The 113,149-nt window shown below is 63.0% G+C and carries 107 protein-coding genes, 1 tRNA gene and 1 pseudogene (1 of these 109 cut by a window edge); 64 read left to right on the top strand and 45 right to left on the bottom strand.

The window, feature by feature from the left end; all coding sequences use genetic code 11:
- Both argJ and M2427_RS19500 read right to left on the bottom strand, forming a co-directional pair.
- Positions 1–869: the 5' portion of a bifunctional glutamate N-acetyltransferase/amino-acid acetyltransferase ArgJ gene (argJ, locus tag M2427_RS19505; RefSeq protein ID WP_280708171.1), read on the bottom strand. 373 nt of this gene lie to the left of the window's left edge; the window shows 869 of its 1,242 coding nt (coding positions 1–869); the start codon lies at positions 867–869; its stop codon lies beyond the left edge, outside the window.
- 111 nt (positions 870–980) lie between these two features.
- The gene (locus M2427_RS19500; protein ID WP_280708170.1) at positions 981–1,919 is read right to left on the bottom strand and encodes a peptidylprolyl isomerase; all 939 of its coding nucleotides are present in this window, start codon (positions 1,917–1,919) and stop codon (positions 981–983) included.
- 352 nt (positions 1,920–2,271) lie between these two features.
- On the opposite strand from M2427_RS19500, the gene secA reads away from it, so the two are divergent.
- On the top strand, positions 2,272–5,112 hold the full coding sequence (gene secA / locus M2427_RS19495) for a preprotein translocase subunit SecA (RefSeq protein ID WP_280708169.1): 2,841 nt from the start codon (positions 2,272–2,274) through the stop codon (positions 5,110–5,112).
- A gap of 81 nt (positions 5,113–5,193) precedes the next feature.
- On the opposite strand, the gene M2427_RS19490 is transcribed toward secA, so the two are convergent.
- Together M2427_RS19490 and M2427_RS19485 are read right to left on the bottom strand one after the other, a co-directional pair.
- Positions 5,194–5,529 carry a GYD domain-containing protein gene (locus M2427_RS19490; protein ID WP_280708168.1) on the bottom strand — a complete coding sequence of 112 codons (336 nt, stop codon included), beginning with the start codon at positions 5,527–5,529 and terminating at the stop codon, positions 5,194–5,196.
- A gap of 272 nt (positions 5,530–5,801) precedes the next feature.
- On the bottom strand, positions 5,802–6,236 hold the full coding sequence (locus tag M2427_RS19485; RefSeq protein WP_057747431.1) for a MarR family transcriptional regulator: 435 nt from the start codon (positions 6,234–6,236) through the stop codon (positions 5,802–5,804).
- A 179-nt stretch (positions 6,237–6,415) separates the two neighbouring features.
- Here M2427_RS19485 and M2427_RS19480 point away from each other — a divergent pair, with 179 nt between their 5' ends.
- The 10 genes from M2427_RS19480 to M2427_RS19435 all read left to right on the top strand — a co-directional run bounded on the left by M2427_RS19480 (position 6,416) and on the right by M2427_RS19435 (position 19,075).
- Entirely contained in the window at positions 6,416–7,600 is a 1,185-nt protein-coding gene (locus tag M2427_RS19480; RefSeq protein WP_280708167.1) for a substrate-binding domain-containing protein, read from the top strand.
- Positions 7,601–7,761: 161 nt separating this feature from the next.
- Positions 7,762–9,276 (top strand): amidase, encoded by a 1,515-nt coding sequence (locus M2427_RS19475; RefSeq protein WP_280708166.1) that lies wholly within the window; start codon positions 7,762–7,764, stop codon positions 9,274–9,276.
- Between the two features lie 99 nt (positions 9,277–9,375).
- Positions 9,376–10,233, top strand: coding sequence for a branched-chain amino acid ABC transporter permease (locus M2427_RS19470; protein ID WP_280708165.1), 858 nt, complete (start codon positions 9,376–9,378; stop codon positions 10,231–10,233).
- Between the two features lie 4 nt (positions 10,234–10,237).
- Positions 10,238–11,452: a substrate-binding protein gene (locus M2427_RS19465; RefSeq protein ID WP_280708164.1), complete on the top strand. Its 1,215-nt coding sequence runs from the start codon at positions 10,238–10,240 to the stop codon at positions 11,450–11,452.
- A 62-nt stretch (positions 11,453–11,514) separates the two neighbouring features.
- Positions 11,515–12,630, top strand: coding sequence for a branched-chain amino acid ABC transporter permease (locus M2427_RS19460; RefSeq protein WP_280708162.1), 1,116 nt, complete (start codon positions 11,515–11,517; stop codon positions 12,628–12,630).
- Complete coding sequence (locus M2427_RS19455; protein ID WP_280708161.1) at positions 12,620–13,351, top strand: ABC transporter ATP-binding protein; 732 nt, start codon at positions 12,620–12,622, stop codon at positions 13,349–13,351. The genes M2427_RS19460 and M2427_RS19455 overlap by 11 nt, the downstream gene beginning before the upstream one ends.
- Positions 13,344–14,039 (top strand): ABC transporter ATP-binding protein, encoded by a 696-nt coding sequence (locus tag M2427_RS19450; RefSeq protein WP_280708160.1) that lies wholly within the window; start codon positions 13,344–13,346, stop codon positions 14,037–14,039. Before M2427_RS19455 ends, M2427_RS19450 begins: the two co-directional genes overlap by 8 nt.
- A 1,051-nt stretch (positions 14,040–15,090) precedes the next feature.
- The gene (locus tag M2427_RS19445; RefSeq protein ID WP_280708159.1) at positions 15,091–16,944 is read left to right on the top strand and encodes an alpha/beta fold hydrolase; all 1,854 of its coding nucleotides are present in this window, start codon (positions 15,091–15,093) and stop codon (positions 16,942–16,944) included.
- Between the two features lie 42 nt (positions 16,945–16,986).
- Positions 16,987–18,114 (top strand): TauD/TfdA family dioxygenase, encoded by a 1,128-nt coding sequence (locus M2427_RS19440; protein WP_280708158.1) that lies wholly within the window; start codon positions 16,987–16,989, stop codon positions 18,112–18,114.
- Positions 18,098–19,075, top strand: a complete 978-nt coding sequence (locus M2427_RS19435; protein WP_280708156.1) for a hypothetical protein — start codon at positions 18,098–18,100, stop codon at positions 19,073–19,075. The genes M2427_RS19440 and M2427_RS19435 overlap by 17 nt, the downstream gene beginning before the upstream one ends.
- Here the strand turns inward: M2427_RS19435 and M2427_RS19430 are convergent, their stop codons facing one another.
- The 5 genes from M2427_RS19430 to M2427_RS19410 all read right to left on the bottom strand — a co-directional run bounded on the left by M2427_RS19430 (position 19,076) and on the right by M2427_RS19410 (position 24,809).
- Entirely contained in the window at positions 19,076–19,891 is an 816-nt protein-coding gene (locus tag M2427_RS19430; protein ID WP_280708155.1) for a hypothetical protein, read from the bottom strand.
- Positions 19,892–20,582: 691 nt separating this feature from the next.
- The gene (locus M2427_RS19425) at positions 20,583–22,130 is read right to left on the bottom strand and encodes a murein L,D-transpeptidase family protein (RefSeq protein ID WP_280708154.1); all 1,548 of its coding nucleotides are present in this window, start codon (positions 22,128–22,130) and stop codon (positions 20,583–20,585) included.
- A 397-nt stretch (positions 22,131–22,527) separates the two neighbouring features.
- Positions 22,528–23,490 carry an acetyl-CoA carboxylase carboxyltransferase subunit alpha gene (locus tag M2427_RS19420; protein ID WP_280708153.1) on the bottom strand — a complete coding sequence of 321 codons (963 nt, stop codon included), beginning with the start codon at positions 23,488–23,490 and terminating at the stop codon, positions 22,528–22,530.
- A gap of 186 nt (positions 23,491–23,676) precedes the next feature.
- Complete coding sequence (gene xerD, locus M2427_RS19415) at positions 23,677–24,645, bottom strand: site-specific tyrosine recombinase XerD (protein WP_280708152.1); 969 nt, start codon at positions 24,643–24,645, stop codon at positions 23,677–23,679.
- A 17-nt stretch (positions 24,646–24,662) separates the two neighbouring features.
- Positions 24,663–24,809, bottom strand: a complete 147-nt coding sequence (locus M2427_RS19410; protein ID WP_063198124.1) for a hypothetical protein — start codon at positions 24,807–24,809, stop codon at positions 24,663–24,665.
- 171 nt (positions 24,810–24,980) lie between these two features.
- Here M2427_RS19410 and M2427_RS19405 point away from each other — a divergent pair, with 171 nt between their 5' ends.
- From M2427_RS19405 to M2427_RS19395, 3 genes are all read left to right on the top strand, one after another.
- Positions 24,981–25,607 (top strand): shikimate kinase, encoded by a 627-nt coding sequence (locus M2427_RS19405; RefSeq protein ID WP_280708150.1) that lies wholly within the window; start codon positions 24,981–24,983, stop codon positions 25,605–25,607.
- On the top strand, positions 25,604–26,764 hold the full coding sequence (gene aroB / locus M2427_RS19400; RefSeq protein WP_280708149.1) for a 3-dehydroquinate synthase: 1,161 nt from the start codon (positions 25,604–25,606) through the stop codon (positions 26,762–26,764). Before M2427_RS19405 ends, aroB begins: the two co-directional genes overlap by 4 nt.
- Before the next feature lie 85 nt (positions 26,765–26,849).
- Positions 26,850–28,154, top strand: coding sequence for an HlyC/CorC family transporter (locus M2427_RS19395; protein ID WP_280708148.1), 1,305 nt, complete (start codon positions 26,850–26,852; stop codon positions 28,152–28,154).
- A 165-nt stretch (positions 28,155–28,319) separates the two neighbouring features.
- Here the strand turns inward: M2427_RS19395 and M2427_RS19390 are convergent, their stop codons facing one another.
- The gene (locus M2427_RS19390) at positions 28,320–28,598 is read right to left on the bottom strand and encodes a BolA family protein (RefSeq protein ID WP_280708147.1); all 279 of its coding nucleotides are present in this window, start codon (positions 28,596–28,598) and stop codon (positions 28,320–28,322) included.
- A gap of 150 nt (positions 28,599–28,748) precedes the next feature.
- Here M2427_RS19390 and M2427_RS19385 point away from each other — a divergent pair, with 150 nt between their 5' ends.
- Complete coding sequence (locus tag M2427_RS19385) at positions 28,749–29,384, top strand: DnaJ domain-containing protein (RefSeq protein WP_280708146.1); 636 nt, start codon at positions 28,749–28,751, stop codon at positions 29,382–29,384.
- Between the two features lie 243 nt (positions 29,385–29,627).
- Here the strand turns inward: M2427_RS19385 and M2427_RS19380 are convergent, their stop codons facing one another.
- A complete protein-coding gene (locus M2427_RS19380; protein WP_280708145.1) occupies positions 29,628–30,722 on the bottom strand; it encodes a citrate synthase/methylcitrate synthase in 1,095 nt (364 codons plus the stop codon).
- An 82-nt stretch (positions 30,723–30,804) separates the two neighbouring features.
- Here M2427_RS19380 and M2427_RS19375 point away from each other — a divergent pair, with 82 nt between their 5' ends.
- Entirely contained in the window at positions 30,805–32,034 is a 1,230-nt protein-coding gene (locus M2427_RS19375) for a citrate synthase family protein (RefSeq protein WP_280708144.1), read from the top strand.
- A gap of 188 nt (positions 32,035–32,222) precedes the next feature.
- Here M2427_RS19375 and M2427_RS19370 read toward each other — a convergent pair whose 3' ends face one another.
- On the bottom strand, positions 32,223–32,882 hold the full coding sequence (locus M2427_RS19370) for a DedA family protein (RefSeq protein WP_280708142.1): 660 nt from the start codon (positions 32,880–32,882) through the stop codon (positions 32,223–32,225).
- A 297-nt stretch (positions 32,883–33,179) separates the two neighbouring features.
- On the opposite strand from M2427_RS19370, the gene cobS reads away from it, so the two are divergent.
- The 7 genes from cobS (at position 33,180) to M2427_RS19335 (ending at position 41,781) form a co-directional block, all read left to right on the top strand.
- Complete coding sequence (gene cobS, locus M2427_RS19365) at positions 33,180–34,178, top strand: cobaltochelatase subunit CobS (protein ID WP_280708141.1); 999 nt, start codon at positions 33,180–33,182, stop codon at positions 34,176–34,178.
- Between the two features lie 188 nt (positions 34,179–34,366).
- Entirely contained in the window at positions 34,367–36,271 is a 1,905-nt protein-coding gene (gene cobT, locus M2427_RS19360; protein WP_280708140.1) for a cobaltochelatase subunit CobT, read from the top strand.
- Complete coding sequence (locus M2427_RS19355) at positions 36,268–37,329, top strand: esterase-like activity of phytase family protein (RefSeq protein WP_280708139.1); 1,062 nt, start codon at positions 36,268–36,270, stop codon at positions 37,327–37,329. Before cobT ends, M2427_RS19355 begins: the two co-directional genes overlap by 4 nt.
- 104 nt (positions 37,330–37,433) lie before the next feature.
- Positions 37,434–39,236, top strand: a complete 1,803-nt coding sequence (locus M2427_RS19350; RefSeq protein ID WP_280708137.1) for a hypothetical protein — start codon at positions 37,434–37,436, stop codon at positions 39,234–39,236.
- Positions 39,237–39,267: 31 nt separating this feature from the next.
- Positions 39,268–39,978: a hypothetical protein gene (locus M2427_RS19345; protein WP_280708136.1), complete on the top strand. Its 711-nt coding sequence runs from the start codon at positions 39,268–39,270 to the stop codon at positions 39,976–39,978.
- Between the two features lie 121 nt (positions 39,979–40,099).
- Positions 40,100–41,212, top strand: coding sequence for an NADH:flavin oxidoreductase/NADH oxidase (locus M2427_RS19340; RefSeq protein WP_280708134.1), 1,113 nt, complete (start codon positions 40,100–40,102; stop codon positions 41,210–41,212).
- Between the two features lie 161 nt (positions 41,213–41,373).
- Complete coding sequence (locus tag M2427_RS19335) at positions 41,374–41,781, top strand: hypothetical protein (protein WP_280708132.1); 408 nt, start codon at positions 41,374–41,376, stop codon at positions 41,779–41,781.
- 36 nt (positions 41,782–41,817) lie between these two features.
- On the opposite strand, the gene M2427_RS19330 is transcribed toward M2427_RS19335, so the two are convergent.
- From M2427_RS19330 to M2427_RS19320, 3 genes are all read right to left on the bottom strand, one after another.
- Positions 41,818–42,063: a PilZ domain-containing protein gene (locus M2427_RS19330; protein WP_280708131.1), complete on the bottom strand. Its 246-nt coding sequence runs from the start codon at positions 42,061–42,063 to the stop codon at positions 41,818–41,820.
- 345 nt (positions 42,064–42,408) lie between these two features.
- Complete coding sequence (locus M2427_RS19325; RefSeq protein ID WP_280708129.1) at positions 42,409–43,719, bottom strand: DUF2235 domain-containing protein; 1,311 nt, start codon at positions 43,717–43,719, stop codon at positions 42,409–42,411.
- Positions 43,720–43,960: 241 nt separating this feature from the next.
- Positions 43,961–44,290 carry a hypothetical protein gene (locus M2427_RS19320; protein WP_280708128.1) on the bottom strand — a complete coding sequence of 110 codons (330 nt, stop codon included), beginning with the start codon at positions 44,288–44,290 and terminating at the stop codon, positions 43,961–43,963.
- Between the two features lie 249 nt (positions 44,291–44,539).
- Between M2427_RS19320 and M2427_RS19315 the strand changes: the two genes are divergently transcribed.
- The 4 genes from M2427_RS19315 (at position 44,540) to M2427_RS19300 (ending at position 46,274) form a co-directional block, all read left to right on the top strand.
- Positions 44,540–44,833: a hypothetical protein gene (locus M2427_RS19315; protein WP_280708127.1), complete on the top strand. Its 294-nt coding sequence runs from the start codon at positions 44,540–44,542 to the stop codon at positions 44,831–44,833.
- Positions 44,830–45,126 (top strand): hypothetical protein, encoded by a 297-nt coding sequence (locus M2427_RS19310; RefSeq protein ID WP_280708126.1) that lies wholly within the window; start codon positions 44,830–44,832, stop codon positions 45,124–45,126. The genes M2427_RS19315 and M2427_RS19310 overlap by 4 nt, the downstream gene beginning before the upstream one ends.
- Before the next feature lie 231 nt (positions 45,127–45,357).
- The gene (locus M2427_RS19305; protein WP_280708124.1) at positions 45,358–45,636 is read left to right on the top strand and encodes a DUF1488 family protein; all 279 of its coding nucleotides are present in this window, start codon (positions 45,358–45,360) and stop codon (positions 45,634–45,636) included.
- Positions 45,637–45,734: 98 nt separating this feature from the next.
- Complete coding sequence (locus tag M2427_RS19300) at positions 45,735–46,274, top strand: GNAT family N-acetyltransferase (protein ID WP_280708123.1); 540 nt, start codon at positions 45,735–45,737, stop codon at positions 46,272–46,274.
- Positions 46,275–46,449: 175 nt separating this feature from the next.
- Here M2427_RS19300 and M2427_RS19295 read toward each other — a convergent pair whose 3' ends face one another.
- Positions 46,450–46,992: a hypothetical protein gene (locus M2427_RS19295; RefSeq protein ID WP_280708122.1), complete on the bottom strand. Its 543-nt coding sequence runs from the start codon at positions 46,990–46,992 to the stop codon at positions 46,450–46,452.
- Positions 46,989–47,225 (bottom strand): hypothetical protein, encoded by a 237-nt coding sequence (locus M2427_RS19290; RefSeq protein ID WP_280708121.1) that lies wholly within the window; start codon positions 47,223–47,225, stop codon positions 46,989–46,991. Before M2427_RS19290 ends, M2427_RS19295 begins: the two co-directional genes overlap by 4 nt.
- A gap of 342 nt (positions 47,226–47,567) precedes the next feature.
- Between M2427_RS19290 and M2427_RS19285 the strand changes: the two genes are divergently transcribed.
- Together M2427_RS19285 and M2427_RS19280 are read left to right on the top strand one after the other, a co-directional pair.
- On the top strand, positions 47,568–49,307 hold the full coding sequence (locus M2427_RS19285; RefSeq protein ID WP_280708120.1) for an RNA-directed DNA polymerase: 1,740 nt from the start codon (positions 47,568–47,570) through the stop codon (positions 49,305–49,307).
- A 430-nt stretch (positions 49,308–49,737) separates the two neighbouring features.
- A complete protein-coding gene (locus tag M2427_RS19280) occupies positions 49,738–50,538 on the top strand; it encodes a DUF3800 domain-containing protein (protein WP_280708119.1) in 801 nt (266 codons plus the stop codon).
- Positions 50,539–50,857: 319 nt separating this feature from the next.
- Here M2427_RS19280 and M2427_RS19275 read toward each other — a convergent pair whose 3' ends face one another.
- Both M2427_RS19275 and rpmB read right to left on the bottom strand, forming a co-directional pair.
- On the bottom strand, positions 50,858–51,643 hold the full coding sequence (locus M2427_RS19275) for a hypothetical protein (RefSeq protein WP_280708118.1): 786 nt from the start codon (positions 51,641–51,643) through the stop codon (positions 50,858–50,860).
- 588 nt (positions 51,644–52,231) lie between these two features.
- Positions 52,232–52,537 carry a 50S ribosomal protein L28 gene (gene rpmB, locus M2427_RS19270; protein WP_200297717.1) on the bottom strand — a complete coding sequence of 102 codons (306 nt, stop codon included), beginning with the start codon at positions 52,535–52,537 and terminating at the stop codon, positions 52,232–52,234.
- 582 nt (positions 52,538–53,119) lie between these two features.
- On the opposite strand from rpmB, the gene M2427_RS19265 reads away from it, so the two are divergent.
- The 5 genes and pseudogenes from M2427_RS19265 (at position 53,120) to M2427_RS19245 (ending at position 60,009) form a co-directional block, all read left to right on the top strand.
- Positions 53,120–53,929, top strand: coding sequence for a DUF3108 domain-containing protein (locus M2427_RS19265; protein ID WP_280708301.1), 810 nt, complete (start codon positions 53,120–53,122; stop codon positions 53,927–53,929).
- Between the two features lie 745 nt (positions 53,930–54,674).
- Positions 54,675–58,073, top strand: a complete 3,399-nt coding sequence (locus tag M2427_RS19260; RefSeq protein ID WP_280708117.1) for a helicase-related protein — start codon at positions 54,675–54,677, stop codon at positions 58,071–58,073.
- A 13-nt stretch (positions 58,074–58,086) separates the two neighbouring features.
- A pseudogene (locus tag M2427_RS19255) lies at positions 58,087–58,353 on the top strand (RNA-binding S4 domain-containing protein); the annotation flags it as partial.
- A gap of 136 nt (positions 58,354–58,489) precedes the next feature.
- Positions 58,490–58,828: a ferredoxin FdxA gene (gene fdxA / locus M2427_RS19250; RefSeq protein ID WP_280708116.1), complete on the top strand. Its 339-nt coding sequence runs from the start codon at positions 58,490–58,492 to the stop codon at positions 58,826–58,828.
- 350 nt (positions 58,829–59,178) lie between these two features.
- A complete protein-coding gene (locus M2427_RS19245; protein ID WP_280708115.1) occupies positions 59,179–60,009 on the top strand; it encodes a CarD family transcriptional regulator in 831 nt (276 codons plus the stop codon).
- A gap of 93 nt (positions 60,010–60,102) precedes the next feature.
- On the opposite strand, the gene M2427_RS19240 is transcribed toward M2427_RS19245, so the two are convergent.
- From M2427_RS19240 to cyoA, 8 genes are all read right to left on the bottom strand, one after another.
- A complete protein-coding gene (locus M2427_RS19240; RefSeq protein WP_280708300.1) occupies positions 60,103–61,494 on the bottom strand; it encodes an adenylate/guanylate cyclase domain-containing protein in 1,392 nt (463 codons plus the stop codon).
- A gap of 136 nt (positions 61,495–61,630) precedes the next feature.
- Positions 61,631–62,164: a response regulator transcription factor gene (locus tag M2427_RS19235; protein WP_280708114.1), complete on the bottom strand. Its 534-nt coding sequence runs from the start codon at positions 62,162–62,164 to the stop codon at positions 61,631–61,633.
- Positions 62,154–63,539 (bottom strand): ATP-binding protein, encoded by a 1,386-nt coding sequence (locus M2427_RS19230; RefSeq protein WP_280708113.1) that lies wholly within the window; start codon positions 63,537–63,539, stop codon positions 62,154–62,156. The genes M2427_RS19235 and M2427_RS19230 overlap by 11 nt, the downstream gene beginning before the upstream one ends.
- Positions 63,511–64,359: an SURF1 family protein gene (locus M2427_RS19225; protein ID WP_280708112.1), complete on the bottom strand. Its 849-nt coding sequence runs from the start codon at positions 64,357–64,359 to the stop codon at positions 63,511–63,513. Before M2427_RS19225 ends, M2427_RS19230 begins: the two co-directional genes overlap by 29 nt.
- Positions 64,356–64,736 (bottom strand): cytochrome o ubiquinol oxidase subunit IV, encoded by a 381-nt coding sequence (gene cyoD / locus M2427_RS19220; RefSeq protein WP_280708111.1) that lies wholly within the window; start codon positions 64,734–64,736, stop codon positions 64,356–64,358. Before cyoD ends, M2427_RS19225 begins: the two co-directional genes overlap by 4 nt.
- Positions 64,733–65,362 (bottom strand): cytochrome o ubiquinol oxidase subunit III, encoded by a 630-nt coding sequence (gene cyoC, locus M2427_RS19215; protein WP_280708110.1) that lies wholly within the window; start codon positions 65,360–65,362, stop codon positions 64,733–64,735. The genes cyoD and cyoC overlap by 4 nt, the downstream gene beginning before the upstream one ends.
- Complete coding sequence (gene cyoB, locus M2427_RS19210) at positions 65,363–67,360, bottom strand: cytochrome o ubiquinol oxidase subunit I (RefSeq protein WP_280708109.1); 1,998 nt, start codon at positions 67,358–67,360, stop codon at positions 65,363–65,365.
- Between the two features lie 11 nt (positions 67,361–67,371).
- Positions 67,372–68,532, bottom strand: coding sequence for a ubiquinol oxidase subunit II (gene cyoA, locus M2427_RS19205; protein ID WP_280708107.1), 1,161 nt, complete (start codon positions 68,530–68,532; stop codon positions 67,372–67,374).
- Between the two features lie 182 nt (positions 68,533–68,714).
- On the opposite strand from cyoA, the gene M2427_RS19200 reads away from it, so the two are divergent.
- A complete protein-coding gene (locus tag M2427_RS19200; RefSeq protein WP_280708106.1) occupies positions 68,715–70,052 on the top strand; it encodes an MFS transporter in 1,338 nt (445 codons plus the stop codon).
- A gap of 55 nt (positions 70,053–70,107) precedes the next feature.
- Positions 70,108–70,509 carry a cytochrome c family protein gene (locus M2427_RS19195; RefSeq protein WP_280708105.1) on the top strand — a complete coding sequence of 134 codons (402 nt, stop codon included), beginning with the start codon at positions 70,108–70,110 and terminating at the stop codon, positions 70,507–70,509.
- A gap of 10 nt (positions 70,510–70,519) precedes the next feature.
- Here M2427_RS19195 and M2427_RS19190 read toward each other — a convergent pair whose 3' ends face one another.
- Both M2427_RS19190 and M2427_RS19185 read right to left on the bottom strand, forming a co-directional pair.
- Positions 70,520–71,911: a M48 family metalloprotease gene (locus tag M2427_RS19190; protein WP_280708103.1), complete on the bottom strand. Its 1,392-nt coding sequence runs from the start codon at positions 71,909–71,911 to the stop codon at positions 70,520–70,522.
- A 132-nt stretch (positions 71,912–72,043) separates the two neighbouring features.
- The gene (locus M2427_RS19185; protein ID WP_280708102.1) at positions 72,044–72,814 is read right to left on the bottom strand and encodes a thermonuclease family protein; all 771 of its coding nucleotides are present in this window, start codon (positions 72,812–72,814) and stop codon (positions 72,044–72,046) included.
- A gap of 345 nt (positions 72,815–73,159) precedes the next feature.
- Between M2427_RS19185 and M2427_RS19180 the strand changes: the two genes are divergently transcribed.
- From M2427_RS19180 to M2427_RS19170, 3 genes are all read left to right on the top strand, one after another.
- Positions 73,160–74,365: an ABC transporter substrate-binding protein gene (locus tag M2427_RS19180; RefSeq protein WP_280708101.1), complete on the top strand. Its 1,206-nt coding sequence runs from the start codon at positions 73,160–73,162 to the stop codon at positions 74,363–74,365.
- A gap of 152 nt (positions 74,366–74,517) precedes the next feature.
- Positions 74,518–75,306, top strand: coding sequence for an enoyl-CoA hydratase (locus tag M2427_RS19175; protein ID WP_280708100.1), 789 nt, complete (start codon positions 74,518–74,520; stop codon positions 75,304–75,306).
- A gap of 2 nt (positions 75,307–75,308) precedes the next feature.
- Positions 75,309–76,058: a hypothetical protein gene (locus M2427_RS19170; protein WP_280708298.1), complete on the top strand. Its 750-nt coding sequence runs from the start codon at positions 75,309–75,311 to the stop codon at positions 76,056–76,058.
- A gap of 188 nt (positions 76,059–76,246) precedes the next feature.
- Here M2427_RS19170 and M2427_RS19165 read toward each other — a convergent pair whose 3' ends face one another.
- Genes M2427_RS19165 through M2427_RS19155 form a run of 3 tightly spaced genes read right to left on the bottom strand, consistent with a single transcriptional unit; the run spans position 76,247 to position 79,346 of the window.
- Positions 76,247–77,065 (bottom strand): enoyl-CoA hydratase/isomerase family protein, encoded by an 819-nt coding sequence (locus M2427_RS19165; protein ID WP_280708099.1) that lies wholly within the window; start codon positions 77,063–77,065, stop codon positions 76,247–76,249.
- A 39-nt stretch (positions 77,066–77,104) separates the two neighbouring features.
- A complete protein-coding gene (locus M2427_RS19160) occupies positions 77,105–78,265 on the bottom strand; it encodes an acyl-CoA dehydrogenase family protein (RefSeq protein WP_280708098.1) in 1,161 nt (386 codons plus the stop codon).
- A gap of 16 nt (positions 78,266–78,281) precedes the next feature.
- Positions 78,282–79,346 carry an acyl-CoA dehydrogenase family protein gene (locus M2427_RS19155; protein ID WP_280708097.1) on the bottom strand — a complete coding sequence of 355 codons (1,065 nt, stop codon included), beginning with the start codon at positions 79,344–79,346 and terminating at the stop codon, positions 78,282–78,284.
- 247 nt (positions 79,347–79,593) lie between these two features.
- Here M2427_RS19155 and M2427_RS19150 point away from each other — a divergent pair, with 247 nt between their 5' ends.
- Entirely contained in the window at positions 79,594–80,379 is a 786-nt protein-coding gene (locus M2427_RS19150) for an SDR family oxidoreductase (RefSeq protein WP_280708096.1), read from the top strand.
- A gap of 147 nt (positions 80,380–80,526) precedes the next feature.
- On the opposite strand, the gene M2427_RS19145 is transcribed toward M2427_RS19150, so the two are convergent.
- Together M2427_RS19145 and M2427_RS19140 are read right to left on the bottom strand one after the other, a co-directional pair.
- Positions 80,527–80,799, bottom strand: coding sequence for a GlsB/YeaQ/YmgE family stress response membrane protein (locus M2427_RS19145; RefSeq protein WP_280708095.1), 273 nt, complete (start codon positions 80,797–80,799; stop codon positions 80,527–80,529).
- A 28-nt stretch (positions 80,800–80,827) separates the two neighbouring features.
- Complete coding sequence (locus M2427_RS19140; protein ID WP_280708094.1) at positions 80,828–81,424, bottom strand: YidB family protein; 597 nt, start codon at positions 81,422–81,424, stop codon at positions 80,828–80,830.
- Between the two features lie 168 nt (positions 81,425–81,592).
- Between M2427_RS19140 and M2427_RS19135 the strand changes: the two genes are divergently transcribed.
- Both M2427_RS19135 and M2427_RS19130 read left to right on the top strand, forming a co-directional pair.
- A complete protein-coding gene (locus M2427_RS19135; protein ID WP_280708093.1) occupies positions 81,593–82,600 on the top strand; it encodes a 2-dehydropantoate 2-reductase in 1,008 nt (335 codons plus the stop codon).
- Between the two features lie 26 nt (positions 82,601–82,626).
- On the top strand, positions 82,627–82,842 hold the full coding sequence (locus tag M2427_RS19130; protein ID WP_280708092.1) for a hypothetical protein: 216 nt from the start codon (positions 82,627–82,629) through the stop codon (positions 82,840–82,842).
- Positions 82,843–82,898: 56 nt separating this feature from the next.
- Here M2427_RS19130 and M2427_RS19125 read toward each other — a convergent pair whose 3' ends face one another.
- Positions 82,899–83,513, bottom strand: coding sequence for a hypothetical protein (locus M2427_RS19125; RefSeq protein ID WP_280708091.1), 615 nt, complete (start codon positions 83,511–83,513; stop codon positions 82,899–82,901).
- A gap of 209 nt (positions 83,514–83,722) precedes the next feature.
- On the opposite strand from M2427_RS19125, the gene M2427_RS19120 reads away from it, so the two are divergent.
- From M2427_RS19120 to M2427_RS19110, 3 genes are all read left to right on the top strand, one after another.
- Positions 83,723–84,751 carry an alpha/beta hydrolase gene (locus M2427_RS19120; protein ID WP_280708090.1) on the top strand — a complete coding sequence of 343 codons (1,029 nt, stop codon included), beginning with the start codon at positions 83,723–83,725 and terminating at the stop codon, positions 84,749–84,751.
- 90 nt (positions 84,752–84,841) lie between these two features.
- The gene (locus tag M2427_RS19115) at positions 84,842–85,480 is read left to right on the top strand and encodes an RraA family protein (RefSeq protein WP_280708089.1); all 639 of its coding nucleotides are present in this window, start codon (positions 84,842–84,844) and stop codon (positions 85,478–85,480) included.
- A 91-nt stretch (positions 85,481–85,571) separates the two neighbouring features.
- Positions 85,572–85,648 (top strand) — tRNA-Arg (locus M2427_RS19110).
- On the opposite strand, the gene M2427_RS19105 is transcribed toward M2427_RS19110, so the two are convergent.
- Positions 85,649–86,500, bottom strand: a complete 852-nt coding sequence (locus M2427_RS19105; RefSeq protein ID WP_280708088.1) for a hypothetical protein — start codon at positions 86,498–86,500, stop codon at positions 85,649–85,651.
- A gap of 141 nt (positions 86,501–86,641) precedes the next feature.
- The gene (locus M2427_RS19100; RefSeq protein WP_280708087.1) at positions 86,642–87,235 is read right to left on the bottom strand and encodes a winged helix DNA-binding protein; all 594 of its coding nucleotides are present in this window, start codon (positions 87,233–87,235) and stop codon (positions 86,642–86,644) included.
- A gap of 205 nt (positions 87,236–87,440) precedes the next feature.
- On the opposite strand from M2427_RS19100, the gene M2427_RS19095 reads away from it, so the two are divergent.
- The 10 genes from M2427_RS19095 (at position 87,441) to M2427_RS19050 (ending at position 98,786) form a co-directional block, all read left to right on the top strand.
- On the top strand, positions 87,441–88,673 hold the full coding sequence (locus M2427_RS19095) for a dienelactone hydrolase family protein (protein ID WP_280708086.1): 1,233 nt from the start codon (positions 87,441–87,443) through the stop codon (positions 88,671–88,673).
- An 83-nt stretch (positions 88,674–88,756) separates the two neighbouring features.
- A complete protein-coding gene (locus M2427_RS19090; protein ID WP_280708085.1) occupies positions 88,757–90,295 on the top strand; it encodes an ABC transporter substrate-binding protein in 1,539 nt (512 codons plus the stop codon).
- Between the two features lie 27 nt (positions 90,296–90,322).
- Positions 90,323–91,330 (top strand): ABC transporter permease, encoded by a 1,008-nt coding sequence (locus M2427_RS19085; protein ID WP_280708083.1) that lies wholly within the window; start codon positions 90,323–90,325, stop codon positions 91,328–91,330.
- Positions 91,323–92,210, top strand: coding sequence for an ABC transporter permease (locus M2427_RS19080; RefSeq protein ID WP_280708082.1), 888 nt, complete (start codon positions 91,323–91,325; stop codon positions 92,208–92,210). Before M2427_RS19085 ends, M2427_RS19080 begins: the two co-directional genes overlap by 8 nt.
- A complete protein-coding gene (locus M2427_RS19075; RefSeq protein WP_280708081.1) occupies positions 92,207–93,082 on the top strand; it encodes an ABC transporter ATP-binding protein in 876 nt (291 codons plus the stop codon). Before M2427_RS19080 ends, M2427_RS19075 begins: the two co-directional genes overlap by 4 nt.
- Complete coding sequence (locus M2427_RS19070; RefSeq protein ID WP_280708079.1) at positions 93,079–93,933, top strand: ATP-binding cassette domain-containing protein; 855 nt, start codon at positions 93,079–93,081, stop codon at positions 93,931–93,933. The genes M2427_RS19075 and M2427_RS19070 overlap by 4 nt, the downstream gene beginning before the upstream one ends.
- Positions 93,930–94,649, top strand: a complete 720-nt coding sequence (locus M2427_RS19065) for an SDR family oxidoreductase (RefSeq protein WP_280708078.1) — start codon at positions 93,930–93,932, stop codon at positions 94,647–94,649. Before M2427_RS19070 ends, M2427_RS19065 begins: the two co-directional genes overlap by 4 nt.
- A gap of 46 nt (positions 94,650–94,695) precedes the next feature.
- Entirely contained in the window at positions 94,696–95,298 is a 603-nt protein-coding gene (locus tag M2427_RS19060; protein WP_280708076.1) for a VOC family protein, read from the top strand.
- A 236-nt stretch (positions 95,299–95,534) separates the two neighbouring features.
- On the top strand, positions 95,535–97,541 hold the full coding sequence (locus M2427_RS19055; protein WP_280708074.1) for an SPFH domain-containing protein: 2,007 nt from the start codon (positions 95,535–95,537) through the stop codon (positions 97,539–97,541).
- Positions 97,542–97,646: 105 nt separating this feature from the next.
- Entirely contained in the window at positions 97,647–98,786 is a 1,140-nt protein-coding gene (locus M2427_RS19050; protein ID WP_280708073.1) for an amidohydrolase/deacetylase family metallohydrolase, read from the top strand.
- Positions 98,787–98,792: 6 nt separating this feature from the next.
- On the opposite strand, the gene M2427_RS19045 is transcribed toward M2427_RS19050, so the two are convergent.
- From M2427_RS19045 to M2427_RS19035, 3 genes are read right to left on the bottom strand one after another with little or no spacing between them, the layout of a single operon-like run.
- Positions 98,793–99,377 (bottom strand): TlpA disulfide reductase family protein, encoded by a 585-nt coding sequence (locus M2427_RS19045; RefSeq protein WP_280708071.1) that lies wholly within the window; start codon positions 99,375–99,377, stop codon positions 98,793–98,795.
- Complete coding sequence (locus tag M2427_RS19040; protein WP_280708070.1) at positions 99,370–99,831, bottom strand: DsrE family protein; 462 nt, start codon at positions 99,829–99,831, stop codon at positions 99,370–99,372. Before M2427_RS19040 ends, M2427_RS19045 begins: the two co-directional genes overlap by 8 nt.
- 13 nt (positions 99,832–99,844) lie before the next feature.
- Complete coding sequence (locus M2427_RS19035; RefSeq protein WP_280708069.1) at positions 99,845–100,273, bottom strand: DoxX family protein; 429 nt, start codon at positions 100,271–100,273, stop codon at positions 99,845–99,847.
- A gap of 105 nt (positions 100,274–100,378) precedes the next feature.
- Between M2427_RS19035 and M2427_RS19030 the strand changes: the two genes are divergently transcribed.
- Positions 100,379–101,263: a LysR family transcriptional regulator gene (locus tag M2427_RS19030; protein ID WP_280708068.1), complete on the top strand. Its 885-nt coding sequence runs from the start codon at positions 100,379–100,381 to the stop codon at positions 101,261–101,263.
- A gap of 14 nt (positions 101,264–101,277) precedes the next feature.
- On the opposite strand, the gene M2427_RS19025 is transcribed toward M2427_RS19030, so the two are convergent.
- Entirely contained in the window at positions 101,278–102,423 is a 1,146-nt protein-coding gene (locus M2427_RS19025; protein ID WP_280708067.1) for an acyl-CoA dehydrogenase family protein, read from the bottom strand.
- A gap of 125 nt (positions 102,424–102,548) precedes the next feature.
- Between M2427_RS19025 and M2427_RS19020 the strand changes: the two genes are divergently transcribed.
- On the top strand, positions 102,549–103,226 hold the full coding sequence (locus M2427_RS19020; protein WP_280708066.1) for an alpha/beta family hydrolase: 678 nt from the start codon (positions 102,549–102,551) through the stop codon (positions 103,224–103,226).
- 3 nt (positions 103,227–103,229) lie between these two features.
- Here the strand turns inward: M2427_RS19020 and M2427_RS19015 are convergent, their stop codons facing one another.
- Positions 103,230–104,204, bottom strand: coding sequence for a ketopantoate reductase family protein (locus M2427_RS19015; protein ID WP_280708064.1), 975 nt, complete (start codon positions 104,202–104,204; stop codon positions 103,230–103,232).
- Positions 104,205–104,362: 158 nt separating this feature from the next.
- Here M2427_RS19015 and M2427_RS19010 point away from each other — a divergent pair, with 158 nt between their 5' ends.
- The gene (locus tag M2427_RS19010; protein ID WP_280708063.1) at positions 104,363–105,166 is read left to right on the top strand and encodes an enoyl-CoA hydratase-related protein; all 804 of its coding nucleotides are present in this window, start codon (positions 104,363–104,365) and stop codon (positions 105,164–105,166) included.
- Positions 105,167–105,169: 3 nt separating this feature from the next.
- Here M2427_RS19010 and M2427_RS19005 read toward each other — a convergent pair whose 3' ends face one another.
- The gene (locus M2427_RS19005) at positions 105,170–105,448 is read right to left on the bottom strand and encodes a hypothetical protein (RefSeq protein WP_280708061.1); all 279 of its coding nucleotides are present in this window, start codon (positions 105,446–105,448) and stop codon (positions 105,170–105,172) included.
- 196 nt (positions 105,449–105,644) lie between these two features.
- On the bottom strand, positions 105,645–106,529 hold the full coding sequence (locus M2427_RS19000; RefSeq protein ID WP_280708060.1) for a LysR family transcriptional regulator: 885 nt from the start codon (positions 106,527–106,529) through the stop codon (positions 105,645–105,647).
- Between the two features lie 110 nt (positions 106,530–106,639).
- Here M2427_RS19000 and M2427_RS18995 point away from each other — a divergent pair, with 110 nt between their 5' ends.
- Genes M2427_RS18995 through M2427_RS18980 form a run of 4 tightly spaced genes read left to right on the top strand, consistent with a single transcriptional unit; the run spans position 106,640 to position 110,646 of the window.
- On the top strand, positions 106,640–108,004 hold the full coding sequence (locus M2427_RS18995) for an FAD-dependent oxidoreductase (RefSeq protein ID WP_280708059.1): 1,365 nt from the start codon (positions 106,640–106,642) through the stop codon (positions 108,002–108,004).
- A gap of 35 nt (positions 108,005–108,039) precedes the next feature.
- Positions 108,040–109,047: an ABC transporter substrate-binding protein gene (locus M2427_RS18990; protein ID WP_280708058.1), complete on the top strand. Its 1,008-nt coding sequence runs from the start codon at positions 108,040–108,042 to the stop codon at positions 109,045–109,047.
- 11 nt (positions 109,048–109,058) lie between these two features.
- Positions 109,059–109,832 (top strand): ABC transporter ATP-binding protein, encoded by a 774-nt coding sequence (locus tag M2427_RS18985; RefSeq protein ID WP_280708057.1) that lies wholly within the window; start codon positions 109,059–109,061, stop codon positions 109,830–109,832.
- Entirely contained in the window at positions 109,825–110,646 is an 822-nt protein-coding gene (locus M2427_RS18980) for an ABC transporter permease (protein ID WP_280708056.1), read from the top strand. The genes M2427_RS18985 and M2427_RS18980 overlap by 8 nt, the downstream gene beginning before the upstream one ends.
- 31 nt (positions 110,647–110,677) lie before the next feature.
- Here M2427_RS18980 and gtdA read toward each other — a convergent pair whose 3' ends face one another.
- The gene (gene gtdA / locus M2427_RS18975) at positions 110,678–111,718 is read right to left on the bottom strand and encodes a gentisate 1,2-dioxygenase (protein ID WP_280708055.1); all 1,041 of its coding nucleotides are present in this window, start codon (positions 111,716–111,718) and stop codon (positions 110,678–110,680) included.
- A 143-nt stretch (positions 111,719–111,861) separates the two neighbouring features.
- Here gtdA and maiA point away from each other — a divergent pair, with 143 nt between their 5' ends.
- Together maiA and M2427_RS18965 are read left to right on the top strand one after the other, a co-directional pair.
- Positions 111,862–112,494 (top strand): maleylacetoacetate isomerase, encoded by a 633-nt coding sequence (gene maiA, locus M2427_RS18970; RefSeq protein ID WP_280708053.1) that lies wholly within the window; start codon positions 111,862–111,864, stop codon positions 112,492–112,494.
- Entirely contained in the window at positions 112,484–112,996 is a 513-nt protein-coding gene (locus M2427_RS18965) for a MarR family transcriptional regulator (RefSeq protein ID WP_280708052.1), read from the top strand. Before maiA ends, M2427_RS18965 begins: the two co-directional genes overlap by 11 nt.
- The last annotated feature ends 153 nt before the right edge of the window (positions 112,997–113,149 follow it).

Raw genomic sequence — 113,149 nt, 5'->3', positions numbered from 1 at the left:
AGCTTGCGCGCGCCTTCGCCGTCGCGGGCGACCTGCTCGGAGAGATTGGCGAGGATCTGGTTGAAGGCTTTGACGAAGGCTTTCAGGCGCGGATCGCTGGCGCGGCTGATCTTGGGCGCGCCGTGCTCGGCAGCCGCGCCGGTGGCGAAGGCCAGCAGCGTGTCCGAGGTCGAGGTGTCGCCGTCGATCGTCACCGCATTGAACGTGTCCTCGACGCCGGCCTTGAGCAGCGCCTGGAGCGCGGCGGGCGCGATCGGCGCGTCGGTGAAAATGAAGGACAGCATCGTCGCCATGTCGGGGGCGATCATGCCGGCGCCCTTGGCCATGCCGTTGATCGTCACCTTGGCCTTGCCGAGCTTGACGGTCGCGGTCGCGACCTTAGGGAAGGTGTCGGTGGTCATGATCGCCTTGGCGGCGGCGAGATAGTCACCGGCTTCCGCTGTTACGGCGAGCCGTCCCAGCACGCCGTCGAACTTGGTCGCGTCCAGCGGCTCGCCGATCACGCCGGTCGACGCCAGGAAGATCTCGCTCTCGCTGCAGCCGACGGCCTTGGCCGCGATTTTCGCGGTCAGCGCGGTGGAGGCGCGGCCGGTCTTGCCGGTGAAGGCATTGGCATTGCCGGAATTGACGACGAGCGCGCGGGCCTTGCCGCCCTTCAGCTTCGCACGGCACCATTCGACTGGCGCGGAGGGGCACTTCGACTTGGTGAAGACGCCGGCGACCGCAGTGCCCTTGTCCATGATCGCCAGCAGCACGTCGGTGCGGTTCTTGTAGCGGATGCCGGCCTCGGCCGTCGCAAGGCGGACGCCCGGGATGACGGGCATGTCAGGAACGTTTTTGGGGGCGAGCGGGGAGACGGTTGAGGACATCGCGGGGCGCCTTGGTGAGGTCTGGATATGCAGATGCCCGGCCCCTCTTTGCGGGGCCGGGCATCAGGTAGGCTTAGATACTCTTCGCGTCAGCGAAGTGACAGCGAATTCTTACTTCTTGGCCGGAGGGGCCATCTTGCTGTCGGCAGGCTTCGCATCCGCGGGCTTTGCGTCGGCCGGCTTGGCATCCTTCGACGCGTCCGCTGCCGGCTGATCCGGCCGCTCGACCTTGGCCTCGGTACGGAGCTTGGCGACGTAATCGGCCTGGGCCTTGCGGGTGACGTACTGCTCGATCTGCGGCTTGACCTGGTCGAACTCCGGCGCCTTGCGGTTGCGCTTTTCTTCGACCTTGATGACGTGCCAGCCGAACTGCGACTTCACGGGGTCGGAGATCTTGCCCGGCTCCAGCGCGAATGCGACGGCCGAGAATTCCGGCACCATCTGTTCCTTGGTGAAGAAGCCGAGGTCGCCGCCGTCGGCGGAGCCCGGATCCTTTGACTTCTTCTTGGCCAGTTCGGCGAAATCCGCGCCCTTGTCGAGCTCGGCCTTCACCGCCTTGGCCTCGTCCTCGGTCTCGACCAGGATGTGGCGGGCGCGCACTTCCTGCTCGCCGGTGATCTGCTTGGAGGCCTCCTCATAGACCTTCTTCATGGCGTCGTCGGTGGTGGCTGCCTTGCCTTCCTGGGCGAGCAGGCTGTCCATCAGCAGGCGGTTGCGGGCGAACGCCATCCGCTTCTTGAATTCCTCGCCGTCCGCGACCTTCTTGTCCTCGGCGGCCTTGGCCACGATCTTCATGTCGATCAGGAACGACAGGACGTTCTGGTCCTTGGTCGCCGGATCCATCTGGGCGAGGCTCGCTCCGAGTTCCTCCTCGGCCATGGTGACGTCGCTCTTCCTGATTTCAGCGCCATTGACCTTGGCCAGGACCGGATCATCGGCCGCCCGGAGAGGGCCCGCGACGGCCAGGGTCAGCGCCAGGGCGAGGCTGCCAGCCAGGGCGGACGCACGGCGGAAACGCAGGCCGGTGGTTACCGGGAACGAGGTGGTCATGGAAAATCCTTTTGTTGAAGCAGGGGGCTGCTCGAGCGGGGCGGACACTCGCCCAATTCAGGGGGGCTTGGCAACGCGAAAAGTCTGTCAAAATGATGAATTTGCGACGACATTGGCCGCCGTTGACAAGGCTATGGGCCGGCCATATCTCTGCCGGGTCGCGTCCATGGCGATGGCGTTTATTTTGCTGCGTTTTTGGCCGTTGAACCCTGACTTGCCCAATTCCCACCCATATGGCGGATGACCCCGCAGTCGGGCACTGACACCACAAGGCGTCACGGTGAGTTGATAGGCAAGTGGGTGACAACCTACTGGCTGCAACGCGGTTCATTCGCGAACACAGGAACTGGTCATGATCGGCGCGCTCGCCCGCAAGTTTTTCGGCTCCTCCAACGACCGGCGGGTGAAGGGATATCAGTCCCGCATCAACGCGATCAACGCGCTGGAGGGTGAGCTCGTCAAACTTTCCGACGAACAGCTCAAGGCCCGCACCGCCGAGTTCAAGAAGCAGCTCGCCGAGGGCAAGACGCTGGACGACCTGCTGGTGCCCGCCTTCGCCACCGTGCGGGAGGCCGCCAAGCGCACGCTCGGCCAGCGCCATTTCGACGTCCAGCTGATCGGCGGCATGGTGCTGCACGAGGGCGACATCGCCGAGATGAAGACCGGCGAAGGCAAGACGCTGGTGGCGACGCTCGCGGTCTATCTCAACGCGCTCGCCGGCAAGGGCGTCCACGTCGTCACGGTCAACGACTACCTCGCCCGCCGCGACTCCGGCTGGATGGGCCAGATTTACGGCTTCCTCGGCCTGACCACGGGCGTGATCGTGCATGGCCTGGACGATGCCGAGCGCAAGGCGGCCTATGCCTGCGACATCACCTACGGCACCAACAACGAATACGGCTTCGACTATCTTCGCGACAACATGAAGTACCGGCTCGAGGACATGGTCCAGCGGCCGCACTTCTACGCCATCGTCGACGAAGTCGACTCCATCCTGATCGACGAAGCGCGCACGCCGCTGATCATCTCCGGTCCGCTCGACGATCGCTCCGATTTCTACAACACCATCGACTCGTTCCTGCCCAAGCTCGACAAGACCGACTACGATGTCGACGAGAAGCAGCGCACGGTGACGCTGACCGAAGCCGGCATGGAGAAGATCGAGGGGCTGCTGCGCGATGCCGGCCAGCTCAAGGGCGAGTCGCTCTACGACGTCGAGAACGTTTCCGTCGTGCACCACATCAACCAGGCGCTGCGGGCCCACACGCTGTTCACCCGCGACAAGGACTACATCGTCCGCGACGACGAGGTCGTGATCATCGACGAGTTCACCGGCCGCATGATGCAGGGCCGCCGCTACTCCGAAGGTCTGCATCAGGCGCTTGAAGCCAAGGAGCACGTTCAGGTTCAGCCCGAGAACCAGACGCTGGCCTCGATCACCTTCCAGAACTACTTCCGCATGTACGAAAAGCTCGCCGGCATGACCGGCACCGCGCTGACGGAGGCCGACGAGCTGTTCGACATCTACAAGCTCGAGGTCGTGGAGATCCCGACCAATCTGCCGGTCAAGCGTCTCGACGAGGACGACGAGGTCTATCGCACCCAGAACGAGAAATATGCGGCAATCCTGGCCGAGATCGAGCGCGCCAATGCGCGGCTGCAGCCGGTTCTGGTCGGCACGGCCTCGATCGAGAAGTCGGAAGTGATTGCCGAATATCTCAAGAAGCACGGCTACCGGCAGATCGATTTCGGCAACGAGAACTCGATGCAGAAGCTGTACGCCGCGGCGCGCGCCAACAAGCCGGCCAAGCTGTTCGCGGTGCTGAACGCGCGCTTCCACGAGCAGGAGGCCTATATCGTCGCCGAGGCCGGCGTTCCCGGCGCGATCACGATCGCGACCAACATGGCCGGCCGCGGCACCGACATCAAGCTCGGCGGCTCGCTCGAAATGCGGATCCAGCAGGAGACCGCAGGGATCGAGGACGAGGCCGAGAAGGCGAAGAAGATCGAGCAGATCAAGGCCGACATCGAGCACTTCCGCGACATCGTGCTGAAGGCCGAAGAGACGGTCGAGATCGAGCCGGCCAAGGGTTCGAAGCCGGCCAAGACCGTCCAGAAGCCCGGCGGCCTCTACATTATCGGTTCCGAGCGCCACGAATCCCGCCGCATAGACAACCAGCTCCGCGGCCGCTCCGGCCGTCAGGGCGACCCCGGCCGCTCGAAATTCTTCCTGTCGCTGGAAGACGATCTGATGCGCATCTTCGGCTCGGATCGTCTCGACAGCATGCTGCAGCGTCTCGGCCTGCAAGAGGGCGAGGCCATCATTCATCCCTGGATCAACAAGGCACTCGAGAAGGCGCAGCAGAAGGTCGAAGCCCGCAACTTCGACATCCGCAAGAACCTGCTCAAGTTCGACAACGTCCAGAACGACCAGCGCAAGGTGATTTTCGACCAGCGCATCGACCTGATGAAGGACGACAGCGTTGCCGAGACCGTCACCGACATGCGCCACGCCTTCATCGACGATCTCGTCGCCAAGCACGTGCCCGAGCATGCCTATGCCGAGCAGTGGGACGTTGCCGGCCTGAAGGACGAGTTGAAGCGCGTGCTTGATCTCGATCTGCCTGTCCAGGACTGGGCCAAGGAAGAGGGCATCGCCGACGAGGAGTTGCTCAAGCGCATCGAGACCAGGGCCGACGAGCACATGGCCGCCAAGGTCGGGCAGTGGGGTCCCGACGTGATGCGTTACGTCGAAAAGACCATCCTGCTGCAGACGCTCGACCATCTCTGGCGCGAGCACCTGATCATGCTCGACCATCTGCGCCAGGTCATCGGCCTGCGCGGCTACGGCCAGCGCGATCCGTTGCAGGAGTACAAGACCGAGGCCTTCAACCTCTTCCAGGAGATGAGCGCGCATTTGCGCGAGGCCGTCACGGCGCAGCTGATGCGCGTCGAGATCGTCCCGCCGGAGCAGGAAGCGCCCGTGCTGCCGCAGATGGAAGCGCACAAGTTCGATCCGAACACCGGCGAAGACGAAATGGCGCTTGCGAACGTTACGCTCGCGCCCCAGGCTACCGACGCCGCGCTTCGCGACCCCAAGAACCCGGCCAGCTGGGGCAAGGTCGGCCGCAACGAGGATTGCCCTTGTGGCTCAGGCAAGAAGTTCAAGCACTGCCACGGGCGGTACGCGTAAGGGCGGGAGTCTCGGCGTGATGCCCCGGCTCGACTTGAGCGGGGCATCTGGTGCGCCACTTTGTGAGCGTGGATGCGATCTCTAGCTGCCGGGCGGCCGATACTTGCCCCGCAACTCGCTTGCGATTTGCCGGACCTTGGTGATTTCATCCTGCGTCCACAAGCGCGTGAGGTTCACGTTGTGGATGGCGCCAGACGCTACCACGGTGCCCGATATTGCCGGTGCGGCACTGGGGTCGGGTACGTCGAAGATGACCAGCACACCGGGCCCGTCGGCAGCCGTGCTGTACATCGAAATCAATTTACCGCCCGCAGCTTCGATCAGCGCCTTGGCCGCCTCGTGACGATTGGTCTTGGGATTCTCCATGATGGCGTTGAGCGATTTTGGCGTGTACTGCGCTGTCATACAGAAATGCATGATGACTTCTCCTCTCGGGAGCGAGTGATGATGAAATGTATGCAGTCCATCCGGCGTGATGAAAAAGCGCCGGTCCAAAATAGATCAATGAAGGATCGCGAGCCCTGCCGTGGGCAAATTGCCGCTAACAATCAACGGGGCCTTCGGCACTACCCTGTGGCGGCTGCAGGGAAGTCTACATCAGTTAGCGATCGTGCGGAAGGGCTCCGAAATGTCCCTTGAATGCGCCGGCATCCACTTGCCTGGCGCACACTCCGTCGCTCGATCCCGTCTCAATTCGAACTATCGATCAAGCTCTCCAGCAACCGCTTCAGCTCGCTCGTCGACTTGTCGCCGTAGCTCTCCAGGATGTGCTCTTCCTGGTCCACGGCGAGCGAGTTGAGCTTCTTGCACAGCACCTTGCCGCGGTCGGAGATGAACATCAGCACCTTGCGGCGGTCGTTCGGGTCCTGCACGCGATAGACCAGCGTGTCGGAGACCATGCGGTCGATCATCTTGGTCAGCGTCGGATGGTTGAGCAGCACGGCATCCGCAAGCTCGCCCATCGAATGGCCGTCGCCGTCCGACAGCACTTTCAGGATCCGCCATTGCTCGACGGGAACTCCCTCCTTGCTCAAGCGCAGTTCCAGCTGCCGGTTGATCTCCCGGTTGGCTTGCGCGAGCAGGTAGGCGAGGTGTTCGGTGATGGGAGCGTTGGATTTTGCCACGGCTAAGACTTCGTCTTGACCCAAATGAGTGAATGTCTTGCAATCAATGCTGCATCTATATGCACTTCAATTCTTGAATATTCAATATTTTCAAAATAGGATGATTGCACAACAAAAGGGCGGATGCCGCGGCCGCCTGCTCAATGTGCTTTCAGGTCTGGTGCCAGACAGGAGTTGGCGTGCACGCGACGGTAAACTTCCCGGCTCACGGCGGTCCGGCGTTGCCGCCGTCCTTGCTGCTCAGGAATCTGTCGTCATCGGCGGCTGATGCCGCGCTGTCGCCGGGCGATCACGCGCTTCTCAGGCGCCGCGGCACCAACAAGCTGCGTGTCGGTGGCTTCATCTGCTGCACGGGATCCCCGGGCGTCTGGGGCCCCTGCGCGACCAACAGCGCTCGGCTCGCGGTTGCCGAGATCAACAAGCGCGGCGGGATCCTCGGTCGCGAGATCGAGTTCTCCGTCTACGACGCCGGCGGACCGCTCGACGAGGTCCTCAACCGCGCCGAGCAGGCCATCGCCTCCGACGAGGTCGATCTCGTCGTCGGCCTGCACACGAGCGCAGTCCGCGTCGCCCTGCGCGATATCACCACGCGGCATCGCATCCCCTATATCTACACGCCGGTCTATGAGGGCGGCGAGCGCACGCCCGGCGTGATGGCGATCGGCGAGACGCCGCGCTGGCAGAGCCGGCCATCGATCCATTGGCTGGCCGACGTGAAGAAGGCGAAGCGCTGGTATCTGATTGGCAGCGACTACGTCTGGCCCTGGCAGTCGCACCGGGCCGTCAAAAACTACATCAAGGAAACCGGCGGCCAGGTGGTCGGCGAGGAGTTCGTTCCGCTCGGCGAGGACAATCACGAGCCGCATCTGGCACGCATCCGCGCCGCGCGGCCCGACGTGGTGCTGATCTCGCTGATCGGCACCGACAGCAGCACTTTCAACCGCGCCTTCGGCGAATGCGGCTTGGGCGCCACCACGCTGCGGCTGGCGGGCGCCATGGATGACACCGTTCTGCTCGGCATCGGCGCCGACAACAGCGAGAACATGTTCTGCGCCTCCGGCTATTTCACCGGCACCGGCGCGCGGGCCAATGACGACTTTCAGAGCCGCTACCGTGCGATGTTTGGACCGAATGCACCGCCGATCGGTTCGGTGGGACAATCGGGTTACGAAGGCATGCGCTTTCTCGAAGCGGTCGCCAACAAGGCCGGCTCATTGGCGATGGGGCCGATGCTCGCAGCTGGCCGCAACATCGTCTACAGCGGCGCCCGCGGACAGGTCACCGTCCGCAACGGATATGTGCGGATGCCGATGCATCTCGCTGAGGCTGACGGTCTCGACTTCAAGCTGATCAAGCCGATCTGACGCACGCGACAATACGCGACGACCTCCAGCGCAAAATAATACTTGAAAAGGAAAATATTTCCGTCTCTAGTAATGGCGCGACGCCGATTGGCCCGCGCCGTGCAGGCGTGAGCCGAGCGGCTGTCCAATGCCAGGGATCAAGAAGCCTCAAGGAGCGCGCCGTGACAGTTGTTCTTCCCACGCCAGCCCAACTCCGCAGCGTCGCCGAGCAGTGCGGCCTCGCGCTGACCGACGCCGACGTCGCCTCGTTCCGCGGCCTCATGCAGGGCTCGATCGAAGCCTACAATCTCGTCGGCGCGATGCCGGACGAGGTGCCGGAGGTCAAATACCCGCGCACGCCGGGCTATCGGCCCTCGGCGGAGGAGAATCCGCGCAACGCCTGGTATCGCAAGTCGACGGTGAAGGGCGCCGCCAGCGGCAAGCTCAAGGGCAAGACGGTCGCGCTGAAAGACAATATCATGCTCGCGGGCGTTCCCATGATGAACGGCTCGGCAACGCTCGAGGGCTACATCCCCGATTTCGACGCCACCGTCGTCACGCGCATCCTGGACGCCGGTGGGGAAATCCTCGGCAAGACCCATTGTGAATCCTTCTGCATGTCCGGCGGTAGCCACACCGGCGCGGTCGGCGCGGTGCATAATCCCTACAAGATGGGCTATTCGGCCGGCGGCTCGTCCTCGGGATCAGGCGTCGTCGTCGCGCTTGGCGAAGCCGACATGGCGATGGGCGGCGATCAGGGCGGCTCGATCCGCATGCCGTCCTCATTCTGCGGCACCTACGGCATGAAGCCGACCTGGGGCCTCGTGCCCTACACCGGCATCATGCCGATCGAGATCTTCGTCGATCATACTGGTCCAATGACGGCCACTGTCGCCGACAACGCGCTCATGCTCGAAGTGATCGCCGGCGACGATGGCTACGATCCCCGCATCAAGGCTCCGAAGGTCGAGGAATACACCAAGGCGCTCGGCCAGGGCGTCAAGGGCATGAAGATCGGCATCTTGAAAGAAGGCTTTGAGCAGGCAACCGCCGAGTCCGCCGTGAATGAGAGCGTTCGTGAGGCCGCCAAGCGTTTCAAGGATCTCGGCGCCACGGTCGAGACCGTCTCGATCCCGATGCATCTCGTGGGACCCGCGATCTGGACCCCAATCGGCACCGAGGGCATGACCCAGACCATGATGTATGGCGACGGCTATGGCCTTAGCCGCTCTGATCTCTATTCGACCTCGCTGATGGATTTCCATCGCGGCTGGCGCCGGCAGGCCGATTCGCTGTCCGAGACGACCAAGCTGTTCCTGTTGCTCGGCACCTACATCAACAACAATTTTGGCCCACGCTACTATGGCAAGGCGCTCAATATCTCGCGGCGCCTGACTGCGGCCTACGACAAGGCCTTCAAGGACTATGATCTGCTCCTGCTGCCGACGACTCCGATGAAGGCGACCAAGCTGCCGGAGCCGACCGCGAGCCGTGAAGATTACGTTGCCCGCGCGCTGGAGATGATCTCCAACACCGCGCCGTTCGATATCACCCATCATCCCGCGATGTCGCTGCCCTGCGGCATGGTCGACGGTCTTCCCGTTGGCCTGATGCTGGTCGGCCGCTTGTTCGAGGAGTTCACCATCTATCGCGCCGCGCATGCTTTCGAGCAGATCGGCGACTGGAAGAAGATGTGAGGAGCAAGCACGTGCAGGCGGGGTGGGCTGCAGAGCGTTTTCCAGCGAAGTGGATACCGGTTCGCGTCAAGAAAACGCGTCAAAACAAGAAACCAACGCATGGCTAACGCATTCGTCGCGGCGTTCGAGATTCTGAGCTTTGGCGCGATCATCGTCCTGATCGTGCTGGGGCTCGGGATCATCGCCAGCATGATGGGCATCTTCAACTTCGCGCAGGGCGAGTTCGTCCTGCTCGGGGCCTACATCACCTATCTCGCCTACGCCAAGGGCCTGCCGATCTGGGCCGGCATGGTTGCGGCGCCCTTCGTGGTCGGTGCGCTTGGCTTCGTGCTGGAGGCGCTGATCATCCGCCGCTTCTATGCCGCGCCGATCGTGGCCATGCTCGGCACCTATGCGCTCGGCCTGATCATTCGCGAGGCCGTGCGCGGCCTGATCGGCGGCTTCTATCTCACCGTGCCTGAGCCGATCGGCGGCTCGATCGATATCGGCACCATGCACATCTCGGCGTGGCGCTTCACCATCATCGTCATCACGCTGCTGGTGATGGCCGCCTGCTATCTCCTGCTGTCACGTACCAGCTTCGGCTTGCGCATGCGTGCCACGCTGGAAAATCCGTCGCTGGCGCGTGCGTCGGGCATTTCCACGCCGTTGATGTACGGCGCCACCTTTGCCTTCGGATCAGCGCTTGCCGGTCTCGCCGGCGCACTGATCGTGCCGGTGTTCAGCCTCTACGCCGATCTCGGCATCCGCTTCCTGATCCAAGGTTTCGTCGCCGTCATGGTCGGCGGTATCGGTTCCTTCATCGGCCCCGTCGCCGGCGCCGGTGTGATCGGCACGCTCAGTGCCGCGCTGCCCTGGGTCATGGCGCCCGTGGTCGCCGACGTCCTCGTCTTCGTTCTCGCCATTGCTTTCATCAAATTCCGGCCGCAGGGCCTCATCGCTGGAAAAGGGGTTTAGTCATATGTTCGACAGTCAACTTTCGCGTCGCCGCTTTCTGTCCAATTTCGCCTTCGCGTCCGGTGCAGTCGCGACCGGCGTCGGCAGCTGGGTGATCCCCGCGCCCTGGGCCAATGCGGCCGAGGCTCCGATCAAGGTCGGCATCGCGACCGACCTCACCGGCCCGATCGCTTATGCCGGCAATGCCGATGCCAATGTCGCCAAGATGGTGATCAAGGAGATCAATACGGCCGGCGGCCTGCTCGGCCGTCCGCTCGAGCTCTACATCGAGGACACCGCGTCGAACGAATCGGTCGCCGTCGGCAACGTGCGCAAGCTGATCCAGCGCGACAAGGTCGACATGGTGCTCGGCGGCATCACTTCGTCGATGCGCAATGCGATCAAGGATCCGATCGTGGCGCGCGGCAAGACGCTCTACATCTATCCGCAGCTCTACGAAGGCAAGGAGTGCACGCCTTACCTGTTCTGCACCGGACCGACCCCGGCGCAGCAATGCGACGAGTTCATTCCCTGGCTGATCAAGAACGGCGGCAAGAAGTTCGCGCTGCCGAGCGCCAACTATGTCTGGCCGCATACGCTCAACGTCTACGCCCGCAAGGTGATCGAGCAGAACGGCGGCGAGGTCGTGTTCGAGGAATACTATCCGCTCGACCAGATCGACTTCTCCTCGACCGTCAACCGCATCATCTCCAACAAGGTCGACGTCGTCTTCAACACCGTCATTCCGCCGGGCGTCGGTCCGTTCTTCAAGCAGCTGTATGAAGCTGGCTTCCTCAAGAATGGCGGGCGTCTTGCCTGCGTCTACTATGACGAGAACACGCTCAACATCAACCAGGCCGCCGAGATCGAGGGCCTTGCGAGCTGCCTCGACTATTTCAAGGTGCTGACCAAGGAGAACCCGTTCGACGCCAAGATCCAGGCTGCCTACGAGAAGGATTTCCCCGGCAACTTCCTGTTCGCGGCCGGCAGCGCCGCGACCGGCACCTATCGCGGCCTCAAGCTGTGGGAAGCGGCGGTGAAGGAAGCCGGCAAGATCGACCGCGACTCGGTTGCCGCCGCGCTCGACCACGCCAAGATCGCCGAAGGTCCAGGCGGACCGGCCGAAATGGTGCCCGGCAAGCGGCACTGCAAGATGAAGATGTACACCGCGGTCGCCAAGGGCGGGAATTACGAGATCGTCGGACGCAGCGACGGCCTCGTCGATCCCAAGGAGTGCTAGCCTCCTTCACCTCTCCCCGCCGGGGAGAGGTACAGTGCCCGCCACAGGGACTTTAATTCGAAATGCTGAAAACTATGGGCGCAGTGAAACAGGCGATCCCCGCCGAGATCGGCGGGGAGATGGACGTCGCAATGGCTGAACGCGTCGCGACGGCACCGGCTGTCGCCGGACGAAAGATCCTGCCGATCGTGGAGGGCGTGGTGCTGGTCGCCGCGCTCGTAGCGCCGTTGCTGCTGCAGGATTATCTGACGGTGTTCGCGACGCGCGTGGTCATCCTCGCGCTGTTCGCGCTGTCGTTCGATCTGGTCTGGGGCTATGCCGGCATCATGAGCTTCGGCCAGGCCCTGTTCTTCGGCTCGGCCGGCTATGGCGTCGCGCTGCTCGCGCGTGATCTCGACATTACCAATATCTTCCTGGTGCTGCCGGCGGGGACACTCATCGGCCTCACCTTCTCGCTGCTGCTCGGCGGCTTCCTGCTGCTGGGCCGGCATCCCTCCAGCGTGATCTTCGTGTCGCTGGGCACGCTGACCGGTTCCTACGCCGCCGATCGCTTGGCGCGCGGCTGGTATTATCTCGGCGGCCAGAACGGCATTCCCTCGATTTCATCGATGACATCAGGTGGCTACGAATTCTCGGAAGGGCCAGCGTTCTACTACCTCGTCCTCGGCATCCTCATCGTCGTGTATCTGCTCTGTCGCTTTCTGGTGCGCTCGCAGTTTGGCCTTGCGCTTGCGGGCCTGCGCGAGAACGAGCAGCGCATCGCGTTCTTCGGCTACAAGGTGCAGCATCTGAAGGCGATCATCTTCGCGATCGGCGGCGCCATCGCGGGCCTCGCCGGCAGCCTCTATGCCTTCCACGAAGGCTTTGTCTGGCCCAACATGGTCGGCGTCGTGGTCTCGACGCAGGTGGTGCTCTACGTGCTGTTCGGCGGCTCCGGAACGCTGATCGGCGCCGTCATCGGCACCGTCATCGTCGAGGGTGTCAGCTTCTGGCTGTCGGATAATTATCGCGACATCTGGCCGATCATTTTGGGTCTGTTGCTGCTGCTCGTCATCTTGTTCCGGCCACTCGGCCTGATCAGTCTTGTCCTCGGCGAGCGCGAACGGGTCGGTCGCTTTGGTGCCAAGAGCCAGGAAAAGAGCAAGGAAAAGATCAAGGAGAAGCGCAATGCTCCTTGAAGCCGCAGGCATCTCAAAAATCTTCGGCAAGCTCACCGCGCTCGACGGCGCCGCACTCACCGTCGGCGAGAACGAGTTCCACGGCCTGATCGGCCCGAACGGCTCCGGCAAGAGCACGTTGATGAAATGCATCGCCGGAGCCGAGGTGCCGACGCAAGGCAAGGTGAGCTTCGTCAACACCGACATCACCGCGTTCACGCCGACCGAGCGGGCGCGCGCCGGCATGAGTCTGAAATTCCAGATCACGTCGGTGCTGCCGTCGCTGACGCTGTACGACAACATCCTGCTCGCGCTGCAGGCGCAGTCCTCGCTGCTCGATCTCGTGTTCTCGCGCACGCGGGGCGTGCTGCACGATCAGGTCATGACCATGCTGACCCAGTTCCGCCTTGCAGATCGCGCCTTCGATGCGGCGGCCGCGCTCTCGCATGGCCAGCAGCAATGGCTCGAGATCGCGATGGCGCTCGCGGGCAAGCCAAAACTTCTCTTGCTGGATGAGCCGACCGGCGGCATGAGCCTGGAGGAGCGCCGCGTTACCGGCGAATTGCTCCAGCCGATCAAAAAACATTGCTCGCTCGTCATCGTCGAGCATGACCTCGATTTCATCCGCGACATCTGTGATCGTCTGACCGTGCTCGATCAGGGCAAGGTGCTGGCCTCGGGCACCGTGCCGGAGATCCAGGCCAACACATCCGTCCAGGAGATTTATCTGCGCCGTGCCTGAATTTTTGGACATCAAGCATCTCGACGCCGGCTATGGCCGCAGCCAGGTCCTGTTCGACGTCACCCTCGGCATCCCCTGGCGCGGCGGCGTTGCCGTGCTGGGGCGCAACGGCGCCGGCAAGACCACGCTGATGAAGACCATCGTCGGCGAGCTGCCGGCGTGGAAGGGCGAGGTCGGCTTCGACGGCCGCGACATCAGCCGCCGGCGACCCGAGGAACGCGTCCGTGCCGGCATCGGCTACGTGCCGCAGGAGCATTCGGTGTTCGCGCGCCTGTCGGTGCGCGACAATCTCGCGGTCGGCTCGCTCTTTAACAAGGATGCGACTGCGGTCGACCGCGTGCTGGCGATCTTCCCGAAACTCGGCCAGCGCCTCGACCAGCCCGCCGGCACGCTCTCCGGCGGCGAGCGCAAGATGCTCGCCATCGGCCGCGCCATGTTAGGGGATCCAAAACTGCTGCTGCTGGACGAGCCGACCGAAGGCGTCTGGATCGGCGTGATCGAGGAGATCACCGAGCGCCTGATCGCGCTTGCGAAAGAGATCGCCGTCATCATCGTCGAGCAGCACCTCGACCTCGCGCTGCGCGTCGCCGATTACGCCTACGTGCTCGACCGCGGCCGCGTCGCGCTGCAAGGGCAGGCAGGCGAGGTGAGGGGCAATCCGGAGCTGATGCGGTATCTGGCGCCGTAGGGTTGGGCCACGTGTTTCCGATTCGATTGTCAAACAGCCATGACATCGCGATCCCGCGACGCTCTGCGCCCGGATTTTGTTCCGCTTTCGCGCCCTTCGAATCGGAAGGGCGCAGGGAAGGCCGGGTACCGGCTGGCACCCGCGAGCCCCTGTGCATGATGCGTAGGTAGACGCTCACAGGGGAGACACAGGTGCAGCCCGATAACCGGCCTTCCCTGCGCAGTGGTTTGACGGCTTATGTCGCGCTCTCCGCGGGGAGCGATGCACTATTGCCCCCGTCGCCTTGCGGCTTGCCGATGCGGCCATCCGGTTGGACGACGCGCACCACCGCAAGAACTTGACGCACAGCATTCGGGCGCCAGGACCACACGATTTTGCCGTACGCAGGACCGCCCGTCTTCGCCCTGTCGGGCTTGTCCGGGCGCAGCGCCGTCGTACCGCGCCTGCGTATCGCTCACGGGGACTACCCGCCCTGCGACCGCATCTGGCGCCAACGCCGCCCGCGTCCACCGCAACCCACCCCACGAACCGTGACGATCGCGACCCGCCCCTTCCGGAGGGATGAGATGGCGAGCAGCATAAGGTGTTTCGGGGTTCGGGTAAAGAGAAATTTTATTTATCCGAAGGGGTTGAACTTGAGCAAGGGGTGTCGCGCTCGCCGACATAGAGCCGCTAACGCCAATCTCCACTTCTGCAATATCTTGTCGACTATCTCTTTCACCCGACGCAGAATTCCGACGAACCTTATCGCGGTTCTGCGAAATAGGTCGTTGGCGTCATGAGAAGTGCACCGTCAAGTGGTGGAGCTATCTCGAACATCTGCGCGCCCTCAGCAAGCCGAGCCTCATAACTTAAGCGGCAGTTGCCAAAAGTCGACGAGCTACACGACCTGAGACTATATCCGACTGAGCCACGCGCGCGTCCAGCCGCGCCCTAGAAAGCAAAATCACGTTTTGTTCGCCCTTTTCCCGTTGAAACACTGCTCAAAGGTCGAGATTAAGGATAGCCACCATGTATACATGCTTTTTGCGATAAACCTCCTTGATCATTGATGTCCAAAGTCCGTCCAAAGCTACTACTGCTTTTCGTGCATGGCCTTGGCGGCGGTGAAGGTACGTGGGGCGCTTTCAAAGCCTTGATCGAAGCGGATGAAAGTCTCAGGGATTCTGTTGAGACAGCTTTCTTTACGTTCCCCACTAGCGCCTTACGGATTCCGTTCGTTTCAAGTTGGATTTCTCTTCCAATCCAAGATCTCGCCGACGCACTCCGTACTGAGATCGATTATAAATATGGGTCTTACGAGAAGATTATTCTTGTCACTCACAGCCTCGGCGGTCTTGTTGGAAAGCACTATCTCATTGATGCGTTGAAGGCGTCTCGTCCGTTGAGAGTAGTTGCGGTCTTGTTCTTTGCAACGCCGCATACCGGGGCCGAACTAGCAAGCGCCGCATCTGCTCTATCGTCGGAACATCCGCATCTACGTCAGCTCAAAACCAACTCCGACTTCGCTACGCTGGTAGCGCGGGACTGGATAACGTTGAAATGCGAATCAAAAGTTCGCACGACGTACATTGTTGCGGGTCAGGACGCGATCGTTTCCACCGAAAGCGCGAGCGGGCCGCCTGGTGCAAGTCGTGAGGTTATTCCAAGGTGCGGCCATATTGACGTAGTTAAGCCTGCTTCCGACAATGATATTTCGTTTTTGATTGTTCGACGAATTGCTATCGAATTCTTGCGCGATAGAAACGAAGAGCTGACGCAACTTGCGCAGGCGATTGCCGAGGGGAACGAATACGCTGCGGCGCATCTCGTCGCCAGTAAAGGGCGAAGCTGGATCGAAACGGCGGAGAGCGATCGAGCAATTGAGCTCTTTGGACAGGTAGTTGAACGTTTCCAATCTAGTTCTCCCGCTTTCATTTGGAGTGCTTATTTGATGGCGCTCGCAAGACTGTTTCGGTTTCGAGAGAACTCGTCTACGGCATTTGATAGGATTTCTGAGCACGAGGCAGGAGTCCTGGGTTTGCGTCCCCTCATTCTTGCGGAAAAGATGGAGTTTGCTCGTAAGAGAGGTGATCGGAACGCCGCATTGGGCTTTGGGAATGAACTGCTCCAGTTGTTGCCGGACGATGAGGTTCCATCCGAAGCGGGTGCATCGTACGCGATAGGAACGGCACATTTCATACTCGGCAACTTGCTGAGGTTCGGTGGCAACTATCACCAAGCGAAGTTAGCCATTTCGAAGGCGCGACGGTTCTTTAGGCCAACGATTCTATCCCATCAGATTGAGCTAGCTCATTGTCACTATGCTCTTGCAATTTGCAGTTCGATGACTGGCGTCTCGCATGAGGAAGCGCTGGCGCCTGCAATAGGACCTGAGCTACGGCCATTTGCCGAGGCGTTGCTCACACTAGTCAATTCTCACTCTGAATGGGCGATGGGTCGGCTGAGCGAGGCGGCAGACCTGGCGAGTCACGCTTCAGAAGCATTCAGCCAAATTCGATATGTGTCGTACGCTAACAGGGCCCAGAAACTGGAATCCCTGCTTCAGGTTTGGAGGCGTCTCGACCTGGGAGGCTCGCCTGATCGCGCTGTTGCGCTCGCGCCCGACCACGCAACTCTAGTTCGAGCAATGCTGGGTGATCAAAATGCTCGCGGTTCGCTCCTCGATCACATTCACGTAATGCGGCCCTCCGAACTCCTTGGCTTGTTACAGTTCGCGAGCGCCTACAACGCGAACTGGGCCGAGAATATCGGCGAGCTACGCCATCCGCCTGTGCTGGTACTGGAGGAGAGACGGCTGCGTTGGGAGTCGAGCCGCTCCTACTCGCTTGCTGATTGTGATCGGAAGCTGCGACTGCTAATGAATGTGCCCCAAGAGATTCTTGTTCCTCTGATTGCAGACTAGTTGTTGTGCATGTTTTTTGCCTTGGGTTGCTCGGAGATGACTATGTCAGGTGAGGCTTTAACGAGGGAAGAAATTGAGTTTCTAAAGCAGCGCGAGTTATTTGTGCCTGCCGCATTGGACTCGCTCGGCTGGGATTCGCTTGATGAAGTGCCAGAATTGACTCGACAGCTAACGTACCCGTTGCGTCCCACTCTCATTAGGGACTATCGGAATCTAGCTAAGGAGGAAATCGCTGCTATAGCGTCATCGTTTTACGGGTTGCCTGGCGTGGCGCACTACATTGTGCTGAACCCTGATGCAGAGAGCAGTACATCACACCCGCTCCTCGAAATCGCAAAGCAGTTGGAGGACGTGCTGCCTCTAAAACATCCGGTCGAACATCCAATGGAAAAGCACCAGGAAGCGATCGCTCGTTTTGGGGAGCCGGACGGAACATTGAAGATATACGACCTCGAAACTCGGGATGGAACCACCGGGTACCGTGAGCAAGCCGAAACATCGGAAATGTTCGATGCGCATAATGATGGGCTCGGCTACGCTGGTGCTGTCGAGGCATTTATTTTGCACGCCGACGCTCCGCCACTCTGGGGCGGCTATACGTATTTCTCCAATATGATTGCTTTGTCATTGCTCTTAGCCCGTCTGGACGCAGAGGCGTTTGATAGTTTGTTTCTTCCTGACGCCATCACGGCTCTGCGACCGCGTGGGAAAGGAGCAATAAGAGTGACCAGTCCGGTGTTGTTCATGAACGAGCATGGGAGACCGCAAAACTTCTTTCGCGTTCAAACTGGAGAGTACAGGATTACCTGGAGAGAAAATTGTCCAGAACTCGATCGAGCTAGAGCGTTCCTTATGGCCCACGTTCAGCCCTTCTCGGCTGGCACGAGCTTCGTCCATCTTGATCGGAAAGGCTCTGGTTGTATCGCGCGAAATCACTGGGTGGTCCACGGCAGAACGCCCTTTATCAATGGCGACGATCGCTTCAACACCAGGGTGTTGGCTCGCAAATGGTTCATGAGTGCACCGGAGCATGCGAGCTACAAACATGTTCCAGGCATGCACATCATGGAGAGATATGCCTCAATCTACCCTGAACGATTTGGGGCCGAGCGATTGATCGGTGATTGGCATTTCGACCCGGTGAGTGGAGAAAATGTCAGGATTAGCTAATCCAAAGGCCGGGTCACAGGCGCAGCTCTCATTTGATCGGCTCCTGAGCAGCCCGCGCTTGTTTGCTGTAGACGAACTAGCGTGCAAAGTTTCCGCGGATGTGATCCGGTCGGTGCGTTGTTCGACCAGGGAGACGGCTTCTGGCGAGAAGCCTTTATTGTTCCTGATTTCACTCGCGGCCATTTGCCATCAAATGAACTGGGACTTTCTAAGCCGTCGAATGCAGGCGTACTTTGAGACCAAATCTATCGATGGCATTGCGCTCTCATCAATAAGCTCTCGCACGATCTCGGAGCTCTTGGCTGGCTATCATAGGCCTGAGCGCATTCGCGCGACTGAGCGAGCCAATCTACTAAGAGATGTTGGGGCTGTTATTGTCGCTCGATATCACAATGATCCTGCCAACTTGATTGCTGCGACGAAAGGCCGTCTTTACGGTGAAGGCGGACTCCTGTCGTTGCTTGACGGCTTTATAGCGTTTCGTGAAGATCCCTTGCGAAAAAAATCTAACGTGCTGATACACGAGTTGGTGCGGGAGGATGTGGCGTCCTTTGACGACGAGAGCGATATTGCTCCCGCTATCGATTACCACATAATGCGGCTTTACCTCCGCACCGGACGCGTGGTCCCCGTGCATGCGGCGACTCTAAGCTTGCTGCAAGCAGACTCCTATCCCAGGCCAAGGCTTGTTAAGTTGTTGCGTCAGGCGGTTAGCGATGCGCTATCGCTCACATCGTTTTATGCCGCAATTTCGATCCCTGAACTGAATACTATCGAGTGGCAAATAGGCAGAGAAATCTGTGATCGTGCGCAGCCGCACTGCCAATCGGTTGAGAAAGCAGTTCCGAGCACGCGGATTGAGGCGGGCCAGCCGTGCCCAAATTCAGTGTTTTGCCGTGCGTTTCACGATGTGGCTTGGCGATCTCTGCGCGAGCCGGATCTTAGGAAGCGCTTCTACTAGCTAGCGAGAAAAATACACCACCGATTCGCCGAGTATTTTTTCTGGCGCATACAGTGTCTGCGCTGGACTCAATCTACCCATATGAGCTTTTACAGAGGTGGTTCGAACGATGCTCGACTCAAAGCCAGCATTGTTCAGCATTTCGGCGCAGATCTGTGGGGTTGGAATCTTGATGTCCTTATAAAAGGAATCTTGAAGGACAACGATGCCTTCGGCTCGATCTTTCATCAATCGCGCCAACTGAAGGATCGTCGCCGAAAGCCGCCGGAAATAGTCCGCATGTATGTGATAGTAGTATCGTTGCGAGGCATAACTCGCATGATTGTAAATGCTGTTTAGCGTTTCTCTACAACGGTCGCCCCAACCCTCTGTTTGTTCCGTGTGATACTTTCTGACTGCCCTTGTTGTTCCGATCATGTCGCTCCTAAGTTGATCAAGATTGAACGGAATCAGGTGTTGTAGGACGGATAATTCCGGAAGATGAGCAACGACGTAGTCAAGCCGGTTCATATAGGGCGGCGAGGTCAAGCAAAGGTCATATCGCTTCGTTGTCTTGAGCGTTGTGAAATCGTGTTGTTGAATCGTGATATCTTTGCGACCTGCTTCGGGCGCGCTCAGTAGATCGTGTGAGATCGTTTTCGCCCAATTGGCCGCGGAAATTCTTAAAGAGGCCTGGGACGATTCAGTTTGACTTTCGACCCTTCGATACCAAATGGGATTGCTGCCCTTCTCAAGTCGGGTCGAATCTCTGGCTCCGAGAGCCATGCTAAGAAGGGCAACAACCTCCGAGTCGAACCGACCGGTTGTATCGTTCATCAGCTTCCGCCATAGAGTTTGTGGCGTAACACTTCGGCCTTTGCATATTGCTTGAACGACGCCTTCTACGTACGAAGCATCGTTGGGTCGAAGTACATCCTTGGACGAATGTCGGTCCTCGTGTGTCGAAGACTTGGTCTTCAAGTATTTGAATACCAATCGTTCATCAGGCCTCCATGCGATTCGAGAGCGACTTAGCAGAAGGGAAAAGGGGCTGATATCAACCCCGTGACCGCCGCACCCGAGTAAGGAACAGGCGAGTAGCGAAGTCCCCGACCCCACGAAGGGATCGAGCACCATCGCCTTCCTGGTGACTCCAAGTCGCAGGAGGGCTTGGATGGCAAAATCCACCGAATATCCGGTGTAGGTGTAAGCCCAGGAAAAAGGATCGCTCTTCTTAGGACGCTTTACTTTGGCGCTCGGAAGGTCGTCCCACCTATTCGATCTGGTCAATGGCAGTTCGGGTTGGGCTTCCCCAACGATTTTCATTGCTGCCATCCCGGCACTGGGCAAGCGCTTCATCGCTTAGGGACACCGCTATTCTATGCTTCAGCGGTATACTGAAGTTATTGTGCCGCCTTCGTCCCCAGTTTGGCATTCACGGGAGAGCTTAACCACAGAAATCAGCGCTCGCTGGATCAATCCACCACAGCTGTCTGTGTCGGTGTAGAAGTGTAGCAGACTGCCGCTCTTACTTCATCGCGCTGAATCGGCTGTCGAACGAGTTCGACGACATCACTGGCGCAGCGCCGGCGAGCTGGCCGCCGCCGCTGCTCGTGCCCTCAGCCGCACCATCGTTGATCGACGGCTTCAGCGCGGGACGGGTTGCGGCGACCCTGGTTTCGGCAGGCTTGGCAGCAGGCTCGGCAGCCTTGGTGGCTGCAACAGTGCTGTCCTTGGACTTGTCGTGGCCTGGCACGAAGCGGGTCACCGCGGCCTTTAGCCTGGAAGCGGCGGTCGCCGGCGTCGTGGTCGCAGGTGCCGGGGTCACCGACGCGGTCGCTTGCGGCGGCGGCGTGGTCGCCGTGGTGTCGGCGGTGCCGAGGCCCATCTTGCGGCCGAGATTGGAGAAGAAGCCGCCGGACTTCTCAGGCGCAGCCGCCGAGGCGACGCGGGTGTTGGTCGCGGGTGCGCTCACCGCGACGACCGGCTCTTCCTGCGGGGCGGCGGCGACAGGCTCAAAGTTCGGCTTCGGCGGGTTGACAGTGCCGGGAATGGTGCCCGGTGCCTTCGACATCGCCAGCATCTGCAGCGTATTGCCTTCGGCGCCTTCCGACAGGCCGGTCGAGCCTTCCGGAATCTTGGACGCGAACACCTTGTTCATGCCGCCGTCGATGCCGGTGTTCATGCGCGCCACCGGCGTGCCGCGGGCAACGAGCTTGGCGTACTCGGCCTCGTCACGCTGCTGCTTTTCGGCGACGGCGCTGGCGATGTCCTCGGGGATCACATAGGCCGGGCACTTGGCGGAGGCGTCGAACACGGGATCGCGCTTGGCATCGGGTGCCTTGGCTGCGTCGAACACGTACTTCTTCTCGCAGAAGTCGACCTTCGGCTCCTGCCGCGTCACCTCGAAATGATCATAGCCTTCCTTGATCATCTTCCAGAAGGCCATGTTCGGATTGTTGCGGTGCTTGGCCATGTTCACCGGCGTCATCCGGAACGGATAGGCTTGGAACTGGAATGCCTTCTGGCCGCCGAAGAAGGATTCGCGGCCGAGCGAATAGATCTCGGCGATCTGCTCGTCCGTCATCGCGTAGCAGCCGCGCGACGAGCAATCGCCGTGCACCATCAGCTGCGAACCGGTGCGGCCGAGCGCCTTGTCGAACGCGTTGGGGAAGCCGGTGTTGAACGAGAGGTAATAGGCCGATTGCGGATTCATCTGGCTCGGATTGATCGAGTAGAATCCCTCCGGCGCCTGGCGGTCGCCTTCGCGCACCTTCGGACCGAGGTCGCCCGACCAGCGGCAGATCGGATAGGTCTTGAGCAGCGCGAACTGGCCGGAGCGGGTCTGCTTCCAGATCTCGAGCTCGGCCTCCTGCTTGAACAGGCGAACCAGGATTGGCGAGTTCAGATCCATGTCCTTCTCGCCCATCGCGGCGATGAGCTTGGGCGGGACCGGCTGGTTGGCCTTGGCGTTGGTCGCCAGCGACACCTGATCGGTATCGCAGCCGGCCAGCACAATGCTGGCGGCAAGCGCAACCGAAGCCAGGAGCACGCGAGCAAGCGAACGAGAATTCAAGATGGACCCCACAACGTGCCGGGCAGAGAGCGCGAACCCCGAATTTTGGAGCATGGCCTGACCGGAAATCCGGACGTTTTCAGACCAAGCCCCAGCAGCGCTTATGCCCTGAAGCCATTGATTAAAATTCTAACCTCCGCACCATCAGGTCGCAACCCGACCTGAAATCACGAGCCCGTTGGCGAGGCGGCGTGGTCAACAGAGACTTAAACTGGGCCTTAACTTGGGCTTTTCAGCCAAGCCAGTACTGAGATCGCCGATTTGGGCAAAAAAAGGGTTAATGCGGGGTTACCGGGGCGCTCCAGCGGAGCTCTCTCGTGCCCCGGACGCGGCGCAGCGCCCCTTGGCTCTGCGCTCCGCTTCGCTGCGCTTGTCCGGGACACAGAATCGCTCCGAATCAGCCCAGTTTCCGGCCGATATCGAGGAATTTCTGCCGGCGCTGCTTGCGGATGGCCTCGCCGTCCAGGCCGCGCAGCTCGTCGAAGGCCTTGGCGATGGCGTCACCGGTGGTGGCGATCATGGCGGCGGGATCACGGTGGGCGCCGCCGACCGGCTCCTTCAGGATGCTGTCGATCACCCCGAAACGGAGCATGTCCTGGGCGGTGATCTTCATGTTGTTGGCGGCTTCCTGCGCCTTGCTGCCGTCGCGCCAGAGGATCGAGGAGGCGGCTTCCGGCGAGATCACGCTGTAGATCGCGTGCTCCAGCATCAGCACCTTGTTCGCGGTGGTGATGGCGATGGCGCCGCCCGACATGCCCTCGCCGGTGATGATGGCGACGTTCGGCACGGTCAGCGCCATGCACGCATCGGTCGAGCGCGCGATGGCCTCGGCTTGTCCCCGCTCCTCGGCACCGATGCCGGGATAGGCGCCGGCGGAATCGGCGAGCGACAGCACCGGCAGGCCGAACCGCTCCGCCATCTCCATCAGCCGCACGCATTTGCGATAGCCCTCGGGTCGCGCCATGCCAAAATTGTGCTTGATGCGGCTCTCGGTGGAATCGCCCTTTTCCTGGCCCATCACGCAGATGGCTTCGCCGCGGAAGCGGCCGAAGCCTGCGACCAGCGCCTCGTCCTCGCCGAACTTGCGGTCGCCGGCGAGGGGGGTGAATTCGGTGATCAGGCCCTTGATGAAGTCGTTGAAATGCGGCCGCTGCGGATGCCGCGCGACCAGCGTCTTCTGCCACGGCGTCAGATTTTGATAGAGGTCGGCGAGCGCCTGCGCGGCCTTGTCCTCGATCCGGCCGATCTCCTCGGCAATGTCGGTGCCGGAGGCGGCCAGCGTCCTGAGCTCATCGACCTTGGAATCGAGCTCGGCGACGGGCTTTTCGAAATCGAGATAGCTACGCATCTGGTCTGGCATCGTTTCAATATAGGGGGACGGGACGACGAGGCGAAGCGGGTCGGCTTCAGGAAAAGAAGTGTAGCTTCTTCAAGGGGTTGACCTGTGCGCTCCCGGGAGCGCGGCAAATCACTGACAAGGCCACGGCTCTTTCTGCGGAGATGTGGCCGAAGTCAAGGCGGTTTCGCCGGCGGCGCAGCTCGGCGGCTACTTCTCCGCCAGCGGGTGCAGGTCGCGTACCAGGCTCTTCAGCCGCTCCTCGACCACATGGGTGTAGATCTGGGTGGTCGAGATGTCGGTATGGCCGAGCAGGGTCTGCACGATGCGCAAATCCGCGCCGTTGTGCAGCAGGTGGCTGGCGAAGGCGTGTCGCAGCACGTGCGGGGAGACCAGCCGCGCCTGCAGCCCCGAGACGACCGCGAGCTCCTTTAGATCGCGCGCAAAATGCTGCCGCGTCAGATGTCCGCTTTCGCCGAAGGAGGGAAACAGCCATTTCGTAGCGGCGAGGCTGCCCTTCTTCTCGCCTTTCGCGGCTTCGGTCGCTGCGAGGTAATCCGCCATTGCCTGCCGCGAGGCCTCGTTCAGCGGCACCAAACGTTCCTTGTCGCCCTTGCCGCGCACGACGATCATGCGGGCATCGCGCTTGGCGGCCGAGCGCGGCAGCGACACCAGCTCGGAGACGCGGAGGCCCGTGGCGTAGAGCACCTCGAGCAGACAGTAGAGCCGCAAGGCGCGCAGCCGCTGCGAGGGCGAAGCATCCGCGGCCTCGCTCAGCTCCTTGGCGCGGCGGAGCATGCGGTCGACATCCGAGATCGACAGCACCTTGGGCAGGCCGCGGCCGCGCTTCGGACCCGACAGGATCGCCGCGGGATCTTCAGTTCGGATGCGCTCACTCAGCAGAAATCGAAACAGGTGCCGCATTGCCGACAGTCGTCGCGCGACGCTGGAGGATTTGAAGCCGCGCGCATCGAGATCGCCGAGATAGTCGCGTAGCGTTTGCGTTTCGGCGTCCACAAAGCTGTGGCCGACGCGGGTCAGAAATTCGGAGAAGTCGGTGAGGTCGCGCCTGTAAGCATCGAGCGTATTGGGCCCGGCGCCCTGTTCCGCCGCGAGCATGTCGAGGAACAGGCCGGTGAGCTTGGCGTCGGAGGGCTTGCTGGCGGAGGATTTGCGCATGCCCTGGAGGCTAGCTCCTATTTCTTGAGAAATTTATCCGGCGGGATCGTCACCGTCATTTCTCGCGGCTTCGGATTGACGAAGTTGGCCAGCGCGAACACCACACCATAGACGATGCCGGCAATCACGGCGACGGCCGTCAGGAAGCGGAACAGGCTGGGCATCGGGCAAGGTCTCGACGATGGTCTTGAACAGGCAAATTAACCAATGAAATCATCCAACATGTTCGCCGTTTCGTGGCAAGAGTCCTCTGGCGAGGGCCCCGAGGGGGTCGTATAGGTGACCGGAATGCCGCCTTTGGCGGCAGTTTGGGCGAGATCCAATCGAGCGAAATGATGTCCGACGCCGCGTCACCAGCACAAGCGAACCCTGAGGCCGACATCCTGTCGGCGCTCGGCGGGCGTTCGATCGTGCTGGTCGGCATGATGGGCGTCGGCAAATCGACCATCGGCCGGAGGCTGGCAGCGCGGCTTGGCCTGCGCTTTTTCGACGCCGATGTCGAAATCGAGGTTGCCCACGCCGGTATGACCATTCCGGAAATCTTTACGACTCACGGCGAGCCCTATTTCCGCGACGGCGAGGCCCGCGTGATCGCGCGCCTGCTCGAAGGCGGACCGATCGTGCTGGCGACCGGCGGCGGCGCATTCATGCGCGAGGAGACGCGGAACCGCATCGCGGCGAAGGCGATCTCGATCTGGCTGAAGGCCGACCACGACGTCATCATGCGCCGCGTGCGCCGTCGCGCCGACCGCCCCTTGCTCCAGACCGCCGATCCCGAAGCCACGGTCACGCGGCTCCTCACCGAGCGTGAGCCTATCTATGGCAAGGCTGACCTCACCATCGCCTCGCGCGAGGTGCCGCATGACAGGATCGTCGACGAGACCATCGAGACGCTGCATGCTCATCTCTGCGGTGAGCCGGCCGCCCAATCCTCTGCCGACATCGCGAGTGCCGTTCGATGACCGCGCCCCTGAAACATTCCGATCCCGTCAATGTCGACGTCGCGCTCGGGGATCGCGCCTATGACATCGTCATCGGCCGCGGCGTGCTGTCCTCGCTCGGCGAACGCGTTGCCGCTTTGCGTCCCGGCGTGCGCACGGCTGTTGTCACCGACCGCACCGTCGCAAAATACTGGCTCGAGCCGACGGAGGCCTCGCTCGCGGCCGCCGGCATTCCGACCTCGCGAATCGTCGTCGAGGAAGGCGAGATCTCCAAGACCTATGCGGGCCTGGAAAAGGTCAGCGAGGCCCTGATCGCCGCCAAGATCGAGCGCAACGATCTCGTCATCGCGCTTGGCGGCGGCGTTGTCGGCGATCTCGCCGGCTTTGCCGCAGCGATCCTGCGCCGTGGCGTCGATTTCGTGCAGGTGCCGACCTCGCTGCTGGCACAGGTCGATTCCTCCGTCGGCGGCAAGACCGGCATCAACTCGCCGCAGGGCAAGAACCTGCTCGGCGCCTTCCACCAGCCGGTGCTCGTGATCGCCGACACCGCGGTGCTCGACACGCTGTCGCCGCGGCAATTCCGTGCCGGCTACGCCGAAGTCGCCAAATATGGCGTGCTCGGCGACGAAGCCTTCTTCACCTGGCTGGAAGAGAACCATTCCGACATCTTCAAGGGCGGTTCGGCCCGCGAGCATGCGATCGCGACCTCCTGCCGGGCCAAGGCCGGTGTCGTCTCGCGCGATGAGCGCGAGACCGGCGAGCGCGCGCTGCTCAATCTCGGCCACACCTTCGGTCACGCGCTGGAAGCCGCAACCGGCTTCTCCGACCGCCTGTTTCACGGCGAGGGCGTTTCGATCGGCATGACGCTGGCGGCGCAGTTTTCCGCAAAACTCGGCATGATCGGCGAGGCCGATGCGGCCCGTGTCGAACGTCATCTCATCGAGGCCGGCCTTCCGACCCGCCTGCAGGACATCGCCGGTTTCGCGCAGGAAGGTCTTGCGGATGCCGACGCGCTGATGGCGCTGATGGCGCAGGACAAGAAGGTCAAGCGCGGCAAGCTCACCTTCATCCTGCTCGAAGCCGTGGGGCGCGCCGTCATCGCCAGGGATGTCGAACCGGCTCCGGTGCGCGACTTCCTGCAAGAAAAGCTGAAGGACAAGCTCGCCCTCAAGGCGTGATTGCGCGGCTGAAGAGCGTTTTCGGGCGAAGTGGATACCGGTTCGCGTTAAGAAAACGCGTCAAGACGAGAATGTTGAGTGATTCATGGACTGGCTCGGCTTCACCATCGTCATCATCTGCCTGCTGGTTTCGGGCTTCTTTGCCGCGAGCGAGACCGCGCTGACCGGCGCCTCGCGCGCCAGCATGTTGCGGCTCTCCAAGCAGGGTAACCACGACGCCGACGTGGTCTCGCAGCTGCTCGACATGCGCGAGCGCCTGATCGGCGCGCTGCTGCTCGGCAACAACATCGCCAATATCAGCGCTTCTGCGCTCGCAACCTCCATCTTCACGGCGTGGTTCGGCGATGTCGGCGTGCTCTATGCCACCGGCGTGATGACGGCGCTGGTGGTGATCTTTGCGGAGGTGCTGCCCAAGACCATCGCCATCAACGCGCCGGACCGCATGGCGCTCGCGGTCGCGCGCCCGATGCGGCTGACCATGTATGTGCTGGGGCCGCTGCTGCGCGTGGTGGAAGTGATCGTGCGCGTGTTGATGCGTGGTTTCGGCCTCGCCGGCGAGCACCAGGCGATCCTGTCGCCAACCGAGCGCCTGCGCGGTGCGGTCGACCTGTTGCATCACGAGGGCAAGGTCGAAAAGCAGGACCGCGACATGCTCGGCGGTCTGCTCGATCTGCGCGAGCTCCAGGTCTCGGACGTCATGATCCACCGCACCGAGATGATGATGATCAATGCCGATCTGCCGCCGGAAGATCTGGTGCGCGAGGTGCTGGCGACCGAGTACACCCGCATCCCGCTCTGGCGCGAGAAGCCGGAAAACATTATCGGCGTGCTGCACGCCAAGGATCTCTTGCGCGCGATCCGCGCCTCCGACGGCGACACCTCGCGCATCGACGTCTCCACCATCGCGCTGCCGCCCTGGTTCGTGCCGGAGATGCGCCCTGTCTCCGAGCAGCTCAAGGCATTCCGCCGTCGCAAGACCCATTTCGCGCTCGTGGTCGACGAGTATGGCGAAGTTGAAGGTCTTGTGACGCTGGAAGACATTCTGGAAGAGATCGTCGGGGACATCTCCGACGAGCACGACGTCGTGGTCGCGGGCGTGCGAGCCCAGCCGGACGGCTCCGTTGTGGTCGACGGCTCGGTGCCGATCCGCGACCTCAATCGCGCCATGGACTGGCGCCTGCCCGATGAAGAGGCAACCACGGTCGCCGGCCTCGTCATTCACGAGGCGCGCTCGATCCCCGACCGCGGCCAGAGCTTTACCTTCCACGGCTTCCGCTTCCGCGTCCTCCGCCGTGAGCGCAACCGCATCACCGCGCTCCGTATTTCGCCAGTCCCGCGCGAGGCCGAGCTGGAAGAGGCAAAGCCGAGGCGGGCAGGGACGTCGTTTTGACGCAGCGGTTGTAAGCTCCGAAGCCTCCTCATCGTCATGGCCGGGCTTGACCCGGCCATCCACGTCTACTGATCGAACGAAGGACGTGGATGCCCGGGACAAGCCCGGGCATGACGACCATCTTTGATGATGAGCAGGACCCCCTCCAGGGGAGGGTAAGAAAGCTCAACCTTCCCCCGGCGCCTGCGCGTGGATCGCCAGCGCGTGCACGCTGCCGGAAAGTTCCGCGGCCAGCGCTGCATTTATCATGCGGTGACGGTCGACCCGGCTCTTCCCTTTGAAGGCTCCAGACACGATATAGACACGGAAATGCGTCTCGCCGCTCGGCCGATGGCCGGCATGGCCCTCATGCAAATGTGACTCGTCGACGACCTGCAGGCTTTCCGGCGTGAAAGCTTCCTGCAACTTGTTGCTGATAGTGTCTTTCATAACCATGAGTGCCATTAAAGCGTGCGATCGTGTCCCGTCAATTGCATAGGCCGCCTCCGGTGGCCGTACTTCAACGGACGCCGAAGTGAAACTTCGGCTACGGGTCTCAAGCTAATTGCAATGTCAAGACTTGAAGGTTTTTGCATTGCGTAGTCAAAGTCAGCCATGCCGATCGATTCATCAAAGTTCTTCGACTCCATCCGCGTGAAGCCGCGGGGCAAGCAGGCCGAGGTGAAGCCGCGCGACACCGTGGTCGCCTGCGAGTGGACCGGGTGTCAGAACAAGGGCGCGCATCGCGCGCCCAAGGGCCGCGAGAACCAGCGCGAGTACTGGCACTTCTGCCTGGATCACGTGCGCGAGTACAATCAGAACTACAATTTCTTTTCCGGCATGAATGCCGACGCCGTCGCGCGCTATCAGAAGGATGCGCTGACCGGCCATCGCCCGACCTGGAAGATGGGCGCCAATGGCGGCGTCAAGAAGGGTGCGGAAGCCGAGATCGACGGTGCCTTCGATCCCTTCAGCATGTTCTCCGAGATCAACGGCCGCGCCAGCTGGCGCAAGGGCCCGGAGGCAGCGCCCAAGGCCGAGACGCGCAAGGTCATGAACGCCGAGCGCAAGGCGCTCCAGGTGATGGGCCTTGGCCCTGACTCGACGCTCGCCGACGTCAAGACCAAGTACAAGGCGCTCGTGAAGCAGCACCACCCCGACGCCAACGGCGGCGACCGCTCCACCGAAGATCGCCTGATCGAAATCATCAAGGCGTATAATTATCTGAAGACGGTGGTGCGGGAGGCGTAAGGCCTCGCTCGCTTTCTTCCTTCTCCCCTTGCGGGAGAAGGTGGCGCGAAGCGCCGGATGAGGGGTTCCCTCCACGCGCGAAGATTCATCGTGTGGACGGAGACCCTCACCCTTCTCACCGCTGCGCCATAGCCGATGCGAAGCATCGGCGTTCTCAGGTGACGGCGGCCGAAGGCCGCCTATGCCACCCTCTCCCGCAAGGGGAGAGGGAAAGCACGCCGCTCCATCCGGGCTAAGCATTCTCTACCTCTCCGGCATCGCCCCCACATAGGACGAGCTCGGCCGGATCAGCCGCCCCGTCCGCTGCTGCTCGCGCGCATGCGCGGTCCATCCGGCTGAACGCGCCACCGCGAAGATCGGCGTGAAGGCCTGCCGCGGAATGGTCAGCGCATCGAGCAGGATCGCGGTGAAGAACTCGACATTGGTCTCCAGCGGCCGTTCCGGATTCTTCTTGCGGAGCGCCGCGCGGATATAGGCCTCGACCTCGCCGGCAAACGGCAAATCGGTGCCGTTGGAGGCGAGCGCTTCGACCGCTGCTTTCAGCACGTCGGCGCGCGGATCGCGGACGCGATAGACCCGGTGGCCAAACCCCATCATCCGCTCGCCGCGCGCCAGCGCCGCATCGACCCAGGGCTGGATGCGTTCGCGCGAGCCGATCGCGTCCAGCATTTCCAGCACCGGCTCCGGCGCGCCGCCATGCAGCGGGCCGGTCAGCGCGCAATAACCGGCGGTGACGGCCGCGAACAAATCGGCTTGCGTCGAGGCCACCACGCGCGCGGTGAAGGTCGAGGCATTCATGCCGTGGTCGCTGGCAGTGACGAGATAGGCGTCCAACGCAGTGACCTCGCGGGTGGCAGGCGTGCGTCCATGCAGCATGCGCAGCGTGTCGGCAGCGTGGCTGACGTTTGCATCAGGCGCGATGGGCTCGAGGCCTTTCGCGCGCCGGACCAGCGCGCCCGCGATCACTGGAAACGCACCGACGATGGTCGCCTCGTGCTCGAGCCCGTGCTCGGCGCGCAGGCCCGCGATGGCCGCGCGAAATCCGTCGACGATGCCCATGCCTTGCGTCGCCGGCAGCAGCTCGGAGAGCCGCGCGAAAGCGCGTTCGCGCGCGGCACCCAGGCTCGCCCGGACATTTGCTTCGGTCAGCGTGGTCTTGCTCGCTCCGTTCCAGAGCCGGGCGGTGACGCCCTCGAAGCTCGAGACGGCGGCGAGGCGCCCGACATGCTCACCGGCGATGATCAACTCGCCGCGCTCGCCATCGACGTGGCTGAGCACGGTTTCGGCTGCGGGAACGCCGTCCAGCCCGATCTGGCTTTTGGTGAGGTGGATGTTCATGGCCCAAATCTCCCTTTTGCACTGCACCAGGAGAAAATCGGGCCTCTCGACAGATTGATCAATCTTGATTACATCAATCAATATGAATAATTCCGAAGGCCTCTACCTCTCAGCCCGGGAAGCCGCTGCCGAGCTCGCGATCTCGCCGGCGACCCTTTACGCCTATGTCAGCCGGGGCCTGATCCGCTCGGAGCCGACGCCGGATTCGCGCAAGAACCGCTACCGCGCCGAGGACGTCCGCGCGCTGAAGGAGCGCCGGGTGCCATCGCCGGAGCCGCGCGGCCTGCGCAGCTTCGATGCCGATCTGCCCGTCATGGACACGGAGATCTCGACCATCACCGAGGAGGGCGCGATCTATCGCGGTGTGAACTGCATCGATCTCGCCGAGAACGACACGCTGGAGCACACCGCAACGCTGCTCTGGGACGTCTCCGACGTCGATCCCTTCGCTTCTGATAATCAGCCGAAAATCTCGGACGAGATGCGCATCATCGCGCAGGCCGCGCGTCGTGCCGCGCCGATCGATCGCGCCATCGCCGTGCTCGCGCTGGCCGCGAGCGCCGATTCCCGCGCCTTCACCCGCGCGCCGGATGGTCGCGCGATGGTCGGCGCGCGCATCGTCCGGCTCCTCGTCGCGACGATGCTGAATACCGAGCCGTCATCCGAGCCGTTGCATCAGCAGATCGCCCGCACGTGGGCGCCTGATAACAAGCACGCGGGCGATCTCATCCGCCGCGCGCTGGTGCTGCTCGCCGATCACGAGCTGAACGCCTCGACCTTCACCGCGCGCTGCGCAGCCTCGACCGGGCTCAATCTCTACGACAGCGTCATCGCCGGCCTCGCCGCGCTGAAGGGCCCGAAACACGGCGGCGCCGGCGTGCTGGCCTCGCAGCTGGTCAAGACATTGGTCGACCGCGACGTCGAGCCGATGGTGCGCGAGCGCGTCGCGCTCGGCGAGCGCTTTCCGGGCTTCGGCCACGGCGTCTACAAGCACGGCGATCCCCGCGCGCAGTCGCTGCTGAACGCGCTCGCGCGTGCCGGCGCGCCGCGCAAATTCACCAAAGAAGTCCCGGATCGGATTGCGGAGGCGACTGGCGAGTTCGTCAACATCGATTACGTGCTCGCCGTGCTCGTCCACGCGCTGCGCCTGCCCCCAGGCAGCGAGCTCGCGCTGTTCGCCATGGCCCGCAGCGTCGGCTGGATCGCGCATGCGAGCGAGCAATTGCAGTTCGGCAAGCTGATCAGGCCGCGGGCAAGGTATGTGGGGCCTGCACCGGGGAGACGGGTTGGGGGCGCTGAAGCGAGGGCTTGAACGGAGGGAAGCGGCGAGCTGCGCTGCCACCCTCCCCTGGAGGGGGAGGGTCGATCGCGCGAAGCGCGAGCGGGGCGGGGTGATCTCTCAACGCGAACAGTGCCCGTGTTGAGAGATCACCCCACCCCGTCTCACATTCCGCTACGCTCCATGTGAGCCGACCCTCCCCCTCCAGGGGAGGGTAAGAGTTAAGCCCGCGACTTGGCCTCCGCGACGACACTGCCATTCCGCCGCCGATAGATCCACGCCGCCACGCCCACCACGATCGCCACCGCGGTCACGGTCAAAATCCACATGTGCTTGAATAGATGCACGTGATGCGGCAGGCCGGCATATTCATGCAGGGCCGACACCGCCAGCACGCCCGGCAACACGTGCGCGGGTGCCCAGACCAGGATCGCGGGGATGTTGACCGCATAGAATGTCGCCGGCGGCATTCCCAGCGCGCCTGATGTGACCGGCACGAACGCGCGGATCGGCGGCACGAAGCGGGCGAAGAACACGGCCCAGGTGCCGAAGCGGTGGAAGAAGGTCTCGCTTTCCTCGACCACGCGCGGATAATTCGTCAGCGGCCAGGTGTTGAGGATTTCGCGCTGCTGCCGGTGCCCGATCCAATAGGCCGAGCCGTCGCCCAGCACGGCGCCGACGGCCGCCGCCAGCAACACCCATTGCAGTTTCAGGTCCCCGCCGGGAACCAGGGCGCTCAGCGCCAGGATGATGGTCGAGCCAGGGATCACCGAGCCCACCACCGGGACGGCTTCGAGCAACGCCGCCAGGAACAGGGTCAGATAAGCCAGCCACGCATGGACTGAGACGAAGGATATCAGGGGATCAAGGAATGACGTCACGAGGTCTCTGTAGCGGGCTGGGGCATTCGGGTTCAGACCCTTACACAAGTAAGAAGAGGCGGGGAAAGTGCCATTCGGCCGGACAGGGCCGCTATCCGGGGCGAAATTTGGGCGAGATTTGCAGGGCAGCCTTCCAAAAATCGCGTTCCTTGCCTATCTAAATGAAAAGACAACGGAACTTTGATTGGCGCATGGGCTTCTGCCGGCCACTTGTCTCTGATACGTTCGCAGACGCACCCAGCCGCAGCCAACGTGCAAATAACTGGTCTCGGGATCGCCCGGGGCCTCGGAGGATTGATGACGACCGCCGCGATGTCCAAAGTTGAGGAAGTTTCCGGTTTGCCCGACATGAAGGTGTCGGTCCGCCAGGTGTTCGGGATCGACACCGATCTCGAAGTGCCGGCCTATTCCGAAGTCGATCCTCACGTGCCCGAAGTTGATTCCGACTACCGTTTCGATCGCGCCACCACGCTTGCCATTCTCGCCGGCTTCGCGCGCAACCGCCGCGTGATGGTGACCGGCTATCACGGCACCGGCAAATCCACCCATATCGAGCAGGTCGCTGCCCGCCTGAACTGGCCCTGCGTGCGCGTCAACCTCGACAGCCACATCAGCCGTATCGACCTCGTCGGCAAGGACTCCATCGTGGTCCGCGACGGCAAGCAGGTCACCGAATTCCGCGACGGCATCCTGCCCTGGGCGCTCCAGCACAACATCGCGTTGGTGTTCGACGAATACGACGCCGGCCGCCCGGACGTGATGTTCGTGATCCAGCGCGTGCTGGAAGTGTCGGGCCGTCTGACGTTGCTGGACCAGAACAAGGTGATCAAGCCGCACCCGGCGTTCCGCCTGTTCTCGACCGCCAACACGGTCGGTCTCGGCGACACGTCGGGCCTCTATCACGGCACCCAGCAGATCAACCAGGGCCAGATGGACCGCTGGTCGATCGTCACCACGCTGAACTATCTCAGCCATGACGAGGAAGTGGAGATCGTGCTGGCGAAGGCCAAGCACTATCGCACCCAGGAAGGCCGCGACATCGTCAACAAGATGGTGCGCCTTGCCGATCTCACCCGTAACGCCTTCGCCAATGGCGATCTGTCGACGGTGATGAGCCCGCGCACGGTGATCACCTGGGCCGAAAACGCCGACATCTTCGGCGATATCGGTTTCGCGTTCCGCGTCACCTTCCTCAACAAGTGCGACGAGCTTGAGCGCCCCCTGGTCGCCGAGTTCTACCAGCGCTGCTTCAACGCCGAGCTGCCGGAATCGGCAGTCAACGTGGCACTCAGCTGAGGTGTGGGATGTCGTCCCGGACAAGCGCAGCGAAGCGGAGCGCAGATCCGGGACCCATAACCACAGGCCGTGATTGTAGCGCGAGCTGTCAGTTGCCACCCTTCGCCAAATGACGTCCTGGGGTTATGGGTCCCCGCGTTCGCGGGGACGACAGATCAAGCTGAGCTTGGGACGACAGTGAGAGCGAGATGAGCACGCCTTCCAACTCCAAATTCCGTAACACCAAGGAAGCGCCGACCGAGCCGTTCAAGCGCTCGGTGGCCTCCTGCCTGAAGGCGATTGCGAAATCGCCCGAGCTCGACGTGAGCTTCGCGGCCGAGCGCCCGGGCCTTGCGCCCGGCAAGGCACGTCTGCCCGAGCCTGCGCGAAAGATGACCAAGCGCGATGCGGCGATCGTGCGCGGCCATGCGGATTCCATCGCGCTGAAGATCGCCTGTCACGATCCAAAAGTTCATCGCAAGCTGATGCCGGGCAATCCGCAGGCGCGCGGCGTGTTCGAGGCGGTCGAGCAGGCCCGGGTCGAGGCGATCGGCGCGCGCCGCATGGCGGGCGTTGCCAAGAATCTCACCGCGATGCTTGACGATCACTTTCATCGCGGCAAGTTCGACGAGATCACCGACCGCGCCGATGCGCCGCTCGCGGACGCGCTGGCGATGCTGGTGCGCGAGCGCCTGACCGGCATGGCGCCGCCGGCGGCCGCCAAGAAGATGGTCGATCTCTGGCGCCCCATTCTCGAAGACAAGATCGGCAAGCGGCTCGACCGGCTCGACGGCGTGGTCGAAGACCAGACCAAGTTCGGCGATGCCGTGCATGATCTGCTGACGGCGCTCGATATCGGCGACGAGCGTAGCGCCGACAGCGAAGAGAACGAAGACAACGACGAGAACCAGGACGGCGACAACGATCAGTCCGGCGCGGAAGGCTCGCCCGATTCCGATGCCGCGCAGGAGATGAGCGCCGACCAGGCGCAGGCCTCCAGCGAAGAGATGAGCGACAGCGCGATGGAAAGCGCGCAGGCCTCGACCTCGGATACGTTCGACGACGGCGAGCTCGGCGACGACGAGACGCCAGGCGAGGCGACGCGTCCGAACTCGCATGGCAAGAACGAGCCGCGCGGGCCGGAATATCACGCCTTCGCGCCGAAATTCGATGAGGTCATCGCCGCCGAGGATCTCTGCGATCATGACGAGCTGGAGCGCCTGCGCGCTTATCTCGACAAGCAGCTCGCGCATCTGCAGGGCATCGTCGCCCGCCTCGCCAACCGGCTGCAACGCCGGTTGATGGCGCAGCAGAACCGCGCCTGGGAGTTCGATCTCGAAGAGGGCATCCTGGACCCTGCGCGCCTGTCGCGCGTCGTCACCGATCCCTATCATCCGCTGTCCTTCATGCACGAGAAGGAGGCGACGTTCCGCGACACCGTCGTCACGCTGTTGCTCGACAATTCCGGCTCGATGCGGGGACGGCCCATCACGGTCGCCGCCACCTGCGCCGACATTCTGGCGCGCACGCTGGAGCGTTGCGGCGTCAAGGTCGAGATTTTGGGCTTCACCACACGCGCCTGGAAGGGCGGGCAATCGCGCGAGGCGTGGCTGGCCGCCGGCAAGCCGGCCAATCCCGGCCGTCTCAACGATCTCCGCCACATCATCTACAAGTCCGCCGACGCCCCCTGGCGCCGTGCGCGGAAAAACCTTGGCCTGATGATGCGCGAGGGCCTGCTCAAAGAGAACATCGACGGCGAGGCGCTCGACTGGGCGCACAAGCGCCTGCTCGGCCGGCCCGAGCAGCGCAAGATCCTGATGATGATCTCGGACGGTGCGCCGGTCGACGATTCAACGCTGTCGGTCAATCCCGGCAATTATCTCGAGCGGCATCTGCGCCACATCATCGAGGAGATCGAGACCCGCTCGCCGGTCGAGCTGATCGCGATCGGCATCGGCCATGATGTGACGCGCTACTATCGCCGCGCGGTCACGATCGTGGACGCCGAAGAGCTCGGCGGCGCCATCACCGAGAAGCTCGCTGAACTCTTCAGCGAGACCAACACCGCGCCGTCGCAGCCGGCCGGTCGCCCGCGACGCAAACTGCATTCGTGAGCACCCATCAATCCCGCCGCAGCTTCGTCAGCCACGCGGCGGCGGGATTTTCCACTCTCGCAGCTCCTCGGCTTGCGCACGCGCAGTTCGCGCCGAGGCAGACGCAGCCTGAGCACGCTGTCAACGAACCCGCCAGCATCGAGGTCAATGCGCGGCCGATTCCGTTGTTCGAGCCGCGCGACCGTTCGCGCGTGCGCTTCGGCTCATTGCAATATCGCAGCGGGCTGGCGCTGACCTCGCCGCATCGCGGCTTCGGCGGCCTCTCGGGTTTCCGCTTCCTCGACGACAAGGGCGAGCGTTTCCTCGCGCTGTCGGATCAAGGCACCTGGTTCACCGGCAGCATCCGCTATGCCGACGGCAAGATGGTCGGTCTCGCCGATGTCGAGGCCGCGCCGATGCTGAACAGCGAGGGTCGCCCGATCACGGAGAAGCGGCTCTGGTACGATACCGAATCGCTCGCGCGCGACGGCTCGCTCGTCTATGTCGGGCTCGAACGCGTCAACCAGATCATGCGCTTCGACTTCGCACACGGCGGCACGCGCTCCCGCGGCGAGGTGATCGCCTCGCCCGCTGCGATCCGCAAGCTGCCGGTCAACAAGGGGCTCGAGGCGCTGGTGTTCGTGCCCAAAAGCCAGCCGCTCGCGGGCACGCTGATCGCACTGTCCGAGCGGGGGCTCGATGCCGACGGCAATCTGGTCGCCTTCCTGATCGGCGGCCCGTCGCCCGGCCAGTTCGCCGTGCGCCGCACCGAAAAATTCGACATCAGCGACGCCGTGCTGCTGGCCTCCGGCGAGCTCTTGATCCTCGAGCGCAAATTCTCCTGGTTCACCGGCATCGACATCCGCATCCGCGCGATCCCCCTGAAGAGCATCGCACCCGGCGCACTGGTCGACGGTCCCGAACTGTTCCGGGCCGATCTCGGCCACGAGGTCGACAACATGGAAGGCATCGACGCCCACGTCACGGCCGAGGGCGAGACCGTGCTGACCATGGTGTCCGACGACAATTTCTCGCTGCTGCAGCGGACCCTGCTGTTGCAGTTCACGCTGGTGGAGTGAACATCTTCGGGGTCTCTTGCCGCTTTCGGCTTGACGATGCTGCATTCGTCGAACCAATATGAGGTGTATTTAAGATATCATTATCGTATTGATTGAGAACGCTCATGGGCTCTGTGCTCAAATTGCTCGGGTTGATCTCCGTCTTGATCATATTTTGCGTGTTGCGATATTTCGATTTCGGTACCGTCGGGCAAATCGAGACAACCTATCGAGATCACAAGACCCTAGTTGTTTATGCGCCCTCATTGGGCGGTCGAACGTCCAGGCCGGAGCTAGAACGACTGGTTCGTGAGACGTATCCGGCAGCAGACCTTCTAATCCCGACCTACAGCCATCAATGGGCTTCCAATATCAACCCCTACGAGATAACCCAAAAAATTGAAACCGCGATAGATGCGGAAGACAAGAAGTATCATTACGAAAAGATCGTCCTGTTCGGCTACAGCACCGGCGGGCTACTGCTTCGTAAGGTGTTGCTCTGGGGATATGGTTACGAGGACCGCCCTGAGCAGCAGGTTCGTGGCCGACACGACTGGGTCGAACGCATCGAGCGTTATGTATCTCTCGCTGCCCCAAACCGTGGCTGGCCCTATCACAAGCCAACGAATCTCGATGATTACAAATACGCGTTCGGTTCTATCGCCCTCGAGGTCGGACGACTGACCGGAACAGGACGTTTCATCGCCAGCCTGATGCAAGGTGCGCCATTCGTTGCGAACATGCGCATCCAATGGATCGATCTATTCCGTTCACTCCCAGCCAACCAACATCCGTTGGTTGTCCATCTTCTCGGCAACAAGGACGAACTTGTCGATCGCGAAGACAGCATTGATCTGGAGGCAGGATCCCCCGAAGGCGTCATTTTCAAATCGTTGGAAGGTTTTTCCCACGGCGAGATTGCATCGCGTCTCTATCAAGGAGGGGGCAAGGAGCTAACGGCAGCAGGCGAGGCTATACAGATGGCGCTGACGAAGACGCGGTACGAATTTCCGTCAGACTGGGCCGACAAGGTGGGGGCACTTCACACTGATCCCGACGTCAAGCAGTTGATCTTTGTCATGCACGGCATCCGTGATGAGAGCCCGTGGCCAGCCGAGGTAAAGCAATCGATCGACATACTAATAGGCGACGCTTCGAAGGGCGTGAAGGTCATTCCACCTCTCTATCGCAGGTTCGCGATGCTGCCTTTCCTGTTCTACTGGGATCGCCAAAGCAACGTGCGCTGGTTCATGGACCAGTACACGGAGGCGAGAGCAATGTATCCCAACCTTCGCGATACCGACGTCGACTTCATCGGTCACAGCAACGGGACCTACATTCTGGCAAGCGCACTTCAGAACTATCAAGTGCTGAAGATAAGAAACGTCTTCTTTGCCGGTAGTGTCGTGCCCATGCATTATCGTTGGGACAAGCTGATGCGGGATGACCGTGTCACGGGACGGGTCTGGAATATATGTGCCGCGGGCGATTGGGTTGTCGCGATCTTTCCGCAGTTCTTCCAGCAGATATCCGATCTCATCGGGAATGAGGATGCTAAGCCGGGCGTTCTTGACATTGGCGCGGCTGGCTTTCGCGGCTTTCGGCATGGCACCGGAGACGAAGATCGGCTGTTCAATCTGACCTATATCGCCGGACCTCATATCGCAGCATTTGAAACGAAGGCGAGAGTCGACGACATTGCGCGCTATGTCACGCTCGATCCGAAGTTAAACTTCCTTGATCTCTGGTGGTCGAAGAACGGGCCAGAGCCCGAGCGCAGCCTTCAGATCGCGTCCAATCTAAGCTGGTTGATCTGGATCCTTGGCCTCGGCCTGATAGCGTTCATAGGCATCGTTTGCTATCGTCGCAGTTGGAGCCTGTTCGCCATCTATTGGGTCGTACTGCTGGGTGTCCTGAACTCATGGTGAACGTGGTGGCACCCTTGGCCGACACACAACCATGCCCCACCGCCGCGCCATCCTCGCTTTGCTCCTCACCCTCGCCGTATCGCCGGTCTTCGCGACGGCCGAGCACAAATACGCGAAGGGCGAATACGCCATCATCCTCGGCGGCAAGGCGCCGAACGGAAAGCTCTCCATTGCGGCGCATGGCGAGGGCGATGCCGGTTCGGAGAATTTCCGCCTCTCATTGATGGCCGAACCAGCCCATCGCAAGCTGATGACGCTCGACAACGTCAACGACGATAACATCCTGGACTCGGCGCCGGATGCCTTCCACGCCGCGTGGTCGGCGGACTCGCGCATCGTCGCGGTGTCGTTCCGCAGCGAGCGCCACGTCGTTACGCTGAACATCTACGCCGTCGACGGCAGGCTTGCGAAGCTGCTCGAGAGCCCCGACCTGTTCCGCGACGTCACCGGCCGCACCGTCGATAGCGCCAACGACATCCAGGTGCGCTCGTCCGTGCCTGATTTCACCTGGGCGGCTTTCAATCCGGCGGCGCCGCGCCGCTTCCATCTCACCGACTACCGGGTCCTGGTCGCCGATGACGCCAGGCTTCTCGACAAGCTCGGCCCTCTCGCCAGGGCGTTGAAGCATGACGGCGACGGCAACATGATCGAGTTCTCGGCCGAGGCCGATGGCGAGCTGCTGCCCGACGGCAAGATCCGGATGGGCAAGCCGCAGCCGGGGAAGTTCGTGGATTCGCAGTAGCAGCGCGGCCCCGATGCATGGCCGCGCCGGCGGCCATGCCGTGCGCGCATCTCGCAATTTGCGATTCCCCCATTAAACTTCATGCAAGTGCTTCCATCACTCCTTCCCCCGGATCCCTCGCATGAGCGCCCTGTTTTCCCCGATCAAGCTGCGCGGCCTGACGCTGAAGAACCGTCTCGTGGTGTCGCCGATGTGCCAGTATTCGGCCGAGGACGGCGTTCCCACCGATTGGCATTTCACCCACATCAACAATCTGGCGCTGTCGGGCGCTGCGATGTTCTGCATCGAGGCCACCCATGTCGAGGCGATCGGCCGCATCACGCCGGGCTGTCTCGGGCTCTATAGCGATGCCTCCGAAGCCGCGCTGAAGCAGATCCTCGCCTCCGTGCGCAAGCATTCGTCGACGGCGATCGCGATGCAGCTCGCCCATGCGGGCCGCAAGGCCTCCAGCGCGAAGCCCTGGGACGGCGGCCAGCTCATCCCCGAGGCGCAGGGCGGCTGGCAGACGGTGGCGCCGTCGGCGATCCCGCACAAGGACGGCGAGGCGGCGCCCACAGCGCTCGATGCCGCGGGGCTGAAGCGCATCCGCGAGGCCTTCGTCGACGCGGCCCGCCGCGCGGCGCGCATCGGCATCGACGCGATCGAGCTGCACGGCGCGCACGGCTATCTCATGCATCAATTCCTGTCGCCGATCTCGAACAAGCGCACTGACGAATATGGCGGCTCGCTCGAAAACCGCATGCGCTTCCCGCTCGAGATCTATGACGCCGTGCGCGCCGTGTTCCCGCACGACAAGCCCGTGGGCATGCGGGTGTCGTCGACCGACTGGGTCGAGGGCGGCTGGGATCTGGCGCAGACCATCGAATTCGCCAAGGCGCTGAAGGCGCGCGGCGTCGACTGGATCGATGCCTCCTCCGGCGGCGTCTCGCCGCTCCAGAAGATCACGCTCGGCCCCGGCTATCAGGTGCAGTTTGCGGATGCGATCAAGCGCGAGACGGGATTGCCTGTGATCGCCGTCGGCCTGATCACCGAGGCGAAACTCGCCGAGGAGATCGTCGCCTCAGGCAAGGCCGACATGGTCGCGCTCGCCCGTGGCATGCTCTATGACCCGCGCTGGGGCTGGCACGCCGCGGCCGAACTCGGCGGCGAAGTCGAGGCCCCGCCGCAATATTGGCGCTCGCAGCCGTCGGCGCAAAAGGCGCTGTTCGGCAAGACCAATTTCGGGGCGCGGTAGTTCGTCAGCTCTCCCCGCGCTCGTCCGCCGAAGCCGTGGGCGAAGGCGGATGCGGGGAGAGGGAGCAAGCAAGACCTCACGTATCCGTAACTCTCCTCACCTTCCACCGCTCGCAAAATCGGCCTAACCTCCGCTCATCCGGGGATCACGGAGGAGCCGCCATGCGGTTTCGTGTTCGCAAGACTGCCCACGTGCTGGAGCGCGTTGGCCTCGCGATGGCGGGTGCTGCGTGCGGGCTGTTCGTCGGCGCCTATGTCGGATCGGCGTTTCCCGCGCTCACCACGCAGGGCTTTCTGCTGCTCATGATGCTTCTCGGCAGCATCGGCTTTTATCTGGGCATCGACACGCCGCAGCTGCCCTTCGACGACGCGCATAGCCTGATCGATGCCGCCGAGCTCTTGAGCTCCGCCGGCACGTTCTTCGCCACGCTTGCAGCATTCGCCTCCGTCGCCGTCATCGTGCTCCGCCTCGAGCCGCACGCCGCGCTGACCTGGCTGGTGTTTGCGGGCTGGATCGGGGGCGTCGCGATGCAGATCGTCGCGGGGGCGAAGGCGAGGATGCGGAAGTAGCTTTTTTCCTTCTCCTCTTGTGGGAGAAGAAAGCCCCTAAAACACCACGCCCACCCGCGTGCCGCGCTTCCAGGCGATGCGGCAGCGTTTCTTGGTGTTGACGTGCAGCAGCTCGAACCGATCGGGGATCTTCACCTGTCCGCCGAGATCGACGCAGGCGCCTCCCGGCGAATAGTCGATCAGCGTGCACAGAATCACAGGCGCGCGCGGGTCGGTGATGATCTTGGCCTGGCGGGACACCAGGCCTGCAGGTTTCACACGGGCGTGTCGACGCGGATGCATTGGCACTCTCCTCCAATACCGCGGACAGCGCGGTGGGCTTGGGAGGAGATGATGGAGGGGAGTTTCTGCGATCACGCTAAGGCGGGGTGGAGAATTTTAATGAAAAGTGGTGGCGATGGAAGAAAACGGCGGTAACGGGGTGCGCACCCTCCCCTGGAGGGGTCCGGGACGAGCGTAGCTCGCCCGTGGGTCGATCGCGCGAAGCGCGAGCGGGGTGGGGTGATCTCTCCAAACGGGCACTGTTGGACGCGGAGAGACCGCCACCCCACCCCGTCTCACATTTCGCTGCGCTCAACGTGAGCCGACCCTCCCCCTCCGGGGGAGGGTGGCAGCGAGCTCACAACCTCACACCCCCGCCGCCATCTCCACCCCCGGCTCCACCGGCATCGGCACCGTCACATACGTCTTCGGCAGATTTACCGGCCGATAACCAGCATCCACGTCCATCCGCTTCACCACGCTCTCATGCACATGCGCGCCCTCGGGGATGAAGCGCGGCTCGCAATCGGGAATGTAGAATCCCGCGACCACCTTCCGCTCAGGCCATTCCTTGTATGTCGCGCGCTTCGGCAAATACTCCAGCACGCGCCAGGCCGGGCTCATCGAATCGTGCAGCGGGCTCTCCTTCGGCGTATACGCAGGCCCGACATATTTAAAAGGCGAGCCCTTGCGCTCCTTGCCCCAGGCGAGCTGGTTCACGGTGCTCGGGTTGAAATGCAGCCCTGCTTTATCAGCTTCCTCGATCATCCACAGCAGCGGATATTTCGACTCCGCGCTTGTCTCCTCCGGATAGCCGCCGCCGACGTCGCAATGCACGCCGGCGAACCACACCTGCAGGATGTCCTGCGGCACCTTCTTCTCGTCGGGGACGTAGCGGTTGCTCCAGAACTCCTGCGGCTCGTCATACGCCTTCAGGCGGAACATACGGCGCCGCTCGTCGATCGCGATCGCCTGGCGGAAGATGTTGACGCTGGGGTTGCGCAGCGTGAAGGCGAGCTCCTCCAGGCTGAACACCAGGAAGAATACGTCGCGCCGCGGCACGATCACGCTCGCCACCGTGTCCCAGACGCCGATGAAGTGGATGGTGGGCCAGCGCGTCGAGGTGATGCGCGCGAACTGCGCGGCGAGGTCGAATGCGTCCTTCGGCAGCGGCCCCTGCTCGTCGAAGGCAATGTCTTCGAGGTCCTTGATGTCGTTGCCGCGCCCGAGCCCGGAATATTGCTTGTAGGCGATCAGGCCCGAGCCTGCGAGGTTCGCCTGCTCCGGCGAGATCAGTCCCACCTTGTGGATCAGCCCCGCCAGCACGCGCACGGTGTAGGCGCCGCGCGAAAAGCCGAACAGGTAGATCTTGTCGCCGGGCGCATAATGCTCGACCAGGAAGCAATAGGCCGACAGCGTGTTGTCATCGAGCCCGTAGCCGGTGGCGAGCCCCAGCACCAGCCTGATGTTGGCCTTCCACCTGTTCCAGGTCGACGGCTCCGTCACCGTGCCGACGCCGGGATCGTAAAACACCATCTGCCGCGGATGCGTCTTGTCGGTCTTGCGCAAGGACCGATAGAGCTTCAGGACGTTGGAGATGTTCTGCGAGATCTCGTTGCCGGTGCCGTCACAGCAGATGACGAGGTTTTTGGGGGTGATGCTGGCCGAATGCTCCACGGTACGCCTCCCGGAGTGATGCTACCGGGGCGAGTATAGCAAAAAAGCGCGACGGCGAGGAGACGCCTTCTCTTCCCCTCTCCCCCTGCGGGAGAGGGTGGCTCGCCGCGTAGCGGCGAGACGGGTGAGGGGTTCTCTCCCCGAATCCTATTCTCATTTGAATTCGCGGAGAGCGACCCCTCATCCGGCGCTTCGCGCCACCTTCTCCCGCAAGGGGAGAAGGAAGAAAGTCTTCTTCCCCCTACTTCTTCTTCCCCTGGCCGATCTCCGGCTGCCAAGCCCCTTCCTTGCGGCTCGGGGCCGCGGCGATCACCTTGGCTTTGTCTTTCTTCGGTTTCTTGGTTTCGCGATTGCTGCGTTGCTGTCCCTTGGCCATGGCGTCGATCTCCTTTGCCGGTTTGAGTTCGTTCAGTTCGTCCGATTGCAGCACGCGTCCGCGCGGCGTGCAGACTCGCACGTCCATGTAGCCGTCGCGCAGCAGCTTGCGCGCCAGCCTCAGCGCGACCGCCGCGCTGCCGCGGCCGAGATTGGTGCTGCCGTATTCGCTCGTCGCCCAGACGAGATAGGGCACGCGGATCGGCCTAGCCATGGAACGGCGCCTTCAAGCAGACGAGCAGCAGCAGGAACAGCGGAACGACGATGGGATGTGCGCGACCCTACGCCTGCATCATACCAATAGCGAGGCCTAAAACGCCGCCTGCGCTGCGGTTTCCCTGCGCGCGGCGCGGCGACGATTGTACTGGCTATTGCCGCGCCACGGGCGCATGGTCGTTGCAGTCGGCGTCGGTTGGGGGCCCACTTGCGAAAAGGCAGTGCGCGCATGTCCATCCGTTCGCGGCGTGAAACCGTGACATTCAGGCATCCCTTCCACCTCCGTGGCATCGCGCGCGAATTTCCGTCGGGCGCCTATGAGGTCGTCACCGACGAGGAGACGATCGATGGCCTGTCGTTCGAGGTCTGGCGCCGCGTCGCCACCATGATCACCGTTCCGGTCGAAGGCCTGCACGGCGCCACCGAGCGTCTGTCGATCGGCTCTGTCGACCTTGCGGATGCCAAGGCCGCTGATGCCAAGGTTACTGATGCGAACACCACTGATGCGAAGGATCGCCAATGACTGACGACCCGGTCGAACTCGACAAGCACCGCGGCATGGCCGCGCAGAAGGCGACCGATTTGCGCCGCACGCTCGCCGAGGTCGAGAGCCATGTCCGTGAGCTGCGCGAGCGCGAGGCCGATCTCGAGCATCGCCTGATGACGGTGCCCTCCGCCTCCTGGCCGGAAGCCGCGGTGAAGGCGCGCTACCTCCTCAATCTCTATGCCGCGAGCCTGCCAGCCGAAGACACCCGCCACCGCGCACTGGTCTCCGCGCTGCTCGACGATTTTGCGAGATTGGGCGAGGATAGCTGAAGCGCGACCGCGAGCGCTCGCGACAGCCACGGCTCGCGCCCGGAACCAAGTGTCGTCCTGGCGAAAGCCAGGACCCATAGCCACCGAAGCGAGTTGTTGCGCAGGCGTGTGCCACAGCGTGCTTCTACAAGCGTTGACCGGGGTAATGGGTCCTGGCGTTCGCCAGGACGACGACGTTGCCTCAAGCGATCATCGAGCCCGCGAAGCAATTCGTGTCAAGGGAGTCCCCCCATGCCCCTCACCAGCGGCCGCTTCATCGGCCACGAACAGGATCGCGGCATCGTCCAGTTCTCGATGCAGGACGGCGCGAAGGAAATCCCTTGCGCGATTTCGACCTCCGCCATGGACGATCTCGAACGCGGCGCGCAGGCCCGCCCCGCCGAGCGCGAAGCCCAGTTCACCCGCCTCCGCGACCGCATCGAAACCCGCGCCGCCAGCAAATACAGCGCCTGCGAGTTCGAAGGCTCCCCGCCGGGAATCGTGCTGCGGAGCATCGATTTTCGGGGGTAGTGGGGAGGGCTATTGCCGCTCGTTGGGGATCAGCGAAGCGACGGTCCTGCTCCCGACCCCCGGGGGCGACGTTCCGCCGCCATGACTTCGATCTCGTGATGTTCTATCGGCGCGGGATGGAAAACGATCAGATCACGCTCACCGTTGCGCATCTCAGCGACATCGAGGCATTCAAGCGAGAGCTGCAGGAGGCCTTCGCGGTTGCCGTCATCGCGGAGTTCGGCTCTCTGCCGGACGGCCCGATCCCTTCCGACGAGGATCTCGACGGCGCGATGGCTTCGCCAGGCGCTGTGGTCTTGCGGATCGTCTGCCGGGGCCGGAAGGTCGGCGGCGCTGTCGTCACGATCGATGACGACACCAACTGCAACTCGCTCGATCTCTTCTTCATATCATCAGGCGAACATGGCCGCGGCCTGGGGCACAAGGCATGGACCGCGATCGAGCAGAGCTATCCGAAGACGCGCGTCTGGCAAACCCACACGCCGTACTTCGAGAAGCGGAATATCCACTTCTACGTCAACAAGTGCGGCTTCAAGATCGTCGAGTTCTTCAATGCCCACCATCCGGACCCCCATCCGCATGGCGCCGACGACTTGCCCGGTGGAGGCGAAGGCTTCCGGTTTGAAAAGATCATGTGAGGGCAGGCCGCGGGCACATTGGCATCAAGCCCGTAGCCGGTGGCGAGCCCCGGCTCCAGCTTGATACCGCCTGTTCCAGGTCGACGGCTCCGTCACCGTGGCTCAAACAATAACCTAATGCGCGATGACGATTCATCCCTAAGCTCATCGCGCTTTAGCCGCGCAGTCCCGCGCCTCACGCGGCCCGGTCGAGCTCCTTCTCGTAGGCTTTCAGGCTTCCCTTCAAGACCTCTTCAAGCTTGCTCTTGCGCGACCCGATGGCCTCATTGGCGGCGCGCACGGCGGCCGCCTCGATTGCCGCGTCGCGGCTGAGCTTGTCGTGATGGAAAAGCCATTTTGCCACCGTCGCCCAATCCCACAGCGGGCTGTCGGACGTCACGCGTGCGACCGGCGGGGGAAAATCCCTGGCGCGCTGTCCCTTGGAATATTGCGTCATCGCCGCGCGCGTCATCCCGGTGCGCGCGGCGATGTCCGAGAGGCTGACGAGCGGGTCGGGCTCGACGCGATCGACGCGGGCGCCTGCCGCCTGCACGTCCCGCACCGCCGTGACGATGGCGTCGCCGATGGATTTGGCCTCCCGGGTGAAGTCGACGATGATGTGGCCCTTCTGGAAGGCGATCGCCGCGTCATCGCAGCCGGCATCATAGAAGCGCTGCTCGAAATCCTCGGCCGCGGGATCGAGGCCCGAGGCAATGATGCTGAATTCGAATTTTGTCACGAGCCCTGTTCTCCTCCGTGCGGGCAGCGCGCGATCGCCCGCATCACCTGTCGGGCGTGATCTTCCGGGTTCTTCGGCGTGCCGTTCACGCCGACCTGGCAGCCATCGCGGCCGGCATGCGGGCAGAACAGCCGCCCCCAGTGCCCCATCTTGCGCCACCGCCAACCTTTCGACTCGGCGTCTGCGACAACGGCCTCGATCTCCTTGTGCGGATGCCTGGGACGATCGGCCATGTCACGACCTGAAGATAGCAGGAGTGTTAACAAATGTCAACACTATCGCTCACCGAGTGGGTGTCGGTCTTGCCCAGGCGGCGATGGAGCGTGGGGACGTTGGAGATGTTCTGCAAGATCTCGTTGTCGGTACCGTCACAGCAGATGACGAGGTTTTTGGGCGTGGGGTTGGCCGAGTGCTCCATGGGATGCGCCTCCGGGTGATGCTACCGGGGCGTGTATAGCGGAGAATCGAAGTTTTGTAGATGACGCTGGGGGAGCTATCTCAGACTTAAGTGCCCATGACACCGCTGGCCAATCGTGACACAAGTATAAGTTGCCGCAATATTCGAGGTTTTCACTATGCCGTTGACGCTCGACCAGTGCAGCGAAGCGCTGCTCGGTAGAGGATACTTTCCCAAGGAATTGCCGCCACCCTTTCAAACACGCTCACTCGCTGACAAATTAGTAGCCGTTCGCGGGAGATGGTCTGCAATTGGTGCTGCCATGAGCAGCAGAGCCCGCAACAAGCTGCCGCTGCCTTCGCATTCAGTGCGTTTTGATATGGCTAGGAAAGGCCACGCTCGTCGCACCCTCGCGATACCAAATCCGATCAATCAGTTTTACTTGGTAGAAGAAATCGCTACGCATTGGGCGGCCATTACGGCCCTTACCGAAAGCTCAACTCTATCGATCACAAGATGCGAAATTGCGCCCGAAGGCCGGGCGGTCCCAATCCCCCCGCTTTCGACTCTAGGTGAGAAGCGCATCGTTATGTATGCCGCTAGAGGCGCCATACTTCAAACGGACCTCCTGAGCTTCTATCACTCAATCTACACGCACGCTATTCCTTGGGCGCTACATGGCAAGTCGGTGGCCAAGGCAAATCGGGATACGAGGGACCCTGCGGTCTTTGGCAATAGGATCGATGAGCTCGTTCGTTCGTGTCAGGATGGTCAAACCATTGGAATCCCCGTTGGTCCGGACACCTCGCGCATTATCTCCGAGATTCTGCTCTGCTCGGTGGAAAAAAAGATATCGGCAGAGCGCCTGAATTTGATAGCGAGTGGCTTCCGCTATATCGATGATTTCTTCTTGTGCTTTGAATCATTGGCTGATGCAGAAGCCGTTCTGACCTCGCTTCGCGAAGCCTGTTTGCATTTCGATTTGCAACTAAATGCAGCGAAGACCGATGCATTTCATGCTGTTGCTTTCAATGAGGAGACTTGGCCAGGTGAAATCGTAGCAATGAACTTAGGGTTCAATGGAGCGAGCCAGCGCCGTTCATTGATGAGATATTTTGCGGGAGTGATCAAGATCGCGAAAGAGATGCCCTCTGAGAGTATTGCTAGTTTCGCCGTACGAAATTCGACGAGGGTTTTAATAGCGAGGGAGAACTGGGATATCTATGAAGCGTTCCTTTTACGGATGGCCCGCGAGAATAGTAATTGCATCGACTCCGTTGTGAAAATCATCTGCACGTATGCAGCGATCGGATTTCCAATTTCTCCACTCGTTTCCGCGTTCGTTGAGCGAGTGGTCGCAGATCACGCTCCGTACAATCATCACTTTGAAGTGGCTTGGGCGCTCTGGTTAGCGCGAAGTCTCGATATCCGTTTATCGCCCACTTCATCGAAATTTGTTGTTCGTATGGAGAATGATGTTTGCGCAATACTTGCACTTCATTTGCGCAGCCGTCGATTGCTGTCAGGCAGGAATCTCGATTGGCTTCCCACTGTTACGTCTGATGATCTGCGGAGCGACCATTGGCTCCTCATATATGAGGCCGCGTCGCGGCGTGGCTGGCGCGTTAGTGGTGCCGCCGCGGCAGTTGCCGCGGACCCATTCTTCGCGGCCCTGAGGGATGAGAAAATCTCGTTCTATGACAGTCGGGCTTACAACAGGCCGTTGAACTTGCCGGGAATCGCGTTTCGGCTCAATCTCGCGCTCGAAGGGCGGAGACGGGCGGTTCTCCCCGGTGCAATAATGGCCGTAAGTGAGGGCGTACCCGGAGACTATGAGCAGTTAGGCGGCGACTATGGGGCCGACGAGTTCTACCCGCCCATTCCGGAGCCCGATGAGATCGACGATATCCCAATTTAGGAAAAGCGAGTTGCTTAGGGCAACGAAGCTGTTCCCCGCACCGCTCGTCGTTTTCTCAAGGGCGATCAGATCTATATGTCGAGCATCGACAGTTGGTTTGGTGGGTCTGCAACGTTAACGTCGGCAAATGAGAGGCCCTTGACCGTCCCGAGGTCCCTTACAACCCGCGTTATGTGGTGTGCAGTATTTATCTCCTAAATGATTGCTCCGCAAAGCAGCGCGCTTTGTGAGCTGGGCCTGTCTGGCAAGTGACACACAGGCTCCCACACAGAGACCTTGGTGCAGGCCCCGATTACTTGTCGGGCTTGTCCTTGGCTTTCGGCTTTTGTGGCTGCTCGGCAATCACGCCAAGTGAAGCGCCTCTCGTTGTCGTCCGTTTCAAGTTTGCGGGCGGCTTGCTTGAAATTTATCTAGCTGAGTTTGTTTGGACATGGCCATCATTCCTCCATCCAAGCGATATCGCCTTTACTTCGATGAGACTGGTACTGGTGACATCAAGGCTCACGAGAAAGACTCCAATCAACGCTATCTAAGCGTCACGGGAATCGTTTTTCGACAAGACGTGCACGATACGACGTTTACGAGCAGATTATCCGCGTTCAAACGGCGTATATTCGGAACGCCAGATGTAGTCTTGCACCGCCGAGACATCATGGGGTGCAATGGAGTGTTTGAAGCACTAAAGGATGAGACTCTTCGCGCCGAGTTCGATCGACAATTCATCGATCTTGCCAGATCCATCCCCGGTCCCGCATTCACGGTGTCCATCGACAAAAAGGCTCACCTAGAAAAATACAAGGTTTGGCAGTTTGACCCCTACCACTATGTTCTGACCTGCCTTGTCGAGCGCTATATATTCTGGCTAAAGCGCCACAACGCCGTGGGCGACGTAATGGGCGAAGCGCGATCTCCGTGGCATGACGGGCGATTAAGGCGAGCTTATCGAAGGCTTTATGACCTGGGCAGCGACTATCTGACCGCCGCGGAGGCCAAAACAAGACTCATATCTCGCGAATTGCGTCTTGAACCAAAAACGGCAAACGTTGCTGCGCTCCAAGCCGCAGACCTGTTAGCGCATCCTGCACACCGCACATGGAAATTTATGCAGCAGGACCTGCCAATTCCGAACGATTATGGGGCGTCGCTGGTGAGGATTTTGGAAAACGGCATCTATGACCGTCATCCAAGAACGGGCCTAATCAGAGGATGTGGGCGCAAATGGTTGCCCTAACGAAACCCGGGGGCCTATAGCCCCCGGCGATCGCAAGCGATCTCCCTCCGACAGAATTTCTTACTCAGATAGACCTTTCAGATTCACGACGGATTAAACTAAATATAAATTATTCCTGCCGAAAAATCAATGGGTTACTAACCCATTGAGCGCGAATCACTTTTTGCGCAATCAACAGATGACGAGGTTTTTGGGGGCAAGCTGGCTGCGTGCTCCATGGGATGCGCTCTACGGGTGATGCTACCGGGGCGAGTATGGCCGGGCACCACAGAACTCGACACTGCTCGGCGCGCTCTGAATCAGTTCTCGTGAAGGCACGCTATACGTCTGTATTGCGGACATCCTTCGGCACATTGCATAGATCCGCAATTGATCGCCATATTCGGCGGAATTCGGGAGCATGCCAAGGATAGGAGGAGTGCTCGCAAACAATCACCGGACCGCCAGCGTCGTGCTGCCAGTCCGGCACGTGGTGAAACTCCTCCATGACCATTGGAGCGGTAGCTAGGTTGACGGGAGGCGCACCATGCTGCTGCAGAATCAAACTCTCATCGATCTCGGGCCAGTTAATTCCGCGGACCCATTTGCACTTTCCCAGAGTGACGTCAGACGCTTGTGGCTCATCGAGCGGCACCCACTCTCCGATGACATCCTTTTGCGATAATCGAAGCTCGAACTGGAGTGCCTGCGCTAGTGCAACGGAGAAATAGCCAATCTCGCGAGCCTTGTTTCTAATGGCAATCGCTTGATCTTCAGTCATGCGCACATTTCGGGGAGGACTGCTTTGCAATTGTAAGCCTTCGAGCGCAGGCAGCAGTCGCTTGCAGTCCCGATCGCCGAGAGCGGTGTTCCCATATCGAACAACCTCACGCAGCGTACTAACCAGCTTGTTTGTCCCTGCGGCTTTGCCGGAGGCCTCCCAGTTTGCTGCCCAACGGGCCGTTGTTGTCGATCCGATCTGCTTCAAGTGCTTGTTGCCATGTTCACGCTTTATGCGTGCGAGAATGCGCGCGCGTTCGACGCGCGTTTGATGACATAGCTTCTGAAAGGGAGAGGCAGCGTCGCTTTGATAGCGATCGACTAACTCGCTGACCCTGTAGCTCATGCTCGAAGCCCTGGTGAGTCAAAGAACGTAGAAAATGACTAGTGCGGAGATCGCTATCGCACCTGCGATGCCTGCATCCTCTGCGCGGATACTGATTCCAAAGAACTTTACCTCGAGTCGATGCGCCATGAGATGATTCTCCTCTAAAAATCTGGCGCGCCGAAAATCGCTAATTCCACGCGCTCCTGACAATGCCGGGCGAGGGATAAAATAATTCTGTTGTTGGTTCAGATGGTTATCGCGAAATCGTCAGCCTCGCGTTCTTTGAGTGTGAGCGCAACGCTGCGCCGGCAGCGGCTCGATGCAAGCAGATGGTATCGCTGGAGAATGCTTGCCCGGCTCTTTTTGGGCCGGACTGGTTTTTCGTTGCGCAAGCTACTTGCTATGAAGTCGGGATCGATTTCTCGAACGAAAAATGGGCTCTTAGCAGTCGCGTGTTTACACCCGTGCAAGGAGTGAGAAGCCGCGCGGAGACGCCGCTGCCCCACAAACAACAACGGCCGGATCTTCGATCCGGCCGCGACGCAAAACTCTACTTGGCTAAGCCTACGCCACGCAACCTAGCCCCCGCCCAATTCAGGGAATCTCTTAGCTGGCCTTCTTGACCGGCGCGTCGCCGACCTTCTTCTGGATGGCGCGCTTCAGCTCGAGGGCGCGCGGCGACAGGGCGTCGGCCTTGGCCTTGAGCAGGAAGGCATCGAGGCCGCCATTGTGGTCCACGCTCTTCACCGCGTTGGTGGAGACGCGCAGGCGCACGTTGCGCTCCAGGGCTTCGCTGATGAAGGTCACGTTGACCAGGTTCGGCAGGAAGCGGCGCTTGGTCTTGATGTTGGAGTGGCTGACCTTGTGGCCGACGAGGGGGCCCTTGGCCGTCAGTTCGCAGCGGCGAGACATGGCAAAAATCCTTGGTTCGAACCCCCAACGATTGCGGCCGCCATTCGGGGCGCCACGGGGGCTAATTCTTTCGTCCTTGTAGGGAGCGGGCGGACGTATAGGGGGGAAGGGGCGGGACGTCAAGGCGACAGGGCCGAAAGGCCGTGTCGTCCCGGGGCGGGCGCGAGCCCGAACCCGGGATCTCAGGCCGCAAAACAGGTGCCACACCTCTCCCATCGGGAGAGGTCGGCATAGCGCCGGGTGAGGGGTTTTGCACCATCGTGGGACCTGAGCCCCTCACCCGCGCACGGGACGATGCTTCGCATCGCCCGGGGCGCGACCTCTCCCGATGGGAGAGGTATCGGAGCCCGGGGCGAAGATCCCGGCCAATCACCAAAACGGCAATGTTTAAAACCCCTTACCATCACATAAAGGGCGCAATCGCACCCGAATAGTCCATTGAGTTCCTGGCGTCTCGCGCCTTTATGCATTGTTTGCAGCTGTATCTGGCTTAAGTAACAACCACTCGTTTCCCGATTGGACCGTCTCGTGCACACGTTCCCGCTCATTCCGCCCCGGCTGCGGTCGGCCGGCAGGCTGGTTTTGGCCGCTGTTGGCGGGCTGGTTTTGGCGTGGGCGGCTGAGCCGGCGGCCGCGCAAGGCAAGCTCGAGGCGCAGTATGAGGCGACGCTGGCGGGCATTCCGGTCGGCCGCGGCGCCTGGAACATCGATATCCAGGACGATGTGTTCTCGGCGGCGGCCTCCGGCGGCACCACCGGCATTCTGAAATCCTTCGCGGGCGGGTCCGGCACCGGCGCTAGCCAAGGCCGCGTCGTCAATGGCGCGCTGGTTGCGTCCGCCTATCAGGCCTCCACCACCACCTCGAAGAAGACCGAAGAGATCCACATCACCCTCGACAAGGGCAATGTGAAGGAGTTCGGCATCATTCCGGAGCCGCCTGTCGATCCCGATCGCATCGTCGTCACCGACGCGCATCGCAAGGGCGTGTTCGATCCGATGACGGCCTCGCTGGTGCGCGTGCCTGGGACGGGCGATCCCTTGTCGCCGGAGGCCTGCCACGGCTCAGCGCCCGTGTTCGACGGCCGCATGCGCTACGAGCTCAAGCTCGATTTCAAGCGCATGGAGACCGTGAAGGCCGAGAAGGGCTATCGCGGCCCGGTCGTGGTCTGCGCGCTCTATTTCGTGCCTGTGGCGGGCTACATCCCCGACCGCCCCGTGATCAAATACCTCGCCGCCCAGCGCAACATCGAGATCGCCTTTGCGCCGGTGGCCGGCACCCGCATCCTGGTTCCGTTCTGGCTGAAGGTCCCGACGCCGCTTGGGCCGGCAATGCTGGAAGCCACCAGCTTCATCACCACCGCCCAGCCGCCACGCGTCGCGAAGACGCAGTAGCTCTTTCTTACCCTCCCCTGGAGGGGGAGGGTCGATCGCGCGCAGCGCGAGCGGGGTGGGGTGATCTCTCCCCGCGGGCAGTCTCCGAGTGGAGAGATCACCCCACCCCGTCGCCCATTTCGCTCCGCTCAATGGTCGCCGACCCACGGGCGAGCTACGCTCGTCCCGGACCCCTCCAGTGGAGGGTAAGAAAACAAGCAGTATCAACAACTTACCTACTGTGCATGGGGTTGTTTTCGCTGATGGGTTTTTCGCAGCCGGCTTTGCCGGGAATCCATTTGACTCCTCCCCGATTCTGATTCGACTCCGCGCCATCCCCAACTTAACCAAATCCGTCATCAAATCGTGGCTTGTGCGGCACCCCAAAACTCCATCTAGTGCACACGCAAAACGAGTCCCACGACACCTTGCGTGAACGGAACAGGACTCCGAGGGGAGTCTGCGATTCGGCCGCGATTCGTTCTAGAGTCGTTCCGAAGCTTAAGGGCACAGGGAAAAGCGTCGCAAAGTGAAACAGTTGCGCGAGATTTGGGGAGGCGTCACCGCATTCTCCGCTGTCATGCCCCGGCTTGACCGGGGCATCCAGTACGCCGCGGCCTCTCGGCTCAACCAACACCGCCTCGGCGTACTGGATCGCCCGGTCAAGCCGGGCGATGACTGGTGCGCGCGTGGCGAGCGCCTTGCACCCTATCGCCCCAGACAGCACTGACATTCGCCGCATTACCCACTACCTAATCAGCTAGACATGGCCTTTCCTCCCTCCCCCTTCGCTTCCGAGCGCGCGCTGTCCGATCGGGTGCCCGGCGCCGGCGTCACTGCGGTGCTCGGGCCGACCAACACCGGCAAGACCCATCTCGCTATCGAGCGGATGCTCGCGCATTCCTCGGGCATGATCGGCCTGCCGCTGAGGCTGCTTGCGCGCGAGGTCTATAACAAGATCGTCGCCCGCGTCGGCGCGGACGCCGTCGCGCTGGTGACGGGCGAGGAGAAGATCAAGCCGAAGCATCCGCGCTATTGGGTCTCGACCGTCGAGGCGATGCCGCGCGACCTGGATGTCTCCTTCCTCGCCGTCGACGAGATCCAGATCGCTTCTGACCTCGAACGCGGCCACGTCTTCACCGACCGCATCCTCAACCGCCGCGGCCGCGACGAGACGCTGCTGCTGGGCGCCGCGACCATGCGCCCGATCATCGAGCGGCTGCTGCCCGGTGTCTCCATGATCACCCGGCCCAGGCTGTCGCAGCTGGAATTCGCCGGCGATCGCAAGATCACGCGCCAGCCGCGCCGCACTGCCATCGTCGCCTTCTCCGCCGACGAGGTCTACGCCATCGCCGAGCTGATCAAGCGCCAGCATGGCGGCGCCGCCGTGGTGCTGGGCTCGCTGTCGCCGCGCACGCGCAACGCGCAGGTGGAGATGTTCCAGAACGGCGACGTCGATTATCTCGTCGCCACCGACGCCGTCGGCATGGGCCTCAATCTCGACGTCGACCACGTCGCCTTCGCCTCGGACCGCAAGTTCGACGGCTACCAGTTCCGCCGCCTCACGCCTGCCGAGTTCGCGCAAGTCGCCGGCCGTGCGGGGCGCGCCACGCGCAACGGCACCTTCGGGACGACGGGCCGCTGCGGCCCGTTCGAGCCCGAGCTCGTGAACGCGCTCCAGAACCACATCTTCGATCCCGTGAAGATGCTGCAATGGCGCAATACGAAGCTGGATTTCTCCTCCCTCGGCGCGCTCCAGGTCTCGCTGAACCTGGCCCCCGGCCACGAGACCCTGACGCGGGCGCCGATCGCCGAGGACATGCGCGTGCTCGACCACGCCGCCCGCGACGTCGAGGTGCGCGATATCGCGCATGGCAAGCAAGCCGTGGAACGGCTGTGGGAGGCCTGCCAGGTCCCGGACTACAGAAAGCTGTCGCCGGCCGCCCATGCCGAGCTGGTGACGACGCTCTACGGCTTCCTGATGCAGAAGGGCTGCATCCCCGATTCCTGGTTCGCGGCCCAAATCGACCAGGCCGACAATGTGAGCGGCGATATCGACACGCTGTCGGGTCGGATCGCGCAGATCCGCACCTGGACCTTCGTCGCCAACCGCCCGGACTGGCTGAAAGACCCCGAACGCTGGCAGGGGATCGCCCGCGAGGTCGAAAATAAATTATCGGATGCGCTCCATGAACGCTTGACTGAGCGTTTCGTTGATCGCCGGACCAGTGTATTGATGCGCCGCCTGCGGGAGAACACGAGCTTGAATACGGAAATCGGCAAGACCGGCGAAGTCATCGTCGAAGGCCATGTCATCGGCCGCCTCGATGGCTTCACCTTTGCACCGGATGCGGCGGAAGCCGGCTCCGATGCGAAAGCCTTGCAGGCTGCCGCGCAAGCGGTGCTCGCCGGCGAGATCAATACGCGCGCCGAAAAGCTGGGCAACGCGCCGGACGATCAGTTCGTGCTGACCTCCGACGGCACCATCCGCTGGACCGGCGATGCCGTGGCGCGGCTGACTGCCGCAGAGGAGGCGCTGCATCCGCGCATCCGCATCATCTCGGATGAGCGGCTGACGGGCGCGCCCCGCGACAAGGTGCAGGCGCGGCTCGACCTCTGGCTCAAGACGCATATCGAAAAGCTGCTCGGGCCGATGTTCGAGCTGTCGAAGGCCGAGGACGTCACGGGCATCGCCCGCGGCATCGCCTATCAGCTGGTCGAGGCGCTCGGCGTGCTCGAGCGTCCGAAGATCGCCAACGAGCTGAAGGATCTCGACCAGCCCTCGCGCGCGACGTTGCGCAAATATGGCGTCCGCTTCGGCGCCTATCACATCTATTTCCCCGGCATCCTGAAGCCCGCCGCGCGTGCGCTGGCTGCGCTCTTGTGGGCGCTGAAGCAGGACAATGTCGATCTGTCGGCGCTGTCTGGCGCCCAGCATCTGGCGTCCTCGGGGCGCACCTCGTTCCCGGTCGACAAGAGCCTGCCGCGCGATGCCTATCGTGTGCTCGGCTACAAGCAGGCCGGCGAGCGCGCCGTCCGCGTCGACATTCTGGAGCGCCTCGCCGATCTGATCCGTCCGGCGCTGGCCTGGCGCGAGAACTCGCCCGGCGAAAAGCCCGCCGGCGCGTTCGATGGCCGCAGTTTTGTGGTGACGCAGGCGATGACCTCGCTCACCGGCTCCGCCGGCGAAGACTTCGCCTCGGTGCTTCGTGCGCTCGGCTATCGCATGGAGAAGCGTGCGCCGTTGCCGCCGAAGCCGGCCGCGCCTGCTGTTGCGGAGACGCCGGCGACGGAGGCTTCCGCCGAGACGCCTGCTGAAACGACGGATGCTGCGATCGAAGCTGCCGCTGAGCCCGTCACCGTCGAAGATGCGCCCGGCATGGAGCAGCACGACGAGCCCGCGCACCACGAGCCGGCGCTCGAGGCCTCGCCCGAAGCAGCGCCTGTCACGCCGGAAGATGCCCCCGGCATCGCGCCTCCGGCTGAAGAAGCTGCTGCGCCCGCGGAGACTGCTGCTGAAGCCGCTCCCGCTGAACCTGCTGCAACGGAAGTCGCCGCAGCGCCCGACGCTGCTGCGCCTGCTGAAGCCGCAGCCGCGCCCGCTGAACCCGAGCTCATCGAAGTCTGGCGTCCCGGCGGCCGTCACGAGGACCGCAAGCCGCGCCACGAGCGCCATCGTCACCAGCGCCACAACAATCAGCGTCCGCAGCAGGCCGGCGCCGAAGCAGGCGCTGCGCCGGCGGACGGCGAAGCCGTCCCAGCCGCCGACGGCGAGAAGCGTAACGAGCGCCATCGTCACGGCGGTCATCGCAGAGACGGCGGCAGGGATTTCCGCAAGCCGCGCGAAGGTGGCGCCGAGGGCGCGCCGCGTCAGGACGGGCGCGACGATCGCAATCGCAGCTTCCAAGGTAGAGAACAAGGCAAGGACCGCGACAAGGATCGCGATCGCAACCGCGATAACAAGAAGTTCGGCGGTGATCGTGACAAGGGTCGCGACAACAGGGGCCGCGATCGCGACAAGGGCCGTGACCGTCAGGGCGGTCCGTCGTTGCGGCCGTACGCCTCGAGCGCGAATCCGCGCGAGCGCGATCGTCCCGCGGATCCGAACTCGCCATTCGCAAAGCTCGCTGCGCTGAAGGAGCAGCTCTCGGGGCGCAAGGAGTAATCCCACGACCACCGAGCGGCAGCGCCTCGACAAATGGCTGTGGCACGCGCGGGTGGTGAAGGCGCGGACTTCGGCGGCTGAGCTCGTCGAGTCCGGACACGTCCGCATCAACGGCACGCGCGAGAAATCACCGGGCCATGCGATCAAGATCGGCGACGTCATCACCGTCGCGCTCGACCGCACCGTGCGCGTGCTGAAGGTGACCGGCTTCAACGAGCGCCGCGGCGATGCAGCCTCCGCGCGCGTGCTCTATGAGGAACTCGGCGAGCGCAAAGTATAATTAGTTGCGCTCTGAGTTCATTTCTTGGTCGATCAACCACACAAAGCCGTCATGATCGACCGTTCCCGATCTTGCAGCGCGGGGCCATCCGCGCTACGCAAGCCGCGACTTTTAAAAGAGCTTTTCGGAGCGTTGGATGACTTACGTCGTCACTGAAAACTGCATCAAGTGCAAGTACACCGACTGCGTCGAGGTCTGCCCGGTCGACTGTTTCTACGAGGGCGAGAACATGCTCGTCATCCATCCGGACGAGTGCATCGACTGCGGTGTGTGCGAGCCGGAATGCCCCGCCGACGCCATCAAGCCGGACACGGAACCGGGCCTGGAAAAGTGGCTTGAGGTGAATACCGAATACGCCAAGAGCTGGCCGAACATCACCCAGAAGAAAGAATCACCTGCGGACGCCAAGGAATTCGACGGGCAGGAGGGCAAGTTCGAGAAATATTTTTCGAAGAAGCCCGGCTCCGGCGACTAAATTCCGGCGCAAACTTAACCCTAATACCTTCGTCAGCGCCGAAAACCGGCCCTCAAGACCCCTAAATCATTGATTTTTGCGGGAAATGTGCTATATTGGGCACATTAAGCCGAACCCCCGTCAGCCCAGTTGGCCCCGTTGGGTTCCCGTGAAACCAAATGTCGAAACAGGGGCGTGGCAGTTTCCGCGCGCAGGCTGTGTCACAGAAAACGCGTAAAAAGAGTACTTCAGCGAGGGCTTCCCATAAGGAGGCCAAAAAAGTCGCCGCGGCCAGCCGTAGCGCATCCAAGGGTCGGGCCGCTGCCAAGGCGCCGCCGGCTGCAAAGTCCTCGAAGAACAAAAGAAGCGCAATGCCTAACAAGACTGCCAAACCGGCCGCGAAAGCGACCGTTGCAAAGCCTGCTGCTGCCAAGCCTGTCGCTGCCAAGGCTCCTGTCGCTGCCAAGGCTCCTGCCGCCAAGCCCGTTGCTCCGAAGGCTCCCGTTGCTGCCGCCCCCGCCAAGGCCCCCGTTGCTGCTGCCAAGCCGGCCGTGAAGGCTGCTGCACCCGCGCCGAAGGTCGAAGAAAAGAAGGTCGTGACCCAGCGCCAGGGCTTCAAGGCCAACGAATTCGTCGTCTATCCCGCTCACGGCGTCGGCCAGATCCTGGCCATCGAGGAGCAGGAGATCGCGGGTGCGAAGCTCGAGCTGTTCGTCATCAACTTCATCAAGGACAAGATGACGCTGCGCGTTCCGACCGCCAAGGTCGCCAACGTCGGCATGCGCAAGCTGTCCGAGCCCGCGCTGGTCAAGAAGGCGCTGGAAACCCTGAAGGGTCGTGCCCGGGTCAAGCGCACCATGTGGTCGCGCCGCGCCCAGGAATACGAAGCGAAGATCAATTCGGGCGACATCGTCGCGATCGCGGAAGTCGTGCGCGACCTCTATCGCTCCGAGTCGCAGCCCGAGCAGTCCTACAGCGAACGCCAGCTCTATGAAGCGGCGCTCGATCGTCTGTCCCGCGAGATCGCGGTGGTGCAGCACTCGACCGAGACCGAAGCGGTCAAGGAAATCGAGGCCCAGCTCGCCAAGAGCCCGCGCCGTACCAATGCCAAGACGGAAGCCGCTGAAGGCGAGGCGGATGCCGAGGGCGATACCGACGATACCGATGGCGACGACACCACGGTCGCCGACGAGGCTGCGTAAGCGTCTCGCCACGTTGTTTGCAAGAGATCGAAAGCCCGGCCGTTCGGCCGGGCTTTTTGTTGGACGCGTGATCCAACGGTGGTCGAACCTGGCCTACGGCTTCGCGCGCGGCTGGGTCCAGATCGCGATCGGCCGCTCCAGCCCGCGGATCGCTTGGGGATCCAAGGCCATCAGCGATGCAAATGTCTCACTTGGACTGCCGAGCTCGAGCTTGGCGCGGCTGACGAGATCGTCGCTTGCCACCAGCGCGCAGTCGAGCGTGCGCGTGAGTGCCTCCAGACGGCTTGCGACATTGACGGTCGCGCCGATCACGGCAAATTCCAGACAGGTGTGCCCAATGTCGCCGAGCACCACCGGCCCGTAATGCAGGCCAAAGCTGACGCGCATCGGTGGCTCCCCGGACGCCGCTCGCTGTGCGTTCCAGCCGTCCGCTGCAGCAATCATTGCCTGGGCACAGCGCAGCGCATTGCTGGCGTCACGCGCGCCTGCGAAGGGCGTGCCGAATGTCGTCATCAATCCGTCGCCCAGATATTTGTCCAACGTGCCGTCGTGGCGGAAAACCTCCTGCTCCATCAATCCGTGGAATTCGCGTAAGGTCCGCACCACTTCCTCCGGGGCGCGCACATCCGCAAAGGCCGTGAAGCCAACGATGTCCACGAACAGTACCGCGACGTCCTGAGTGCGCACCTGCTTCAACGGCTCGTCGTGCTTCGATAATTCCGTGACGACATTGGGCGAGAAGTAGCGCGCAAGATTGCCGCGCTCTCGCTCCACGGCGGCATGTCTGATCAATAGGTCGTTGCTGCGCCGGACCGCGAGCGCCAGCGTGACGGCGACGATCAGGAAGACGACGATCTCCTGGATGCGGAGGCCGAATCCGATCGCACTGGGCGAGATCAGCGCGAACAGCCTGTGATCGCTGCCCACCGCCTCTGCAATGCGGGCGGTCAGGGCGGGATCGCGATCAGGTTGCCACCACACCCAGGCCACGCCGATCGCCCAGAGCGCTGCGGTCCATGTGCCGACCGCGATCACGGTTCGCCAGGAATAGGCCAGTGTGGCGCCTGCGAGCAGGACGAAGAAGTAGATAAAGTTGCCGAAATGGTATTGCATCGCTACCGGCCAGTGCGTCGTGCCGAACGGGTTCGGGACGACGATGACGAATGTGAGCAGCGCCAGGTCGCAGAACAAAAGCGCCAGTTCCGACCGCGATACGCCGACCCGCCCGACCCTGACCTGGGCCCAGCCGATCAGGGCGAACAGACCGAGCAACGCCACGTAATAGAGCTGGTCCCATGCCGGGTTGATGGCCAGCAGCAGGCAGGCGATGACGGCCAGCGCGACATAGCGCGCCCGCACGGCCAGTTGCAGGCCCTCCCTCTTGCCGGCTTCGAGCGCCGCCTGTGCGAACTCAACGGTTTCGGTGTCGCGCTGGCTGCGCTCACGCGAACGCGCGGTGGACGAGCCGAGGCGCTCGACGAGCATTGTCACGGGGCGGTCTCCTCGCTTGGGCCGTTGCAGCACAGCGGCGCCGTCAGCCACCGCTTCCAACAGTCTAGTGATGCCTGCCCGCGGGGTCATCAACTCGGGCGGGTGTTTTCCTCCCCGCGCGGCGAACCGCTCACTTCACCGGCCGCTTCTCGAGCTTCCTTGCCAGCGTGCGGCGGTGCATCCCCAGCCGCCTTGCCGCTTCGGAGATGTTGAAATCGGTCTCGATCAGCGTCTGGTGGATGCGCTCCCATTCCAGCGTCTTGATCGAGGTCGGCCGCACGTCCAGCGCGACCTCGGCATTGCCCTCGGCCTTGTGGAACGCGGCTTCGATGTCGTCGGTGTTGGAGGGCTTTGCGAGGTAGTGGCAGGCACCGAGCTTGATGGCCTCGACGGCGGTCGAGATGCTGGCAAAGCCGGTCAGCACCACGATCAGCATGTCTTCGTCGTGGGTATGCAGCAGCTCGACGCAAGCGAGCCCCGAGGCGCCGCCGAGCTTGAGGTCGACCACGGCGTAGCCGAACGTTCGTCCTTCCAAGACCTGCCGGACGTCTTCGATCGAGGCGGCGAGTACGACCTCGTAGCCGCGACGTTCGAACGAGCGCTTTAGCGTGCGTGCAAAGCCCTCGTCATCCTCGACGACGATGAGCGAGCGATCAGGCGTCAAAGCTGCCTCCGATCGCGAGTGTGGCGAGCGGCAGGGTCAGGCGCACCGTAGCGCCGCGCTTCCTGTGGTTCTCGGCGGTGACGCTGCCTCCGAGCTTGCGCACCACGTTCACCACCAGGAACAGGCCGAGCCCGCCGCCGGCGCGGCCCTTGCTCGACTGATAGGGTTTTCCGAGCTGCGCCAGCATTTCCGGCGCGAAGCCCGGGCCGCGGTCGCTGATCGAGAGCACCAGATTGTCGCCCTCGCGTTCGGCAACGAGCTCGACCCACTCGCGCGAGACCTCATAGGCATTGTCGAGGACGTTGAAGATCACCTGCTTCAGCGCGATGTCGGAGACGATCGCGACGTCCTCGCCAAAGGTGTTGACGAAATAGAGCGTGCGCGCCGAGCGGGCGTCGCGCCATTCCTCGACCAGCGCGGTGACGAACGCCGTCACCGTCGTCGGCGAGGATCCTTCTCCGCGGGCCTCGCCGGCCGAGACCAGAATGCCCGTCACGATCGACTTGCAACGCTGGAGCGAGGTTTCCATTTCGGTGAGGTCTTCGGCAAGCTCCTGATCGGCGGCGAGATCCGGCATGCGGCGCCAATCGCTCAGGATGACCGAGAGCGAGGCCAGCGGCGTGCCGAGCTCATGCGCAGCGCCAGAGGCGAGCAGGCCCATCCGGACGATGTGATCCTGCTCGGCCGCATGCTGGCGCAGCGCCGCCAGATGCGCGTCGCGCTGGCGCAAATTCCTGTTGATGCGGGTTACGAACACCACCAGCAGGATCGCGTTGAGCGCGAAGCCCAGCAGCATGCCGGCGACGGTGAGCGTATAGGTCTCGCTGAGCGGATTGGGCGGCAGGTCGAGCGGCCGGTAGGCCAGCGTCAGCCAGACAAAGCACGCACAGGTCAACGCCACCAGCGACCAGGTCGAGCGGGCGTCGAGCAGCACTGCGCCGAGCGTGACCTGGAGCAGGAACAGCGAGGTGAAGGGATTGGTGGCGCCGCCGCTGAGGTAAAGCTGCGCGGTCAGCGCGGCGACATCCAGCATCAGCGCGACCAGCAACTCGTTGCTGGAGATCGCGGCGCGGTGGCGCACCCAGACCAGGCTCGACACATTGAGCAGCACCAGCGCGCCGATCACCGCGCCCATCCGGGTGAGGGGCAGGGGAATGCCGAGCCAGAAGTGCACGCCGCCGATGGTGACGATCTGGCCGACCACCGCGGTCCAGCGCAACTGGATCAGCAGCGCCATGTTCTTGCGGTTGGTCTCGTCGTCGGTCGGAGCAGCGCCGATCAGCTCGCTGCGCGCATCCGCCTGCGATTGCAGCGTGACGGCGAGCTCGCCAAATTTGTTCCCGTCGTCAGGTCGGTTCGACGATCGTTCCAGCATCTGATCCCGTCCTGCGGACGGAGGCATCGAAGCCGCCGGCCGATTCGTGGACGAAGCGCTTGCGGCGGAACAGCCCGCCGCGGAATGTGACGAAAAGCCTGCCCGCCAGCATAAAGGCCAGGGTAAACCACGTCAGCGCGTAGATCAGGTGGTTATTGGGAAAGCGGACCACGGTCAATCCGCCGATGGGATCGTTGCCGGATTGTGATCCGGCATCGGCATCGACGAAGAAGGGCGCGACGTTCCGGAGGTCCCGCGCTGCCGCGATCGCCGCAACATCCCGCGAGTACCAGCGGTTGTGCTGAGGCACGTTGTCCCTGAGAAATCCGCCCTTCGGCTCGGTCATGCGCAAGAGGCCGGTGACCTCGACCTGGCCGCCCGGATTGCCGCCTTGGCGCGTCGATGGATCTCGCCGCCCGGACGGCACGAAGCCGCGGTTGATCAGGATCGTCGCGCCGTCGTCGCGTTCGAGCGGCGTCAGCACCCAATAGCCGGGGCCTTCCTCGGTGACAGCTTGAACCAGCGTTTCACGGTCGTGCAGGAAGCGGCCGGAAACGCTGACATGCCGGTATTCGTCATTTGCGGGGGAGACCGCTGGCCATGATGCGGGCGAGGGGATCGGCTGGGCCGGGGCGTGGACACGCTGCTCGACGCGGTCGATCAACGCCAGCTTCCAGGCGCGGCGCTCGACTTGCCAGACGCCGAGGCTCATCAGAACGACGAAGGCAGTCAGCGAGAGAACCGTGAGCCACAGGCGCGGACGCGCAGCCCTTGCGGGGCTGCGCGGTTCGGCATCCTCGTGGCTCACGAGATCGCTCACTTCATCCCCGTCATCTCGTGGATCGGCATCATGTTGCTGTTGAGGTGATTCATCACCCACAGCGAACCGGACAGCGCGATCACCACCATCACGATGGTGAAGATCAGCGCCATCATGCTCCAGCCGTTCTCGGACTTCGGGCTCATGTGCAGGAAGTAGATCATGTGCACGACGATCTGCACCACCGCGAAGGCCATGATGACCAGCGCGGTGATCTGCTTGCTCGGCAGTGTGCCGCTCATCACCAGCCAGAACGGGATCGCGGTGAGCACCACCGAGAGCACGAAGCCGAGCATGTAGCCCGAGAACGTGCTGTGGGCGTGGCCGTCATCGTGGTGATGGCCGTCGGCGTGGGCGGCGTGGGTATCGGTGTTCATCGCAGAACTCCCAGGAGATAGACGAAGGTGAAGACGCCGATCCAGACCACGTCGAGGAAGTGCCAGAACATCGACAGGCACATCAGGCGGCGGCGGTTGGCCTCGATCAGGCCGTAACGCCAGACCTGCACCATCAAGGTCACCAGCCAGATCAGGCCGCAGGAGACGTGCAGGCCGTGGGTGCCGACCAGGGTGAAGAAGGCCGACAGGAAAGCGCTGCGCTGAGGCGTGGCGCCCTCGCGGATCATGTGGGCGAACTCGGTGAGCTCGATGCCGATGAAGGCGGCGCCGAACAGGCCGGTGATCAGGAGCCACATCTGGGTCTGTGCGATCTTGTTCTGCTGCATCGTCAGCATGGCAAAACCATAGGTGATCGACGACAGCAGCAGCATCGAGGTGTTCACCGCGACCAGGTCGAGGTCGAACAGATCCTTCGGCGCCGGACCGGCGGCATAATTGCCGCCGAGCACGCCGAAGGCCGCGAACAGCATCGCGAAGATGAGACAGTCGCTCATCAGATAAATCCAGAAGCCGAGCGAGGTGCTGTAGCCTTCCGGATGCGGGTGTTCGTCGGCCAGATAGAAGACCGGCTCGCCGGTTTGGATGGGATTGACAGCGACAGTCATTTACTTGGCTCCGGCGAGCAGTTTGGTGCGCGCGTCCTCGGTCCGGATGACGTCGTCAGCCGGAATGTCGAAGTCGCGATGATAGTTGAAGGTGTGGCCGATCCCGACGGCGAGCAGCGCGATGAAGCTCAACGCCGCCAGCCACCAGATGTACCAGATCAGACCGAAACCCATGGCGGTGGCGAAGCCGGCGAGAATGATGCCGGTGCCGGTGCTGCTGGGCATGTGGATCGGCTTGAACCCGGTGAGCGGACGCTGGTAGCCGCGCTTCTTCATGTCCCACCACGCGTCATTGTCGTGAACGACGGGGGTGAAGGCGAAGTTATAGTCCGGCGGGGGCGAGGAGGTCGCCCATTCCAGCGTGCGCGCATCCCAGGGATCGCCGGTGACGTCCCTGAGCTGCTCGCGCTTGAGGAAGGAGACCGCGAACTGCATCAGCATCGAGAGGATGCCGAGGAAGACGAGGCCGGCGCCGATCGCGGCGATGACGAACCAGATTTGAAGCGAAGGATCGTCGAACACGCGCAGGCGGCGGGTCACACCCATCAGGCCGAGCACATAGAGCGGCATGAAGGCCATGTAGAAGCCGGTGACCCAGAACCAGAACGACATCTTGCCCCAGAACGGATCCAGCCTGAAGCCGAACGCCTTCGGGAACCAGTAGCTGATGCCGGCGAAAGCGCCGAACACCACGCCGCCGATGATCACGTTGTGGAAGTGCGCGATCAGGAACAGGCTGTTGTGCAGGACGAAGTCGGCCGGCGGCACCGCGAGCAGCACACCGGTCATGCCGCCGATCACGAAGGTCAGCATGAAGGCGATCGTCCACATCATCGGCAGCTCGTAGCGTATGCGGCCGCGATACATCGTGAACAGCCAGTTGAACATCTTCGCGCCCGTCGGGATCGAGATGATCATCGTGGTGATGCCGAAGAACGAATTGACGCTGGCGCCCGAGCCCATCGTGAAGAAGTGGTGCAGCCAGACCAGATACGACAGGATGGTGATGACGACCGTGGCGTAGACCATCGAGGTGTAGCCGAACAGACGCTTGCCGGAGAAGGTCGAGGTGACTTCCGAGAAGATGCCGAAGGCGGGGAGAACCAGGATGTAGACCTCGGGATGGCCCCAGATCCAGATCAAGTTCACGTACATCATCGGGCTGCCGCCGAAATCGTTCGTGAAGAAGTTGGTGCCGACGTAACGATCGAGCGAGAGCAGCGCGAGCACGACGGTCAGGACCGGGAAGGAGGCGACGATCAGGATGTTGGTGCAGAGCGAGGTCCAGGTGAACACCGGCATCCGCATCATGGTCATGCCGGGGCAGCGCAGCTTGACGATGGTGCAGATCAGGTTGATGCCGGACAGCGTCGTTCCGACGCCTGCGACCTGCAATCCCCATATGTAATAGTCGACGCCGACATCAGGACTGTAGCCGATGTTGGACAGCGGCGGATAAGCGAGCCACCCGGTTCGGGCGAATTCACCGATGAACAGCGAGAGCATCACCAGCACCGCGCCGCCGACCGTCATCCAGAAGCTGAAATTGTTCAGGAACGGGAATGACACGTCGCGCGCGCCGATCTGCAGCGGCACGACGAAGTTCATCAGGCCGGTGACCAGCGGCATCGCCACGAAGAAGATCATGATTACGCCGTGGGCGGTGAAGACCTGGTCGTAGTGATGGGCGGGGAGGAAGCCCTCGGAACCGCCGAACGCGAGTGCCTGCTGCGCACGCATCATGAGGGCGTCGGCGAAGCCGCGCAGCAGCATCACGATCCCGAGGATCATGTACATGACGCCGATACGCTTGTGGTCCACGCTGGTGAACCATTCGCGCCAGAGATAGCCCCAGAGGCGGAAATAGGTGACGCCGGCGAGCAGCGTGATGCCGCCGAGCGCGACCACCGCGAAGGTGCCGACGAGGATCGGCTCGTGCAGTGGCAGCGAATCGATGCCGAGACGGCCGAAGATGAGCTTGAGAAGATCAGGAGACATGCGAGCTCTCTTTAGGAGTCGGATTTCGGACGTTGTCCGAGGAAGAAGGAGGAGGACTTCAGCGGCGAGAAGGTCGGCCGCTTGAGACCGGCGCCGATGAGCGGCGCGGTGTCGAGCGGCGCCTTGATCGCCGCGGTCGTCTGCCCCTGCGGCGCATCCGGCGTGCAGGTGCCGGCGACGAAAACAGGCTCGGGGCCGAACGCGGTGCCGCGGCGGGCGTACTTGTCGTAAGAGAGCGGCAGGGTGTTGTTCAGGCCCTCATGGCCGTTGCCGCCCTTGGCGTCGATCGCCATCATCTCGCTCTGGCACATCTTGCCGGTCTCGACACACATGTTGAGGATCAGGCGGTAGAGATCGGATTCGACCGTGCCCCAGCGGCGCACCGGCTCGTTCTCGCTCGGCTTCTCGAGCTGGAGATACTCGGCGCGACCAAGCGAACCGCCAGCCGACTTGGCCTGTGCGACCCAGGCATCGAAGCCCTTGTCGTCGAGACCCTGGAAGTTGAAGTGCATGCCGGAGAAGCCGGCGCCGCTGTAGTTCGCGGAGAAGCCCTTGTAAGTGCCGGCGTGGTTGACGACGGCGTGGAGCTTCGTCTCCATGCCCGGCATCGCGTAGATCTGGCCGGCGAGCGCGGGGATGTAGAACGAGTTCATCACCGATGACGCGGTGATGCGGAAGTTGATCGGACGATCGACCGGGGCTGCCAGATCGTTGACGGTGGCGATGCCGTAGTCCGGATAGATAAACAGCCACTTCCAGTCGAGCGCGACGACATCGACCTCGAGCGCCGCCTTGGACTGGTCGATCGCGCGATCAGCATGGATGCGGCCGAGCGTGCGATAGGGGTCGAGCAGGTGCGTACCCATCCAGGTCAGCGCGCCCAGGCAAACGATGATCAGCAGCGGCGCCGACCAGATCACCAGCTCGAGCTTGGTCGAGTGATCCCAATCCGGCTCGTAGCGGGCCGAACTGTTGGACTGGCGGTAGCGCCAGGCGAACAGCACCGTCAGCGCCATCACGGGGACGACGATCAGGAGCATCAGGACGGTGGAGATGATGACGAGGTCGCGCTGTTGCGCCGCGATATCGCCGGCTGGCGCCAGCACGACGTAGTTGCAGCCGCTGAGCGCGACTGCCAGGGGTAGCAGCGCCAGGATCTTGAGACGGGACACGGGCCGAGCCTTATGAGAATGAGTTTCTTTTGCGAGGCCAAGGGGTAGCTGCGGCGCAGCAATCCGGACATTGGACAATTTGTCCAATGTTGCACTGCGGGATGTTGAGCCAGACAAGGCCAGATTGCCTGGCGTCAAGCCGGGCGGTCGGCTTTGGTTTTCAGGACGTTAAGGGCGCACGCATGGCGACGGCACAGACCCCCGCAATGGCGGATATCCACTCGGGCGAGCACGGCCACGATCAGGCCAGTCCCGGCGAGATCGCCATCGGCGTCATCATTGGCCGCACCTCGGAATTCTTCGACTTTTTTGTCTACGCGATCGCCTCGGTGATCGTGTTCCCGCGCCTGGTGTTTCCGTTCACCAGCGAACTGACCGGCACCCTCTATTCCTTCATGATCTTCGCGCTGGCCTTCATCGCCCGGCCGATCGGAACCGTCATTTTCATGACGGTCGACCGCGAGTACGGCAAGACGGCCAAGCTGGTCTCGGCGCTGTTCCTGCTCGGCACCGCCACCGTGGCGCTGGCGTTCCTGCCCGGCTATTCCGAGATCGGCGTTGCCGCGATCTGGCTGCTGGCGCTGGCGCGTCTCGCACAGGGTCTGGCCTGGGGCGGCGCCTGGGACGGCATGGCTTCGCTGCTGGCGCTAAACGCGCCGGCGTCCAAGCGCGGCTGGTACGCGATGGTGCCGCAGCTCGGGGCTCCCCTCGGACTGATCGTGGCGAGCGCACTGTTTGCCTATTTCGCCGGAAATCTCTCGGCCGATGATTTCTTCGATTGGGGCTGGCGCTATCCGTTCTTCGTCGCCTTCGCCATCAACGTCGTGGCGCTGTTCGCGCGCCTGCGCATGGTGACGACGGAGGAATATGCCTCGCTGTTCGAGACCCGCGAATTGCAGCCCTCGCGTATCTCCGACACCGTTGCCCGCGAAGGCCACAACATCATGCTCGGCGCATTCGCGCCGCTCGCGAGCTTCGCGCTGTTCCACATGGTCACGGTGTTTCCGCTGTCCTGGGTGTTCCTGTTCACCCGCGAAAGCCCGGTGCGCTTCCTGATCATCGAGATCGTCGCCGCCGTGTTCGGTGTCGCCGCGATCGTGACCTCAGGGATCATCGCTGACCGCGTCGGCCGCAAGTCGCTGCTGATGGGATCGGCGATCGCGATCGCGATCTATAGCGGTTTTGCCCCGCAGTTGCTTGATGCCGGCGCGTTCGGCGAGACCATCTACATGGTGATCGGCTTCATCCTGCTCGGCCTCTCTTTCGGCCAGTCCTCGGGCGCGATCGCCTCGAACTTCAAGCAGATGTACCGCTACACGGCTTCCGCGCTGACCTCTGACATGGCCTGGCTGTTCGGCGCCGGCTTTGCCCCGCTGGTCGCGCTGCTGCTCGCCACCAATCTCGGCGTCATCGCCTCGGGTGCCTATCTGCTCTCGGGCGCGTTCTGGACCCTGCTCGCCCTCTGGCTCAGCGGCCAGCGCGAGGCCGGCGACATGGATGCGGGCGAGTCCTCGAACTGACGGGAATAAAATCTGGGCCGGACGATCCTGTTTGCTGCCGCAAACAGGAGATCACATGAACGTCCGGTCGAGTTCCGTCCTTCCAAGAAGCACGACAAGCCTGGCTCTTGCCGCCATCACGATCGCGCTCCTGTGCGCAGCCGGTCCTGCCGGCGCCACCGGCAACGCCGCACGCGGTCAGATGCTCTACAAGGGCTGCGCAGACTGTCACTCGATCAACGAGAACGGCGTCGGCCCGATGCACAAGGGCGTGGTCGGGCGCAAGGCGGGCAGTGTCGCCGGCTATGACTATTCGCCTGATCTGAAGAACTCGGGGATCGTCTGGACCGAGGAAAACCTCGACAAATGGCTGACCGGACCGCAGGCCATGGTGCCGGAAACCAAGATGTTCTTCGATGTGCCGGATGCGCAGGATCGCGCTGATATCATCGCTTATTTGAAGGAAAAGGCGCGGTAGGAACCGCGCCTCAATCCGTCACGATCTTCACGCGATCGCGCACCTTCACCTGTGCGTTGCGATCAAGCCCGTTGAGCACGCGAAAGCGTTCGGCGGGGTGATCGACGCCGGCCATGCGGTGGGAGAGCGATTCCACGGTATCGCCGGGCTGCACGGTGATCACCTTGATGCGCAGCGGACGTGCGGCCTGGATCTCGTCGAGCGTCAGGCGGCGGAATGAATTGACCGTCTCGCGCGCATTGCGCTCGCTCTCGGTCGATTTCTGCCGCGTGGCGAAGATGAAGCGGTAGACGTCGCTGCCGAAGCGCAGCGCATAGACCTTGAACTGCCACTGATCGCCCTTGGCGGTGGCGGACGCGGCCGGAAAACCGTTGATGATGATGTCCTCGGTGGAGGCCTTCTCGACACCCTCCATCCAGCCGGAATTGAGGTAGTCGCCGAGCGACTGCTCGGCCGGCACGCGCACGACGTCGAAGCGCATCGCCTGCGAGCCGCCCTCGCGCACGCCGATTACCGCCTGCGCGGTGTTGTCGAGCGTGAAATTGTCCGGAGCCTGAAAGGTGAAGCCGAGCTTCGGATGCAGGAACCGCCGGCCGCGGACAAAGCCCTCGCTGGGGTCTTCGCCGTAAACGAGATTGTCGATCGCGGAGAGATAGCTCTCGCGGTCGCGTTCGCCACCTTCGGGGGCCACGTATTGCCGCGCGATGGTTTGCGCATTCTGCACCCGCTCGGGCGTGGCCGGATGCGACGAGGTGAAATCCTGCGCGCGCGGGTCGAGGGAGCTCTTGCCGACCTTCAGCTCGGCATTGCGCTCCATCGCCGACAGGAACCGGGCGGCCCCATAGGGATCGAAATGAGCCTTGGCGGAGATGCCGACGCCGATGCCGTCAGCCTCGAACTCCTGATTGCGCGAAAAGCTCGCCATGGTCAGCTTGGTCTTGGCGAGTGCGAGCGCGGTGAGATCGGGATCGGTGCTCATGTCGGTGACGACACGGGTAACGATCGCGGCCTGGCGCGCCTGGTCCTCGCGCATCGCGGCGTGCTTGGACAGCACATGCGCCATCTCGTGGCTGAGCACGGAGGACAATTCCGACGTATCGCTCGCAAGCGCAAGCAGGCCGCGGGTGACATAGAGCTGGCCGTTCGGCAGCGCGAATGCGTTCACCGCACCGGAATTCAGGATGGTGACCTTGTAGCCCTGGTCGGGGCGGTCGGAGGCGGCAACCAGCCGGTCGACGGTCTTGCTGACCAGTGCTTCGAGCTTGGGGTCGTCATAGGTGCCGCCATAGCTCGCCAGGATGCGCTCGTGTTCCTTCTCGGTGGCAGGGGTCTGGGCGACAGCCGGCTTCGGCTTGGGCACCGCGACGGTCGCAGGGGCGGTCGCGGTCTGGAACCGGCCCATGTCGCCGCAACCGGCCAATGCCGTGCCCAGCAGGAGGCAAAGCGCCGCCGGCGCAGCCCGGAGGCGGCGTTTTTCGCCCTTTTTGTGCTGTTCTAGCACCCCATTCACGTCGCTTAACCCGTGCCCGGCCCGCTAAGGCCTTACCCCAATAGGCTCGTTTGCGCCCAGCAATTCAACCTGTCCCAAGAGACGCACATCGATACGCGGCCCCGCAGTCCCCTCAACCCAGCCCCGAACGCGAATACGACGATTTTCCAGGGACTTAATGGTTACCCCGACGCTCTCGAACGCCGGCAACGCTCGCTTTGAAATAGTCACAGCAAAGCCGCGTGTCCAGTTCCGTCCGAAGTTGAGGTAGGTCGTTGCCCCAGCTTGCCGGACCGACAGGACTTTGCCCTCCACCACCATAAAGCGCCCGATCCCGGCCAAAATATCGTCCGGACTTTCCGCGTTTTTTATGGCCGACGGGTCAGCCCAGTTGCCCTTTTTTTGGCGCCGCGCCTCGGCTTCCGACGCCAGCAGGGCGGCCGCGCAATCCTTATCGGTGATCTCGGCCGAGACAACGGCGTCGCCCTGGGCGAGGAGCATGGCCTGCACGGGCTTGTCGCTCTCGTCGATGAACACGAGTGCACTTTGCCGGCCATAGCGGTCGGGCGTGTCGTCCGTGCTACGCAGCGTGACGTCGCGGCCGACGAGCAAAGAGGTCAGCGCCTGCGTCGTCGTCGCTGTCGCCTCGATGCCGATGATGCGGACTTCGCGGCCGTCATCGAGGCGCACGCTGCGCGCGTCGATGATGGTCGCGACACGGCCTTCGCCCTGTGCCTCGAATTGGCACGGCGTCGCGAGCGCGGCGCGACACGCGATGAGAAGAAATGCAACGATGATGTAAAGGCGTTGCGTCACATGACCCGGAGAGGTTGCGTTAAGTGTCGATTATAACTCAAGCGAGGCAGATGACGAAATCGCAGTGTGACACGTCGGTGGTGCCTCATTCTCCGTCATTGCGAGCGCAACGAAGCGATCCGGAATCCCTCCGCGGAAAGACTCTGGCTGCTTCGCTGCGCTCGCAATGACGAGTGGAAACAATTTGCCGCAGCTCACCATTCCGCTTTGCGGAAAACATGCGCGGCAATCGTGCGTCCGTAACCTGCCTGCGCTTGCTGCGCTCTTGCGCATGCGGCATGATTGCGGGAATAGCAATAATCAAGCCGCCATTCAGAGCCAGGCGATCAAGGGAGGTTGTTTTCAATGAAGCATATTTTGTCGGGTATTTTTGCCGCAGCGCTTGCCCTCAGCGCGAGTGCTGCGCAGGCCCAGGACAGGCCTCCCCTGAAGATCGGCGGCATTCTCGACATGTCGAGCCTCTATGCCGACATCACCGGCCCGGGTAGCGAGACCGCGGCCAAGATGGCCGTGGAAGATTTCGGCGGCGAAGTGCTCGGACGCAAGATCCAGGTGCTGGCCGCTGACCATCAGAACAAGGCCGACCTGTCCGCCAACATCGCCCGCGACATGCTCGACAATCAGGGCGTCGAGATGATCTATGACGTCGCGGCGTCCGCGACTGCGCTTGCTGCCGGCGAGATCGCGAAAGCGCGGGGCAAGATTATCATGTTCAACGGCCCTGGCTCGATCCGTCTCAGCAACGAGGCCTGCGGTCCCACCACCATCCACTACGTGTTCGACACTTACGGCCAAGCCAATGTGACGGGCCTTGCGGCCGTGAGGTCGGGCCTCGACACATGGTTTTTCCTCACCGCCGATTACGCCTTCGGCCAGGATCTGGAGAAGGACACCAGCGCCGTCGTCACCAAGAGCGGCGGCAAGGTGCTCGGCGCCGTGCGCCATCCGCTCAACACGTCGGACTTCTCGTCCTTCCTGCTTCAGGCGCAGGCGTCCAAGGCCAAGGTGATCGGGCTTGCCAATGCCGGTGGCGACACCGTCAACGCGATCAAGCAGGCGGCCGAGTTCGGCATCACCAAGGGCGGCCAGAAGGTCTCGCCGTTGCTCGCCTTCGTCACGGACATCGACTCGATCGGGCTTGAGACCGCGCAGGGTCTGCTGCTGGCCGAGGCCTTCTACTGGGACATGAACGACGAGACGCGCGCTTTCTCGAAGCGCTTTCAGGAGCGTGTCAAGCGGCCGCCAACTTCGGCGCAGGCTGGCGTCTATTCCTCCGTCACGCACTATCTGAAAGCGGTGAAGGCAGCCGGCACGACTGATGCTGCTGCCGTCATCAAGGTGATGAAGGAGACGCCGATCAACGATTTCTTCGCGCATAACGGCAAGATCCGCGAGGACGGCCGCATGATCCACGACATGTACTTGTTCGAGGTCAAGAAGCCGTCGGAATCCAAGGGCCGCTGGGACGATTACAAGCTGCTCGCCACGGTTCCCGGCAACGAGGCATTCCAGTCGCTGGAACAGTCGCGCTGCCCGCTGGTGAAGAAGTGACGGCGTGACGAAGTCGCACCGTCATCCCGGGGCTCGCATAGCGAGAGCCCGGGATCCATCGGGCGGCAGTGACGGTTGAGAAATGGATTCCGGGCTCGCGCTTCGCGCGCCCCGGAATGACGGAGCAGAACAACAACAAAGGGAGACGTCCCATGAACGACATGGTCCTGCAAAAGCTCGAAGGCGGGCTGCTCACCATCACCATGAACCGACCCGAGCGGAAGAATGCGCTTAATCCCGAGATGGTCGCAGGTCTCGTCGAGGCGGCGCGGCGCGCGGCCGACGATCCCGAGGTGCGCGCGGTGCTGGTCAAGGGCGCGGGCGGCTCGTTCTGCGTCGGCGGCGACGTCAAGTCGATGGCGGCCGGACGTGCGCCGCTGCCGTTCGAAGTCAAGATGGCAAACTTGCGCCGCGGCATGGAGGTCTCGCGCATCCTGCACCAGATGCCGAAGCCCGTGGTGGCGCAGCTTGATGGCGCGGCAGCCGGCGCCGGCCTGTCGATGGCACTGTCCTGCGATCTCCGCGTCGCCAGCGAATCCTGCAAGATCACGACAGCCTTCGCAAAAGTCGGCTTCTCCGGCGATTACGGCGGCACCTATTTCCTGACCCAGCTGCTTGGTAGCGCCCGGGCACGCGAGCTTTATCTGACCTCGCCGGTGCTGACCGCGAAGGAAGCGCATGCGATCGGCATGGTGACCAAGGTCGTGCCTGACGCCGAGATCGATGCGGCCGCGCATGAGCTCGCGCTGTCGCTGGCGCAGGGACCGTCGATTGCGCTTGGCTTCATCAAGCGCAACATCAACAATGCCGAGCACCTGCCGCTGGAAGATTGTTTCGACGGCGAAGCGATCCATCACACCCGCTGCAGCGACACTGAGGATCACAAGGAAGCCGCGAAGGCCTTCGTCGAAAAGCGCAAGCCAGCTTTCAGGGGCGCATGACCATGGCGCCCTATATGCGGCTGCGGCAGATTTGTCTCGTCGCGCCGCAGCTCGCGCCTGTTATCTCCGATATCACCGAGATCATGGGCCTCGCCGTCTGCTACCGCGACGGCAATGTCGCGAAATACGGCCTGGAAAACGCGCTGATTCCGGTCGACACGATCATGTTGGAGGTGGTCGCGCCGTTCAAGGGCGGCACCACGGCCGGCCGCTTCATCGAGAAAACCGGTGGCCGCGGCGGTTACATGGCGATCTTCTGCTGCAATGATCCCGACGAGCGCGGGCGCCATGCGAATGCCATGGGCGTGCGTACCGCCAACGTCATCGACCACGCGCCCTATCACGGCGTCCAGCTCCACCCGCGCGACTGCCGGGCCGCCTTCATCGAGTTCAACCACACCGAAGGGAGCGATGACATTCTAGGCGCGTATCCGCCGGCCGGGCCGGACTGGCAAAAGTTCGTTCGCAAGGATGTGACGCAGGCGCTGACCGGTGTGGAGATGCAGAGCCCCGACCCGCAGGGGCTGGCGGCGCATTGGGGCAGGATCGTCGGCGTTGCGGCTGATGGCTCCGAATTGAAGCTACCCAACGCGACCTTCCGCTTCGTGAAGGGCGCCAGCGAGATCATGAGCGCGCTCGAGTTTCGGGTCGTGGATACAGCGCACATGCTGCATGTCGCGAGGTCGAAGGGACTCGCGGTGGCAGGGAATGAGTTTTTGCTGGGTGGCGTGACGTTCCGACTCGCGGCCTGAGCGGTTGCCTCACACGCAGCTGTCGTCCCGACAAGCGAAGCGCAGATCCGGGATCCATAACCACAGGGTAGAGTTTGGCGAAGACTCGTGGTGACCAGCTCGCGCGACAACTTCTCCCTGTGATTATGGGTCCCTGCGTTCGCAGGGACGACAGCGGAGAATGTAGCGGCGCCGGTGCGAGAGGTTGACTACCTCCCCCTAAAATTCGCAACGCGACGTTCTTCAGTCGCCTTCACGCCTTCCTTGAAGTCTTCTGTCGCGCGCAGGCGGGTCTGCTCGGCGAGCTCGTGGTTGGTCGCGGCCATGACACGATCGGCGAGTCCTGCGCGCATCGTGGCGCGGGTGGAGAGCAGGCCGAGCGGAGAGCATTCGGCGATCTCGCCGGCGAGCTTCATCGCCGCCGCCTTCACTTGGTCCTGCGGCACCAGCTCGTTGGCGAGGCCCCACTTGTACGCTTCTTCGCCGGTGACGCGGCGGCTGGTGTAGAACATCAGCTCGGCGTTGTTCTTGCCGATCAGCTCGGGCAGCGTCGTCGTCAGGCCGAAACCGGGATGGAAGCCGAGTTTTGTGAAGTTCGCCGAGAATCGCGCTTCGGGGCAGGTAACGCGGAAATCCGCCGACACGGCAAGCCCGAGGCCGCCGCCGATGGCAGCTCCCTGCACGGCTGCGACGATCGGCTTCTTGGCGCGGAAGATACGCACGGCCTGGATGTAGAGATGGTTGATCGGGCCGAGGCTGTCGGCCGGATCGCCCTTGGCCTTCTTCTCCGCTTCCTGAGCCTCCTGCGCCTGCCGCGCCGGGTCGCCGAAATTGGCGCCGGCGCAGAACGCCTTGCCCTGCGCCGAGAGAACGGACGCGCGGATCTCGATGTCGCGGTCGAATTCGTCGAGCGCGTCCGCGATCTGATTGATCAGCGCGATGTCGAAGAAGTTGAGCGGAGGCCTGCGGATCTCGATGGTGCCGACGTGCCCGACCTTCTCGACGCCGATATCTTTGTAGGTGGTCATGATGTCCTCGAATGATTAGCGCAGGCCCAGTCCGCGCGACTAGCGCAAACCAAGTCCGCGCGCGATGATGCCGCGCAGCACTTCCGTCGTGCCGCCCTGGATGGTGAGTTTCGGTGCGGTCTTGATGGCGAAGTCGAGCTGCCGCTCCAGCGTCTCGCGGTTGGTCGCGGTCTCCTCGACGAAGGCGGCAAGGTCGCGCACGCGATGCGGGAGCTGCTGCTCCCAGACCGTGCCGATGTCCTTGACGATGGACGCCTCCACCACCGGCTCCTTGCCGGCTTGCAGCATGCCGGCCACCGAGACCGACATGCGCCGCATGGTGTGCAGCTGCGCGACGAGCCGGCCGATGCCTTCGGCGCTGCGCGTGTCCGGATGAGGACCGACTGCGCGCACGAGCTCGGTCAGTACGTAATAGGTCTCGAGGAAGCGCTCGGGGCCGGAGCGTTCATAGGCGAGCTCGCTCGTTGCCTGCTTCCAGGCGCCGTCGACTTCGCCGAGCACGTGATCATCCGGCACGAAGAAGTCGGTGAACACGACCTCGTTGAACTCGTATTGGCCGGTGATCTGGCCGATCGGGTTCACCTTGATGCCCGGTTGCTTCATCTTGACCAGGAACTGGGTCAGGCCGTGACGGCGGTTTTCCTTGGTCGGTGGCGACGTCCGGAAGATCGCGATCATGTAGTCGGCGATATGCGCCGACGAGGTCCAGATCTTGGTGCCGTTGATGAGATAGCCGCCATCGGTCTTGGTCGCGCGCGTCTTTGCCGCGAACAGGTCCGAACCGGAGTTTGGCTCGCTCATGCCGATGGCAAAGCAGATCTCGCCGCGGCAGATGCGCGGCAGGATGTCCATCTTGATATGTTCGGGCGCGTATTTCAGCAGCACCGGGCCACTCTGGCGGTCGGCGACGAAGAAACGCCGCGTCGGCGCGTTCGCCACGCGCATCTCTTCGGTCACCACATAGCGCTCGAGGAAGGAGCGCTCCTGGCCGCCATATTTCTTCGGCCAGGTCATGCCCAGCCAGCCCTTGGCGCCGACTTTCCGGGAAAACTCCGGCACGTCGGTATCTTCGCGGTTGGGCTTGTGCGGATCGAAGGTGCCGGCGGCAATTTCCTCGGCGAGGAAGGCGCGCACTTCCTTGCGCAATTGCTCGCATTTCTCGGGCAAGCGTATCGGATCGAAACGGAGGGCAGCGGTCATATGTTTCGTCTCCCGATCAGCGCGATGCCACGAGCGGCCACAATTCGTCGGCGCCTCGGCGCGCGACCAGCTTGCCGAGCTCGACGGCCCAGTAGCTCTCCGAACCGAAATCGTCGCGCCAGGCCAGCGCCCGCAGCGAATAGCGGTGCAGGATGTGCTCGATGGTGAACCCGATCGCACCGTGAACCTGATGCGCGATGCCGCCGCCTTTTTCGGCCGCTTCCGCGCAGCGGATCTTTGCAGCGGCGGCTTCGAGATAAACTTCGTCGTTGAACGATTTTGCGTTCGCGATGGCGTCGGCGGCGGAGGTCGCGGCCGCAAGTGCCGCGGCGGATTCGCCGGCGAGGCGCGCGAGATTGTGCTGCACGGCCTGGAATTTCGAGATCTTCTTTTCGAAGGCGACGCGCTCGTTGGAATAGCGCACGGAGATGTCGAGCATGGATTCCAGCGCGCCGGCGATTTGCAGGCTGCGCGCGACGCCGCCCATCAGCATCAGATTGGTCTGGTCGACGCCATCAGGCGCGGCCTTGATGGTGATGGGCTGGACCTTGTCGAGCGTGACGGTGTCGCTGTGGTCGTAGCCGACATTGAGCCCGGATTCGATCCGGCCCTTCGAAGCATCGACCAGCGCGATCGAGACACCGTCCTTGCCATGCGCGAGCACCGCAAAGTGTTTTGCCGCTTTGGCAAAGGGCACGCCGCGGCAGCGGCCAGAGAGTGCGCCGTCGGCATCAAGGGTGACGCGATCCTTCGGTGACGCCGGCAGCGCTGTCATCTCGCCTTCGGGCGACGTGATCTTCGCCTGCGCCAGCAGCCAGCCCGCCAGCATGGTCTCGGCCAGTGGAACCGCGACTGCGAAGCGGCCCGCAGCGTTCAGCAGGGCAAAGCCGTCGGCAAGGCTGGCGCCGGAGCCGCCGAGCTCGTCGGGCACCCAGGACAAGGGCAAGCCTGCTTCGCTCAGCGCCTGCCACAGCGGCGCCTGCCACGAATTTGTCTTGTCGTTGTTGATGGTTTGCGGATCGGCAAGATCGGCGAAGATCTTCTCCGCGGTCTCGACGACGATATTGTCACTCTCCGCCACTGCGTTCCCCGTGTTTTGCCATTGGCGCCTCCTGCCCCATGGGGCGGCGCGCAGTCTCTTCTTGCGCCCGATGATCTGAAAAAGCCATGGCCCTGACAAGCGTCGATCGCAGGCCCATCTGCGGCTCCGGCATGGGGGCAACAACCGGTCTGGACTAATTCCGCTTAGCGGAGTTTGCTCGATTTGCACGGCACGGCAAACTCGCTAAACAGGGCGCCAGCAATTTACTGAGGGAAGGAAATACCGGATGGCCAAGGACAGTTTATGCGCAATCGTGACGGGGTCCGCATCCGGCCTCGGTGCTGCGACCGCAGAAATTCTCGCGGCGAGCGGGGCGCGGATCGTCATCAACTATTCGTCGAGCAAGACCGAAGCCGAGGCCACCGCAGACATCTGCCGCAAGGCCGGCGCCGCGGAAGTTCTGATCGTCCAGGGCGACGTCTCGCGCGACGAAGATTGCCGCAAGATCGTTGCGGCAGCCGCCTCCTGGGGCAAGCTCGACATCCTCGTCAACAATGCCGGCACCACCAAGCACGTCGCTTATGGCGATCTTGACGGATTGTCGGCGGACGATTTCCAGCGTCTGTACGGCGTCAATACCGTCGGTCCGTTCCAGATGGTGCGTGCCGCGCGCAGCCTGCTCGAGGTCGGCGCGAAGGCATCGGGGCGCACTTCGGCGGTCGTCAACGTGTCCTCGGTTGCTGGCATCAACGGCGTCGGCTCCTCGATGGCCTATGCTGCGAGCAAGGGCGCGCTCAACACCCTCACGCGATCGCTGGCGGTTGCGCTTGCGCCGATGATCCGTGTGAACGCTGTCTGTCCGGGCTATATCGATACGCCCTGGTTCACCAAGGGGCGCGGTGAGGAAGGCGCGAAGAAAGTGCGCGATGCCGTGTTGGCGAAGGTGCCGCTCAAAGTCGCCTCATCCGCCGAGGATATCGCGCAGCTCGTCTGCTTCCTGGCGCTGCCCGCCTCCGGCAACATGACCGGCGAGGCCGTGCGCATGGATGCGGGGATGCATTTGATTACGTGATAATGGACGCGCTCTCTCTCCGTCATGGCCGGGCTTGACCCGGCCATCCACGTGCTACCGCGCGGATCGTAAGACGTGGATGCCCGGGTCAAGCCCGGGCATGACGGTGCGGAAGCAGCAGTGTGCTGCCTTCGGCGCTTTGAAGCGCTACCCCTTGATCACGCCGCTCGCGACCAGCCGGTGCCAGATGAACAGCACCACCACGGCGCCGATCGTGGCCATGATGAAGCCTGCGCCCTGATCCGGACCGTAGTGGCCGATGGCCTGGCCGATGAAGGTCGCCAGAAACGCACCGACGATGCCGAGGATGGTGGTGAGGATGAAGCCGCTCGGGTTGTTCGGTCCCGGCGCCAGAAAGCGTGCGATGAGACCGGCGACGAAGCCGACCACGATGATCCACAAGATGCCGCTCATGCTCATGTTCGTGCTCCCCTCGTTGCAATGAAAATCAGAGCCTGCCCGAAAGTTCGTTCTCGGTCGGCAACCGTCCGTCCGGCGTTAAATGATCGATGACCTTCGGCAGGTATTGGCTCAGGCCGGAGAGCAATTCGTCGCGCGACAGGCCACTCTGAGCTGACAGGCTCTGGATCTGGTCGGCGCCGAGCGCATTGGCGAGATCGCCGGGGCTGATGGCCTTGTTCTCGCCCTTGGAGACCCAGGTGTTTGCGGTCTCGCCGTGGCCGGCCTGCTGAAGCTGGTTGACGAGATCGCCGAGGCCGCCGCTCAGCACGGAGCCGGCCGCGCCGCCCGCGAGCAGGCCACCGAGGCCGCCCTTCAGGACATCGCCGAGGCCACCGCCTCCGCCAAGCGCGCCACCAAGTCCGCCACCAGCGCCGGCATTCACCGGCGGGGGCGCCGGGATCGGCGTCGGCTGTGGCACCGAGCCGGGTTGGCTTCCGGTCATATGCTTGAATGCCTTCCAGGCGAGCAGGCCGAGGATCGCCATGGTTATCGGCGACATGCCGCCGGAGGATGATTGCGAGCTCGGCGTGCTCGGACCGCGGGGACCGTTCTGCATGCCGTTGAGGACGTCGAGTAGACCCATGGTGCTCTCCTTTGCCGTTCTCGTCGGCGAGCTCTCGCCGGTGACAAGCCCCCAGGCAAAAACATATGGGGCTCTCATGACGGTTACAAGGCAGATGCGCTTTGGCCGCGGATGGGCAGCGGCTTCTGCCTCTGCTATCGAAAGCCGGTCATTCAGGGAGCAAGTCAGGTGGTGACGGATCGACCGATCGTGGTGGCCGGCGCGGGTGCCATCGGCTGTTTTGTCGGCGGCATGTTGGCAGTCGCCGATCGCCGCGTCGCATTGCTGGTGCGGCCGCGGGTGAAGACCGAGATCGAGCGGTTCGGCCTGCGGCTGACGGATTTCGACGGCTCCGAGAAGAAGCTGGATGCGGGCCGGCTCGCGCTGTCTGAGGATCCCGCGATCTTCCACAGCGCCGGCGTCGTGCTGGTCACGGTCAAGAGTGCGGACACGGCCGACGTCGCGGATCAGATCGCGCAGCATGCGCCGGGGGATGCCGTGATTGTGTCGCTGCAGAACGGCGTCGGCAATGTCGGCGTGTTGCGGGAACGGCTCGGCGGCCGGCGCGTGCTTGCCGGCATGGTGCCGTTCAATGTGGTCGCAAAGGGCGAGGGGCGTTTCCACCGTTCGACCTCGGGTGACATCACTGTCGGCGAAGATGCCGACGACACGGCTGCCGCGCTGTCCGTGCCCGGCCTCACCATGCGTGCAAGCCGAGATATCACCGGCGTGCAATGGGGCAAGCTGATCATCAATCTGAACAACGCGCTCAGCGCGCTGTCCGACATGCCGCTTGCAGCCCAACTGGCGAACCGCGACTGGCGAAAATTGTTTGCCGACCAGATGGCCGAAGGGCTGGCGACGCTGAAGGCCGCCGGCATCACGCCGGCTTCGGCAACGCCGATCCCGCCGAACTGGATGCCGACCCTGCTGCGATTGCCCGACATGATCTTCAACGTGATCCTGGGACGCACGATGAAGATCGATCCCGAGGCGCGCTCCTCGATGTGGCAGGATCTGAAGCAGGGCCGCAAGACCGAGATCGACTATCTCCAGGGAGCGGTGATCGCGCTCGCCGAGAAAAACAACGTCGATGTGCCGCTGATGCGCCGTGTTGTTGCGCTGGTGAAAGAGGCGGAAATTGCGGGCAAGGGTCCGCCAGGACTTTCGCCGCAGCAGATTCGTGGTGTGGTGTGAGTGTTGTCGGTTGATGGAGGAGCGAGATGAAATATGGGCTGATCTTTGTACTCGCGCCGATCGTGCTCTGCGGCGCCTTCAGCTTTGCCGAGGCCCGGCCGCCGACCGTCATGAACTCTCCCGGTTATGACGCGCGTTTGCAGGAGAGCCGCAAGGCGCTGGGAAATTCACAGACGACAACAACACCCACGAATGCCCCAACCGCTGCACCGAAGCGCAGCAAGAAGAAGCACGCGAACTGAAGCCACACCTCCGCTGGCGCTTGTCCGGGATGACAGCGGAATGCGGGGGCGCCGTCTCAGCCCTTCTTTGCCGGTTTGCTCGGCGTCGGGCTGAACAGCTTTTTCAGATCGTTCAAGCCCTCCGACAGCCGCGGCCACTCGCAGGAGAACGAACCCTTGGCGCAGCTGCCGCTCTTCGGTCGCGCAACTACACCCTGCTGCACCTTCGGCCGCTCGACCGGAACCGGCACGCGCTCGACCTCGGTCCGCAGGGCGACCTGCTGAAGCTGCTGCGCTTGCTGCTCCTGCTGCTGGCGCGCGGTGGCCTGGGCCGCTTCGTTGCTGCGGCGCTGATTGGCGAGATAGGCCGTGTAGGACTCGTCGATCTTCTTCTGCTCGTCCGGCGTCGGGTTGGGACCTGCTATGTCGAACGTGCGGTCCTGGAGGAAGTCGTAATAGGTGTAGCCGCCGCCGGCCTTGCGCCGACCGGCAAACTTGGCGTTGCAGTCGGCAAGTGCGGACGTCTTTTCGGCTTTGCTCGCGGATTTTTCGGCGGCGTCGGCGCATTCCTCGAAGTCGACGGGCGCGCGCTTCCACCATTGCGCGTGGGCATGCGATGGGGTCAGCAGAAAAAGCCCTGCTGCGGCAACGAGAAATGGCGCCGCACGACGCGATGCAACTACGTCAGACATTCTACGAGAGCATTCCCTGCGAGACTCAACCCAAACTGAATCATGGCCGATTTTTGCGCCTTTCTCGCCGGCTTGTCACCCTTGGAACCGGGGAATTTCATGGCCGGGTTGCTGACATTTTTTGCTTGACGTGGCCCGGGAGTCACAGCCGCGTGGCATGCGATGCGCTTAGAGTTTGACCGGCTCGACGACGAAGGAGAATGACCATCATGAGAGCGCTGACCCGTTTCGCCGCAATCGCTTTGGTGCTGGTTTGCGGCCGCGCGCTCGCAGCAGAGGAAGACGCGCCCAACCGCAAGCCGGTGAAGGTCGTTGCCGATGCGTGGCTGCCGGTCGGCGGGCGGGGAATGTTGCCGCTCTATCTCTCCAGCGACTGGTCGACACCACTGCCGGCGATTTCGCGCGCCATCATCGTGCTGCACGGACGCCTGCGCAATGCCGATGTATATTACATCTCCGCTCACACCGCGCAGGTCGCGGCTGGCGATGACGGCAAAAGCGCGTTGATGATCGTGCCGCAGTTCCTGGCGGAGATCGATGTCGAGGCTTACAAGCTGCCCGCGGACACGCTGCGCTGGTCACTGGAGGGATGGGAAGGCGGCGATGCAGCGCTTGCGCCGAACCCGGTCTCCTCCTTCGAGGCGCTCGACGCGATCCTGGCAAAGCTCGCCGACCGGCGCATCTTCCCGAACCTGAAGCAGGTTGTGGTCGCGGGTCATTCCGGCGGCGGCCAGGTTGCCCAGCGCTATGCCATCGCCGGCAAAGGCGAAGCGCTGCTCTCGCGCCAGCACATCGATGTTCGCTATGTCGTCGCCAATCCCTCGTCCTACGCCTATTTCAGCAACGAGCGCCCGGTGCCGGCGATGGCCGCGTCCTGCCCGGGTTACAATAACTGGAAATACGGCATGAACGAGCGGCCGCCCTATCTTGCGGATGCGACACCGGCCGCGCTGGAGCAGCGTTACGTCGAGCGCGACGTGATCTATCTGCTCGGCACGCTCGACACCAATCCCGAGCATCCCGCGCTGGACAAGAGCTGCATGGGCAAGGCGCAGGGGCCCTATCGCTACGCGCGTGGTCATGCTTACGTGGATGCGATGGCGAAGCGCGATCACGGCACGCCCAATCACAGGGTGTGGGATGTCGTCGGCGTCGGCCATGACGGCGACAAGATGCTGACCTCGAAATGCGGCCTTTCGGCACTGTTCGATAGTCCGGGCTGCGGTGCGGAACGGTGATCTCGACGCCTTGAAGGCGGATGCTTGACGGTTTGGCACCGGGGTGCGAGCGCGCGTCGAACAAGAGAATTCATAGAAGGACCGAATTCCATGACCATCACCATCGCAGCCAACAGCGTGCCGAAGCCGCCGGCCGACATCATCGAGGGCTTCAGGAATGCACCGACCTCGATCATTTCGGACAATCTCGGCCGGCTGCCGGGTGCGGTCGGACTGAAGCCGTATCACCGCAGCGGCCGGCTGATCGGCGCGGCTTTCACGGTGCGCACCCGGCCCGGCGATAATCTTGCCATCCACCGCGCGCTCGAGCTGGTTGGTCCCGGCGACGTCATCGTGGTCGATGGCGGCGGTGACGAGACGAGGGCTCTGGTCGGCGAGATCATGAAGAACATCGCGCAGTGGCGCAAAGCGGAAGGCTATGTGATCGACGGCGCGATCCGCGACGTCGCGGCCTTCGCGGAAGATACCTTTCCCTGCTTCGCCCGGGCCGTGATCCACCGCGGCCCCTACAAGAATGGTCCGGGCGAGATCAACGTGCCCGTCACGGTTGGCGGCAGCGTCGTTTCCCCAGGCGATATCGTGGTCGGCGACGAGGACGGCGTGGTATCGTTTCCCGCCGCCGGCGCCGCAGCGCTGCTGGAGGCGGTGCGTGTCCAAATCAGGCGCGAGGATGAGACGCTGAAGGCGATCCGCGAGGGCCGCTACCAGGGGGCTTACGGGAAGTCCTGATCGATCGCTTGTGGCCTCGCGAAGGGCTTCCGATCCGGCCCTTGCTTTGATATGTACAGCTCCAGGCAACCCGCCGACTTGCGGGTTCCGCGGTCCCGTAGCTCAGCCGGATAGAGCGGCGGTTTCCTAAACCGTAGGTCGCATGTTCGAGTCATGCCGGGATCGCCATTACGGCTTCAAGACGCTTGTGAGAAAGCGTGATGTCGCCTCGTGCACGTCAGGCCGATTAAGGATGGTGTGCACGTCCGCGTCCACGACGAGGACCACCGCCTGTGGATTTCCCTTCAGCGCGCCGCTGCAGTTGCCGGTGACGGCAAAGTCCTTGTTCCAGGGATTGCTGGGCGAGAAATAGGGGTCACGCGCAGAGATGGCGTTGAAGACCGGCTCCTCGGGGCCGAAGCCCGGACGCGGACGATCGACGAAGTAGTTCGCCTCGCACGACCACGAATAGATGAGTCTCGCCACGCTGCCTGAGCCTGCATAGCGGCTCACTGCGACCGATCCCTCGCTGGTGCCGGCGATCACGATCCGGGTGGGATCCACCCAGGCCCACGTCTTGGACATCTTCAGCGCATGCTCGAGCTCGGCGAGGCGTAGCGCGTGAACGCGTTCATAAATGTCGACCGAGACGGGGGAGGTGTAGATCAGCCGATCTGGAATCGCCAGGCTGTCGGGTGCAACCGAGGCGAGCCCGAGCGCGTCGGCAAGCCAGATCTGAAAATCCTTGACGGCAGGTGCGACGCCGCTCGATCCGTGCAACAGCACGACCAGCGGTGCTTTGCCGGCGACTTCGGGGGCCGCTGAAGCAAAGCCCTGCCAGCGGTGGCCGCCAGCCAACGCGGCCGGCAGGACGAGGCTGGCTTTGGACCAGGTGGCGGCGAGATTCTCAGGGGTCGGCTCGAGCGTCGTGCCTTTGATGTCACCCGGCTGGTCGGCGGCAAGTGCAATCCCTGCCGTCAGAATGAATATGAGGCAGGCAACTAGGCCCAGCCTCCTGCCGCCTTTTCCGATCGGAGTCATTTCGAAGCTTCACCCCGCACCGTGCACCCCTTCGGCTGGCGATCCCAGACGGAATCATAGCGGTCCAGACTCATGTGCGGAAGCGTAGACTTCTCGGTCCCGGCGCATTCGCGTATCCCACGCAAGAGTTGCCGGGAAATTCTACGGCTGGTGCCGCCGCGTGATCGCCACCTGGGCGGCCTGGGTATAAAGGCTCGACACCAGTTCGAGATGGGAGCCCGCGGCGTCCGACTTTTCGGCCCAGCCGTCCAGCGCTTCCAGCATCGGAGGAAGCGTTTCCGCCCGCATGGCCGCATAGGCTTCGGTAACGTCGTGGCCCCGCTCGGTCGCGCGGTAACGCGTCTCTTTGCGCGATGAGGAGCCCTCGGTCTCGATCAGGCCGGCCTTGACCAGCTTGCGGGTCGCATATTGCAGATTGGGGACGTCGACGCGGTTGAGCAGCTGGCCGATCTCCGAGAGGCGCTTGGGCTCGTCGCCCATGCGCACCACGTTGAGCACGGCGACGTCATCGCCGGTCAGCGGCACGTCGCAGACGGCGGCAAGGCAGGCCGCCTTCCAGCGGTAATAGGCCTGCGCCATCCGCTCCAGCCTGAACTCGAATTCGGAGAGCCGCCGCTCGGTTTCGGTGCGTGCCAGGTGCCACGAGCCCGGCCGCTCGGTGGCGGCCGGCCGCTGCTTGTCTCTCGCGGCCGTGCCCGTGCGTCGCGCGGCCGCCTTCTGCGTCTTCCTCAACATCGTCTCCTGATTCCCGCCCTCGCTCACGGCCTGGGCAGGCTGTGCCCAATCTATGCTATTTACAAGTTCGATTCTTACATTAAAAATTCAATTAAGAAAGCATGATGAAAAGGCAGTCGCCTTTGCCTCGTGCCGGACGCGTCAAACAGACGCGCCGCCATGGGAGAAGGCTCCAAGGGCTCAACGAGGAGAGGGGACGATCACGATGGCCGGACAGTGGATCGACATCGCTGCCAAGGATGGCAGCACGTTCAAGGGATATCTTGCGGTCCCCGCCTCGGGCTCCGGTCCCGGCATCCTGCTGTTGCAGGAGATTTTCGGCGTCAACAAATCGATGCGGGAGGTCGCCGATCACTACGCCGAGGAAGGCTATGTGGTGCTGGCGCCCGACCTGTTCTGGCGCATGGAGCCCGGCGTCGAGCTCGGCTACACCGAGGCCGATTTCGGCAAGGCGATGGGCTACTACCAGCGCTTCGATGCCAATCAGTCGATCAAGGACGCCGCCGACGCGCTGAAGGTTCTGCGCGCACGCCCCGAATGCAAGGGCAAGGTCGGCGCGCTCGGCTTCTGTCTCGGCGGCAAGCTTGCTTATCTCACCGCCGCGCGCACGGATGTCGACTGCGCCGTCAGCTATTACGGCGTCGGCATCGAGGCCGATCTCGGCGAAGCCGGCGACGTCAAATGTCCGGTCGTGTTCCATTTCGCCGAGCTTGACCGCTTTGCGCCGGCGGAGGCGCGTACGCAGATCATGGCGGCTTTCAAGGAGCGGCCGGACATCGAGTTCTATCTCTATCCCGGCTGCGACCACGCTTTCGCGGCGCCGGAGCGCACCAGCTTCAACAAGCCAGCGACGCTGATGGCCTATACGCGCTCGATCGCGCTATTCCGCAAGGTGTTGGGTCCGCATTACGATCTCTCGGCGCTGTGGGACAAGCACACCGAGCTCGAGTTCGCGACGCGTTCAGCTGAGCAGACCATGACGACCATGGTTGCCGAGCCCTATGTGAATCATATTCCGACCATGACGGGCGGCGTCGGCTATCGCGACTTGCTGCGCTTCTACAAGAACCACTTCATTCCGAAGACGCCGCAGGACACCAAGCTGGTGCCGATCTCGCGTACCATCGGCTCGGACCGCATCGTCGACGAGATGCTGTTCTGCTTCACCCACGACATCGAAATCGACTGGATGTTGCCCGGCGTGCCGCCGACCGGCAAATATGTCGAGATCCCGCTGGTGGCGATCGTGCGCTTCCGTGGCGACAAGCTCTACAACGAGCACATCTATTGGGACCAGGCGTCCGTGTTGGTGCAGATCGGGCTGATCGATCCGAGCAAGCTGCCGGTCGCCGGCATCGAGACCGCCAAGAAGCTGGTCGACGAATCGCTGCCGTCCAACACGTTGATGGCGCGCTGGTCCGAAAGCGCCGGGAAATAACCTGATTTGATCGACGGCGCCGCTTGCGGCACCGTTTCGCAAATGCTCGCAATCTCTCGTCCATCGTGTTGGGGGTCATGAACATGCCGTCGCTCTCTCGTCGCTCGCTTCTCCAGCTCGCCGGCGGCGCCGCCGCGCTGCCACTCGCCTCGGGTCTCACCGGCGGCGCGCTCGCGGCTACGCCGGGCACGCTGACCATCGCCTACAATGTCAATCTGCCGTCGTTCGATCCGACCGTCGGCCTCTCCGCCGTCAATCCGACCATCCAGTCGATCTATCAGGCAGTGTTTGATCCCTATATCGGCCAGGCGCCCGACCTGTCGTTCAAGCCGGGGCTGCTGACGAAATGGGGCTGGAACGAAGATCGCAGCAAGATCACGATGGACGTGCGCAAGGGCGCCACCTGGCATGACGGTTCGCCCGTGACGCCGGAAGACGTTGTGTGGTCGCTAACGCGCGCCGCGGACCCGAAGGGCGGCAATCCCATCCAGTTCGTCTGGTCCAAGGTCGGCAATTACAAGATCGACGGCAACACCATCACCGGCGACGTCCTGGAGTTCGAGCCGACGCTGTTCAAATGGATGGCGTTTCTCACCGGCTACATCCTGCCGAAGGCCTATTACGAGAAGGTCGGTGCGGAAGGGTTCGAGAAGGCGCCGATCGGATCGGGCCCCTACAAGGTCGATGCCTTCGAGCGCAACGCGTTCCTCAGGCTGAAGGCGCATTCGGGCTATTGGGGTCCCAAGCCCGCCTTCGAGACCGTGGTGTTCAAATTCATTACCGATCCCACCAGCCGCGTCGCGGAGATGGAATCCGGCGGCTCCGATCTCACCTTCGAGATTCCTTACGAAGAGTTCGACCGGCTGAAGGGCAAGCCGGGCCTTGCCGGCCAGACCAAGCCGGTCTCCGACATCGCGATGATCTTCCTCACCGACATTGATCCGATGCTCGATCGCAATGTGCGTCTGGCGGCAAATCACGCCATCGACAAGAAGGCAATCGTCGACCGGCTGCTCAAGGGCTACGGCGTGCCGATCGCGACGCTGGAGGCGCCGGGCTACGCCGCCTTCGATCCCTCGATCAAGGTCGCCTACGATCCCGAACTTGCCAAGAGCCTGCTCGCCAAGAGCGGATACTCGCCGGAGAAGCCGGTCAAGTTCACGATCCAGACCACGCGCGGCTTCAAGCCGAAGGATTATGAGATGATCCAGGCGATCGTCGGGATGTGGCGCAAGGTCGGCATCGACGCGACCATCGAGGTCTACGAGATCGCAAAGCATTTCGAGCTGCGCGCGCGCCACGCGCTAGCTCCGGCCGCCTTCTACAATTGGGGCAACGCCATCGGCGATCCCTCGACCTCGACCGGCTTTGCGATGTTCGGGCCCTCGCCGCACTGCGCCTGGAAGGGCAAGGACCTCGTCGAGCGCATCGGGCCGTTGTGGGGCGAGAAGGACGAAGCCAAGCGCATCGCCGGCTACAAGGCGGTCGACAAATACATCGCCGAGGAAGGCGAGGTGATCCCGCTGTTCCAGTATGTGCAACCGATCATCCACAAGAAGGGCCTCAAGGTCGTGTCGCAGTCCAACGGCATGATCCTCCCGCAGCTCGTCACGCCGGCTTAGGCCGGGCTTTAGAGAAGGGCGCCCAGGATGCGATGGGGCGAGCTGATCAAGCGACTCGTCCTGGTTCCGCCCACACTGTTCGGTGTGGCGGTGATCGTCTTTGTGCTGTTGCGTGTCGTGCCGGGCGATCCCATTGCGATGATGATCCCGCCCGGTGCCTCGGAAGCCGATATCGGGCGGCTGCGCGCGCTCTACGGCCTCGACCAGCCGATCCTCCAGCAATTTGCGAGCTGGCTCGGCCAGGTCGCAAGCGGCGACTTCGGCCGCTCCATCAGCGTGCGGCAAAGCGTGCTGGAATTGTTGCTGGCGCGGCTGCCGGCCACGATCGAGCTTGCGTTGCTCGCAACTGTCGTCGCTGTCTTGCTCGGCGTTATCGCTGCGCTTGTCGGCATTCTGCTGCGGGGCCGGCGCGCGGAATGGCTCGTCGATGGCGGCGTTGGAATGCTGCTTGCGATTCCGGATTTCCTCTGGGCGCTGATCCTGCTGCTGATGTTCGGCGTGCTGGTCCCCCTGCTGCCAATCTCTGGCCGGATCGATCCGGAGATCGAGCTCAATCTGCATAGCAATTTCTTCCTGATCGAAAGCGTGCTGACAGGCCGCTTCGACATCGCCTTCGCGCTCCTGCACCACATGATCCTGCCGGCGCTGGCGCTGGCGCTGCCGTTTGCGGCCCTGGTGGCGCGGCTGTTGAAGGCATCGCTGGCGGAGGCCGAGGACCATGACTATGCGCAGATCGCGCGCGCCCGTGGCTATTCGCGCCCGAACATTCTGCTGCATGAGGTGTTTCCCAACGCGCTGATCCCGACGGTCGCGCTCGGCGGCGTTCAGGTGACGCTGCTGCTCGGCGGCACCGTGCTGGTCGAACGCATCTTCTCCTATGAAGGCATCGGCAACATGGCGATCGACGCGGTGATCAACCGCGACTTTCCGCTGATCCAGGGTTTGGTGCTGACCTTCGCGGTGCTCTTCATCGCGCTTAATCTCGTCGTCGATCTCGTAGTGACCATGCTGGACCCGAGGCTGCGCCATGGCTGACATCGCAGTCACCTCCATTGCCGCGCCGCCGTCGCGCCTGCTTGTCGGCTTGAAGCGAGGCGGTCCGCGTCTCTGGATCGGCGCCGCGCTGGTCACCCTGTTGGTGCTGGCCGCGCTGTTAGCGCCCGTGCTTGCGCCGCACGATCCGCTCGAGCAGGATCTGATGTCGGCGCAATTGCCGCCGGCCTGGATGACGGGCGGCGATCGGTCTTACCTCCTCGGCACCGACAGCCTAGGCCGCTGCGTGCTGTCCCGCCTGATCTATTCGGCGCGCACCGCGGTCATCGTCGCTCTGATTGCGGCAACGCTGGCCGCTCTGATCGGCGTCGCGCTCGGCCTGTTTGCGGGGAGCTTTGGCGGCTGGGTCGACCAGTCCATCTCGCGGCTGATCGATGTCTGGATGGCCTTTCCGCCCGTGCTTCTCTCGATCGTGCTGGCCGCGGTGATTGGCGCGGGGCTCACCTCGGTGATCGCGGCGATCGTGGTGGTCGATTGGACGCGCTTTGCCCGCGTGATCCGCGCCGAGACCATGGTACAGCTCACGCGTGACTACGCTGCCGCAGCCCGGGTGATTGGCTTGAGCCGGGTGAAGCTGCTGCGGTTGGAGATCTTGCCCAACCTAGTTCCGCTACTCGTGACCCTCCTCGCTGTCGAGATGGGGATCGCGATCCTGGTCGAAGTCATCCTGTCCTTTGTCGGCATCTCCGTAGCGGGCGATACGCCGACCTGGGGCAGCATGATCGCCGAGGGGCGCCAGATCGTCTATCAGGCGCCCTGGATCATGGCGTTACCGATCGTCTGCATCATCACCAGCGTGATCGGCCTCAACCTGTTCGGCGACGGCCTGCGCCTCGCGCTCGATCCGGTGCAACGCTCGTGACGGCGACGCTCACAGTGGAGGGGCTGAAAGTCGCGATCGGTGCCGCGAACGTGCTGCGCGGCGTCAGCCTCGACGTCCAGCCCGGCGAGGTTCGCGGGCTGGTCGGTGAATCCGGCGCCGGCAAGTCCATGCTCGGCCGCGCCGTGCTCGGGCTGCTGCCGGCGAATGCGACCGTCACCGCAGGGCGCATCGCTTTCGAAGGCCGCGATCTCCTGGCCATGGCTGAGGCTGAACGGCGCAGCCTGCTCGGCCGTCGGATTGCGCTGATCCCGCAGGATCCGATGACCTCGCTCAATCCGGTGAAGCGTATCGGAGCGCAGATCGGCAATTTGCTGCGACATCACCTCGACCTGTCGAAGCGCGCGGCGCTGACACGCGCCGCCGAGCTTCTGACCGAGGTCGCAATCCGCGAGCCGCAGCGGGTGCTGTCGCTCTATCCGCACGAGATCTCGGGCGGCATGCGCCAGCGCGTCCTGATCGCGATGGCCTTTGCCTGCGATCCAGCGCTCGTCATTGCCGACGAACCGACCACGGCGCTCGACGTCACCGTGCAGCGCCAGGTGCTGCAGCTCGTCGAGCGGCTGCGCCTGCGCCACGGCAGCGCCGTGCTGTTCGTCACCCACGACCTCGGCGTGGTCGCGAAGATCTGCCGCAGCATGACGGTGCTGCATGCCGGCCGCGTGCTGGAGGAGGGCGAGACGGCCAATGTGCTGACGCGGCCGCGCCATGCCTATACCCGGGCGCTGCTTGCCGCGACGCCGCGCGCCGACCGGCCGGCTGACGCGCTGCGTCCGGTGCCGCCTGATCTCATCGCGCAATTGTGGTCTGAAGCGCACCGGCTTGACCATATCCCGGCGGCGGGGGCGACATGAGCGACATCCTGCTTCGCACGGGAAGCCTTGGCTTCGGCTATCCGCAACGCAACGGCCTGTTTGGCAAGCCGACCTTGCGCGAGGTGATCAAGGGCGTCGATCTCGCGGTGCCGCGCGGCTCGGTGCTCGGTCTCGTCGGAGAGTCCGGTTCGGGCAAGACCACGCTCGGTCGCCTGTTGGTGCGGCTGTTGAGGCCGACCTCCGGTGGCATCCAGTTCGACGGTGTCGAGATCGGCCAGCTCGACGAGGCCGCGTTGCGCCCTCTGCGGGCGCGCATTCAGATGATCTTTCAGGATCCGCAATCCTCGCTCAATCCGCGGCTGCGGCTCGGCACGACGTTGACGCGTCCGCTCGGCGTGCACGGGCGGCTGAAGGGCAAACGCGACCAGCGCGAGCGCGCGGCGGCTTTGCTCGAGCTGGTCGGCCTTCCAACCGAATTCGTCGACCGCTATCCGCACGAATTGTCCGGCGGCCAGCGCCAGCGCGCCGGCATCGCACGGGCGCTTGCGCTGGAGCCAGATTTCATCGTTGCCGACGAGATCGTGTCGGGCCTCGATGTCTCGACCCAGGCGCACATCCTGCTGCTGTTGAAGGAGCTGCGTGCGCGGCTCGGCCTCACCATGGTCTTCATCAGCCACGATCTCTCGGTCGTGCGCGTGCTCTGCGACGACGTTGCGATCCTGCATCATGGCGAGGTCGTCGAATTCGGTCCCGTCGCGCGCGTGTTCGGCGCGCCGCAGCATTCGTATACGCAGCAATTGCTCGCCGCCATTCCGCTGCCCGATGTCGAGCCGGGCTGGCTCGACGATTCCACGGTTGTCACTCCCCAACAGCAAGGATCAGCCGCATGACCGAGACCATCAAGGGTTCCGTCGTCCTCGTCACCGGCGCTGCCGGAGCAATCGCGCGGGCGCTCATCGCAGAACTGAAGACACGCGGCGCTGCGAAGATCTACGCCGCTGCACGCGATATTTCCGCGCTGACCGCCTCTGATGGCATCGTGCCGGTCAGGATGGACGTCACCAGCGACGACGATGTCGCGAAGGCGGTTGGCCTGCTCGGCGATGTCACGGTGCTGATCAACAATGCCGGCGTGAACCACAACACCGGCTTCATGGTCGCGCCCGATCTTGCGATCGCGCGCGAGGAGATCGAGATCAATTATCTCGCGCCGCTGCGGGTGACGAAGGCGTTCGCGCCGACGCTGATCAAGAACAAGGGAGCGGTGCTCAACATCCTCACCATCCTTGCGCGCGTGAACCTGCCGTTCATGGGATCCTACTGTGCCTCCAAGGCGGCGGGCCTCAGCCTGACGCAGGGCCTGCGCGGCGACCTCGGCCCGAAAGGCGTGCGCGTCGCTGCCGCACTGCCCGGTGCGATCGATACGCGCATGACCGCGATGCTGACCATCCCCAAGATGACGACCGCGGATGCGGCCAAGGAAATCCTCGACGGCTTCGCGGCCGGCGAGGAGGAGATCTATGTCGGCGAGATGGCGCGCGGCCTTGCACAAGGCCTTGCCCATGATCCCAAGGGTGTCGAACGCCAGTTGGCGTCGCCGGGCTGAGTTTCACATCGGATGTTGCGTTGTTGCGAACCATAAGGAAGCGAACATGATCCCGTTGAGAGTACTGCTTGCCTCCGCCGCGCTGTCGCTCGGTGCCTCGATCCTGCCGGCTTCGGCGGATTCCATTCCCGGCCTGCGCGGCCACGACCACACCGGCGTCACCGTGCCGGACGTGAAGGCCGCGACCGCCTTCTTCACCGACGTCCTCGGCTGCTCGCACGCGATGTCGTTCGGGCCTTTCATGGACGACAAGGGCACCTTCATGCAGGACGTCGTCAACGTGAACCCGCGCGCCGTCATCGACGAGATCAGCATGGTCCGCTGCGGTTACGGCTCCAACATCGAGCTGTTCCAGTATCAGTCGCCCGACCAGGCCAAGACGCTGCCGAAGAACAGCGATATCGGCGGTCACCACATCGCGCTCTATGTCGACGACATCGCAAAGGCCGCTGACTATCTGCGATCGAAGAACGTCAAGACCATGCAGGGACCAATCCCCGTGAACGAAGGGCCGGCGGCCGGTCAATCCATTCTCTATTTCCTGACGCCGTGGGGAATGCAGATGGAGCTGATCAGCTATCCCAAGGGCATGGCCTACGAGAAGAGCGCCAAGACCGTGCTGTGGTCGACGACCGAACCGACGAAGTGACATCAGTCATAGACGAATTCGCGACCCGGTCTTTCAGCCGCGGAGTGGGCTCTTGGCGGGTTTGCATGGCCGCGTAAATTCGGTTCTCGTCAAGCCCCCGATAAAAAAAGATCGGCACTGCTTTGCGCGCCATCGTGCTTGCGAAGCGGGGGCCGTATTCACATCTCCGCTCCCGCAATTCTGGGGTGTGGCCTTGGTTAACAAGACCACCCAGTTGCGAATTGTGGAGATGAATTATGAACATCAATGGTTTCGACGTCGCCTGGCTGATCCAGCCGGCGCTTTGGGCCGCAGCCGCGATCGCGTTTGTGATCCTGCTGCGGGTAGCCAATATCTTTCGTTACATTCCGAACAACCAGGTCGGCATCGTCGAGAAGATGTGGTCGACGAAAGGATCGATCGACGAAGGCTTCATCGCGCTCAACGGTGAAGCCGGTTACGAGCCGGAAGTGCTGCGCGGCGGCGTGCACGTGTTCTTTCCGTTCATGTACCGGATCCACAAATCGGATCTCGTCACGGTCGGACAGGGCAAGATCGCCTATGTGTTCGCGCGCGACGGCGCGCCGCTTGGCGCGTCGCAAGTGCTCGGCGCCAACGACAGCGAGGACAAGTCGGACTTCCAGGACGTGCGGCGATTCCTGCTCGCCGGCGGCCAGAAGGGTCCGCAACGCAAAGTCCTGCGCGAAGGCACCTATGCGATCAATACGACGCAATTCGCGATTATCACCGACGATCGTGTCTATGGCCATGCCCTGAGCGAGCAGGAACGCGGCGTGCTCGACGCCATGCAGCTCACGATCTCTGAACGATGGGGCTTTACGCCCGTCGTGCTTGCGGCCGATCATGACCTCGTTGGCGTCGTCACCGTGCATGACGGCCCGTCGCTGCCGCCGGGCGAGATCATTGCGCCCGAGGTCGGCGCCGATCTCCGTGACGGCGAGATCTTTCACAACAATTTCCAGGAGCCCGAGAAATTCCTGGCTGCCGGCGGCTATCGCGGCCGGCAGCTCCAGGTCATCGTTGAGGGCACCTGGTACATCAATCGCCTGTTCGCGACCGTCGAGGCGGTGCCGAAGACGGTGATCCCGGTCGGCAATGTCGGCGTCGTCATCTTCTACACCGGTCCGCACAGCGGCGACGTCTCGGGCGAGCAGTATCGCCACGGCGAACTCGTCCTCAACGGCGGCCGCGGCGTCTGGAAGGATCCGCTGCTCCCAGGCAAATACGCGTTCAATACCTATGCCGGCAAGATCGAGATCATCCCGACCGTCAACTTCATCCTGAAATGGGTGCGTGGCGAGGTCGGTGCGATGAAGCTCGACGAGAACCTCTCGGAGATCTCGCTGATCACCCGCGATGCGTTCGAACCGACGCTGCCGCTCTCGGTGGTGATGCATATCGACTACAAGAAGGCGCCGATGATCATCCAGCGGTTCGGCGACGTGAAGAAGCTGGTCGAGCAGACCCTCGACCCGATGGTCAGCGCGTTCTTCAAGAACATCGCGCAGAAGATGACCTTGATCGAATTGCTGCAGAACAGGGCGTCGATCCAGGAGGAATCGGCCGCTCAAATGAAGGCTAAGTTCGAGAGCTATTCGCTCGACCTCCAGGAGGTCCTGATCGGCACGCCGCGCGCGGCGACCGGCGACCACACCATCGAGAACATCCTGATCCAGCTCCGCTCGCGCCAGATCGCGCGCGAGCAGATCGAGACCTATCAGGAGCAGGAGAAGGCTGCCGTGCAGGAGCGCGCGCTCAACGAGGCCAAGGCGACCGCGGCGGCGCAGTCGGCGCTGACGCAATCGCTGATCCAGATCAAGGTGAACGAGAACGAAGGTGCTGCGGCGCTTGCCCGCGCGCAGAAGGACGCCGAGACCCGCAAGGTCACCGCGGCCGCGGTCGGCGAGCAGTCGCGGCTCGAAGGCCAGGGCGAGGCCGATCGCGTGCTGGCGGTCGGTACTGCCAATGCCCAGTCGACCAAACTCTCGGTCGACGCCTATGGCGGGCCGGAGTTCAGGCTCGCCGAGCAGAACTTTGCCAAGTTCGCCGATGCGCTCACCCGGATCAACCAGCCGCTGGTGCCGCAATTCCTGATGTCAGGTGCGCAAGGCGCGGAGAATAGCAATGCTGGCCTGATTCCGACCGCGATGCTGAGCTCGATGTTTGGCCGCATGATGCCGGATGCGCTGGAGCGGCTGAAAGAGGAGGCACCAAAGGCTGCGCGCAGGCCCAACGGCCAGTGATCGCAGCCGATTTGCTTGGGCGGCGTGAATATTGCTAACAAAGGCGTCCGGGCTGGAAGCGCACCTTCCTGCCCGGCCCTTGCTTGCCCACATTCGGAGCCAATGATGCCTTTCGATTTGATCCTGCGCGGCGGACGGGTCATTGACCCCTCGCAGAAGCTTGACGCCGTGACCGACGTCGCATTTTCCGGCGGCAAGGTCGCAGCAATTGGCAGCGGGCTCAGAGCGGATCCGGCGACGGAAGTGCGCGACGTCTCGCAGTTCATCGTCACGCCGGGGCTGATCGATCTCCACACCCACGTCTATTGGGGCGGCACCTCGCTCGGCATCGATGCCGAGGAATTCTGCCGCGCCTCCGGCGTTACAACATCGGTTGATACCGGCAGCGCCGGCCCCGGCAATTTTGCCGGCTTCCGCAAGCACGTGATCGAGCCGAGCCAGGTCCGCATTCTCGCGTATTTGCATGTCTCCCATGCCGGCATCTTCGGCTTCTCGCACCGGATCATGGTCGGCGAGAGCGAGGAATTGCGGCTGATGAACCCGATCGAGGCGGCCAAGGTCGCCGATGCCAACCGCGACGTCATCGTCGGCATCAAGGTGCGCGTCGGACTGCACTCCTCGGGCACGTCAGGCGCTGTCCCGCTCGATATCGCACTCCAGGTGGCCGATGAGGTCGGCATGCCCCTGATGGCGCATATCGATCATCCGCCGCCGACCTATGAAGAGGTGCTGGCGCGCCTTCGCCCCGGCGACGTCCTCACCCATGCCTTTCGTCCCTTCCCGAATTCGCCGGCGACTGCGCAGGGCACGGTCAAGAAGGCGGTGCGGGATGCACGCGAGCGCGGGGTGCTGTTCGACATCGGCCACGGCAAGGGCTCGTTCGCGTTCAAGACCGCACGCGCCATGCTCGCCAACGGCTTCTATCCCGATACGATCTCCTCCGACATCCATCAGCTCTGCATCGACGGCCCGGCCTACGACCAGGTGACGACCATGTCGAAATTCCTGTGCATGGGCATGTCGCTGTCGGACGTGATCGCGGCCTCGACCGAGAATGCCGCGATGGCGCTGCGACGCCCCGAGCTCGGCAGCCTCAAGCCGGGCAGCGTCGGCGATGCCACGCTGATCTCGGTCAGGCAAGGCCAGTTCGATTATGAGGACGTCGTCGGCGAGCACCTCATCGGCGACAAGAAGATCGTCTCCGAAGGCGTCGTCATCGGCGGCCGCTGGTGGCATCCGAACTAGGCGGGGCTAGCCCTGTTCGCGATAGAATTGCAGCAGCCGCGCGCCCTCGGGTGAGAGCCAGTCGGGCGCGCCGGCGATGTAGCCTTCGACTTGGCCACTCGTCCCGACGAGATAGGTGATGGGCATGCCGATGAGGGGGAACATCTCCGTCGATGCTTGCGCCGCCGCACCGTAGGCGTCGACATAGCAGGCGAGGTTTTTTGCGGCGAGGCTGGCGAGGAACGCGGTGATCTTGCGCAAATCCTTCGTGTCCGTGCAGACAGCGACGACGTCCAGCTGGTCGCGTTGCGATCCCGCGAGGCTCGCCAGCACGGGCAGATCGAGCCGGCACGCCGCGCACCACGTCGCCCAGAAATTGACGAGGGTGATGCGGCCCGGCTTCGCTGTCACCACCACGTCTTTTCCATGCAAGTCCTGAAGCCGTATCGGCGGCATCGCCGTTCGCGGTCGCACCACCGTGAACTGGCTGCGCCCGGCTTCGAACACCGGCGGCCAGCTTCCCTGCGCACGGCTTGCGCGCAGGGGGGCAACAAGCGCTGTCGCGGCGATCAGGAGCGATCGCCGCGACAACGCGCGAGGCGTCTCACGCATGGATATAGGCCCAGCCTTTGAGCTGCAGATCGACGACGCGTCCGATCCCGAAGGGGACGAGGTTCGCGCCCGAGATCAGCGGGATCGAGACCTGCTCCTTGGCCTCCGCGATCGCCTTCGACGAAGCGCACATGCTGTAGGTCAGGTTGGGCAGCGACTGGCGCAGCGTCGCGAGCGGCTCGACCAGCGGCGTCTTGTCCGCCCTGAACACGTCGATGCCCTTGCCATTGGCGACGACCTCGATCAGCAACCGGGCGCCCTTGTCGGCAAAGTGCTTGGCGAGGTTGGCCGAATAGCTGATCGCGTGGCCCATCACATAAGGCTCGTTGCTGTCGATCAGGATCACGACGCCATCGGCGAGGCGATCTTCCTTGGCCGCGGCTGTGCCGCCGGCCGTGAGGATTGCGGTGCCCGCAAGCAGGCCCCGGCGGGACCATTTGATGGCAGAGATCATGGCAGCTCGCCCGTCAGAACTGGCGCGGCGCGATCGGTGCCTTGCTGTTGCGACCCCACAGCACGAACAGGCTGAGCGCGAGCAGGACCACGTTGAGCGGCGTCACCTCGGCCTCGCCGCGCGAGAGGTGGAAGACGAGGGCGATGACCTGCAACACCGAGCAGCCCAGTGCAGCGAGCACCGTCAGCCGCGGCAGGATCCGCGTCAGCGCCGGCAGCAGAATGCCGATCCCGCCGGCGAGATCGACCAGCGCAATGGAGCGAACGAAGGTTTCGGAGTACTGCCCGGCCCACGGCATCATGGCGGCCAGCTGGGGGATGGGGGTGGTCAGCTTGACCAGCCCCGCGCCGATGAAGGCGAGGGCGACGAGGATCTGCGCAGCCCAGAGGCCGATGCGAAGGGCGCGGCCGGGCGTAGCGGTCTCGAAGGTGGCGGTCGACATGGTGGTTTCTCCAAAACGGTGAAGGTTGCCACCATTTGATGGTTTCGCCCGATTTGATCATTATATGTTCCAGGAGTGGTTCATTTCCTGAGTGTTGATGATCGCATGGATTCCCTAGTCAGCATGCGGGTGTTTTGCCTGGTCGCGGAGCTGAAGAGCTTTGCCGCGGCAGCCGAGCGCCTGCGCATCTCGCCCGCCATGGCGAGCAAGCATGTGATGCAGCTCGAGAAGCGGCTGGGCACGCGGCTGCTCAACCGGACCAGCCGGCGTGTCAGCCTGAGCGAGAGCGGCACGCTCTATTTCGAGCAGACGCGCCAGATGCTGGATTCGCTCGACGAAGTCGAAGCCGCCGTCAGCCATGCCACAGTCGTTCCGCGCGGCAGGCTTCGATTGACGGCGCCGGTGTGGATGGCGAACACGATGTTCGCTGGTGTGCTGGCGGACTATCAGGCGCGCTATCCGGAGGTGTGTCTCGACGTCGATCTCAGCGGCCGGCTGGTCAATCTGGTCGAAGAGGGGTTTGACCTTGCTTTGCGTGCAACAGGCGAGCCCGACGAGGCGTTGATCGCGCGGCCCATCACCAAGGTCGCGTTCTACCTCGTCGCCGCGCCCGCCTTTCTGGATCGCACTGGGCGTCCGGCGAAGTTGGCCGACCTCGCCGGCCAGGCCTTGCTGCACTATGCGCTTTATCCCGGAGAGAGCTTCTCCTTGAACAGGAACGGCACGGTCGAAACCGTCAAGCTCAATCCGGTGCTGCGCAGCGGTAACGAAACGCTGCTGCATGTGGCCGCACTGGAAGGCATGGGGCTCGCCTTCTTGCCGAAGTGGCTGGTCGCGGACGACATCGCCGCTGGCCGTCTCGTCCACATCCTGCCTGATGACGTCATCTTCGATGGGCGCCTGTTCGCGGTCTATCCCAGCCGCAAATATCTCTCCGCGAAGGTGAGGACCTTCATCGACTTCATCGCGGCCGACAAGCGGATGAGGTGACTACAGCGACCCGATCACAGCGACCGGGCGATCAGCAGCTTCATGATCTCGTTGGTGCCGCCATAGATCTTCTGGATGCGGGAATCGATGAAGATGCGCGAGATCGGATATTCCTGCATGTAGCCGTAACCGCCGAACAGCTGCAGGCATTCGTCGGCGGTCTGGACCTGCTTGTCCGAGCACCAGTATTTCGCCATCGACGCCGTGACGGTGTCGAGGTCGCCGGCGACCAATTGCTCGATACACCAGTCGACGAAGACGCGCGCGATCATCGCTTCGGTCTTGCGCTCGGCGAGCGTGAAGGCGGTGTTCTGGAAATCCATCAGCGGCTTGCCGAACGCCTTCCGCTCCTTGGTGTACTCGGTGGTGAGCTTGACGGCCCGTTCCATCGAGGCGACGGCGCCGACCGCGAGTGCGAGGCGCTCCTGCGGCAGTTGCTGCATCAGCTGCACAAACCCCTGGCCTTCTTCCTTGCCGAGCAGATTCTCCGGCGGCACCGTGACATTGTCGAAGAACAGTTCTGACGTATCGGAGGCGTGCAGGCCGATCTTGTCGAGATTGCGTCCCCGCTTGTAGCCGTCAGCACCTGCGGTCTCGACCACGATCAGCGAAATGCCTTTCGCGCCGGCTTCGCCGGTACGGGCGACGACGACGACGAGATCGGCGGCTTGGCCGTTGGTGATGAACGTCTTCTGGCCGTTGATGACGTAGGAATTGCCCTGCTTCTTGGCCGTCGTCTTCACGGCTTGCAGGTCCGAGCCGGTGCCGGGCTCGGTCATGGCGATGGCGCCGACCATCTCGCCCGAGGCCATCTTCGGCAGCCAGCGCTTCTTCTGCTCCTCCGAGCCGTAGTTGAGGATGTAGTGCGCGACGATGGCGCTGTGCACGGAAACGCCGGTGGTTAGTTCCGGCACCGTGCTTTCGAGATCTTCCAGCACCGCGGCGTCATAGGCGAAGGTCGCGCCGAGCCCGCCATATTCCTCCGGCACGCTCGCCAGCAGCGCGCCCATCTCGCCGAGCCCGCGCCAGGCGAAGCGATCGACCATCTTCTGCTCGCGCCATGTCTCGGCATGCGGCGCCAGATCCTTGGCGAGGTATTTGCGGAACTGGTCGCGGAAGACGTCGAGCTCTTCGGTCATCCAGGAGGAGCGGTAGGCCATGGTCACCTCGGTTGATGCGGCTTGCCCGCTGGTAGATCAGCCAGCGTCGGCAATTATTGTGTTTTCAGGCTGCGCCGTCGACGCTACCAAGGCGACGGGTGCAGCGTTTGTCGGGATGGTTGATTGTGGCTGTCAAAACCAAAGAGCTCAAGCTCGACCTCGGGCGGAACGGTGCGGTCTCCGCGATTATGATGCAGCCGGACAATGCGCGCGCCTGCTACGTCCTGGCGCATGGCGCTGGTGCCGGGATGCGGCATGCATCCATGGACAAGATTGCGGAGGGTCTCGCCGAGCGCGGCATCGCCACGCTGCGCTTCAATTTTCCCTACATGGAAAACAAGCAGGGGCGTCCCGACCAGCCGGCCGTCGCGCATGCCACGATCCGCGCGGCGGTCGAGGAGGCTGCGCGGCTGTGTCCCGGGCTCAAGCTTGTGGCGGGTGGAAAATCGTTCGGCGGTCGCATGACCTCGCAGGCGCAGTCAAAGTCACCGCTGCCCGGCGTGAAGGGACTCGCCTTCCTCGGCTTCCCCCTGCATGCCGACAAGAAGCCATCGACGGAGCGGGCGGAACATCTTGGTGGCGTCGCCATTCCCATGTTGTTCCTGCAGGGAACGCGCGACGGCCTCGCCGACCTCGGCCTTCTCAGGCCCGTCGTCGCGGCGCTCGGAGCAAAGGCGACGCTGCATGTGATCGAAGGCGGAGATCACGGCTTCGCAGTGCTGAAGAAGTCAGGCCGCACCAACGACGAGGCGCTCGCCGAGGTGCTCGACACGCTTGCGGCCTGGATCGACAAACTGAGCTGAAGCTCAGGCCGAATAAAGCCCCTTGTCGCGCGCCTTCTGGATCGCGAGCGCTGCAATGAGATCGAGCGTCGGCGTCGAGAGGCCGGCGGCGCGCGCGAAGGCGGCGGGCGCCTTCACCAGCACGTCGATCTCCATGGCGCGGCCGAGCTCGTAATCCTGCAGAAGCGAAGGCTTGTGGTTGGGGGCGGGGCCGCTGCGCGTCACGCGCTTGACCTCAGGAATGAAGTGCTGCGCGATGTCGTTGGCCTCGGTCAGCATCCGCGGGATGACCTCGGTGAAGGCGGGGTCGTCGCGCACGCCGCGCGCGGTCTGGCCGGTGAGCAGGCACAGAACCGAGAGCGACATGTTGGTCAGCAGCTTTGACCAGATCGCCTCGCGGATCTCGGCCACCGGCGGCGATTCCAGCCGCGCATCGTTGAACATGCCGCGAAGCTTTGTGATCCGTTCGCAATTGCGATCGTCGCATTCGCCGATCAGGAGGCGATTGCGGTCCGGCGTCAGGTTCTGCACCACGCCGGGCGCGGTCACCTCGTTGGAGGAGAAGATGACGCCGCCGATGATCCGCTCTTTCGGGATGCAGGCGCGCAAGCGGCCGCCCGGATCGAGGAAGGAAATGTCCGGCGGTGCCGGATGCCGCGGCGGCAGGCCGATACCGTACCACCAGGGAATGCCGTTCTGGGCGAACACGATCGCGGTATCGTCTTGCAGGAGCGGCTTGATGCTGGAGACGAGGCCAGTCAACGCCGTGGCTTTCAGCGTTGAGATCACGACGTCCTGCGGGCCGAGCTGGGCCGGATCGCCTGACGCGTTCACCTTGGCGCTGACCTCGGAATCGCCGACGCGCAGCTTGAGGCCATTGGCGCGCACCGCCTCCAGATGCGCCCCCCGCATCACGCACGAGACCTCGTGACCGGCGCGCGCGAGCCTGACCGCAAGATGGCTCCCGACGGCGCCCGCGCCGAAAATGCAGATGCGCATAAATAATGTCCCGTCCCTGATCCCTAGGATGCCGCCCGGCCGCAGCATGACACAAGCCGCCATGCGATGGGCGCGACCGCCCCACGCTGGAAAGATATGGATCGGGACGCGTTGCCTCGGCCATAGTGCGCGGCAAATGAATGACCGGAGGATCGCCGATGACTGCCAGCCCCGTCCTGTGGACATCAGATGAGCGTGGGGTTGCGACCGTCACGCTCAACCGTCCCGAGGTCAACAACGCCTATGACGGCGCCCTGATATCAGGCGTGCTCGCAGCCATGGACGATCTGGGCAAGAAGCCCAACCTCCGCGTCGTCGTGCTCAAGGGCAATGGCAAGCATTTTCAGGCAGGCGCCGACCTCAAATGGATCAATGGAGTCCGCCCGCAATCGCCTGAAGCCAACGAGGCGGCGTCGCGGGCGACGTTCGAGGCCGTGCAGCGGCTCAATACGTTGCCGATCCCGACCGTGGCACTGGTGCAAGGCGGCTGCTTCGGCGGCGGCACCGGCGTGATTGCGGCTTGCGACGTCGTGATTGCCGCCGACAACGCCCTGTTCTCGATCACCGAGGTCCGCTGGGGCCTGACCGCCGCGATCATCATACCGCAGCTTTGCGATGCCATTGGTGTACGGCAAGTCCGCCGTTACGCGCTGACCGGCGAACGCTTCAGCGCCGAAGACGCCCGCCGCATCGGCCTCGTCCATGAGGTGGTGCCGCTCGCCGATCTCGAAGTCGCCGGCAGCAAGGTGGTCGAGCAGCTGCTCGCCAATGGGCCGGAGGCGATGGCCGAGACCAAGCGGCTTGCGCTGGAGAGCTCGTTCGGCGGAATGGCGGTGGACGATGCCGCCTACATGCGCCTGGTCCAGCTGCATTCGCTCAAGCGCCAGAGCGCGGAAGCGGCCGAAGGGTTGGCCTCGTTCGCCGAGAAGCGCGCTGGGAATTGGAGCGGCGGAAAGAGCTGATCCTCAGCAGCCGCGGCAGATGCCGTGAATGCTGCGATAGACGGCGTCGTCGTCCTGCCGCATCTGGCGCAGCGATTCCATCGTCTTGCTCTCGTCAGTCGCCACCGGCGTAGCTTTGTTGCGCTTTGCCGCGAGCTCTTCTTCCTGCCGCTTGTAGCAGGCTGAGCGGTCGGCCTTGGCCTGGATGAAGCGGCAGTTCTGTTCGAGTGCTGCGGCGGGGGCGGCCGAGAGCGCGAGGGCGGTCAGAGCGGCGAGAGCGAATTTCAAAGGCGTCGAATCCATTTATTGAGCCAAGGTCCTTGTCGTCGCCCGGCTTGACCGGGCGCCCCAGTACGCCGCGGCTTCTCCGGATACGTTTGACGTCTCTGGAATACTGGATCGCCCGCTTTCGCGGGCGATGACAGCGGAGCTTAGCCGCCTTCTCTCAGGTCCGCCCATCGAGAGCAATCGTCATCTTGTGACGGCGGCGCGACACGGCCTACAGCGACGGCGCGAGTGACGTTTTCAGCAAGCTCAGCAGCGCCTGCACCGCGGCGGCATTCCGCCGTCGCTCGGGGATCGCAGCCTTCACCCACAATTCCGGAATCGGAAAGTCGCGCAGCACCGGCTTCAGCGTGCCGTCGCGCAAGGCGTCCGCGACGAGATAATGCGACATCAGCGCGATGCCGTTGCCGGCGATGGCGCTGCGTGCCAGCACGTGTCCCTCGTTGGAGGAGAGCAGCGGGCTGACCTGGATGGTGATGCGGCCGCGTGGCCCATCAAAGATCCATTCGGGGCCTGTCGGCATGAAGCTGAGGCAGCGATGCTCGACGAGATCACGCGGGTGCTTTGGTGTGCCGTGCTTCTTCAAATAAGCGGGTGAGGCGCAAAGCAGCCGCTTCAACGGGACCAGCGGCTCGTCGACGACACCACCAAAGGAATGCGGGAAGGCGCCGATCGCGATGTCAAAGCCCTCGCTGACGGGATCGACCGGACGATCAATCAGCACGATCTCCAGTTTCAGCCGTGGGTTTTGCGTCTGGAATGCGCTGAAGGCATCCGCCAGCCGCGCCACTGTCATCGAGGTTGGCGCCTTGATGCGGAGGTGATCGACGAGATCGTGACCTTTCTCGCCCATGCGCGAGAGCAGGTCGGTGGCATCAGTCACGACACCGCGGGCGCGATGCACATAGCGCCGGCCGGCTTCGGTCAACCGCAATTGCCGGGTCGAGCGGTGAAACAGCGGTGTGCCGATCCGCGCCTCCAGCTGAGTCACGAGCTTCGCGACGACCGAGGTCGACACATTGAGTTTCCGTGCTGCGGCGGAGAAGCCGGCCGTGTCGGCGGTGGCGAGGAAGGCCTGAAGGTTCACCAGGATGTCCATGTCGACCTTTCGCGATTCGAGAAAGCTGATCGCCCATTTTGATGGATTGTAGCTCGCTGCGCGTTAATTCATAGTCGTCACCAAGCAAAGGATTTTGGGAAGGACGCGCCATGCGGGCCACGACGATCAACGAACCGGCACGCCAGGTGCCGCTTTACGGCGAATATGAAGTTGTGGTGCTCGGTGGCGGGCCGGCCGGCATCGTCGCTGCGGCCTCAGCGGCGCGCGCCGGGCGGAAGACGTTGCTGATCGAGCGCTACGGCTTTCTCGGCGGCATGGGCACCGCGGCCGGTGTCACCAATTTCTGCGGCCTGCATGGCAATGTTTATGGCGAAGCCGTCCGGCTGGTGCAGGGCATGGCGTCCGATCTGCTGGCGCGGATCGATCATCTGAACGGCCTCAACGCGCCGCATCTGATCCTCGGTAAGGTCTTCGCTCAGGCCTATGACACTGCAGCCTACAAGATCGCGGCCGACGAGCTTCTCGCAAGCCACAAGGTTCACATTCTCTTCCATGCGCTCGGTGCCGGTGTGGTGATGGGTGATGACCGCCGCATTGATGCACTGATGGTCGAGACCAAGGCCGGCCGGCAGGCGGTGCGCTCGGAGATCTTCATCGATTGCTCCGGCGACGGCGATCTCGCGGTCTGGGCCGGTGCGCCGTTCGAGATCGGCGACGAACACGGCCATCCCATGTATCCGTCGATGATGCTGCGCCTCAACGGCATCGACCCCGCAAAGGCGGGTGATGCCTGGCGAACCATCCCGCAATTGATGGAGCAGGCCACCGCCGCCGGCACGCACAAATTTCCGCGCAAGAGCGCGATCGTGCGGCCGCAAAAATCCGGCATCGAATGGCGGGTGAACTTTACGCAAGTGGCGCGCGAGGACGGTCACGCCATCAACGGCGTCGAGCCCGATGATCTCACCCGCGGCGAGATCGAGGGCCGCAAGCAGGCGCTCGCGGCGTTCGAGTTCCTGCGCACCGTGCCGGGCTTCGAGAAATCCTACATCGTCGACTTGCCGCCGCAACTCGGCATCCGCGAGACTCGCCGCATCACGGGCGGCTATCAGCTCAGCGGCGTGGACGTGCTCGGCTGCGCCTCGTTCGAGGACTCCATCGGCGTCAATGGTTGGCCGATCGAGGCTCATGTGGCCGGCGACGTCATCTTCACCTTCCCACCGATCCCGGAATCGCGCGGCTATAACGAGCTGCCCTACCGCATGCTGGTGCCCGAAGGCGTCGACAACCTGCTGGTCGCCGGCCGCTGCGCCTCCATGACCCATGAGGGGCAGTCGGCGGCGCGGGTGTCCGGCGCCTGCTTCGCGATGGGGGAGGCTGCAGGTTCCGCGGCCGCGCTGGCGCTGTCCGGAAACCGGATCCCGCGTGATATACCGGTTGAAAAATTGCAGGAAACGTTGAAACAACAGGGCGCCTTCGTCGGACGGGATCAGCCCGTGCCTAAGGGCCTGTAACGGACTGCAAAAAGAGAATTATTGGAGGAAACGGGATGATCGGGATTGCGCGGGTCGCGGCGGCTCTTAGCCTTTTGTCTATGATGGCGATGGGCACAGCCAGGGCCGAGGATGCGCTGAAGGCCAAGGTCGGCGTGCTTCGCCTGTCGTCCTCCGCGCCTGTCTTCATCGCGCAGGACAAGGGCTATTTCCGCGAGGCCGGCCTCGACGTGGAGCTGAAGTTCTTCGATGCGGCGCAGCCGATCGCGGTCGCGACGACCTCGGGCGATGTCGATTTCGGCGTCACCGCCTTCACCGCAGGTCTCTACAATCTCGCCGGCAAGGGCGTGCTGAAGGTGATCGGCGGCATGAGCCGCGAGAAGGCTGGCTATCCCCTGATCGGCTATTTCGCCAGCAACAATGCTTATGCGGCTGGCCTCAAGACACCGAAGGATCTCGCGGGCAAGCGCATCGCGATGACGCAGGTCGGCTCCTCCTTCCATTATTCGCTCGGCCTGCTCGCCGACAAATACGGCTTCAAGCTTTCGGACGTGAAGATCGTGCCGTTGCAATCGCTGTCGAATGCGGCGGCTGCGCTGAAGGGCGAGACCGTGGATGCGGCGCTGCTCCCGATCTCCACCGCGCGGAAGCTGATGGACGATGGCGGTGCGAAGTTTTTGGGCTGGGTCGGTGACGAGACGCCCTGGCAGCTGGGCGCGGTGTTCGCTTCACCGAAGACGCTGACCAACAAGGCGCTGGTGACGAAATTCCTCGGGGTCCTCGCCAAAGCCGATCGCGAATATCACGACGTGATCCTCGCGTCGATGAAGGACGGCGTCGCGCCGATCAACGACAAGACCAGGCCGCTGCTGGAGATCATCGCGAAGTACACCAACCTCCCGGTTGAACAGGTGGTCGGCAATTGCGCCTATATCGATCCGGACGGCAAGCTCGACGTCAAGAACGTCGATAACCAGATCAAATGGCTGCAGGAGCAGGGATTTGCCGACAAGGGCTATGATGCCGATACGATCATCGCCAAGGATTACGTGAAGGCGGATTGAGAGATTAGCTCGTGGACCTGATCGCCAACCACATCACCCACCGCTTCGGCGATCTCGCCGTGCTCGACGACATCTCGTTCACGGTGAGTGCCGGCGAGGTGGTGGCGATCGTCGGTCCCTCGGGCTGTGGCAAGAGCACGCTGCTGTCGATCCTCGGCGGGCTGTTGCAGCCGACTTCGGGCGCGCCGGAGTTGCGTGGCGCGCCGCCGGCCGACAGTCTCAATCCGCTGACCTTCGTGTTCCAGGATTTTGCGCTGCTGCCCTGGGCCACGGTCGAGGAGAACGTCGAATTCCCGCTGCTGCATACCCGGCTCTCGGCCGCGCAGCGCCGTGCGCTGGTCGACGACGCCTTGCGCCGCACGGGACTGACCGATTTTCGCAAAACCTATCCAAAGCAGCTTTCCGGCGGCATGCGCCAGCGTGTCGGCATTTCGCGCGCGCTCGCGGTCAAGCCTGCCATTCTCCTGATGGACGAACCGCTCTCGGCGCTGGATTCGCAGACGCGTGAGCTGCTGATGGAAGATTTCGTCCGCCTGCTCGCCGATGGCGGCATGGGCGCGGTCTATGTCACCCACAATCTCGAAGAGGCGGCGCGGCTCGCCGACCGCATCGTGGTGCTGTCGCGCCGGCCCGGGCGCATCCGCGAGGTCGTCACCGTGCCGATGACGCGCGCGGCGCGCGGCGAGCCGTCTGCGCGGGAGAAGCTGCTGGCGCTTCAGAACCAGATCTGGTCACTGATCCGCAACGAGGCGATCGATGCCGAACGCGAGGTCCAGCATGCTTGATCGCGCGACGGACACATTGGCCAAGGACGATACGACGCGGCGCGTCCGCTTCCGCGGCGCAGGCTTCGTTCCTGCTTCAAGCCGTTTCGGCGGCTGGATCGCGCTCGCGCTGGTCATCGCGATCTGGCAGGCGGCGGGCAGCGCCAGGCTGGTCAATCCGCTGTTCCTGCCGGCGCCGTCGGCCATCGTGCGCGCGATCTACGAGCTCGCGATATCGGGCGCGCTTTGGCAGCATCTCTCCGCCTCGCTGCTGCGTATCGGCGTTGGCTGGATGCTGGGCACGGCGGCCGGCGTCGTGGTCGGCTTCGCCATCGGCCTGTCCAGGCTCGCGCGCAGCGTTGGCATCACCTTCATCTCGGCGCTGTTCCCGATCCCGAAGATCGCGCTGCTGCCGCTGCTGATCCTCTGGCTCGGCATCGGCGAAGAGCCGAAGATCGCGACCATTGCGCTCGGCGTATTCTTCTCGACCGCGATCTCGGTCTATAGCGGCGTCGATGCCGTGCCGCGCAACCTCATCCGCATGGCGCAGAGTTTCAATGTTCCCTTCGCCACGATCGTGCGCAAGGTGGTCTGGCCCGGCGCGCTCCCGGCGATCCTCGCCGGTTTCCGCATCACGGCGTCAGTGGCACTGTTGCTCGTCGTCAGCGCCGAGATGATCGGTGCCCAATACGGCATCGGCGCCTTCGTGCTCCAGGCGGGCAATCTCATGCAGACGGATCAGCTGCTCGCGGGCGTGGTGATCCTGTCGGTGTTCGGGCTTGCTGTGGGCAAGGTGATCGGCTGGCTGGAGGTCAAGTTGTTGCATTGGCGGTAGCTGCAATCCGCGCTAACCCACCCTACGAAACTCACGCGTTGCCGCGATCTTCCCGAAACAGATCCAGCTTCTGCTGCACCGGCCGATCCGAGAAGCTGAACAGAACCGCATCCTCGTCCGCCTCGTGCGTCACCCATTGCCAGCTCGGCACCACGAACAGATCGCGCGGGCCCCATTCGAACACGGCGTCACCGATGCGGCTGCGGCCCCTTCCTTCGATCGGACAGAACACGGTCCCATCGGTCGCGCGATAGCGTGCGGTCTTGAAGCCCTTCGGCAGCAGCTGGATGAAGGTGCCGATGGTCGGCATCGCGAAATCGCCGGTCTCGGGATTGCTGAATTTCAGCTTCAGTCCGTGGCAGGCGTCCCACTCCTGGCTCGTCCTGGCTTTCTCCAGCGCCTCGCGCGTGTAGGCATAGGGATAGCTGAAGATCGGCGAGGTTTTTGAGCTCCGCTTCACGTCGACCGGCAGCAGATTGTGGCCGTAGCGGGCAAAGCTGTCGCCGGCGGGCTTGGTGATCTTCTGCTGGTCTTCCTTCGATCCTTCCGCAAACGAACAGTCGAAGAACTGCACCAGCGGGATGTCGAGGCCGTCGAGCCAGAACATCGGCTCATCCGTCTCGTTGGAATGATCGTGCCAGGTCATCGACGGCGTGATGATGAAATCGCCAGGCTCCATCGCCGTGCGTTCGCCATCGACGGCGGTGTGAGCACCCTTGCCTTCGAGCACGAAGCGCAGTGCCGACTGGCTGTGCCGGTGTGCGGGTGCGACATCGCCGGGTACCACCATCTGCACGCCGGCATAGAGCGAGGTCGTGATCTTTGATTGGCCGCGCAGGCCTGGGTTTTCCAGCACCAGCACGCGCCGTTCGGCTTCCCTGGCGGTGATGAGCTTGCCCGCTTCCATCATGTAGTCGCGGATGACGTCGAACTTCCACAGATGCGGCCGGCAGGCGCTCTTCGGCTCCGGCGTGATCAGATCGCTCATCACCGTCCACAGCGCAGTGAGATTCTCGCCGTCGATCTTCCTGTAGAACGCCTCGCGTTCCGGCGTCTTGGTCACGGCTTCCATGGCGCGGCTCCCTCGTTTCGTTTGATTGACAGTATACTTACAATCCAGGTAGCGTCAACTTGACGAACGACATACAAGGTCGTTGTCATTCCGGGCTCGACGCTGGCGCGTCGCCCCGGAATGACAAAGCAGGGAGGGTTTTGATGAAGCTGCACGGCTATTTCCGTTCAAGCGCCGCCTATCGCGTGCGGATCGCGCTCAATCTCAAGGGTCTCGGCGCCGAGCACCTGCCGCATCATCTTCGCAAGGGCGAACAATGCGCCCCCGCTTATCTCGCCATCAACCCGCAAGGCCTGGTGCCGGCGCTGGAGAACGATTCCGGCGCAGTGCTGACCCAATCGGTCGCGATCATCGAATGGCTTGAGGAAACCCATCCCAATCCGCCGCTGCTGCCAAAGGATCCGCTGCAACGCGCCAAGGTGCGCGCGTTCGCGCTGGCGATCGCCTGCGACACCCATCCCGTGCAGAATCTGAAGGTGCTGGCGCGGCTGCGTGAGCTTGGGTTGGCGGAAGACAAAGTCCAGGACTGGGCCGCCTGGGTCAATCGCGAGGGGTTGTCCGCCTGCGAGACGCTGATCCAAGACGAGCCGGGCCCGTTCTGCTTCGGCGCCGCGCCGACGCTCGCCGATCTCTGCCTGGTGCCGCAGCTTGCCAATGCGCGCCGCTTCGGTGTCGATGTTTCCGCTTATCCGCGCCTGCTCAAAGCCGAGGCCGCCGCCAAGGCGCTGCCGGCCTTCGTCAATGCCGCACCCGAGAAGCAGCCCGATGCCGAGTAAGCCTCTTCCTCCGATCACGATGGACGCGGTCTATGCCGCGCCGGGCTATCTGTTCCGGCGCATGCAGCAGATCGCAGTCTCGATCTTCATGGAGGAGTGCAAGGCGTTCGACCTCACGCCGGTGCAATATGCAGCGCTGATCGCGATCCACACCCATCCCGGCATCGACGCGACGCGGCTGTCGGCGGTGATCGCGTTCGACCGTTCCACGCTCGGCAGCGTGATCGAGCGGCTCCAGGCCAAGGACTTTGTCGAGCGCAAGCCGGCGCCGGAGGACAGGCGGATCAAGCTGCTCTATCTGACGAAGTCAGGTACAGCGATCCTGCGCGAGATCATCCCCGCGGTCGAACGCGCCCAGGCGCGCATGCTGGAGCCGCTCAAGCCCACCGAGCGCAAGGCGCTGATGGGATTGATGACGCAGCTCGTCGATCTCAACAACGAGGTCTCGCGCGTGCCATTGCGAGCGGAGGACGCGCTGGAGCATTTGGGGAAGGGCGGGTGAGTTTGCCCGCGTAGGTGCGTCATTCTCCGCCGTCGTCCCGGACAAGCGAAGCGCCGATCCGGCAACTGTTATGTCGATGGGGCGATCATATAAGGTTTTCGGTCGCGCATCATTGCGTTGAGCACGGTTAGAAGCTTCCTGGCGACGGCAATG

The sequence above is a fragment of the Bradyrhizobium sp. BR13661 genome (assembly GCF_029892425.1).
Classification (GTDB): domain Bacteria; phylum Pseudomonadota; class Alphaproteobacteria; order Rhizobiales; family Xanthobacteraceae; genus Bradyrhizobium.
The sequence above is the reverse complement of the archived record's forward strand: the minus strand, read 5'-3'. Positions and strand labels throughout refer to the sequence as shown.

Excerpts from the sequence above, each read along its gene's own strand:
- fdxA (WP_280708116.1), top strand. The coding sequence starts at position 58,490 with ATGACTTACGTCGTCACTGAAAACTGCATCAAGTGCAAGTACACCGAC.
- M2427_RS19260 (WP_280708117.1), top strand. The coding sequence starts at position 54,675 with ATGGCCTTTCCTCCCTCCCCCTTCGCTTCCGAGCGCGCGCTGTCCGAT.
- M2427_RS19350 (WP_280708137.1), top strand. The coding sequence starts at position 37,434 with ATGGGCTCTGTGCTCAAATTGCTCGGGTTGATCTCCGTCTTGATCATA.
- M2427_RS19045 (WP_280708071.1), bottom strand. The coding sequence starts at position 99,377 with ATGCGTGAGACGCCTCGCGCGTTGTCGCGGCGATCGCTCCTGATCGCC.
- M2427_RS19330 (WP_280708131.1), bottom strand. The coding sequence starts at position 42,063 with ATGCATCCGCGTCGACACGCCCGTGTGAAACCTGCAGGCCTGGTGTCC.
- M2427_RS19230 (WP_280708113.1), bottom strand. The coding sequence starts at position 63,539 with ATGCTGGAACGATCGTCGAACCGACCTGACGACGGGAACAAATTTGGC.
- M2427_RS19175 (WP_280708100.1), top strand. The coding sequence starts at position 74,518 with ATGAACGACATGGTCCTGCAAAAGCTCGAAGGCGGGCTGCTCACCATC.
- M2427_RS19030 (WP_280708068.1), top strand. The coding sequence starts at position 100,379 with ATGGATTCCCTAGTCAGCATGCGGGTGTTTTGCCTGGTCGCGGAGCTG.
- M2427_RS19010 (WP_280708063.1), top strand. The coding sequence starts at position 104,363 with ATGACTGCCAGCCCCGTCCTGTGGACATCAGATGAGCGTGGGGTTGCG.
- M2427_RS19160 (WP_280708098.1), bottom strand. The coding sequence starts at position 78,265 with ATGACCGCTGCCCTCCGTTTCGATCCGATACGCTTGCCCGAGAAATGC.
- M2427_RS19065 (WP_280708078.1), top strand. The coding sequence starts at position 93,930 with ATGACCGAGACCATCAAGGGTTCCGTCGTCCTCGTCACCGGCGCTGCC.
- M2427_RS19440 (WP_280708158.1), top strand. The coding sequence starts at position 16,987 with ATGTCAGGTGAGGCTTTAACGAGGGAAGAAATTGAGTTTCTAAAGCAG.
- M2427_RS19300 (WP_280708123.1), top strand. The coding sequence starts at position 45,735 with ATGTTCTATCGGCGCGGGATGGAAAACGATCAGATCACGCTCACCGTT.
- M2427_RS19080 (WP_280708082.1), top strand. The coding sequence starts at position 91,323 with ATGGCTGACATCGCAGTCACCTCCATTGCCGCGCCGCCGTCGCGCCTG.
- M2427_RS19455 (WP_280708161.1), top strand. The coding sequence starts at position 12,620 with ATGCTCCTTGAAGCCGCAGGCATCTCAAAAATCTTCGGCAAGCTCACC.
- M2427_RS19055 (WP_280708074.1), top strand. The coding sequence starts at position 95,535 with ATGAACATCAATGGTTTCGACGTCGCCTGGCTGATCCAGCCGGCGCTT.
- M2427_RS18965 (WP_280708052.1), top strand. The coding sequence starts at position 112,484 with ATGCCGAGTAAGCCTCTTCCTCCGATCACGATGGACGCGGTCTATGCC.
- M2427_RS19240 (WP_280708300.1), bottom strand. The coding sequence starts at position 61,494 with ATGCTCGTCGAGCGCCTCGGCTCGTCCACCGCGCGTTCGCGTGAGCGC.
- M2427_RS19390 (WP_280708147.1), bottom strand. The coding sequence starts at position 28,598 with ATGGCACTCATGGTTATGAAAGACACTATCAGCAACAAGTTGCAGGAA.
- M2427_RS19145 (WP_280708095.1), bottom strand. The coding sequence starts at position 80,799 with ATGAGCATGAGCGGCATCTTGTGGATCATCGTGGTCGGCTTCGTCGCC.
- M2427_RS19100 (WP_280708087.1), bottom strand. The coding sequence starts at position 87,235 with ATGTTGAGGAAGACGCAGAAGGCGGCCGCGCGACGCACGGGCACGGCC.
- M2427_RS19085 (WP_280708083.1), top strand. The coding sequence starts at position 90,323 with ATGCGATGGGGCGAGCTGATCAAGCGACTCGTCCTGGTTCCGCCCACA.
- M2427_RS19340 (WP_280708134.1), top strand. The coding sequence starts at position 40,100 with ATGAGCGCCCTGTTTTCCCCGATCAAGCTGCGCGGCCTGACGCTGAAG.
- M2427_RS19500 (WP_280708170.1), bottom strand. The coding sequence starts at position 1,919 with ATGACCACCTCGTTCCCGGTAACCACCGGCCTGCGTTTCCGCCGTGCG.
- M2427_RS19430 (WP_280708155.1), bottom strand. The coding sequence starts at position 19,891 with ATGAACGATACAACCGGTCGGTTCGACTCGGAGGTTGTTGCCCTTCTT.
- M2427_RS19470 (WP_280708165.1), top strand. The coding sequence starts at position 9,376 with ATGGCTAACGCATTCGTCGCGGCGTTCGAGATTCTGAGCTTTGGCGCG.
- maiA (WP_280708053.1), top strand. The coding sequence starts at position 111,862 with ATGAAGCTGCACGGCTATTTCCGTTCAAGCGCCGCCTATCGCGTGCGG.
- M2427_RS19165 (WP_280708099.1), bottom strand. The coding sequence starts at position 77,065 with ATGACCACCTACAAAGATATCGGCGTCGAGAAGGTCGGGCACGTCGGC.
- M2427_RS18990 (WP_280708058.1), top strand. The coding sequence starts at position 108,040 with ATGATCGGGATTGCGCGGGTCGCGGCGGCTCTTAGCCTTTTGTCTATG.
- M2427_RS19490 (WP_280708168.1), bottom strand. The coding sequence starts at position 5,529 with ATGCATTTCTGTATGACAGCGCAGTACACGCCAAAATCGCTCAACGCC.
- M2427_RS19305 (WP_280708124.1), top strand. The coding sequence starts at position 45,358 with ATGCCCCTCACCAGCGGCCGCTTCATCGGCCACGAACAGGATCGCGGC.
- M2427_RS19115 (WP_280708089.1), top strand. The coding sequence starts at position 84,842 with ATGACCATCACCATCGCAGCCAACAGCGTGCCGAAGCCGCCGGCCGAC.
- M2427_RS19285 (WP_280708120.1), top strand. The coding sequence starts at position 47,568 with ATGCCGTTGACGCTCGACCAGTGCAGCGAAGCGCTGCTCGGTAGAGGA.
- M2427_RS19290 (WP_280708121.1), bottom strand. The coding sequence starts at position 47,225 with ATGGCCGATCGTCCCAGGCATCCGCACAAGGAGATCGAGGCCGTTGTC.
- M2427_RS19315 (WP_280708127.1), top strand. The coding sequence starts at position 44,540 with ATGTCCATCCGTTCGCGGCGTGAAACCGTGACATTCAGGCATCCCTTC.
- gtdA (WP_280708055.1), bottom strand. The coding sequence starts at position 111,718 with ATGGAAGCCGTGACCAAGACGCCGGAACGCGAGGCGTTCTACAGGAAG.
- M2427_RS19120 (WP_280708090.1), top strand. The coding sequence starts at position 83,723 with ATGAGAGCGCTGACCCGTTTCGCCGCAATCGCTTTGGTGCTGGTTTGC.
- M2427_RS19420 (WP_280708153.1), bottom strand. The coding sequence starts at position 23,490 with ATGCCAGACCAGATGCGTAGCTATCTCGATTTCGAAAAGCCCGTCGCC.
- M2427_RS19150 (WP_280708096.1), top strand. The coding sequence starts at position 79,594 with ATGGCCAAGGACAGTTTATGCGCAATCGTGACGGGGTCCGCATCCGGC.
- M2427_RS19125 (WP_280708091.1), bottom strand. The coding sequence starts at position 83,513 with ATGTCTGACGTAGTTGCATCGCGTCGTGCGGCGCCATTTCTCGTTGCC.
- cobS (WP_280708141.1), top strand. The coding sequence starts at position 33,180 with ATGACGACCGCCGCGATGTCCAAAGTTGAGGAAGTTTCCGGTTTGCCC.
- M2427_RS19375 (WP_280708144.1), top strand. The coding sequence starts at position 30,805 with ATGAATAATTCCGAAGGCCTCTACCTCTCAGCCCGGGAAGCCGCTGCC.
- M2427_RS19410 (WP_063198124.1), bottom strand. The coding sequence starts at position 24,809 with ATGCCCAGCCTGTTCCGCTTCCTGACGGCCGTCGCCGTGATTGCCGGC.
- M2427_RS19190 (WP_280708103.1), bottom strand. The coding sequence starts at position 71,911 with ATGGGCCGGTTCCAGACCGCGACCGCCCCTGCGACCGTCGCGGTGCCC.
- M2427_RS19385 (WP_280708146.1), top strand. The coding sequence starts at position 28,749 with ATGCCGATCGATTCATCAAAGTTCTTCGACTCCATCCGCGTGAAGCCG.
- M2427_RS19140 (WP_280708094.1), bottom strand. The coding sequence starts at position 81,424 with ATGGGTCTACTCGACGTCCTCAACGGCATGCAGAACGGTCCCCGCGGT.
- M2427_RS19445 (WP_280708159.1), top strand. The coding sequence starts at position 15,091 with ATGTCCAAAGTCCGTCCAAAGCTACTACTGCTTTTCGTGCATGGCCTT.
- M2427_RS19310 (WP_280708126.1), top strand. The coding sequence starts at position 44,830 with ATGACTGACGACCCGGTCGAACTCGACAAGCACCGCGGCATGGCCGCG.
- M2427_RS19180 (WP_280708101.1), top strand. The coding sequence starts at position 73,160 with ATGAAGCATATTTTGTCGGGTATTTTTGCCGCAGCGCTTGCCCTCAGC.
- cyoD (WP_280708111.1), bottom strand. The coding sequence starts at position 64,736 with ATGAACACCGATACCCACGCCGCCCACGCCGACGGCCATCACCACGAT.
- M2427_RS19435 (WP_280708156.1), top strand. The coding sequence starts at position 18,098 with ATGTCAGGATTAGCTAATCCAAAGGCCGGGTCACAGGCGCAGCTCTCA.
- M2427_RS19090 (WP_280708085.1), top strand. The coding sequence starts at position 88,757 with ATGCCGTCGCTCTCTCGTCGCTCGCTTCTCCAGCTCGCCGGCGGCGCC.
- M2427_RS19040 (WP_280708070.1), bottom strand. The coding sequence starts at position 99,831 with ATGATCTCTGCCATCAAATGGTCCCGCCGGGGCCTGCTTGCGGGCACC.
- M2427_RS19405 (WP_280708150.1), top strand. The coding sequence starts at position 24,981 with ATGTCCGACGCCGCGTCACCAGCACAAGCGAACCCTGAGGCCGACATC.
- M2427_RS19005 (WP_280708061.1), bottom strand. The coding sequence starts at position 105,448 with ATGGATTCGACGCCTTTGAAATTCGCTCTCGCCGCTCTGACCGCCCTC.
- M2427_RS19015 (WP_280708064.1), bottom strand. The coding sequence starts at position 104,204 with ATGCGCATCTGCATTTTCGGCGCGGGCGCCGTCGGGAGCCATCTTGCG.
- M2427_RS19130 (WP_280708092.1), top strand. The coding sequence starts at position 82,627 with ATGAAATATGGGCTGATCTTTGTACTCGCGCCGATCGTGCTCTGCGGC.
- M2427_RS19070 (WP_280708079.1), top strand. The coding sequence starts at position 93,079 with ATGAGCGACATCCTGCTTCGCACGGGAAGCCTTGGCTTCGGCTATCCG.
- M2427_RS19460 (WP_280708162.1), top strand. The coding sequence starts at position 11,515 with ATGCTGAAAACTATGGGCGCAGTGAAACAGGCGATCCCCGCCGAGATC.
- M2427_RS19200 (WP_280708106.1), top strand. The coding sequence starts at position 68,715 with ATGGCGACGGCACAGACCCCCGCAATGGCGGATATCCACTCGGGCGAG.
- M2427_RS19380 (WP_280708145.1), bottom strand. The coding sequence starts at position 30,722 with ATGAACATCCACCTCACCAAAAGCCAGATCGGGCTGGACGGCGTTCCC.
- M2427_RS19000 (WP_280708060.1), bottom strand. The coding sequence starts at position 106,529 with ATGGACATCCTGGTGAACCTTCAGGCCTTCCTCGCCACCGCCGACACG.
- M2427_RS19095 (WP_280708086.1), top strand. The coding sequence starts at position 87,441 with ATGGCCGGACAGTGGATCGACATCGCTGCCAAGGATGGCAGCACGTTC.
- M2427_RS19280 (WP_280708119.1), top strand. The coding sequence starts at position 49,738 with ATGGCCATCATTCCTCCATCCAAGCGATATCGCCTTTACTTCGATGAG.
- M2427_RS18995 (WP_280708059.1), top strand. The coding sequence starts at position 106,640 with ATGCGGGCCACGACGATCAACGAACCGGCACGCCAGGTGCCGCTTTAC.
- rpmB (WP_200297717.1), bottom strand. The coding sequence starts at position 52,537 with ATGTCTCGCCGCTGCGAACTGACGGCCAAGGGCCCCCTCGTCGGCCAC.
- aroB (WP_280708149.1), top strand. The coding sequence starts at position 25,604 with ATGACCGCGCCCCTGAAACATTCCGATCCCGTCAATGTCGACGTCGCG.
- M2427_RS19050 (WP_280708073.1), top strand. The coding sequence starts at position 97,647 with ATGCCTTTCGATTTGATCCTGCGCGGCGGACGGGTCATTGACCCCTCG.
- M2427_RS19245 (WP_280708115.1), top strand. The coding sequence starts at position 59,179 with ATGCCTAACAAGACTGCCAAACCGGCCGCGAAAGCGACCGTTGCAAAG.
- cyoB (WP_280708109.1), bottom strand. The coding sequence starts at position 67,360 with ATGTCTCCTGATCTTCTCAAGCTCATCTTCGGCCGTCTCGGCATCGAT.
- M2427_RS19060 (WP_280708076.1), top strand. The coding sequence starts at position 94,696 with ATGATCCCGTTGAGAGTACTGCTTGCCTCCGCCGCGCTGTCGCTCGGT.
- M2427_RS19195 (WP_280708105.1), top strand. The coding sequence starts at position 70,108 with ATGAACGTCCGGTCGAGTTCCGTCCTTCCAAGAAGCACGACAAGCCTG.
- M2427_RS19275 (WP_280708118.1), bottom strand. The coding sequence starts at position 51,643 with ATGAGCTACAGGGTCAGCGAGTTAGTCGATCGCTATCAAAGCGACGCT.
- M2427_RS19345 (WP_280708136.1), top strand. The coding sequence starts at position 39,268 with ATGCCCCACCGCCGCGCCATCCTCGCTTTGCTCCTCACCCTCGCCGTA.
- M2427_RS19465 (WP_280708164.1), top strand. The coding sequence starts at position 10,238 with ATGTTCGACAGTCAACTTTCGCGTCGCCGCTTTCTGTCCAATTTCGCC.
- M2427_RS19025 (WP_280708067.1), bottom strand. The coding sequence starts at position 102,423 with ATGGCCTACCGCTCCTCCTGGATGACCGAAGAGCTCGACGTCTTCCGC.
- cyoC (WP_280708110.1), bottom strand. The coding sequence starts at position 65,362 with ATGACTGTCGCTGTCAATCCCATCCAAACCGGCGAGCCGGTCTTCTAT.
- M2427_RS19395 (WP_280708148.1), top strand. The coding sequence starts at position 26,850 with ATGGACTGGCTCGGCTTCACCATCGTCATCATCTGCCTGCTGGTTTCG.
- M2427_RS19035 (WP_280708069.1), bottom strand. The coding sequence starts at position 100,273 with ATGTCGACCGCCACCTTCGAGACCGCTACGCCCGGCCGCGCCCTTCGC.
- xerD (WP_280708152.1), bottom strand. The coding sequence starts at position 24,645 with ATGCGCAAATCCTCCGCCAGCAAGCCCTCCGACGCCAAGCTCACCGGC.
- M2427_RS19335 (WP_280708132.1), top strand. The coding sequence starts at position 41,374 with ATGCGGTTTCGTGTTCGCAAGACTGCCCACGTGCTGGAGCGCGTTGGC.
- secA (WP_280708169.1), top strand. The coding sequence starts at position 2,272 with ATGATCGGCGCGCTCGCCCGCAAGTTTTTCGGCTCCTCCAACGACCGG.
- M2427_RS18980 (WP_280708056.1), top strand. The coding sequence starts at position 109,825 with ATGCTTGATCGCGCGACGGACACATTGGCCAAGGACGATACGACGCGG.
- M2427_RS19170 (WP_280708298.1), top strand. The coding sequence starts at position 75,309 with ATGGCGCCCTATATGCGGCTGCGGCAGATTTGTCTCGTCGCGCCGCAG.
- M2427_RS19105 (WP_280708088.1), bottom strand. The coding sequence starts at position 86,500 with ATGACTCCGATCGGAAAAGGCGGCAGGAGGCTGGGCCTAGTTGCCTGC.
- cobT (WP_280708140.1), top strand. The coding sequence starts at position 34,367 with ATGAGCACGCCTTCCAACTCCAAATTCCGTAACACCAAGGAAGCGCCG.